This is a genomic window from Andreprevotia chitinilytica DSM 18519, assembly GCF_000711875.1.
GTDB lineage: Bacteria > Pseudomonadota > Gammaproteobacteria > Burkholderiales > Chitinibacteraceae > Andreprevotia > Andreprevotia chitinilytica.
The window spans coordinates 1-107,665 of sequence record NZ_JONM01000013.1 but is presented as its reverse complement, the minus strand read 5'-3'; the positions used below and the strand labels follow the sequence as shown (position 1 = coordinate 107,665).

The window sequence follows — 107,665 nt, the reverse complement described above, 5'->3', positions numbered from 1 at the left end:
CCGACAAGTGTTACCTATGTCTCCCGGCTGAACACGCAGCGAAGCCCAACACCCACGCAGCGACAAAACAAGACACAAAAAAAGCCGGTCAATCGACCGGCTTTTTGCTGCGCAGCGTTCTGAATTACTTCTCGACGAACGCACGCTCGATCACGTAGTCGCCGGGCATGCCGATGCGCTTGGAGACCTGGAAACCACGGGCATCCAGCAGCTTGCAGGTGTCTTCCAGCATCGCCGGGCTGCCGCACAACATGGCGCGGTCGGTTTCCGGGTTCAGCGGCGGCAGGCCGATGTCTTCGAACAGCTTGCCCGATTCGATCAGGTCGGTCAGGCGGCCCTGATTACGGAATTCTTCGCGCGTTACGGTCGGGTAGTAGATCAGCTTCTTCTTCACTTCTTCGCCGAAGAATTCATTATTCGGCAGCACATTCTCGATGAAGTCGGCATAGGCCAGTTCCGACACGGTACGCACGCCGTGGAACAGCACGATCTTGTCGAATTTCTCGTAGGCTTCCGGGTCCTGGATCAGGCTCATGAACGGCGCCAAGCCAGTACCGGTGGAGAAGTAATACAGGTTCTTGCCCGGCTTCAAATCGGACAGCACCAGCGTGCCAGTGGGCTTCTTGCTGATCTGGATCTCGTCGCCCACCTTCAAGTGCTGCAGGCGGGAGGTCAGCGGGCCGTTTTGCACCTTGATGCTGAAGAATTCCAGATGCTCTTCGTAGTTCGGGCTGGCGATCGAGTAAGCGCGCATCAGCGGCTTGTCGTTGACTTGCAGGCCGATCATCACGAACTGGCCGTTTTCAAAGCGCAGGCCGTCGTTACGAGTGGTCTTGAAGCTGAACAGCGTGTCGTTCCAGTGATGCACCGACAGCACGGTTTCGGTATTGAAGTGACTCATTGCAATTCCTTGATTGAATTCGTTGGTACAGCCGATCCGGTTTTTTGTAGGAGCGAGCTTGCTCGCGATTGGCGACACATCAAATATCGCTATCGCGAGCAAGCTCGCTCCTACATAAAAATCAACCCGCTAAATCGACCTAACCCAATGCCTTGACCAGTGCCGGGATCGTTTCGAACAGATCCGCCACCAGCCCGTAATCGGCCACGTTGAAAATCGGCGCATCCGGATCATGGTTGATCGCGACGATCACCTTGCTGTCCTTGATACCGGCCAAATGCTGCGCCGCGCCGGACACCCCGACGGCGATATAGAGATCAGGCGCAACGATGGTGCCGGTCTGGCCGACTTGCAGATCGTTCGGCGCAAAACCGGCATCGACCGCCGCACGCGTCGCGCCCAACGCGCCGTGCAACTTGTCCGCCAAGGGGCCTAGCACTTCTTCGAAGCGCTCGCCGAGCGAACGGCCGCCGGATACCACTACGGGCGCTTCGCCCAGTTCCGGGCGATCGCCGACATTCTTCTCTTCACTGACCCAACGGGCCGCACCCGTTGCAGCCGGTACGGCAACCGTAGCGATCTCAGCGACTGCTCCACTCACGTTGGCACCAGCAACCGCCGCCTTGAAGCGCGTACCACGCACCGTCAGTACTTGCTTGGGATCCTGGCTCTGAATCGTCAGCAAGGCATTGCCAGCGTAGATGGGGCGCACGTAGGTGTTGTTGGCTTGAATCTCGATCACGTCGGACGGCATGGCCACATCCAGCAATGCCGCCACGCGCGGCAATACGTTCTTGCTGAAATGGCTATGGCCGGCGAGGATCACGTCATACTCGCCAGCGATGCTCAGCACCAAGGCGGCGACATCTTCGGCCAGCGGGTGGGCGAGATGTGCGGCATCTGCACGCAGCACACGGGCCACGCCAGCGACTTGCGCCGCGCTCGCAGCAACGGCAGCGGTATCCGCGCCAACCACGAGCAAATCAACGCCGCCATTGAATGCCTGCGCAGCGGTAACAGCCTGGCGGGATGCGATCTTGAGCTGGTGGCCGTCATGCTCGGCCAGCACCAGAATCTTGCTCATCACAGCACCCCCGCTTCGTTCTTCAGTTTGGCGACGAGCTCTTCGACGCTATTGAGTTTCACGCCAGCGGCGCGGGCTTGCGGCTCGGCAACCGACAGCCGTTTCAGGCGCGGTGTGAAATCGACGCCCAAGTCGGCTGCAGCAATGGTTTCGATCGGCTTTTTCTTGGCCATCATCAGGTTCGGCAATTTGACGAAGCGCGGCTCGTTCAAACGTAAATCGGCAGTAACGACAGCGGGCAGCTTGATCGCCACCGTTTCGATGCCGCCTTCGACTTCACGGGCCACTTCGACTTCGCCATCGGCGATCTTGAGCGTGGAGGCAAACGTAGCCTGACCGATGCCCAGCAAGGCGGCGAGCATCTGGCCGACCTGACCGGCATCGCCGTCGATGGCCTGCTTGCCGACGATCAGCAATTGCGGTGTTTCGCGGTCGGCAATCGCCTTGAGCAACTTGGCGACACCAAGCGGCTGCAATTCAGCGTCGGTTTCAAGCAAAATAGCGCGGTCGGCGCCCATGGCCAGTGCGTGACGCAAGACATCCTGGCTGGCAGCCGTGCCGATGGAGATGGCGACCACTTCGGTCGCCTGACCGGATTCCTTGAGGCGGAGCGCCTCTTCGACGGCGATTTCGTCGAACGGGTTGATGGCCATTTTGACGCCGGCGATATCGACATCCGAGCCATCCGGTTTGACGCTGATCGTCACGTGGTGGTCGACCACCCGCTTGACGGGAACAAGAATTTTCATCGGGAATTCCTGGATTCTGAGGCTAGTTCTCTGATTTGCTGGCAATTTTACGGCCAAGTACAATATCTGTTAAGTCGATTATTTTTATTATTTATATCCGCAAAATATATAAGCGGGTTCGGGTTTTGAATAAGGGGTACGCAATGGAACGCGATGTAATGACTTACGACGTGCTGATCGTCGGCGCCGGCCCGGCCGGCTTGGCGGCAGCGATCCGGCTTAAACAGCTCGCCGGCGAGGCAAATCGCGAAATCTCCGTCTGCGTATTGGAAAAAGCCGCCGAAGTCGGCGCGCACATTTTATCGGGTGCGGTCATCGATCCGATTGCGATCAACGAACTCTTCCCGGATTGGCGCGAACGCGGTGCGCCGCTCAATACCGTCGCAACTCACGACGCCTTCATGATCCTTGATGAAGGCCAGGGATTCGGCATTCCAGAAGTATTACAACCGCGCATTCTGCGCAACGCGGGCAATTATATCGCGAGTCTGGGCGAAGTCTGCCGCTGGCTGGGCGAACAAGCTGAAGCGCTGGGCGTGGAAATCTACCCCGGCTTCACCGCCGCCGCCCCGCTGTACAACGAGCACGGCGCGCTCAAGGGCGTGATCACCGGTGACATGGGCCGCGATAAAGACGGCAACGAAACCGCCCAATTCACCCAAGGCATCGAAATCCACGCCGCCTACACGCTGGTCGCCGAAGGCACGCGCGGCTCGCTCATCGGCCAGCTGGAACCGCATTTCGGCCTGCGCGCCAATTCCGATCCGCAGAAATACGGCATCGGCCTGAAGGAAGTCTGGCGCGTCGACCCGGCCAAGCACCAACCGGGCCTCGTGCAACACACGCTGGGCTGGCCACTCGCCAACGATACCGGCGGCGGTTCCTTCCTGTATCACTACGGCGAAAACCTCGTCTCGATCGGCTTCGTGCTGCATCTGGACTACAGCAACCCTTATTTATCGCCGTTCGAAGAATTCCAGCGCTTCAAGACCCACCCGAGAATCCGCCCACTACTAGAAGGCGGCAAGCGCCTTTCCTACGGCGCACGGGCGATTACCGAGGGCGGCGTGCAATCGTTGCCCAAGCTGGCCTTCCCGGGCGGCGTGGTCCTCGGATGCGCCGCCGGCATGGTCAACGTGCCGCGTATCAAGGGCAGCCACAATGCGATGAAGTCCGGCATGTTGGCGGCGGAAGCGGCCTTCGAGGCCATCGCCGCGGGTCGCAGCAACGATGAACTCGTCGCCTACCCGCAAAAGCTGCAAGCCTCGTGGGTATGGCAAGACCTCGATACCGTGCGCAACGCCAAGCCGATGCTGTCACGCTTCGGCACCCTCGTCGGCACCATGCTCACCGGCACCGAACTCTGGCTGGCCCAGCTCGGCCTGCGCATGCCGTGGACGCTGCGCCACACCAAGCCCGACCACGCCGCACTCAAAGACGCGGCCGCCTGTACGCCCGTGCGTTATCCCAAGCCGGACAACAAGGTGAGCTTCGACCGGCTCAGCTCGGTGGCGCTGTCCAACCTGAGCCACGACGCCAACCAGCCGTGCCACCTGACGCTGAAAGACGCCGCCGTCCCCACCACGGTGAACCTGCCCCGCTTCGCCGGCCCGGAATCGCGCTACTGCCCGGCCGGGGTGTATGAGTTTGTCGAGAAGAGCGGCGAGCAGGTGTTGCAGATCAATGCGCAAAACTGCGTGCATTGCAAAACCTGCGATATCAAAGACCCGACGCAGAATATTGTGTGGGTGACGCCGGAGGGTGGGAGTGGGCCGGTGTATACGGCAATGTGATTTCGGATGTGCAGCAAGCAAAAAAACCGGTCGTTGAAGACCGGTTTTTTGTTTGGGCTCGGAGACCCAACAACCCAGCTTAAGCGCCTAAGGCGCGGATAAAAGCGTTACAGCGCGTTCCGCCGCGCGGGCGGGGAAGGGACTTTGTCTCGCCAAAGCCCCCTCCACCCCAAAGGCGCCCCCCGTTGGGCGGCTCTGGCTGAACGAAGCAAAGCTTCGCACGCCACAGGCTACCCTCGGTCGGTCGCGAGCCTAAGGTCTCGCGACACTCCCTCGGCGCTTAGCGAAAGGGGAGAAAAGCCCGCAGTGCAACCAATGTGGTTATGAACATCAGTCGCTGATTTTGTGCGATGAATGACGCATTACGGTGATCGGTCCCCTCGCCCTCGCGTGCAAGGCTTTAGCCTTGCTCAGCTATTAGTGGGAGAGGGTTAGGGAGAGGGTGGTGAAAAAAAACACGGCCCGCGGTAGTGCCCTCACCCCCAGCCCCTCTCCCGTAAACGGGCGAGGGGAGCAAAACCAAGGCGCGGCGCAACATGAAACGCCGCAGCATCAAACAACGTCACCCTCTCCTTCACAGGAGAGGGCCGGGGAGTAGATGGTTTGCCCCCCTTTCAGCCGCGCCGAGCAAGCAAGGTTGGCGCGGGGGCCTTCGGGGATCGAGTGTCTGAGGGCCTTGGCCCGAGTTTTCGATTCCCGCCCGCGACGGCCTTGCTTGATCGGGAACCCGCAGGGCGCGGATGCAGGGTCGCCTTCTTTGGGTTACTTTTCTTGGCGAGACAAGAAAAGTGACTCGGCATGCGGGACGAACTCCCGCTTGTAACGCCTTTGCCTGCGCCGCAGGCGCTTAACTCCAACACAACAACAAAGCCACCCCTTACCCCAAAAACCCCAAATTCGCCGGCCAACCTGCCCCGGTGAAGTTCGCCAGATTCGGCACCACTGCCGGCAACGCCGCAGGCGGCACGCCAAACCAGTTCGCCAACGTCGCAACGTACTGATCGACAGCCGTCGTCGGAATCCAGCGCCCTTCCGAGGTCGCGTCATCCGCACCGGCCAATGCCAGCTGCGGCATCGTGCCGTAGAACTGTCCACCCTTCACTGCGCCGCCCATCATCAGATGGTGACCGCCCCAAGCGTGGTCCGAGCCGGCGGTGGAGTTCGGCTTCAGCGTGCGAGCGAAGTCGGACATCGTCACGGTCGTGACCGAACTCCCTACGCCCAGCTGATTCATGGCGCTATTGAACGCCGCCAGCGATTGGCCAAGTTGGGCCAGCAATGTCCCCTGCGTGGTCAGTTGGGCAGAGTGCGTGTCGTAACCGCCCTGTGTCACGAAATAGATCTGTCGCGATAAACCCAGCTGCGCCCGAGCTTCGATCAGCATCGCCACGGTTTGGAGCTGGGTTGCGATGTTGCCGGTGATGCCGGTGAACAACGATTTCACCGTCGAGCTGGCGTTGTTGATGATCGGGTTGATCAAGGCGCTATTGGCCAGCGCTGAATTGGCAATTTGCGCTTCGCCAGCCAGCAATTGCGATCCATCCGTCTGGCTGGCCAGCGCTGCCATCGCGGTTTGCAGGTTGGCGTTGCCGTAGTTGAGGCCAAAGGTACTGCCGCTATTGGGCACGGCCAATGGGCGTGTCGATTTGCCGAGCGTAAAGGTGTTGTTACCGCCCAGCGTGATCAGCGGCGGCACCGTGCCAGTACCCGCAGCGACCTGGTCAGCAATCAAGCCGCCCCAGCCCGCACCGGCTACCCCGGCGGCCAGCGTGGTGGCGGTTTGCCATTGCTGCTGCTGGTCGATATGCGAATACATGTTCTGCGGCACTGGCCAGCCAGCCGTCTTGAGCTGCGCCTTGGTCGTCGGCTGCACCAGCGTGCCGACGTTGAACTGCACCGCCAGCTGGCCGGCATTCCAGATCGATTGCAGTGGCGCCAGGCTCGGATGCAGGGCGAATTGCTGCACACCGCCCATCTGCGCGGCGCTCACCGTGGCGGGGTTGGTCAGCGGCACCAGCGTGTTTTGCGCCAGCGCCAACGGGCCGCGGATGGCGGCGTAGTTGGTATACGCGGTGGTGTCGTACGGCACGATCATGTTGTTGCCATCGTTGCCGCCGAACAGGAACACGCAAACGATGGCCTTGTAATCGCTGCCGCCGGCCGCCAATGCACGCATCAGCGAGAACTGGCCCAATGTGGCAGCCAAGCCAACGCTGCCTGCCCCTTTGAGAAAACTGCGACGGTTCATGTTCAGCGCTCCACTTGGTATAGCGGCGAGGTGGCAATCAGGTAAGCCACGGTTTTGGCCGGCAAGGCCGGGTCGCTCTTGATGCTGGCCGGGGTCAGTGCCGTCACCGCGTTGACGATGGCGGTGCGTGCGCCGGCCGGCAGCTGGCCATGCAGCAGACGATCAGCGATCTGGTCGGTGAGCGTGCCGGCATCGGTCACACTGGCGTAGCCGGTGAGGTCGAGGTGCGTGCCGATCGCATTGGCTACACTGGCATCCGCGTTCGCGCCCCCCCGGAACACGATCTGCGAGATGAAGTTCATCCGCCCGAGCGCGCTGCTGGTGTCGAGGATGGAGAACTCCGGCCCGGTGATCGTCGTGCCCGGCACCAGATAGCTGGGCGGGTAGAAGTTGAATACCGATGGCGAGGCGTAAACGCCTTGGCCGAGATTTTGCGAAATACCCCGCGTGTACACGCCGTCGGTGGTCGCACCCATGCTGCGCAGGAAGCCGGCCAGATACAGCGCCGGTTCGCGCAACCGGCCGTAGCCGGCCGCAGTCTTGCTGTCGCCACGTGCTTCGGAATCCAGCAGGATCGCCCGCACCACCGCCTGCATGTCGCCGCGCACGCCCTTGCCGTTGTTGTTGAATACCGCCGCCACCCGCTGCACATAGGCCGGGCTCGGGCTGCCGGTGACCAGCTTCTGGATCAGCTGCTTGCCCACAAAGGGGCCGACATTCGGGTGATTGAAGATGATGTCCAGCGCGCCATTCAGGTCTTGCTGTGCGTTCTGCCCGGCCGGCAATACCTGGCCATCCAGCAGCGTTTTGGCATTGGTGTCGTGGTGGGCATCAAATTGCACCATCTGGCCGGCGTGGTTGAGCGGGTTGGTCCATTTCGACGCGGCACCGGCCACCGGCGGGTAAGTCCAGCCGGTAAAGGCCCGCGCCAGGCTGGTCACTTCGGTCTGGCCGTAGGTGGGAATCGGCTTGCCGTTGGCATCGGTCTGCACCGAGCCATCGAGGTTGAGCTTGGAGAGGCCGATGGTAAACAGCTGCAGCAGCTCGCGCGCGTAGTTTTCGTTGGCCTGGATGCCCTTGGCCGGGTTCGGTTTGTCGTTGTTCACCATGTCCAGCCAGTCGCCCATGGTCGGGTGCAGCGTGAACTTGGTCAGCAGATCGCGGAAGTTGCCGAAGGCGTTGTCCAGCAGCATCTGCTGATAATCAGCCTGCGCATACGCTTCATAACCGCTGGTGACGATGATTTGCGACAAAGCGAACGCCACGCGTTGCCGCAGCTGATCCTTGCCGCTTTGCGCGTTGGCAAAGAACTGCCGCTGCACCTGGAACACGCCGTAGTAATCGCGCCCGCAGTTTTGCAGCATCAGATTGTTGGCCGCATGGGCGACGACGTTCGGATCAGTCTGACAACCGCCCCCGCCATTGCCGACCACATAGAAATAGCCGGGATAGCCGCTGCTCGGCGTGACGAACTGGTTGCTGATCCAGCCCGAGAAGCCTTGGCTTTGCACGGCGGCGACATCGGCATCGGTCGGGCCGAAGGCGGCTTGCTCCAGGAAGCGCTGCGTATCGGCGCGGGAGGGCGGCGGGCCGGCAGGCACCGAAGTGCTGTTATCGCCGCCACCGCCACCGCCACAAGACGCCAACAGCAGCGCGAGGGTGGTCAGGCCGATGCGCAAGGGGATAGCGGGTGTCACGTTCATGCGGTAGTGCTCCCAATCGATCAGATTCAAGCCGATGCCAAGCGGCTTCCAGGCTGGCTGCAAAGCAGTCCCGAGGCGGGGTCATTGCAGCAAATCGCCTGCAGCTTACACTGCATTAGCAAAAGCAAATATGACGATTTCATCCCCCTTTCAGAGGCTTGGTCAGCATGCGCGGCCCCGCCGCCGACAGATGAGTGGCAAAATAGTTGCACGCTTACTGATCACCCGGTTCTGATGGACAACCCCACCCTCCTCGCCCGTAGCCTTGCTGCCGTCTGGCACCCTTGTACGCAAATGAAACGACACGAAAAACTGCCGCTGATTCCTATCGTGCGCGGCGAGGGGGTGTGGCTGTACGACGCTGACGGCCGCCGTTATATGGATGCCGTATCAAGTTGGTGGGTTAATTTGTTCGGGCACGGTGCGCCGAGCATCAAACAGGCCATCAAGGACCAGCTCGATACGCTGGAGCACGTGATGCTGGCCGGCTTCACCCACGAGCCGGTGGTACGCCTTTCGGAACGCTTGGCCGCACTCACAGGTCTGGGCCACGCGTTTTACGGCTCGGATGGCGCATCGGCGACCGAGATCGCCCTCAAGATGGCCGCGCATTACTGGAAAAACCACGACCGCGCCGAAAAGCACCGCTACGTGTATCTGGAAGGCAGCTATCACGGCGAGACGCTCGGTGCGCTGGCCGTGACCGATGTGCCGGTGTTCCGCACCGCCTATGCCGAACTGATCCAGCCGCATTTCTGCGCCCCCAGCCCGGATTGGCGGCGCGCGGCCGATGGCGAAACCGCAGAAGACGTCGCCCTGCGCGCTGCACGTGGGCTGGAAAAATTGTTGGCCGAGCATCACGGCGAGATTGCAGCCTTGATCGTGGAACCGCTGGTGCAAGGTGCGACCGGCATGGCGATGTATCACCCGATCTATCTGCAGGAAGCACGCCGGCTGTGCGACGCCCACGAAGTACTGTTGATTGCCGACGAGATCGCCGTCGGCTTCGGCCGTACCGGCACGCTGTTCGCCTGCGAGCAAGCCGGCATCCGGCCGGACATCCTGTGTCTGTCCAAAGGCATTACCGGCGGCTTTTTGCCACTGGCAGCCGTTTTGGTGCGCGATGAAATCTACGCCGCGTTCTACGATGAAGATGTGACACGCGGCTTTCTGCATTCGCATTCGTACACCGGCAACCCGCTCGCCTGCGCGGCGGCCAATGCGGTGCTCGATCTGTTCGAACGCGGCGATGTGATTACCGCCAACCGCGCCAAGGCCACACGCTGGAATGTACTGTTCGCGCCACTCAAAGCGCATCCACGCGTGCGCCACTTCCGGCAGTGCGGCATGATCATGGCATTCGACGTGGCGGATGCAGGCAGCGGCTTTGCGCTACGCTTTTTTGAAGCGGCGCTGGCGCATGAATTATTGCTGCGGCCCATCGGCAACACGATCTACGTCATGCCGCCGTATACCTTGACCGACACAGAGGCAGCCCTTTTGGCCGAACGCACGCTGGCGGCGCTAAACGCCGCTTTGGAAACCGACGCGGAAATCCCTGATGTTCCTCTTGCTTAACCTTCCCGACCTCGACCCCCGGCTTGCCGACAGTGTCGAAACCAACCCGAAAAAACTGCGGGACTGGTTGATTGCGCTGCCCATGACCAACGTGATCGAAGCCGGCCGGCTGGTTTACGACGCGCTCTCCGCCTGCAATCGCACCAAGATCGACCCGGACGAACGCTTCAAGTTGCTGGAGCAATACCGCACCACGCTCGATCTGCTGGCTGGCGGCTTCGAGTCGATGTACACCACGCATGGCCTGCCGATGAAAGAAAGCGCCCGCCAGGTCGCCAATCTGGCGCGGACGCTCTGGCAGGAACTCTCGGTCGGCTACAAGCGCGCGCTGATCGACAAGGTGGAAAAACGCAGCCTGTTCGGCTCCAACAAGCTCACCAGCCAGCTAATCCAGATCGTGCTATTGCTGCATTACCGCGTGCTCAAGCTGTGCAGCCGCATCTATACCGCGCTGCCGGAAGGCGTATGGCAGGAATCGCACCAGCTGTTCCGCTACGCCGCCGAAAACAAGTTGCTGGAAGAGCCGGAAGAAGAGCTGACCATCTCGCATCAGTACAAGCGGCTGTTGATGCTCGCCCTGGCTGACCCGATGCGCTATGCGCCGTCCGAGCTCGACAAGGTGATCGAGCTGACCGACAACTACGCCAGCCTGATCAAGTTTCAGGCCGTCACCCAGCTGAGCAGCACCGCCGGCTTCTTTCTGGTGCGGCTCGATGCGGACGAAGGCCCCAGTTTCGTAGGCGCACGCACGGCCGACGATTACAACGGCCTGGCGATGCTGATCGATACCATCGAGCTGGGTAAAAAGCTGCTCCGCTCGCTCGCGTCGCTCGAACAAAAAGTGCCACAAGCGCAGGATCGGCTCAAAGCCTTGATGTGGCTGGAGCTGCTGCGCCGCGTCTCCCGGCAATGGACCATCGCCCCCAAGCGCCTGTTCAACCGGATGCAGACCGACAGCGAAATCGAGATTTGCCTCGGGCTCGCCGTCAGTGCGCAATGTGCCGGCATGGAATCGCTCGACCCCAGCAGCAGCGCCGAACCAGCCTCCCCCGAAGGCGTGCGCTGGCGCATCCTCAACGAAAGCCCCGGCGGCTATGCGGTGCAAACCCAAGGCGCGCCCACCGAACGCGTGCGGGCCGGCGAAATCGTCGCCATCCGCCCGGTATACAGCGAAGACTGGATGGTGGCTTCCGTACGCTGGCTGCAGCAGGCAGACGAATCGCGGATAGAAATGGGCCTGCAAGTCATGAGCGCCCGCGCCCAAGGCGTACTGCTGAAACCAACGATCGGCACGCAAGACTCGCGTTATCAGCCTGCCCTGTTGCTGCCGGAAATCACTGCCCTCAACCAACCCTCGCAAATCGCCGCCGCCAAAGGCATGTATTCGCCGTTGCGTGAGCTATCAGTGCTGACACCGGATGGCGAGCTGCTGCTGCGTGCCACCAAGCTGGTCGAGCAGCAGATGGGGTATGACTTGTTTCAGTTTCAGGCGAGTTGAGCACGGGGGATTACGCCCACCTGTAGGGCGGGTTAGCCCTCGCGTGCGAAGCTTGCTTCGCTCGGCTACGGGGCGTAACCCGCCGGGCGACATTGCATTCGTCGCTGCGGCGTAACAACGAATCCCCGCACCGCGTGGGTTACGCTTCTTGCGAGAGGCTAACCCACCCTACGAAGAACGCTCCCCGTAGCCCGGACGGCTTGCCGGCCGGGGTGACTCCGGTTGCGATGCCACCCCGGCCGGCAAGCCGTCCGGGCTACGATGTTGCAGAAGCCCATTGCGGCACGGTCAACGCCCCTCATCCAGCATCGCCAACTGCCGACCGGTGCTATCCAGCCGCTCAACCAGCAAACCGAGAAACGCCCGATCAAAATGCGCCCGCACCGCTTCCGGCGCGGCTTCCAGCGCATCGTTGCGAATCTTCAGCACCACGAGCTTGGTGCGCGCGATCACGCTGGCGGTGCGGATTGGTCGGCCGGGCCGCAAGTAAACCATCTCGCCCAGTGTCACGCCCGCCTTGATGCGCGCCAGTTCCAGCCCGTGCCGTTCCACCGTGACTTCGCCCTCCACCAGCAGATAGAACGATCCGCCCTGCGCGCCTTCGCGAATCAGGTGTTTGCCGGGCGCGAGCTGATGCCAGGAACCCAGGCGCATTACTGTCCATAACAGGTGATCGGGAAAGGGCTGCAGAAAGGGCATGGCCCGCAACAAACCAAACAGCCGCACGTCATCGTTGAACTCTTCGCTGGGCGGCAAGCGATCGACCAGCTTGGCAATGGCGCGGGCGAACTCTTTCCAATCGGCAAAGCGGTCTTGCGGGTTCTTGGCGAGCGCCTTTTTGACCAAGGCATCGACAGCACGGGGCAAGTCGGGCCGCAACGTGGTCGGCGGCAGCGGCTCGTGGTACGTGATCTTGAAGATGGTGGCGAAATCGCTATCCGCCTCGAACGGCAACGCGCCGGTCAGCAGCTGATAGATCACCACCCCGAGCGAGAAGATGTCCGATTGATGAGTGAGCGACTGCTCTTGCACCTGCTCTGGCGACATATAGGCCGGCGAACCGATCAAACCCTTGATCTGGGTGACATCCGATTGCGCGGACAGCACCGTGCCAAAGTCGGTGATCTTGACGGCGTTGTCGCTGCGCAGGATGTTGGCCGGCTTGATATCCCGATGCACCAGCCCGTGCCGTTGCGCGTAATCCAGCGCATCGCAACACTTGAACGCGATATCGAACACTTCGCCCACCGGCAACAATTGCTCAGCGGTGCAGCTGTGCTCCAGCGAACGCCCCTCGACGTATTCCATCACCACATAGGGCACCTCGGCATCCATGTCCGCATCGAGCAGGCTGACGATGTGCGGATGCTTGAGCTGGCCGACGAGGCTGGCTTCGGTACGCATCTGCTGAATCTGACGGCGACGCTTTTCCGGATTGCCCAGATTTTCCGGGCTCAGCTGCTTGACCGCGACTTGCCGGCCCAGAAAGCCGTCGCTGGCGAGGTAGACAATACCGCTCGACCCGCGCCCCAACTCCGCGCTGACTTTGTATTTGCCGATCTGTTTGGGAAGCTCGCTCACCGGGGATTTTCCATTCAATGCGCCAGAGAAATAAATTAAAGACGCGGACAAGAGCCGCTAGAAAAACCCTGCTGGCTAGGCGTGCGAAGCGCAGACAGTACTATTCGTACGGCAAGCGAGCACAACAACGCCAGCAGGGTTTTGCTAGTGGCTCTAAGTATTTATGGCACGCACTCCGGCACTGCCGCACCCACTGCGCGGGCAATTGTCTGCCGCCCGGCAGGTGAAGCCAGCCAGGCTTCCTCTCGCGCATTCACGATCACGCCGGATTCCAGCAGCACCGCCGGCTGGGTAGCGGTTTTCAGCACGATCAAATCGTCGAACCAGTAAATGCCACGCGCTTTGTCCGCCAGCGGCCGGTTCTCGCCGGGAATCGGCTCGGCGTGATGCAGGGAAGGATGCATGCCGGCAGCGAGCAAGGCATCGGCGATCCGGGTCGCACAGGCCAGGCTCGCCTCAGGTTGCGGATTCTTGCGCGAGACAAACAGGGAGTAGCCAGAGAAGCGCTCCGCTTCCTTCAGGTATTGCGGCTGCACCGAATCATGGTGCAGCGACAGAAAGAACGTCGCGCCGACGGCTTGCTTCGTTCGATCCGTGAGCACGTCCCGGTCGCCATCAATGCCGATCAACCGGACCGCCAGCCCGTGATTTTCCAGTTCAGCGGCCACGACCCGGCCCAGCGCCACATTGAAATCGAACTCCTTGCGGCCGGAAGCGCTGATTGCGCCGGGCTTTTTCAGCGAGTGGCCGATATCGAGGGCAATTTCAGCGGCGTTGGCAGCGTTCAAGCCGATCGACATCGCGACGAGGGTCAGCAAGGCAAAACGGGAAATCATGCCATTTCCAAATCAAAAAGATCGCGAAGGCGAGCCGCAGACAGTGCGATTTGCACGGCAAGGCGATACCGACAATGAGATTTTTGATTTGGAGATGGCATCATTTTCGTTTCGCTCGCGGGTGGAATTGGTCGTAACTCTTCATCAGATAATCGACGTCGAGATGGGTATAGACCTGCGTGGTGGAAAGATTGGCATGCCCCAGCAGCTCCTGCACTGCGCGCAAATCCTTGGAAGCCTGCAGCAGATGCGTCGCGCAGCTATGACGCAGCTTGTGCGGATACAGCGGTTCGGTGAGATTGAGCTTGCGGGCAATGCGACGGCAGCGCAGCTGCACGGCACGGGTGCTTAACGGTGCGCCGTTGCGCCCAACGAAAACGGTATTCGCGGTGCGGCTACCGAGTAGTTGCAAGCGCACGGACAACCACGCTTGCAAAGCCCGGATGGCGGCACCGCCAACGGGGACTTGCCGCATCTTGCTGCCTTTGCCCAGCACCCGAGCGAGCCCGGCGTTGAGATCGAGATCAATCAGCAGCAGCCCGACCACCTCGGACACGCGCAAACCGGAGGAATACATCAACTCCACCATCGCGCGGTCGCGTACTTCCAGCACGCCGTCGTCCGGCAGATTGTTCATCAGGCCCAGCGCGGCATCCTTCTCGAAGGTTTGCGGTAGCTTTTGACCACGCTTTGGCGGTCGCACGCCCAGCACCGGGTTGCCCGACCACGCGCAATCGCGTTGCATGATGCGATAGAAGGTACGCCAGCCAGACAACGTGCGGGCAATGCTGCGGGCGTCATAATTGCGGGACTTGAGAATGCGGACGAAGCCGCGGATATGCTTGGGCTTCAGTTCATCCGGCGCGGTATCCGCCGCTTGAGCCAAGGCGGCGAGCTGCTGCAAATCACGCTGATACGCAGTGCGGGTATGCGGACTGGCCGCGCGCTCACCGGTAAGCACCATTTCAAAATGGGCGGCGGCTTGGGTAAAACGGTCGCCCCACGATGGCAACGCATTTGGGTCAGACGGGGCGGGATCAGAAGCGGTGGTCGAACGCGCCGGGCGGCGCGTTCTGACACGCTCAGCGCGCGTCGTCACCATAAGCACCGACCCCTGAGCCGATCGGCACCACGCGGCGAATAGCGGCAGACACCAGATCAGCCAATCGCTGCAGGTAAAGCGTGCCCATATCCGGATAGAAGCGCTCGACGTCGTCGCTCGCCATCACTAACAGGCCAAATGGCTCGTCACCCACACGCAACGCAAACTGGGCGAAGGAGTTGAGCGGGCCGGCATCAAACCAGCCTTGCACTTCGTCCGTGACGTAAGGGCCGCAGTACGGCGAGACCAGATTTTCCGCCAGCTTCTTCGCCGCATCGCCTACCGGACTGAACTCACGCAGGGTCGAATCGCTGTCAAGCCACAGGCGCAGCGCCACTTGCGGCACCTGGAAACGCTCTTTCAGGTGGTATTCCAGCGTGCCGATGATGCCGGCCAAGTCCTGCGCCTGCATCAGATCAACCGACAGCCGATGCAAGCGCTCGGAAATCAGGTCGTTTTCTTCGCCGAACTGCAACAGCTCGGCCAGCCGCATTTCCAGTGCGCGGTTCTTGTCACGCAGCGTGAGCAACTGGCGTTCGGCCAGCGAAATCGCCTGCCCGCGATGTGTATGCGGCACGTAGATTTCGGCGAATTCGTCGGCGTAATCGTCGAAGAACGCCGGGTTGTCCTTGAGCCAGGCAATGATGTCATGCGCTTGCATTTCGTCCCCTACCTCATCCAATTAATTAGAGTTGTATTTCGCCACTGAACACAGTTACTGCCGGGCCGGTCATCAACACCGGGGAGCCGCCACCCGCCCAGGAAATCGTCAGATCCCCACCGTGAGTGGTCACGCGCACGCGTTCGTTCAACAGGCCACGGCGAATGCCCGCAACCACTGCGGCACAAGCACCGGTGCCGCAAGCCAACGTCTCGCCCGCACCGCGTTCGTACACGCGCAGCTTGATCGCATCGCGGCTGACAATCTGCATGAAACCGGCATTCACCTTGCGCGGAAAGCGCAGGTGCTTTTCGATCAGCGGGCCAACGCGCAGCACCAGATCAGTCTCGACATCGGCAACTACTTGTACCGCATGCGGATTACCCATCGAGACAACGGAGATATCGAACGTCTCCTCACCGACCTGCAACGGATAGACCAGTGCCTCGGCATCGGCCACGAAGGGGATTTCCGCTGGTGCAAAACGGGGCGCGCCCATATTGACGGTCACTTCGCCGCTGGCTTCCAGCTTAGGGTAGATCACGCCCTGTGCGGTCTCGACCGCGAGTTCGGTCTTGTCGGTCAAGCCTTGATCGCGGACGAACTTGAGGAAACAGCGCGCGCCGTTGCCGCAGTGTTCAACTTCTTCACCGCTGGAATTGAAGATGCGATAGCGGAAATCATGCGCGGCATCCGCCGCCGGTTCGACCAGCAACAGCTGATCGAAACCGATGCCGAAATGGCGGTCACCGAGCTTTTTGACTGTCTCGGTATCCAGCGCCAATGATTCGCGCACGCCGTCGAGCACGATGAAATCGTTGCCCAGGCCATGCATCTTGGTAAAACGAAGCGTCATTTCACTGCCCGTGGATTGCTATTCGCTACAAGGCTAACCGGCCATGCCGCCCGCATCAAGCGGCACGGTCAATCAGCTGCATCAAGCTTCAAAGCCATTGGGATTGCCCGATTGCCAGCGCCAGCTGTCTTCGCACATTTCCTTGAGGCCCTTTTCGGCCTTCCAACCCAGCAATTCGAACGCCTTTTGCGGATTCGCGTAGCAGGCGGCGATATCGCCGGGACGACGCGCAACAATCTGGTACGGCACCGCTTTGCCAGAGGCTGCTTCGAACGCTTTCACCATATCCAATACCGAATAGCCTTGGCCAGTACCGAGGTTGGTCGTGACCAGACCTGGCCGTGTGCGCAGCTTTTCCAGCGCCTTGACGTGGCCGCGAGCCAGATCGACCACGTGGATATAGTCGCGCACGCCAGTGCCGTCCGGCGTCGGGTAGTCGCTGCCGAACACGCTCAGTTGGGCGCGCTTGCCGACGGCCACTTGGGAGACGAACGGCATCAGGTTGTTGGGGATGCCTTGCGGGTCTTCGCCAATCAGGCCGCTGTCATGCGCGCCAACCGGGTTGAAGTAGCGCAGCAGGGCGAGATCCCAGCTGGCATCGGATTTGTAGAGATCACGCAGCATGTCTTCGATCATCAGCTTGCTGCGGCCATACGGATTGGTGGCGGAAAGCGGGAAGTCTTCAGTGATCGGCACGGTATGCGGATCGCCATACACGGTGGCGCTGGATGAGAACACCAACGACTTCACGCCGGCCGCTTGCATGGCTTCCAACAGGCGCACCGTGCCGACGACGTTGTTGTCGTAGTACTCCAGCGGCTTTTGCACCGATTCACCCACCGCCTTCAGGCCAGCGAAGTGGATAACCGATTCGAACGGGTATTTGGCGAACACCGCGTCGAGCGCGGCACGGTCGCGAATATCACCTTCAGCCACCAGCACCGGTTTGCCGGTGATGCGCTCAAGCCGGTTCAGTACTTCTGGCTTGGCATTGTAGAAATTATCGAAGATCACCGGCGTGAAGCCGGCGGCAAGCAATTCGATATAGGTGTGGGAGCCGATATAGCCGGCGCCGCCGGTCAGCAATACGTGCATGAAGGTGAATCCCTTAAGTCGTTAATCCGCTCCCGAACAGGCGGGAACGGGCAAAAGCTGGGGAGTACAAATGATTCAGGCCAGACCGGTCGATAAATCAATCTGCTGATCGCATGGAGAAATCATCTTTTTTCCTGCCGCCACAGCATGACCAGCGCCACGAGCATGAACAAGACGGTCGGAATCGAGACCACCAAAGGCGGCGGCCAGTTTTTCAGCTCGCCCAGGTAAATGACGATGCGGTTCAAGAAGTGGAACGACAATCCGACGATGATGCCGGCAAAGAGCTTCAAACCGGTGCCACTGCTGCGGCGCTGCGTTTGCGAGAACGGCAAGGCGATCACCAGCATGGAAATACAGGCCAGCGGATAAAACAGCTTGCCCCACAGCGCAAGCTCGTAACGGGAGGTCTTCTGCCGATTGCTCGACAGGTGATCGATGTAGCTGTACAGCGCCCGCGCCGACATCTGCGCCGGTTCGACCAACAACACCGCGAGCATCTCTGGCGAGACTTGCGTCTGCCAGGTCGTTTGCGGCATCGCCTGCACCTTGACGCCGCCATCCTGAGCGGCAAAGCGGGTTTCGCGCGCGCCACGCAACTGCCAGTTGCCCTCGTCGATATAGCTGCCTTCGTCCCCTTCCAGCATGCGGGTCAGCGTCAGGCCGTCGCCGAATTCATAAATGCGGATGCCAAGGATGGTCAGGTCCGGCAGCATTTCGGAGATATTGATGATCTGCTTGCCGTCCTTCACCCACACGCCCGAGCGGAACTCACCGACCAGCATCGCCTTGGTCGCGGATAAGCGGTACTGGTTCGCCATGCGTTTGGCGGCGGGTGCGACGTATTCACCCAAAGCCACGGTCAGCGCGCCGTAGACAATGCCAATCCCCAACAACCACAACAGCAAACGCCGGATCGATACGCCGGATGCACGCATCACAGTCAATTCGGACTGACCGGACAACGCCGCCAGCGCGAAGATGCCGCCGATCAACGCGGCTATCGGCATCAATTCATAGCCGTTGGAGGGAATCTGCAGCAGCACGTAGATCAGTGCATCGATCAGCCGATAACCACCCTTGCCTAGCGACGACAGCTCGGTGATCAAATCGAAAAACGTATACAGACCCAACAGCCCCGCCAGCGTGAACAACACGTAGAGGGTGACTTCGCGGAACAGGTAGCGCGCGAGCAGGCTCATCAACCCATCCTCAACCGGCTACGCCAGACGAAGAGCCCGGCAGTCACGCTGGCCGCGATCAGATGCAAGGGCCACATGCCCAGCCAGACCGGCACGCGGCCGTCGGCAATCCAGGCTTGGTTGATGTTGATGCAGTTGTAGTAGAGGAAGTACAAAACGATCGCAAACAAGAGATTGAAGGCGCGGCCACCGCGGGGGTTGAAGAAGGCCAGCGGAATCGCGGCGAGGGCCAGAATCAATGCCGAGACCGGCAAGGCTACGCGCCATGCCAGCTCCGCCTGCTGTTCCAGATCCTTGCTGCCCAGCAACGCCAATGACGCCATCGCTTGCGTGCCGGGGCTGGATACCGGCCGGTCAGTGGTATCGACTCGTAGCTGCGCGCGCTCGAAACGGAGCGTCTCGAAATCGCGCTGACCGGGCACGCCCTTGTAAGAGCGGCCGTGGCCCAGCCAAAGCCAACGCGTGCCGTCGCTATCCAGAAACAGCCCACCGCGCTCGGCCAGAATCACCGAGATTTCCCGGTCTTTCTTCAATTGCACGAAGACGTTCTGGCCGCTCTTGGCATCGCCAGAGAAATTCTCGACGAAATAAACACGATCCGCCCCGGCCGACTCACGGAACACGCCCGGTGCCACCTGCGTGGTTTCCTGGCGTGCCATCGATTTGTCGCGAAACTCCTGACCGCGCCCCAAAGCCCAAGGCCAGCCGAACAAGGACAACACGGCGATCAGCACCACGATCGGCAGCACGAACTCCAGCACCGGCCGGATGAAATTCTTGATGGAACGGCCGCTGGCGAACCAGATCACCATTTCATGATCGCGCCACAGCCGGGTGAGCACGGCGAGCACACTGATGAACAACATCAGCGACATCAACACCGGCAGATAGCGGATGGCGGCAAAACCCATCATGGCCCAGACCGCACTGGACGCAAGTGCACCCACCGATGCCTCACCCAGCAAACGGACGATCTGGGTGGTGAGCACGAGCAGGAGCAGCACGGCGAAGACGGCGAGCGCCATCCACGACAGCTCCTGAATCAGGCTTTTGCGAAACAGCATAGGAAAAATCGGGTCGGGGGCACGGTTTGACGGAACAAGGGGGCTAGGAAATAATCGGGCGATCGATATCCAAATCTTAATAATCCAAATATCAAACCGGATGAATGCGGCCTTGCAGCCGTGTTTTCAATTCTTCCGCTCACACAATCGGCACATTCAAGCGGCACATGCTCCCGACACCCTGGGAAACATGCTCAGTTCGCCACCCGCGCCAGCACGGAGACCGCCATGGAATTTAGCATAAATCTCACTTCCCCCGAAAAAGCCCAAGCCGATTGCCTCGTGCTTCCCATCGCCGGAAAGAAGCTGCCGACGGCGCTCGCCAAGCTCGACGAAGCCGGCCAGGGCTGGATCTCCGCGCTGCTCGCCTCGGGCGAACTGGCCGAAAAATCGGGCAGCACGCTCGCCACGCACCTGCCGATCGGTAATAAGCCGCAAAAAATCGTGCTGGTTCAGGTCGACAAAGACGTGAATGCCGCCGCCAGCCGCAAGTTGGCCGATACCATCGCCAAGGTGCTGGTCGGCGGCAAATCGATCAGCGCGGCGGTATGGCTGGGCGGGATCAGGGGGGTCGATGCCGGTGCGCTCACCCACGCCATCACCCAATCCATCGTTGCCGAGTCCTACCGCTTTACCGCCTTCAAATCCGAACCCGATCCGGCGCCGCTGCTGGCGCAGATTGCCTACATAGTCGCAAAAAAATCTGATGTGGATACTGCCGAAGCCGGCCTCGCTCGCGGTCTGGCTGTGGGCCACGGCGTGAATTTCGCCCGTGAGCTTGGCAACCTGCCGGGCAACGCCTGCACCCCGACTTATCTCGCCGACGAAGCCGTCAAGCTCGCCCGCCACTACGGCATCAAGGCCGACGTGCTCGAAGCCGCCGATATGGAAAAACTCGGCATGGGCTCCTTGCTATCCGTCGCCAAGGGCTCGGTGCAACCGCCCAAGCTGATCACGCTGGAATACCGCGGCGGTGCCAAGAGCGCCAAGCCGATCGCGTTGGTCGGCAAGGGCATCACCTTCGACTCCGGCGGTATTTCGCTCAAGCCGGGCGAAGGCATGGATGAAATGAAGTACGACATGGGCGGCGCTGCTGCTGTGCTGGGTACTTTCCGCGCCTTGGCTGAACTCGGCCTGCCGATCAACGTCGTCGGCGTGATCCCGACTTGCGAGAACATGCCGGCCGGCAACGCCAGCAAACCGGGTGACGTGGTCAAGTCGATGTCCGGCCAGACCATTGAAATCCTCAACACCGACGCCGAAGGCCGGCTGATCCTGTGCGATGCACTCACCTACACCGCCAAGTTCGAGCCGGAAGTGGTGATCGATCTGGCCACGCTCACCGGCGCGTGCATCATCGCCCTCGGCCACGTGGCATCGGGCCTGTATGCCAACAATGACGCGCTTGCCGATGAGCTGCTCGCCGCTGCCGACGAATCGGGCGACAAGGCATGGCGCATGCCGCTGTGGGACGACTATCAGGAACAGTTGAAATCCAACTTTGCCGACGTCGCCAATATCGGAGGCCGTCCGGCTGGTTCAGTGACAGCAGCGTGCTTCCTGGCCCGCTTCACCAAGGACTACACCTGGGCGCATCTGGATATCGCCGGCACCGCCTGGAAATCCGGCGCAGCCAAGGGCGCAACCGGCCGGCCGGTGCCGCTGCTGGTCGAATACCTCGCCCAGCGCGCCGCCAAGAAAGCGAAGAAGTAAATTCCTACACGCCCAACCGACCCCACAATGGAAGTCACCTTCTACTTCAACGTGAGAAACCGCGAACAAGCGCTGTGCCAGCTGGTTGGCAAGGCGGTTGCGCGCGGCCTCACCTTGAATGTGCTGGCTGGCAGTGAAGCCGCGGCAATGGCGCTGGACCGCCTGCTGTGGGAGCAGCCGCAAATCGGCTTTCTGCCGCATTGCGCGGCGGATGCCGATATTGCGCCGGCGACGCCCGTTGTGGTCGATTACCGCAGCAACAAGCTCACCATCCGCAATGCGCTGTTCAACTGGACGGACGGCATTCCGCCAGACTTCCAGCAATACGAGCGCGTGATCGAAATCGTTGAACAGGACGACGCCCAGCGCACCGCCGCACGCGAGCGTTGGCGGGCCTATCAGGCGCACGGCATCACGCCCGTCGCCGTGGATATGCTCAAGCTCGGCCAAACAACGGGAGGTGCCGCTTGACCAAGCCAGACAACGACGACAGCGTCAGCCCGCTATTCAACAAGATGGATGCGCTGATGGCGCGCCATCGCGGCACGCCCCCTGCCGGTCAGGTGATTCCGGTGTTGACCGACGAAGCGGACGATCACCTCGACCTCGCCCCGTTGCCGCATCACGCGCCCGTGCCCGAAGAGGCCATTCCGGTACTGACCGAGACGGTCGAACCGGGCGCCCTGATGTTCGACCCGAACGACTTTTTCAAACCGCCGCCCCCGGCACCGGCCTACTACGAACCGCCACGCCCGGTGCCAGTTGCGCCCGCTAAAGCCGAATTCCTCGACCTGCCGCTGCTCGATCTCGATGCGCTGGCAGTACAGCCCACCTCCAGCCCGCTCGATGACTGGAGCCTGTTCGACGATTCGGCGGCCGAGGCAGAACATCATCCCGCCGTAGCAAGCCCAGCCGCTGTCGCTGCGCCCATTGAATATTCGGCTTTATCCACCGATGAAGCAGTTACGACCCAGGCCAGCGACGAACTTGAACTTGAGGTAGAGGCAGACGTCGCGACACCGGCCGCGCCAGAACTGCTGGCGCTGGCAGCGGAACCGGTTACGCCAGAGCCGATCGCCGAGCCACCTGTTGAGGTCGAGCTTCAGCTGGAAGCAGCACCGGTAGCCGAAGCGCTCTCCGCGAACGAAGAGCCAGACGAAGAACTGACGATCACTTTCGAAGATGAACCACTCGAACGTGGTGAAGCAATCCGGGAAGAAACGCCACGCAGGGCGAACTTGATTGAGGCATCGCCAGCCCCGGTACCCGTGGATGAGATCGGCAACGAGTCGACTTTGGATATCTCATTTGCCAGTGACGAAGGGTGGGATCTGCGTCTGGATGCCGAGCCGGATACCCCGGAAGTACTAGCAGAAGTACTTCAAGAGCCGGCACATAGCGCTTCGCCTGTCGAGGCGCCCCATCTCGACGACCAAGCGGTAGAAGCACTCACCGCATCGGTAGGCGCGCACTTGGCAGTCGAAATCGCCAGCGAAATCGAACAGCTCACCCGCCAGCATTTCACCGCCCTCGTCAGCACGCTCTACGGCGACACGCTACGCAAGCTGACTGCCGAAATCGCCCAAGAGCTGGATGCCCGACTTGCGCCACGGATTGAACAACTGGTGCGAGACGAGCTGCGGCGGCAGAAGCTGCTCAAATAATCCGCCCTGGGTAAACCGACTTATTCCTCTTCCAGGCGGAAGATGACGGGGACGTTCACAAACGTGGCAATCGGCTTGCCCTGATGCAGGCCAGGCGCAAAGCGCCAGCGCGTCAGCACCGTTTGACGGGCAGTATCGTCGAGCCGCGTATAGCCGCTCGAGCGCTCAATCGACACGCCGTTTACTTTCCCGTCCGCACCAACATCAATCCGCAGGGACACGCTGCCATGCTCGCCACGTGTACGTGATGCGTTCGACATCGCTGGCTTGGGGCCAGCCAACAAACGGGGCACGCCATCCGGCACTGTTCCGGAATCCGTGGCCGCGGCACCAACATTCTCGCCCTTTGCCGGGGCAGCACTCCCAACTACGCCATTGCCGGCAGCACCAGCGGTCGATGGTGCTGCCGTTTGCGCATTTGCAATAGCGGCGCCTGCGACCGCTGGCTCAGCAGAAGTCGTCGCAGGTGCTGCAGATTCCTTGGCAGGTTTCGGATCAGCCGACGCGGCAACATGGTTATCGGAACGGGTATCGCTGTGCGCGACAGCTTCTATTTTGGCCGGAGGAGCCGGCACTGGCTTAGTGACAACGGGTTTTGCAGCGGGAAGTGGCTTTTTCTCAGGCGCTGATTTCTTTTCCGGCGCAGGTGCGGCCGTTTTAGTCACGCCTATTTCGGCCGCAGCGGCGGACGGATGCTCCGGCAGCGAGAGGGTAACGCGCAAGGGCGGTGGTTCGATCGGAACCGGGTTCGCGGCAAATGGCTTTGCCAAGAGTGCGAAGCCATGCAGCAATAAGGAAAAAACCACAGCCAGCCGCACTGCCTTGTGCGCAGTGAGCCAGGGTGCGGCGAGCCGGGGGCTGGTGATGGTACTCATGACGGCTCCTTGGAGACGCTCAGGAATAAAAAAACGGGCATCTTCAGGATGCCCGTTTTCCACCAACTTGACGCTGTCATACTTCCCAAACTGGCCGCACTAATTACCGCACCAATGCACGTGCCTTGGCAGTGACATTGTCGACGGTAAAGCCGAACAGCTTGAACAGCTCACCAGCCGGTGCGGATTCGCCGAAGGTATCCAGACCGACCACATCGCCTTCCAGGCCAACGTACTTGCGCCAGAAGTCGGTGATGCCCGCTTCGACGGCGAGGCGCGGCACACCAGCCGGCAACACGGAAGCCTTGTAGGCGGCATCCTGCTTGTCGAACACATTGGTGGACGGCATCGACACCACGCGAGCGGCAATCCCTTCGGCAGCCAGCGCTTCGGCAGCCTTCACCACCAGATCCAGCTCGGAACCGGTCGCCATCAACACCACTTTCGGGTTGGCCGCGTCGCGCAGCACGTAACCACCCTTCTTGATGTTGGCGATCTGTTCCGGCGTGCGGGTCTGGAATTGCAGGTTCTGACGGCTGAAGATCAGCGTGGACGGCGTCTTCTTCTGCTCGATCGCATCGGCCCAGGCCACCATGGTTTCAACGGTATCGCCCGGACGCCACACGTTCATGTTCGGGATGTAGCGCAGCGTAGCGGTTTGCTCGACGGCTTGGTGCGTCGGGCCGTCTTCGCCCAGACCGATCGAGTCGTGGGTGAATACGAACAGCGTCGGGATCTTCATCAGCGCAGCCATGCGCAACGCGTTGCGGGCGTATTCGCTGAACATCAGGAAGGTCGCGCCATACGGACGCCAGCCGCCATGCAACTGCGCACCGTTCATGATCGCGCTCATGCCGAATTCACGCACGCCGTAGCTGATGTGATTGCCGACGAGTTCGGTGCCTTCACGCTTGAATGGGGTGCTGCCCTTCCAGTTGGTGAATACGGAACCGGTCAAGTCGGCCGAGCCGCCGAGCATTTCCGGCAGATGCGGCACATAGGCGTTCAGCGCGTTCTGGCTGGCCTTGCGGGTCGCGATGGTTTCGGCCTTGCTGTTGGTCTCGGCCACGGCGTCGGCAACGATCTTGCTCCAAGCGGCCGGCAGGTCACCGGCGTTGCGGCGTGTGAATTCAGCGGCCAGTTCCGGGTGAGCGGCGGCGTATTCCTTGAACAGATGGCTCCAATCGCCTTCCCACTTCGCGCCAGCGACTTTCTTATCCCAACCGGCATAGACGTCGGCCGGGATTTCGAATGCCGGGTACGGCCAGCCGATGGCGGCGCGGGTGGCTTCGATTTCAGCGGCACCCAACGGCGAGCCGTGGCTGTCGTGGCTATCGGCCTTATTCGGGCTGCCCTTGCCGATGATGGTCTTGCAGCAGATCAGCGTCGGGCGATCAGTGATGGTCTTGGCTTCGGCAATGGCTTTCGACACCGCTTCAACATTGTGGCCATCGATCGGGCGGATCACGTGCCAGCCGTAGGCTTCGAAACGGCCCGGTGTGTCGTCGGTGAACCAGGGCTCGACGTGGCCATCGATCGAGATGCCGTTGTCGTCCCAGAACGCGATCAGCTTGTTCAGGCCCCAGGTGCCGGCCAGTGCGCACGCTTCGTGGGAGATGCCTTCCATCAGGCAACCGTCGCCAAGGAAGCAGTAGGTGTAATGGTCGACGATGTCGAAACCCGGCTGGTTGAATTCGCGCGCCAGCAGTTTTTCGGCGAGGGCGAAGCCAACCGCGTTGGCGATGCCTTGGCCGAGCGGGCCGGTGGTGGTTTCAATGCCAGGCGCGTAGCCGTATTCCGGGTGGCCCGGCGTCTTGCTGTGCAGTTGACGGAAATTCTTGATGTCGTCGATGGAGACGTCGTAGCCGGTCAGGTGCAGGAGCGCATATTGCAGCATCGAGCCATGACCGTTAGAGAGGATGAAGCGATCGCGGTTGGGCCAGTGCGGGTTTTGCGGGTTGTGCCGGAACGGGCCCTCGCCCCACAGCGCCAGCGCGATCTCGGCCATGCCCATAGGCATGCCGGGGTGGCCGGAGTTGGCTTTCTGGACGGCATCCATCGCAAGAGCGCGGATGGCGTTGGCGAGATCGGTACGCGATGCCATGGGGAATCCTTCTCTAAGAAAATCAAGGAATTGGGAAACAGGGCGGTGCGTCTTTGGCAAGTCCGCACCGATTAAACCCGGAACATTATCCTGAGTCGGCAGGGGCACGACAACAAGGGAAAGTCAGTAAACCGGCTTACGGAATTTCCTGACGCCGCCATCGCAACCATTGGCTTGGGCATCCGCCACCCGGCATTGTGGAAATCCACGCTGTTTGCACTGCCAAGCCTTTGATAGGTTGTGCGGTTTTTCGTCGGCCAGCCATGTCGCTGGCGGAGCCCCCATGCAAGCACATCCAGATTCCCCAGGCGAGGCCGCATCCGGCCTGCACCGCAGCCTGAAAGCCCGCCACCTGACCATGATCGCCATTGGCGGCTCGATCGGCACCGGCCTGTTCGTCGCCTCCGGTGCGACCGTCTCACAAGCCGGCCCCGGCGGCGCGTTGGCGGCCTATGTACTGATCGGGTTGATGGTGTACTTCCTGATGACCAGCCTGGGCGAACTCGCCGCCTATATGCCGGTGGCCGGCTCGTTTTCGACCTACGGCGCAAAGTATGTCGATGAAGGCTTCGGCTTCGCGCTGGGCTGGAACTATTGGTACAACTGGGCGGTGACCATCGCGGTCGAACTCGCCGCCGCGCAACTGGTGATGCGCTACTGGTTCCCAGACGTACCGGGCGTGTATTGGAGCGCCCTCTTCCTCGGCCTGATGTTCCTGCTCAACTGGATTTCCGTAAAAGGCTTTGGCGAGGCGGAATACTGGTTCGCGCTGATCAAGGTCGTGACCGTGATCATCTTCATCGCCGTTGGCCTCGCTATGATCTTCGGCATCCTCAAGGGCGGTGCGCAGCAAAGCTGGAGCAATTTCACCGTGGGCGATGCGCCCTTTGTCGGCGGCTTGCCGGCCATGATTGGCGTGGCGATGATCGCTGGCTTCTCTTTCCAGGGCACCGAGCTGATCGGCGTTGCAGCTGGCGAATCGGAAAACCCGCACGAGACCATTCCACGGGCCGTGAAGCAGGTGTTCTGGCGCATCTTGCTGTTCTACGTGCTGGCGATCTTCCTGATCGGCGTGCTGATTCCCTATACCGACCCGAGCCTGCTGAAGACGGACGTGGGTGATATCGGTGTCTCGCCATTCACGCTGGTGTTCCGCCATGCCGGCTTGGCGTTTGCCGCCGGCTTGATGAACGCGGTCATCCTCACCGCTGTGCTGTCGGCCGGCAACTCCGGCATGTATGCGTCGACACGGATGCTCTACAACCTCGCCACCGAAGGCCGCGCGCCCAAGTGCTTTGCCCAATTGTCGAAATCCGGCGTGCCGCGCAATGCCTTGTATATCACCACCGCCGTCGGCGCTTTGTGCTTCCTCACTTCCTTGTTTGGCAACCAGACGGTTTACCTCTGGCTGCTCAACACCTCAGGCATGACGGGTTTTATCGCCTGGCTTGGCATCGCGATCAGCCATTACCGCTTCCGCAAGGGCTTTATCGCGCAGGGGCATTCGCTGGACGAACTGCCCTACAAATCGAAGTTCTTCCCCTTCGGGCCGATCTTTGCATTTGTACTTTGCCTCGTAATCACGCTCGGCCAGAACTACCAAGCCTTCCTGGCCAACAGGATTGACTGGGTGGGGGTGGCGGCAACATACATCGGCATTCCACTGTTTGCGGCGCTGTGGTTCGGTTATCGCTGGAAACACAAGAGCCGGATCGTGCCTTATGCAGAGATGGATTTTCCGCACGAGACAGCAGTCGATCGCCGCTAATGGCGGCACTCAAAAACCAAGGGATTTCGCGCCTCTGACAGAGATATATCTCATGACAACTCTCTTGCATTCGCCGCTACACTTGTCCAACAAGTAATTACAGAACAAGTAACAAAATAGAAAGAGGATGGCGGAACTACGATGCCTCACATGATCGACATGTGAGGCATCGTCATGAACGCATCCGTAACAAAGGCCGCCCGGCCTTCCCGGCCACGCATCGTCGTAGTGGGTGGCGGCGCAGGCGGGCTGGAGCTGGTCAGCCGCCTGGGCCGCACGCTCGGACGCAGCAAACGCGCAGACATCATCCTGGTGGAGCGCCGCGCCAGCCACATCTGGAAGCCGCTACTGCATGAAGTCGCCACGGGGCTATTGGTGGACGACGGCATCAACTACGCGGCGCACAGCCAGACCCGTCATTATCGCTACGAGCCCGGCGCCGTCACCGGCCTCGATCGCGCCAATCGCACCCTCACTCTCGGGCCCGGACGGCAGCATCGTCTGCAGCGAGCGCACCGTTCCCTACGATCTACTCGTCCTCGCCCTCGGCAGCATCACCAACGACTTCGGTACGCCCGGCGTAGCGCAGCATTGCCACACCCTGAACGACGCCGATGGCGCACAAGCCCTCAATCGCACCCTGATCACCCGCGCCATGGCGGTGGAACTTGGCACGCAGGCACGGCTGTCGATTGCGATCGTCGGCGGCGGTGCAACCGGGGTGGAGCTGGCCGCAGAAATCCATCATGTCATCGGTGAGCTGCGCCATTACGGCGCAAAAGTGGTCGGCGAACAGCTGGATATCGCGGTCATCGATGCGGCGGATCGGCTGCTTTCGACCGGCACGGCGGAGATGTCCGCCCGTGCGGCGCAAACGCGGGAACAGCGTGGTGTGCGCGTGATCCTCAACCGGCGCGTCACCGAAGCCCGTGAAGACGTACTGGTGTTCGACAACGGCGACACCCTCGCCGCCGACATCAAGGTCTGGGCCTCCGGCATCAAAGGGGCCAGCGCCTGCATCACCGACGCACTCCCGGCTGGGAAGCGCGGGCAGTTTCCTGCCGATGCCACGCTACGCAGCATCGACGACCCCAACATTTTCTTGCTCGGCGATTGCGCCGGCTGCACCGATGCCAACGGCCACCCCGTGCCATCGACCGCCCAGGCGGCGCGCCAGCAAGCCATCACTCTCGCCGCCTCCATCGGCCTTTTGCTGGTCGGCAAACCACCCTTGCCTTTCGTCTACCGCGATCGCGGCACCTTGGTATCGCTCGGCAAGGCCAAAGCCGTCGGCAGCGTGGCGGCATTCTGGCGGGCCGATCGTGTCCATGCGGTCGATGGCGCAGCCGCCAAGGGCATGTACGCCTCGCTGTACCGTCTGCATCAGGCCGCGGTGCTGGGCTGGCCGCGCACGCTGGCCGTCATCGCCGCCGATACCGTCTCTCGCGCAGCCAAGCCGAGCGTGAAATTTTACTGATCGCCCCTCCCCGCCCAACCAAGGAGCTCCAAATGGATATCGAATCCGTCCGCAAGAACGCGTTTGCCATGCCGCTGACCAGCCCGGCCTACCCGCCCGGCCCGTATCGCTTCGTCAACCGCGAATTCTTCATCATCACCTACCGCACGGACCGCGACCGCTTGCGCGCAGTGGTGCCGGAGCCGCTGCAAGTGCCTGACGATCCACTGGTGAGCTACGAGTTCATCCGCATGCCGGATTCCACCGGCTTTGGCGATTACACCGAGAGTGGTCAGGTGATTCCGGTCACCTTCGGCGGCAAACCCGGCACCTACACGCTGGCGATGTATCTGGATGACCACCCGCCACTGGCGGGCGGGCGCGAGCTATGGGGCTTTCCGAAGAAGCTCGCCAAGCCGGTACTCGCTACGCACAAGGACACACTGGTCGGCACGCTCGATTACGGCCCGGTGCGGGTTGCCACCGGCACGATGGGCTACAAGCACCGGGCACTGGATCTGGCCGAGCAGCAACGCCGGCTGGAGCTGCCCAACTACCTGCTGAAGATCATTCCCCATGTCGACGGCACCGCCCGCATCTGCGAGCTGGCCCGCAACTACATGGTCGACATCACGATGAAAGGCGCGTGGACCGGCCCGGCCTCGCTGGAGCTGGCCCACCACGCGCTCGCCCCGGTGGCCGAGCTGCCAGTGCTGGAAATCGTCGAAGCCCGCCATCTCGTCGCCGACCTGACCCTGGCCCTCGGCGAAGTTGTTTACGACTATCTCGCCAAGTAATCCCCCGCCCGCAACGCACTCACTACAAGGAACAAGAACATGTCTGACCTCAACGGAAAAGTCGCCGTCGTCACTGGCGCGGCCAGCGGCATCGGCAAGCAAATCGCCCTGACCCTCGCCAAGGCCGGTGCAGCCATCGCCATCGTCGATCTGAACGAAGACGGCGCAAAAGCGGTCGCCACCCAGATCAATAACGCGGGTGGCCGCGCCATTGGCGTGCGCATGGACGTCACTGACGAAACGGCCGTCAACAGCGGCATCGATCGCGTCGTCACCGAACTGGGTTCGGTGGACATTCTGGTCTCCAACGCCGGCATCCAGATCGTCAATCCCATCGAGGATTACTCGTTCGCCGACTGGAAAAAGATGCAGGCCATCCATCTGGACGGCGCATTCCTGACCACCCGTGCTGCCTTGCGCCACATGTACCGGGACAACCGTGGCGGCACGGTGATCTACATGGGCTCGGTGCATTCGCACGAGGGCTCGCCGCTCAAATCCGCTTATGTGACGGCCAAGCACGGCCTGATCGGTTTATCCAAAGTGCTGGCCAAGGAAGGCGCTGCGCATAACGTCCGCTCGCACGTGGTCTGCCCCGGCTTCGTGCGCACGCCACTGGTGGAAAAACAGATTCCCGAGCAAGCCCGCGAGCTGGGCATCAGCGAGGAGGAAGTGATCAAGAAAGTGATGCTGGGCGAGACCGTCGATGGCGTGTTCACCACGGTGGAAGACGTGGCCGAGACGGTGCGCTTTCTGGCGACCTTCCCGAGTGCGGCACTGACCGGGCAGTCGTTTGTGGTGAGCCACGGCTGGTACATGCAGTAAATCGCAGCCGTCCCCCCTCCCTCGCCTTGCTCAGCTACTTAGTGAGGGAGGGGAGCTAGTAATCGGAGAAATCAATGTCCAAGCAACCGCACAAGCAGTCCAGCGCCCGCCACCCCACGCATCACGCTCCCTCCATACCAAAACATCGCCCTCGTCCTGCAAGGCGGTGGTGCGCTCGGCGGGTATCAGGCAGGGGTGTTCGAAGGTCTGGAAGAAGCCGGCATTGCGCCGAACTGGATCGCCGGCGTATCCATCGGCGCCCTCAATACCGCCGTCATCGCCGGCAATGCCCCGGAACACCGGCTGGAGCGGCTGCGCGAGTTCTGGCAGACCGTCTGCCAACCCAGCTTTTCACCCTCGCTGCCCGCCGCGTTTGAAGACGCCCTGTTCAACTGCAGTTTTCACATGCGCAAGTGGCTGACCGACTGGCAGACCATGGATGCCTTTGTGCAGGGGCAACGCGGTTTCTTTCAACCGCGCTGGCCCAGCCCGCCGCCCTCGATGCAAGTCGATCCGCTCGATGCCAGTTATTACGACACCTCGCTGCTCAAGACCACGCTGGAGCGCCTGTGCGATTTCGACCGCATCAACGATGGCAGCCTGCGCGTCTCGGTCGGCGCGACCAATGTACGCACCGGCAATCTTGAGTACTTCGACAACACGGAGCGGCGCTTGCGGGCCGAACACTTCATGGCCTCGGGCGCGCTGCCACCGGGTTTCCCACCCGTGCTGATCGATGGCGAGTACTACTGGGATGGCGGCGTGGTTTCCAACACACCGCTGGCCTATGTATTGCAAGCCACGCCACGTTGCGACACCCTGGCTTTTCAGGTTGACCTCTGGAGTGCACAGGGCACGGTGCCGGATACCATGCTGGGCGTCGCCAGCCGGCAGAAGGACTTGCAGTACTCCAGCCGCACCCGTCTGGTCACCGACTGGCTGGAGCGCTCGCAAGGCGCGCGGCGGCTGGTACGGGAGCTGCTGGATAAAGTCCCGGCCGCCGAACGGCAAGCCAATCACTGGTGCCAGTTGGCGGAGCAGCTGGCCTGCAACAAGCGCTACAACGTCATCCATCTGATCTACAGCGCCAAGGCGCATGAAGGACCGGGCAAGGACATCCTGTTCGGGGCGTCTACCCTACGCGATCACTGGGCCAGCGGGCTGGAGGACATCCGCGAATCGCTCTCGCACCGCGATTGGCTGGCGATGCCGGAGAACGACACCGGTTTTATCACACATGACATTCATCGCAAGACCCCGCGCTGCGTGAAGCTGTAATGGCAGGCCGGCATCCCAAAAAAAAAGCCGGCTTCGCGCCGGCTTTTTGTTTGGGTGATGCAGGGCAGCACCTTACTCCAGCACGTACTTGCCCGGCGCATCATCCAGCTTCGGATGCGCGCGGTTGGAGAGCTTCGGCTTCACTTGCTCACCGGACAAGGGCTGCAGCCATTCGGCCCAACTCGGCCACCACGAGCCGGCGACCTTCTGCTGTTTGGTGCGCCAGGCCTGCCCTGTCTCACCGGCTTTGACATCGCCTTGCCAGTAGCTGCGCTTCGAAGTGGGCAGCGGCGGATTGACGATGCCGAGAATGTGCCCTGAGGTAGACAGCGTATAGGTGATCGGCCCGGTGGCGCGTTCGGTCAGCTTCCAGGTCTGCAGCCAGGGCGCAATATGGTCTTCCTCGGTGCCGACCATGAACAGCGGCGTTTTGATCCGGCCCAGATCGATCAGCTCGCCGGCAATCGTCAGCGCATCTTTTTCGATCAGTTTGTTGTGGAAGTAGAACTCGCGCAGGTAATAGCAGTGCATCTTTTCCGGCATGCGCGTGGTGTCGGTGTTCCAGAACAGCACATCGAATGCGGTCGGTTTTTCGCCGAGCAGGTAGTTGCTGATCCAGTAATTCCACACCAGGCTGTTCGGCCGCAGCATGCGGAAGCTGGCCGCCATTTCGCTACCGCCCAGATAGCCTTTCTGCTTGATCACGCGCTCACAGAACGCCAGCCCTTCTTCATCGAGGAAGACTTCGATATCGCCGGGGCGGGAGAAATCGGTGAGTGCGGTCAGCAGCGTGCTGCTGGCGATCTTGGCCGCGTCGCCCCGCTTGGCAAGCCACGCCAGATAAATCGCGACCAGCGTGCCACCGATGCAGTAGCCGGCCAAATTGACCTTGTCGCTACCGGAGACCGACTTGGCGACTTCAACGATGCGGTCGATGCCGTCAGTCACGTAATCATCGAAGCTCACATCGCGCTCATCTTCGCCAGGATTCTTCCAGCTGGTCATGAACACCGAGAAGCCTTGGTCGGTCAGCCATTTGACCATGCTCTTGCGCTCGTCCAGATCAAGCACGTAATACTTGTTGATCCACGGCGAGACGATCACCAGTGGCACGGCATGCACGGTGGGTGTGGTCGCTTCGTAATGGATCACTTCCAGCAATTTGCCGCGATACACGACAGCGCCCGGCGTGGTCGCCAGATTCTCGCCGACCGTAAACGCATCCATATCGGTCATCGAGATATAGCCACGCTCGACATCCTGCGCATAGCTCTCGAAGCCAAGCCAGATACTGTCGCCGTGGGTGGTCAGCGCCTTGGCGATCGCGGTCGGATTCAGCCAGAAGAAATTGGTCGGCGCGACGGCATTGAGCACTTGCCGCAGCCAGAACGCACTGCGACTGCGCTCCTGATCAGGCAGGCCGGGCGTGGCATAGAGGGAGTCTTGCAGCCAGCGGGTATTGAAGAGATACCACTCCTTGATGCCATCCCAATAGGGCGAATCACGCCAGACCGGGTCGGCAAAACGGACATCGTCCGGGTGGGGCGGGAAGAGGTCGTCGTCCGGTTCGCCGTAAAAGCGTTCGACCACCATGTGCTGCCAGCGCTGGGCGTCGTTGAACCAGATCGAGAGCGTGTTGGAGAGCGCATCGGGATGCAGCAACCAGGCGCGTTGCGCTTTCATGGTGGTGGCCACCAGGCCAAAAGGATCAAGCGCCTGGCGCATTTGGTGCTGCAATTCGGCCAGGCGCGATGCTTGTTGCTCAAAGAATTCAGGGGCGTGCATAGCAGCTCTCAGGTATGCCTAGTTAGAATCAGCTTACGTTGCGACGCAGCAAAACTCAATCCCCAAACTCAATTGGCTAAATCAATGTTTTTGCAGCGATTTCGCGCGTTTCAGCCAGGTCGGCCGGTGAGCCGACATTCGCCCACAAGCCATCAAACGTTTCACCGCTGATTCGCCCTTCCCGAGCAAAGCGGGCCAGGATCGGCCCCAGTTTGGCGATGCCGCCCGCGGCGACTTCCGCCACCAGCGCCGGCTGGCAGACCGCCAGATTGGCATAACACAGCTTGGGGGCGTCGTCGGGTGCGATCAGGCCATCCACCAACGCGAAATCACCATTCGGGTGATAGGGCGGGTTCGGCACCATCACGAGATGCGCCAGCCGGCGCGGCGAATGGCGCATCGCCTGCGCCACGGCCACCAGACGGCCCAGATCATAGTCGGTAAAGATATCGCCGCTTAACAGCAGGAACGGCTCCTCACCCAGCAACGGCAGCGCCTTGGCAATCCCGCCGGCTGTTTCCAGCGCCGTCGTTTCCGGCGAATAAGCGATCTTCACGCCATAGGCGGTGCCGTCACCCAGCGCCGCCTCGATCATGTGGCCAAGCCAGGCATGATTGATGACGACGTCGGTCACGCCCGCCGCCGCCAGCCGTTTCAGATGCCAACCAATCAACGGCGTATCGGCCACATCCAGCAACGGCTTCGGGCAGGTGTCAGTCAGCGGTCGCATCCGTTCGCCACGACCGGCGGCAAGAATCATTGCTTTCATTTGTGTGTGAGGAGTGAGATGAGAGATGTGAGGCGTGGAGCGCAGGTGCGAACTTGGTTTTACCCCTCACACCTCACCCTTCACTCCTCACGCTCCTAAAACGTAAATCCGGTTTCGATCTTTTCGCCATTGAGATCGACCAGCAGTCGGCCCAAGGGAGTGAGCTCGCTGTAGCGCTGACAAACGCTTCTTATATAAGCGAACACGCGCGGGATATCGGCGAGGTAGCGATCCTTGCCGTCACGGTGTTTGAGCCGCGCAAACAGGCCGAGCACCTTCAAGTGGCGCTGCAAGCCTTGCCATTCGAACGCGGCGTAAAAGTCGCTGAAGTCCGCATGCACCGGCACACCGGCGGCGCGGGCTTTTTCCCAGTAGCGGATCGCCAGATCGAGCACGAAACCTTCGTCCCAGGCGATATAGGCGTCACGCAATAGCGAGACGAGGTCATAGCTGACCGGGCCGTTGACGGCGTCCTGGAAGTCCAGCACGGCCAGCTCATCGTTCACCACCATCAGATTGCGCGAGTGGTAGTCGCGGTGCATGAACAACGTCGGCTGCATGAGGTTCTTGGTGATGATCAGTGCGAGCGAGCGCTCCCAAAGGGCGAGCTGCTTTTCATCCAGCGGTTTAGCCAGATGCACGTTGATATACCACTCGCGGCCGATTTCCATTTCCCGGCGCTGGAAGGCGGCATCGAACACTGGCAGATGCTCGAACTTGAGTGCCGCCTGCATCTTGACCAGTACGTCAATCGCCTGCAGATACCACGCCTTGGCGGTCTTTTCGTCATTGAGTAGCGGCGTGAGCTCCTGCGTGCCGAGGTCTTCCAGCAACACATAGCCGCGCGCCAGATCCTGCGCATAGGTCGCTGGCACACGGATGCCGGCGGCTTCGAGTTCGGCACGACGGGCCAGGAAAGGTTGCGCATCGAAAGCAGCCGGATCGGCCTGCATGACGAGGTAGCTGCGATCGGGGTAACTGGCGCGCCAGTAGTGGCGCACGCTGGCATCCGAGCCGCCAGCGGACAGCGTTGTCGGCGCGGTGCCCAGGGTGGATTCGAGCCAGGTGGAAATATCTGCGGAAACGTTCATGGGGCGTAGTCGGAAAAACCGGATAGAATCGCCGGATTCTAAACCGGTTGCCCACAGTTCTGTTGGTGTTGGTCATGCCATCGTCGGGAAAGGGTTACATCCAGTCCCGCAGAAAAGCCAACGTCATCCAACTGATTACCGCATGACTCCCAATCCGCTACCGCCATTTCGTGCCGCCCCGCTCGTGCTCTTGCTCGTCGCCGGGTTCGCCTTCGCCGCTGACGACGACATGCCGATGCGCATCGATGCCGATGAAGTGAACGGCCAATCCGAAGTCGGCGCATCTGCCCGCGGCAACGTGGTACTGGAGCGTGGCGACATGACGGTCGAGTCGGACTGGAGCCGCTACGACACCAAGACCGACCGGCTGGAAGCCGGCGACAACGTCAAGATGACCCGCCAGGGCGACGTCCTCACTGGTCACTCGCTCGACTACTACATCGCCCGCCGCGAAGGCACGCTCACCGATCCGAACTACAGCATCGCGCAAGGACTGGGCCGTGGCGATGCCGTCAAGCTGGTGTTCGAAGGCCCGGACAAATACGAACTGGAGCAAGGCCGCTTCACCACCTGCCCGGCCAACGTGGACGACTGGTATCTGCGCGCCAATGATCTTTCGCTCGACTACGTGACGAATACGGGTATCGCCCGCAACGCGTGGCTCGAATTCAAGGGCGTGCCGCTCCTGTATTCGCCGTGGATGAACTTCCCGCTCAAGGAAGGCCGTCAGACCGGTTTGCTGGCCCCGTCATTCGCCTTCGACAACCGAAACGGCCTGGACATCACCACGCCGCTGTACTGGAACATCGCGCCGAACTACGACGCCACGTTCTACCCCCGCTATCTGGCGCGGCGCGGCATGATGCTCGGCGGCGAATTCCGTTACCTGCAGCCGGAATACAGTGGCCAGCTCAACGCCGCCACCATCAGCGACCGACTGGAAGACCAGGGCCGCTTCGCCCTGAGCTTCAAGCACCAGCAGATCCTCGCCGATCGCCTGACCATGTCGATCGATCTGGAAAAGGTCTCGGACGACAACTACTTCAACGATTTCGGCGATCGCGCTGCCATTGCCGCGCAGACCAACCTGCCGCGACAAGTCCAGTTCAATTACGCCGGCGACAACTGGTCCGGCGCGGCGCTGTGGCAGAAATATCAGACGCTGCAAAGCACCACCAACCCGATCGACATCCCCTACGCGCGCCTGCCGCAGCTCAGTTTTTCGGCCACGCCCAACTGGGTGCAAGGCGTGCAAACGGCAATCAGCGGCGAATTCACCGACTTCACCCACCCGAGCAAAGTCAACGGCTTGCGCACTTGGGTCTACCCGACCGTCGCGATGCCGTTCGTGAACGCATACAGCTTCGTCGTGCCAAAGATCGGCGTTCACGCTACCGACTACCAGCTCAGCAACGCAGACTCCAGCGGCCGGCGCAATGAAACGCGCGTGCTGCCGACCTTCAGCGTCGACTCCGGCCTGTTCTTCGATCGCGATCTCAAGTGGATGGATCAATCGCTCACGCAGACGCTGGAGCCGCGCGCCTACTACGTGTACATCCCGAACAAGGATCAATCGCAGCTGCCGAACTTCGATTCGGCGCTGACCGATTTCTCGTTCGCCCAGATGTTCCGCGAGAACCAGTTCTCCGGGAATGACCGGATCAACGACGCCAACCAGCTCACGCTGGCGCTGACGAGCCGCTTCTACAAGACCGAAACCGGCGACGAACTGTTGCGCGCCACCATCGGCCAGCGCTTCTATTTCAAGCAGCAACGCGTCACGCTCAACACCACCGATGTGGTCAGCGATGCGAAGCAATCCGATCTGTTGCTGTCGTTCGGCGGCCAGTTGTGGCGTAACCTGTACGCCGATTATTCCTTGCAATACAACGTACAGAACAAGGCGACCGGCCGATCCAGCGCAGGTGTGTCATGGCAACCCGAAGCGGGCCACGTGCTGAACCTGCGCTATGCGATGAACCGCAACCTGGGTACCGAGCAAGTCGACTTCTCGGCACAATGGCCGCTCGGGCGTAACTGGTACGGGATTGGCCGCATCAATTACTCACTGGCAGACAGCCGTGCTTTGGAGACGATCGCCGGGCTTGAATATAATGCCGGTTGCTGGGGCCTGCGGCTGGCCGCCCAGCGTTACATCACCAGTAACGGCACCTTCAACACCACGTACTTCGCCTTGCTGGAGCTCGGCGGATTGGGTGGACTGGGCAGCAACCCGATCGATACGTTGCGCCAATCCATCCCTGGCTATACCGATTTCTTTGCCTCGAACATGCGCTAGCCGCTTCGTTTGAATTGCCATTTCCCGTTTCAATTGATTGCAAATAGACCGTTGAAAGACAGGATCACCATGAACATTCAACCCATGCGCGCCCAAGCCCGCCCCCAATCAACGCGGAGCCATAATCTCGCCCGCCTGACCGTCTGCGTTGTCGCCCTGATCAGCCAGCTGTCGTTCGCGGCGGTCGATACGGTCGATCGCATCGTGGCCGTCGTCAATCGGGGCGTGATCACCCAAAACGATCTCGACGCCCGGATCAGCACCATCAAGACCAACCTCGTCCAGCAAAAGATCGCAGCGCCCAGCGATGACGTGCTGCGCCAGCAGGTGCTGGACCGGATGATCAACGAGCAGGTGCAGCTGCAATATGCGACCAGCGTCGGCATCAAGGTGGACGATGCGCAGCTGGAACGTGCCATTGCCCGCATCGCCGAACAGAACCAGTTGTCGGTGCCGGACTTCCGCAAGGCGCTCACCGACCAAGGCAACAACTGGAATGCGTTCCGCGAGGATATCCGCAACGAAATCATCCTCACCCGCCTGCGCGAACGTGAAATCGACGCCAAGATCGTCGTGACCGACAGCGAAATCGACGACGCGCTCAAACTGGCCGCCGGCAAACCGCAGATCGAATTCAATCTGGCCCACATCCTGATCGCGCTGCCGGAAAACGCCAGCCCTGAAGTGATCCAGCAAAAACGCGCCCGGATCACCGCCGCCCGCCAGGAAATCGAGGAAGGCAAGGATTTCGGCTCCGTCGCCGCCAAGTATTCCACCGCGCAAGACGCCACCAGCGGCGGCCAGCTCGGCTGGCGCGCCTCCGGCACCCTGCCGCAAGCATTCGTCGACTTGCTCGACAAGCTCAAACCCGGCCAGCTCACCGAAATCATCCGCAGCCCGGCTGGTTTCCACCTGATGAAGCTGCTCGACAAGCGCACCAAGTCCGATAAGGAAGTGGTCCAGCAAACGCACGCGCGCCACATCCTGATCAAGGTCAACGAGATCACCTCCGATGACGACGCCAAGCGCAAGATCATCCAGCTGCGCGATCGCGTCCAGCGCGGTGCCAAGTTCGAAGATGTCGCCAAGGCCTTCTCGGAAGATGGTAGCGCAACCAAGGGCGGCGATCTGGGTTGGATCAGCCCGGGCGAAACCGTGCCGGAGTTCGAGCAAGCCATGGCCGCACTCGCGCCCAATGAAGTTAGCCAGCCAGTGCGTAGCCCGTTCGGCTACCACTTGATCCAGGTGCTGGGCCGCCGCGAACAGGATGTGACCAAGGAGCACGCCCGCTTCCGCGTCGCTTCCGAAATCAAGCAACGCAAGTCGGACGAGCAGTTCGAAGACTGGGTACGCCAGCTGCGCGACAAGGCCTTCGTCAATATCCGCCTGAAGGATCAGTAATGACCACCCGTCCGGTTCTGGCCATCACCACCGGCGAGCCTGCCGGTGTCGGGCCGGAGCTGGCCGTGCAGGTTGCGGCAGCTGAAGCATCCCGCGCCGAACAGCTGGTACTGATCGGCGACCGTGACTTGCTGGCCGCACGTGCCGCGGCAGTCGGTGTCAGCGCTGACTGGCCCGACTTCGTGGCCGGCAGCGCTGCACCCGTCTCGATCCTGCATATTCCCCTCGCCCACCCGGCAGTTGCCGGCAAGCTCGATCCGGCCAATGCACGCTATGTGCTCGATACGCTCGATGCCGCCATCGATGGCTGTCTGGATGGCGTGTTCGATGCCATGGTCACCGCGCCGATCCACAAGGGCGTGATCAACGACGGTTGCCCCGGCCAGTTCTTTTCCGGCCACACCGAATACTTGGCCGAGCACACCAATACCCATCAAGTAGTGATGATGCTGGTTGGCGGCGGCTTGCGCGTCGCCCTGGCCACCACGCACCTGCCGCTAGCCGATGTCGCCGCCGCACTCAACGCTGAAAGCCTCGTCACCACGCTCTCGATCCTGCAAGCGGATCTGCAGAGCAAGTTCGGCATCGCCGAGCCACGCATTCTGGTCGCCGGTCTGAATCCGCATGCGGGTGAATCCGGCCATCTTGGCCGCGAAGAAATCGACATCATCGAGCCGGTGCTGGAAAAACTGCGCGCCACGGGCATGCAACTGATCGGCCCATTGCCGGCCGATACGCTGTTCCAGCCCAAATACCTGCAAACCGCCGATGCCGTACTCGCGATGTATCACGACCAGGGCCTGCCGGTGCTCAAGTACGCCAGCTTCGGCCAAGGCGTGAACCTGACCCTCGGCCTGCCCATCATCCGCACCTCGGTCGATCACGGCACCGCACTCGATCTGGCTGGCACGGGCCAAGCCGATGTGGGTAGCCTGCAAGCCGCGCTGACGCTGGCCGCGCAGCTGGCCGTCAATCATCGTGCCGCGGCCTAAGCGTTAAAAGAATTCCGGAATTTCCATGTCCAGCCACATCCCCCGCAAACGCTTCGGCCAGAATTTTCTGCAAGACCAAGGCGTGATCCACGCCATCGTCAGCGAGATCAACCCGCAACCGGGTGATGTGCTGGTCGAAATCGGCCCCGGTCTGGCCGCGCTGACCGAACCGCTGATGAAGCGCGCCGGCAAGCTGCACGTGGTCGAGATCGACCGCGATATCGTGGCGCATCTGTCGGGCAAGTTCTCGCCTGAGCAGCTCATCATTCATCACCAAGACGCGCTCAAGTTCGATTTCGGCACGCTGGCTAACGAGATCGGCAAGGACGGCATCATCCGGCTCGCCGGCAATCTGCCGTACAACATTTCCACGCCGCTGCTGTTCCACCTCGCCAGCTTCGGCGCGGCGATTTCCGACATGCACTTCATGCTGCAAAAGGAAGTCGTCGATCGCATGGTGGCCGACCCCGGCACGACCGACTACGGCCGGCTCTCGGTCATGCTACAGGTGCGCTTCAACATGGAACGCGTGCTCGACGTGCCGCCGGAAGCGTTCTACCCGCCGCCCAAGGTCGATTCAGCCGTGGTACGGATGGTGCCGTGGCCGACCCCGCCCTGGCCGGTGACGGATCTGGTACGGATGGAAAAACTCGTCCTCACCGCCTTTGGTCAGCGCCGCAAAACGTTGCGCAATAACGTCAAAGGCATCCTCACCGATGCCGAGCTGGAGCAACTCGGCATCGACCCCGGTTGCCGGCCGGAAAACGTGACTGTGGCGCAATACGTGGTGCTGGCGAACTTCCTGTCGGCTAACGGTCGCTAACCGTATCCATCCGTTCGTCAGCCCAAGCTTTCCTTACGGGTTTTCCCCGCTTGAGGCTATGCTGACGCAACAACCACAATCCGCCCCCATGATGACCGATACCGCCGCCCAACCCATGATCCGCTTCGCCAACGTCAACAAATGGTATGGCCGCGATCACCACGTATTGAAGAACATCACCCTCGAAGTGAAACCCCGCGAGGTGGTGGTGGTATGTGGGCCGTCCGGCTCGGGCAAATCGACGCTGATTCGCACCATCAACCAGCTGGAACCGGTGAACGACGGCGAAATCTGGGTCGGCGACGTGCAAGTCAACAACACCCGCACCAACATCAACCAGCTGCGCGAACACGTCGGTTTCGTGTTCCAGCATTTCAATCTCTACCCGCACCTGTCCGTACTCGAAAACATCACCCTTGCGCCGATCCAGGTGAAGAAGATGAAGAAGGACGAGGCCGAGGCGCGCGCGATGGCGCTGCTGGAAAAAGTCGGCCTGGCGCACAAGAAAGACGCCTATCCGTCCAATCTCTCCGGTGGTCAGCAGCAACGCGTCGCCATTGCTCGCGGTCTGGCGATGCAACCGAAAGTGATGCTGTTCGACGAGCCGACCAGCGCGCTCGATCCGGAAATGATCGGTGAAGTGCTCAAGGTCATGAAAGATCTGGCCGAATCCGGCATGACCATGATGGTCGTCACCCACGAAATGGGCTTCGCCCGCGAAGTGGCGGATCGTGTGTTGTTCCTCGAGCAAGGCGAGATTCTGGAAGATGCGCCACCCAACGACTTCTTCACGCATCCCAAGACCGACCGCGCTCGCAAGTTCCTCAAGCAGGTACTCGCGCCCATGCACGGCTAAGCGAGCCACGAATAAAACCCTGCTGGCGGCGTTGTGCTCGCTTGCCGTACGAATTTGTACTGTCTGCGCTTCGCACGCCTTGCCAGCACCGCTGCGCTGGATTTTCTTCGCGGCCCCCCCGAATCTGACGCCCTCCCCTAAAAAAGGCCGCATCGCTGATGCGGCCTTTTTTATCGCCATTGCCACACTTTTTCCGAACCGCCTGCGGCAAACCGCCATGTCAGTCAGTTCCATGTCATCATCCCGGTAATCCATATGGCATATATATGTAGAGCGGCAATCGAGACCGCCCCCTTCCCTCAACGCGCAATCAAAGAGCGACAAGGAAACCGAGATGGCACAACTGATTTTCTGCAAGGCTTGCGGCAAGCAGCTACACGATAACAACCCGATTTGCCCGCATTGCGGCGCCAATCAGAAGGGCCCCCGTTACAAGAGCAAGGTCGCGGCCGGCTTGCTGGCTATCCTGTTTGGCGGCTTTGGCGTACACCGCTTCTATCTCGGCAAATGGTGGGGGCTGTTCTACCTGTTGTTCTGCTGGACACTCATTCCAGGCCTGATTGCCTTTATCGAGGGCATCGTTTTTCTGTGTGCCGACGATGCGGCCTGGAACGACAAATACAACGAGGGCATTTCCGCCAGCGGCGACTCCGGCCCAGGGCTGATGATCGCGCTCATCGTTGGCGGTCTGTTCATCGGCGTGTTCGTCATCGGTATCCTTGCCGCCATCGCCGTTCCGGCCTACTCCCAATACCAGACCCGCGCCAAACTCCACGAGGTATTGGCCTATGGCAAACAAGCCGACGCCGCAGTGGAAGCGTATTACCTGAAAACCAAGCAGGTGCCGGAATCGCTGGAACAAGCCGGCTTCGCCGTGCCCAAGCCGCTTTCGGTCAGCCAGATCAGCATCAACAAGAACGGCATCTTGACGCTCACGCTGGAGATTGTTGCGCTGAAAGGCCAGTCCTTGCTGCTGATCCCGTCGGTAGGCGACGATGACAAGGTGTCGTGGAAGTGCGCCAGCGACGACATTGCCGAGCAATTCCTCCCGATGGAATGCCGATCGAAAGAGCCGGCACCACCCGCCAAGAACGGATAAATCCCCATGCGCCGGTTGAATAACCGGCGCTTTTTTATCCGCTTCGATCAACGGCAGAATCAACAAGCCGACCGATACACCACCCGTCGGTACAGCCCCGTATAATCAAAAACCTCACTTTGCTGACATAAGGCGAAAACATGGCTCGTCTTGCCGCCGTACTGCATGGCTTCCTGGCAATCCTGCTGGCGATCCTTCGCCCGCTCGGCAAGGCACTGGGATGGTTGGCGCGGCAGTTGTTCGGTGAAGTGAACTGGCAAGCGCCGCGCTGGTTGCAATGGAGTGCCCGCAAGACCTGCCAGGGTGGGCGCTGGCTCAAGGCCAACCCGAAACGCGGTGCCATCGGCGCGCTGATCGTTGCTGCGCTGGCCACCGGCGGCTGGTTCGGCTGGAAGTGGTATCAAAGCCTGCCCAAACCCTTGGTCAGCGAATACACCGTCAAGGCACCGGAAGCGACGCCCTACGACGACAACGGCAAGCCGATCTACCAGCCACTGGTGATCGAATTCAACGAATCGGTCGCGCCGCTCAAGCAGATCGGCCAAGTGGTCAAAACCGGCATCGACATGCAACCGACCTTCGCCGGTGACTGGCGCTGGGACGACGACCGCAAGCTGGTGTTCCGTCCCAAAGGCGATTGGCCGATCGATGCGGAATTCAAGCTGACGCTGGCCAAGCAAGGCTTGTTCGCCCCGGCAGTCAAACTCGACGACTACGAAACCAAGTTCAAAACCGCCCCGTTCACCGCCAAGGTGACCGAGGCCAGCTTCTACCAAGACCCACGTGACGCCAATCTGAAAAAGATGGTCGCCACCATTCACTTCAGCCATCCGGCCGACACGCAAAAGCTCAAGGACGCGATCACGCTCAAGCTGGGTGGTGGCCTCAGTTACCAAGACAGCAGCGCCCCACCGTTCGCACTCAGCTTCGACAAACTCAAGCTCAACGCTTACGTGCATTCGGCCTCACTGAACATTCCGCGTGAAGACACCCAACTCAAGCTGACCGTCGCCAAGGGCATCACGGCAGCGCGTGGCGGCAGCGGCACCACCGATGCCATCGAATCAGCCATCAGCGTGCCGGGCCTCTACAGCCTGCGTTTCGACGGTCTGGCGATGACGCTGGTCGATAACGAGCGCTTCGAGCCGGAGCAAGTACTGGTATTCGGCAGCAACGTCCCCGTATCGGACCAAGCCCTGTCCAACCACGTGCAAGCGTGGCTGCTGCCGGAATTCCACCCGGATACGCCGAAGGAAGAACGCACCGAGCCGACCGCATGGTCGCCGTCGCGCATCGATCAGGCATCGCAAAAGCAGATGCAATCGCTGGCGCTCAAGCCAGTGCCGGGCGCGGATGAATACAACACCCAGCACGGCTACAAGTTCGAAGCACCGGTTGGCCGGTATCTGTTCGTGAAGGTCGATCAGGGCGTGGCTGGCTTTGGCGGCTACCAATCCGGCAAGGAAACCACCGCCGTCATCAAGGTCGCGCCCTATCCGCAAACAGTGAAGCTGCTCAGCCAAGGCGCATTGCTGTCGCTGAATGGCGAGAAGAAAGTCGCCTTCGTTGCTCGCGGGCTGGATGGCGTGCGCATCGAAGTCGGCCGCGTGCTGCCGAACCAGTTGCACCATCTGGTGGATCAGAACCACGGTGATTTCGCCAAACCGGAACTCAGCCAGGAATTCATCGACAGCCTGACCGAGCGCCTGATCGAAACCAAGCCGCTGCCTCCGGGCCAACCCGGCAAGCCGTTCTACGACAGCATCGATCTGGGCAAATACCTGGGCGGCGGCACCGGCGTGCGGCATGGCGTATTCATGCTCAAGCTGACCCCGTTCAACCCCAAGCAGCCCAAGCAATACCACGATGATCCATCCGACAGCCGTTTCGTACTGGTCACCGATCTGGGCATGCTGATCAAGACCGCCAACGACGGCAGCCGCGATGTATTCGTGCAGTCGATCTCCAACGGCATGCCGGTCGCCGACGCCAAGGTAGACGTGATCGGCAAGAACGGCGTGAGCGTGATTTCCGCCACTACCGATGCCACCGGCCGCGCCCGTCTGCCGGCGCTGAAAGACCTCGTGCGCGAAAAAGCACCGCTGATGATCTCCGTGAGCAAGGGCGACGATCTGTCGTTCCTGCCGCTGTTCCGCTACGACCGCGAACTCAACCTGTCGCGCTTCGACATCGGCGGCATCGAGAACGCCGTCTCGGCGCAGCAGCTCTCCGCTTATGTATTTACCGATCGCGGCCTGATCCGGCCGGGCGAAACCGCCCACGTCGGCGTAATTGCCCGTACCGCCAACTGGCAGGGCAGCCTCGCCGGCGTGCCGCTGGAAGTCGAAGTCACCGACCCACGCGGTCTGGCGGTGCTGAAAGACCGCATCAAGCTGTCGCCATCCGGCTTTGAAGGCTCCGATTTCGCCAGCACCGATACCGCCGCCACCGGCAACTATCAAGTCAGCATCTATCTGGTGCGCAACGACAAGCGCGGCGACCAGATCGGCAGCGGCACCTTCAAGGTGCAGGACTTTGAACCGGATCGCATGAAGGTCACCGCTACCTTGTCGAAAGTGCCGAGCGAGGGCTGGATCAAGCCGGACGAAGTGATCGCGCAAGTGCAGGCGATGCAGTTGTTCGGCGCACCGGCTGCGGGCCGCCGCGTGGAAGCAGAAGTTGCGCTCAACCCGGCGATCCCCGCCTTTACCAAGTACCCGGACTATCGTTTCTCCGATCTTGCCAGCCTGCAGGAGCCGTTCCGCGACCAGCTCGCGCCGGCCACGACGGACGACAAGGGCAACGCCACGCTGGCGCTCAACCTGACCCGCTTCGCCCGTGCCACTTACCGTCTGCATCTGACCGCCCGCGTATTCGAAGCCGGCAGCGGTCGCGGCGTGGCGGCGGAAAGCGCGACGCTCGTCTCCAGCGCGCCCTATCTGGTCGGCGTGAAGGCCGACGGCCCGCTCGATTACGTGAACCGGGGCGCCAAGCGTGCCGCCAACTGGATCGCGATCGCGCCGGATCTGAAATCGGTCGCGGCCGACAAGCTGACCAACAATTGGGTCGAGCGGCGTTATGTATCGGTGCTGGTCAAGCAGCCGGACGGCACCTACCGCTACCAATCGCGCCTGAAGGAGATCGTGCGTGATACCAAACCGCTCGATCTGCCGGCCGGCGGCAGCGCCCTGCCCTTGCCGACCGACGAGCCGGGCGACTTCGCCGTGGTGGTCAAAGGCCCGGATGGCGCGGAGCTGAACCGCATCCAGTACACCGTTGCCGGTCAGGCCAATCTGTCCCGCTCGCTGGAACGCAATGCCGAGCTGCAAATCACGCTCGACAAGAAGAGCTACGCGCCGGGCGATACGGTCGAACTCAATATCCGCGCGCCCTACACCGGGGCCGGCCTGATCAGCATCGAGCGCGACCGCGTGTATCAACACGTCTGGTTCAAGGCGGATACCACCAGCTCGATCCAGCACATCACGCTGCCGAAGGATTTCGAAGGCAACGGTTACGTGTCGGTGCAGTTCGTGCGCGATCCGGCCAGCGATGAAGTGTTCATGAGCCCGCTGTCCTATGGCGTGGCACCGTTCGCGGTCAATCTCGATGCCCGCAAGCATCCGCTCAAGCTCGATGCACCGAAGGAAGTGAAACCGGGCCAGAAGATCACCTTCAATCTCACCAGCGACGAACCGGCCCGCGTGGCGCTGGTTGCAGTAGACGAAGGCATCCTGCAAGTGGCCCGCTACAAGACGCCGGACCCGCTGGGCTTCTTCTTCCAGAAGCGCTCGCTCGACGTGAAGACCAGCCAGATCCTCGATCTGATCCTGCCGGAATTCGCCAAGCTGATGCAGGCCGCCGCCCCGGGTGGCGACGGCGAAGGCGCGCTCGGCAAACACCTGAATCCGTTCAAACGCAAACACCAACCGCCGGTGGCGTATTGGTCTGGCGTGGTGGATATGCCAGCCGGTGGCAAGCGCTTTGAATGGACTGCGCCGGACACCTTCAACGGCAAGTTGCGCGTGTTCGCGGTGGCGGTCTCAGCCCAGAAGATCAACGTGCAGGAAACTGCCACGCTGGTGAAGGGCGATCTGATCCTTAGTCCGAACGTACCGCCCGCGGTCACACCGGGCGATGAGTTCACCGTCACCGTCGGCGTATTCAACAACATGAAGGCCAAGGTGGATGTATCGGTGGCGCTGAATGCAGGCAACGGCATCCAGATCATCAAACCGGCCGGCAAGCTCAGCATCGAACCATTGCGCGAAGCCGTCGCCGAGTTCCAGGTACGCGCTACCGATAGCTTGGGCGATACGCAACTGCGCTTCGTCGCCACGGCGGCGGGCAAGTCCGGCAAGGCGGCGGATAGCCTGTCGGTGCGACCAACCGTCGCTTATCGCACGCAAGTGACCGTCGGCAGCTTCACCAGCAGCCCGACCGAGGCGCAGCTCAGCCGAACGCTCTACCCGCAATTCCGCAAGGTGGAAGCAGGCGTGGCCGGCTCGCCGTTGGTGTGGGCGAATGGCCTCGCTGCCTATCTGGATGGCTACGGCTACGGTTGCACCGAGCAACTGGTCAGCAAGGCGATCCCGGCCCTGCTGCTCACGCCGCCAAACGAGCGCGCCGCCGGCAAGCCGCTGCAGGTATTCCAGGCCACGCTGCGCACGCTGCGCGAACGGCAGAACGACGACGGTGGTTTCGGGCTATGGGCAGCCAATCCGATCGTGAGCAAATACGCGTCGATCTACGGCTACCACTATCTGCTGGAAGCCCGCGACCACGGTCTGCCGGTGCCGACCGACCTGCTGCGCAATGGCAAGAACTGGCTGGAACAAGTCGCCAGCGGCGAAAGCGAAGGCTTGGCCGGCGCCCGCGAACGTGCCTACGCCATCTACCTGCTCACCCGCCAAGGCCAGATGACCAGCGGCATGCTGGCGGCACTGCAGCAGGAGCTGAACCAGCGCTACGCGCCGCAATGGCAGCAGGACACCACCGCCAGCTTCCTGGCCGCCAGTTACAAGCTGCTCAAGCAGGATGCGCTGGCCGACAAGGTGATCAAGGGCGTGCCGTGGTTGCTAACCGCCAAGAAACAAGCAGATGGCGATGTCTACGACGACCCGCTCAGCCATGACGCGCTCAAGCTGTATCTGCTGTCGCGTCACTTCCCCGGCCAACGTGCCCCAAGCAATGAAGTCGATGCGATGGGCAAGGCGATCTCCGGCCAGCAATACCAGACCTTCTCCGCCGCCACGACCTTGCTGGCGCTGGATGCCTATGCCGCAGCGGTCAAGGACAACGGCGGCGCGTATACGCTGGCCGAAGTCACGCATGACGGCAAAGCCACGCCGGTGACATTGCCAGCGGGTCCGCTCGGCCGCGCGCCGCTATCGATCTCGGCTTACCGGATCAGAATGGGCAAGGATGGCGCAACACCGGCCTACTACGCGCTCTCTGAATCCGGCTTCGACCGCAACCCGCCGACCGGCGAATTGAAGCAAGGGCTGGAAATCGTGCGCGAGTATGTGAGCCTGGACGGCAAGCCACTGAGCAAGGTGAAGATCGGCGATGAATTCCTCGTCCGTATCCGCCTGCGCGCGACTGAGCGCGATAGCGTCAGCCAAGTCGCGGTGGTCGATCTGCTGCCGGGTGGTGTCGAAGTGGTGCCAGCGCCGCACGATGACAGTGAAGCACAACCGGCAGCGACTGATCCGAATGCAGTTCCGGCTGATGGAGAAGGGGATGGGGAAGGCGGCGGGCAAGCCGAACAACCCACCGCGCCGGCATGGCAACCACCGATTGGCGAGAAGGGCCAGAGCAACTTCGCGCTCGACTACCTGGAGCAGCGTGAAGATCGTCTGGTGCTGTATGGCACGGCCGGCCACGACGCAGCCACCTTCGTCTACCGTCTGCGCGCCACCCACGCCGGCAAATTCAAGACTCCGGCACCGTTTGCCGAGGCGATGTACAACCCGCGCATGCAGGCGCGTGGCGCGGTTGGGTCGTTGGAGATTGTGAAGCCTTGATCGGGATAGTCGCTCCGCTGCCCTACCAACTTCGCATGAACAATCCCCCCCTTTGCGAAGGGGGGCTAGGGGGGATTTCTGCGGCATCTCAACTTGCGATGACGTCGAAATCCCCCTCAATCCCCCTTCAAAAAGGGGGAAGCCGAAACCACCAGCACGATGCATCGCCGCGCACTACTCCGCCAGCGCGAGGAATAAATAGTTACTCCGTTGCGGATAGAAATTTTGAGCAGCCTCTCCGCAGCCCGCCAAGCACTTCAAGCCAATGACGCCCCGCCGTTTCCCTTTCCGGCGTGGCGTGGCGCTAACGTTTGCCATCGCAGTTGCAATGCTCCTTGCCCTCCGCCTCTGGCCGCACGCCCCGCTCTCCGCCGACGTGCCCGGCTCAACTGCCATCCTCGCCCGCGACAGCCAACTGCTGCGGCTGACCCTCGCGGCGGACGAGCATTACCGGCTATGGCTACCGCTAGGCGACATCTCGCCCACACTGAAAGACGCCGTGCAGCTGTACGAAGACCGCTGGTTCTACTGGCACCCAGGTGTGAACCCGGTGGCGCTGGCACGCGCCGCGATCGCCACCTACACCGGCGGCAACCGGCAAGGTGCGTCGACGTTGACCATGCAACTGGCGCGGCTCAAATACCGGCTCGATACACGCACGCCATCCGGCAAGCTCAAACAGATTGCGTTGGCGCTGTGGCTGGAGGCGCGTTACTCCAAGCGCGACATTCTCGACGCCTATCTCAATTTCGCACCCTATGGCCGCAATATCGCCGGGGTTGGCGCGGCCAGCCTGATCTACTTCGGCAAACCCGCCGCGCAGCTCACCCTGCCGGAATCACTCACGTTGGCAGTCATTCCACAATCACCCAGCCGCCGCGCCGGCAGTAGCGCCTCGCTGACGGCAGCACGGAATCGGTTGTTTGCTAACTGGAAAGCCGCCTATTCCGTTTCACCCGCCAACATCCGCCTGATGACCTTGCCCGTACCGGCACGACCGCTGGCCCAGTTACCGTTTCGCGCGCCGCATTTCGTCGAACAAGTCGTCGCCGAGCATCACCCCCGTGGCCCGGTGAAAACCACGCTCGATCAGGGTTTGCAGAACGTGCTGGAACGGCAAATCCGCCAGTACCTCGCGCAAGTCGGCGCACGTGGCATACATAACGCTTCAGCGCTATTGATTGATACCCGCGATATGGGTGTGCGGGCGCTGGTCGGCTCGGCGGATTATTTCGATGGTGATATCGCCGGCCAAGTGAACGGCACCGATGCCAAGCGCAGCCCCGGCTCCACCCTCAAGCCCTTCCTGTACGGGCTGGCGCTGGATCAGGGCTTGATCCACCCACGCAGTATTCTGAAAGACTCGCCGACCGCGTTCGGCCCGTTCCAGCCGGAGAACTTCGATGGTCGTTTCGTTGGTCCGATTGCCGCACAAGATGCACTGATCCGCAGTCGCAACATCCCGGCGGTCTGGCTGGCGGGCAGCCTGAAACGGCCGACGCTGTATGACTTCCTGCGTGATGCCGGCGTAGCACAGCTGAAATCGGAAGAGCACTACGGCCTGGCGCTGACGCTGGGCGGTGGCGAAGTCACGATGCAAGAGCTGGCGACGATGTACGCACTGGTTGCCAACGACGGTGTGCTCAAATCGTTACGCATGCTGGAATCCACACCCAACCAGCCCGGCCCGCGGCTCTTGTCGAGCGAGGCCAGTTTCATCGTGCTGGACATGCTGTCGCAAAACCCACGCCCGGATGGCATCGCGCAGGCACGCTCCCGCCCTTGGTTCACGGCATGGAAAACCGGTACCTCATGGGGCTTTCGCGATGCGTGGACGGCGGGCGTGATCGGCCCCTATGTCTTGGTGGTGTGGCTGGGTAATTTCGACGGCAGCGCCAATCCATCCCTGGTCGGCATCGACATGGCTGCGCCGTTGTTTTTCCGCATTGCCGACGCGCTGATGCTGGCCCGCCCCCGCGAGCCGCAACCGAAGCACCTGCCGCCATCCGATCTGAAACGCGTGGCGGTCTGCGCCGATAGCGGCGACCTGCCCAATGCATGGTGTCCGCGTACCGTGCCAACCTGGTTCATTCCCGGCATCAGCCCGATCAAGGTCAGTACGCTGCACCAGCCGGTGGTCGTCGATAACCGCAGTGGTCGCCCGGCCTGCCCGCCGTTCGATCCGGGCAGCACCCATACCGAGATTTACGAATTCTGGGATAGCGACATGGCACGGCTGTTCCGCGAGGCCGGCATGCCCCGCCGCACGCCGCCACGCGCCGAATGCGACGGCAAGCTCGGCATTACCGACAACCCGCCGCGCATCACCTCCCCGATCAACAACGTGACCTACACCTTGCGTTTGTCGCGCCCGGATGAAACCTTGGCATTGCAAGCAATCGCCGCCGCCGATGCAAAAACGCTGTTCTGGTTCGATAACCAATCCTTGCTCGGTCAGGCCGAACCCAAGACCGGCGGACTGGCATGGCGGCCGACTGGCGGGGGCTGGCATCAGCTGACAGTGGTGGATGATCAAGGCCGCAGCGCCAGCCGCCAGCTGCGGGTGGAAATGCAACCCTGACCGAGTCGGCACGACGTTTGGCGCGATCAACCGTCAATCTACCGACGAACGGCGTAAGTCGTTTCCTATACTTGGCAAGCCAATGCGGATGGAAAGTCCAAGACTGCGGCGCCTTTTTGGGGCGATCGTTGCAAAGCATCAATCCGGCTGAATGATTGAAGCCCCCAAGATTGACGCCGCAAAACGCACCAAAGAGGGGCTTTAGCGCACAAAAACACCGCTGGAAAAACAGATGAAACGTACCCCCCGGTTTGTTTGCTGCATCGCCGCAAACCCGCGAATTTCTTAGGGTTTTCTCTGAGAGAACAGGATGCGGCAGGTGCCTATACTCCGTGGCGTGAATCAAATCCCCCTGGAGACAGCAATGCGCAAAATGTTGACTATCGCGGCGGCACTCGCCACCGCGTTTACCGCAACCGCCCACGCCGAAGAAACACTGACCGGCACGCTGAAAAAGATCAAGGACAGCGGCACCGTCGTCGTCGGCGTGCGCGATGCATCACAACCCTTCTCCTACCTCGTCGGCAACAAATACGTTGGTTACTCTGTCGACCTGTGTAATCAGCTGACCGACCAACTGCAAAAAACCTTGAAGCTCAAGTCGCTCGATGTGGTTTATCAACCGGTGACCTCCAGCACCCGCATTCCGCTGATGCAAAACGGCACCATCGATCTGGAATGCGGCTCCACCACCAACAGCATGGAACGCCAGAAAGCCGTTGCCTTCGGCGTGAACATGTTCTGGGTCGACGTACGCATGGCCGTGAAGAAGAACTCCGGCATCACCAGCCTGACCGATCTGAACGGCAAGGCCGTGGTCACCACCACCGGCACCACCTCCGACCGTTACATCAAGCAAAACGAGAAGGGCAAGAGCCTCGACGTGAAGAACCTGTACGGCAAGGATCACGACGAAAGCTTCCTGATGATGGAAACCGGCCGCGCTTCCGCCTTCGTGATGGACGACGTGCTGCTGTATGGCAAGATCGCAGCCTCCAAGAGCCCGGCCGACTTCGCCGTGGTAGGCGAAACACTGTCATCCGAGCCGTACGGCATCATGCTGCGCAAGGATGATGCGCAATTCAAGAAGTTCGTCGACGACAGCCTGATCAAGATTTACAAGTCCGACGAAATCAACAAGATCTACGCCAAGTGGTTCACCACGCCGATTCCGCCCAAGGGCATCAACATGAACATGCCGATGAGCAACAAGCTCAAGGACGCGTTCGCACACCCGACCGATAAGGGGGTGTGATGACGAGCCTGCACCTGGATTGGGGAATCCTCTTCGAGGAATCCCCGACTGGCGACGGCCCGTACTGGCAACTGCTGTTGACTGGGTTGAAGTGGACACTCGCCACGGCCATGTCCGGCTGGCTGATTGCAGTTGCAGTCGGCGCCGTGGTCGGTGTGATCCGCACTGTGCCGTCCCGCTGGCTGTCATTGCTAGGCGATGCGTACGTGGAAGTGTTCCGCAACATCCCGTTCCTGGTGCAGCTCTTCTTCTGGTTCTTCGTACTGCCGGAACTCTTGCCGGAAGCCGCGGGGAGCTGGATGAAGCAGAGCATGCCGCGGCCGGAGTTCTTCACCGCCGCGGTCGGCCTGGGGCTGTTTACCGCCGCCCGCGTGGCGGAGCAGGTCAAATCCGGCATCCAGAGCTTGCCGCGCGGCCAGCGTAACGCGGGTCTTGCGATGGGTCTGACCCTGACACAGACCTATCGCTACGTGATCCTGCCGATGGCTTTCCGCATCGTCATTCCGCCGCTCACCAGCGAATTCATGAATACCTTCAAGAATTCGGCAGTGGCGTTGGCAATCGGTCTGACTGAGCTGACGTTCCAGATGAAGCAGATGGTCGAGTATTCGAACCAGGTGATCATCACTATTCTCGCTACCACCGTGCTCTACATGGTGCTGGCGATGGCGGTGAACCGCCTGATGGCCTGGATCGAACATAAATCCCGCGTGCCGGGCCTGATTGCCGGGGGTGGGAAATGATCGATTTCAAACTGGTGGCCGATAACAGCGACATTCTGCTGGCCGGCCTGCGCTATTCGCTGGCGTTGACGTGCTCGTCGATGCTGATCGGCATCGTGCTGGGCTGCCTGTTGGCGATGGCGCGGCTTTCCAGCGTCAAATGGTTGTCGCTGGCAGCATCGGCCTATGTGAACCTGTTCCGTTCGGTGCCGCTGGTGCTGGTGATTTTCTGGTTCTACTTCCTGATTCCGTTCTTCGGTTTCAAGGTCGGGCCGGACAAGTCGGTGTTCATCACCTTCGCCATCTTCGAAGCAGCCTACTATTGCGAAATCATCCGCGCCGGCATTCAGTCGATCTCGCGCGGTCAGGTTGGCGCATCGCAAGCCCTGGGCCTGACCTATGTCCAAAGCATGCGTTACATCATCCTGCCGCAAGCGCTGCGCAACATGCTGCCGGTGCTGCTCACGCAAACCGTGGTGCTGTTCCAGGATACGTCGCTGGTGACCATCATCGGCATCAAGGACTTCATGGGCGCCAACGTGGTCACGGCCAGCAACAACGGTGCGCTCAAAGAGATGTACACGTTTGCCGCGCTCGGTTATTTCTGCATCTGCTTCCCGCTGTCGATGCTGCTCAAGCGCTTGCACAAGCGCATCGCCGTACTCCGCTAAGGACCTAATCAATGATTGAAATCAATAACGTCAGCAAGTGGTACGGCGAGTTCCAAGTGTTGACCGACTGCACCACCAAGGTACAAAAAGGCGAGGTAGTCGTTGTTTGCGGCCCGTCCGGTTCGGGCAAATCAACGCTGATCAAATGCGTGAACGGGCTGGAGCCATTCCAGGCTGGCACCATCACTGTCGAAGGCACATCCGTCGGCGATCCCAAGACCAATCTGCCCAAGCTGCGCTCGAAAGTCGGCATGGTGTTCCAGAACTTCGAACTGTTCCCGCACCTCTCGATCACTGAAAACCTGTGCCTGGCGCAGGAGAAGGTGCTCGGACGCGGGCATGAAGAATCGATGGAAAAAGGCTTGAAGCTGCTCGATCGCGTCGGCCTGAAAGCGCAAGCACAGAAATTCCCCGGCCAGCTCTCGGGTGGTCAGCAACAGCGCGTTGCCATTGCACGTGCGCTGGCGATGGACCCGATTGCCATGCTGTTCGATGAGCCGACCTCGGCGCTCGACCCGGAAATGGTCAACGAAGTGCTCGACGTGATGGTGCAGTTGGCCAAGGAAGGCATGACCATGATGTGCGTGACCCACGAAATGGGTTTTGCCCGCAAGGTCGCCAACCGCGTGATCTTCATGGATCGCGGCGCCATCGTTGAAGATGCGGCCAAGGAAGACTTCTTCGGCCAGCCGCGTAGCGAGCGTGCTCAGACGTTCCTGTCGAAGATTCTGCATCACTGAGTTACTGCAATATCGCCCCAGCAGCCCGCCGTCCAGCGGGCTGTTTTTTTGGGAAAAAGCGCCGTTGGTCGGATGAAATCGGTGTAGGACAGAACTTTCCTGTCAACTTTTCCAGCCAAAACAAACCAGATTTTTGAAAGGAAATACCAGCAACCACAGCAATGCAGCCAGATATTGGTAAGTTTTAGGCTGATAAAACCTGTTCAAGCTGACATGCAAGGGGGCGTCTTTCACGCCGCTCAACGGTAACGGTGCTTCCGCTCGGGAAACACCGCTTGGCGGTCGCACTACCCCCGGCTAAACCAGAAAAGTTGTTGCCATGTTCCCTCCTGCAAACAGGGGGAACGTCGAAATGTCGCAACCAACCTGTAGCTGTAAAGTCCGGAGATGCGCCATGCATAGCTCATACGACTTTCTTCTCGTTTTTGTCTCTTACGTCGTCGCATCGCTGGCGTCGTACACCGCGCTGGACCTGGCCGGGCGCATCACCGCTTCGGAAGCCCGCCGAGCGCGCGACTGGCTGATCGGTGGATCGATCGCGATGGGGACCGGCATCTGGTCGATGCACTTCACCGGCATGATGGCTTTCGAGCTACCTATCGCCGTCACTTACAACGTCGCGATGACGGCGCTGTCCTGGGTGGCCGCAGTCGCGGTCTCGGCCCTAGCATTGCACTTTGCCAGCCAGTCCACTCTTGGCGCTCGGTCCGTAACCCTTGGCGCGGTGCTGATGGGCATCGGAATCTGCGTGATGCATTACACCGGCATGGCAGCCATGCAGGTCAGCCCCGGCATCAACTATGACTTCACGCTGGTTGGTGCTTCAGCGCTGATCGCAGTCTCCGCCTCGGCAGTCGCGTTGATCATCGCGTTCAAATTGCGTGAGCACGACTCCGGCAAGCTTTCCAAGGCCCGGTTCCTGGCGGCGCTGGTCATGGGGGTGGCTATTGCCGGCATGCACTATACCGGCATGGCGGCAGCCAACTTTGACACCAACACCATCTGTAGCGTCCGTAGCGGGCTTTCCGGCAACTGGGGCGGCCTACCCCTGGCAGGGATCACTGCAGTGATGCTGATGGGCACGCTGATGCTCTCTCGCGCCGATGCCGAAGCGCGGGCCCGCGAAGCCGCCAAGCTACGCGCCCAGGCCGAGGCGGAACGCCTGTACCGGATGACGTATGAAGACCTGGAAACCGGCCTGCCAAACCGCACCATGCTGCGTGACCTGCTCAACCGGCTGGTGACCTCCGAGGACGCCACGCAGCGGCGCTTCTCGGTCGGCGTGATCGATCTGCACGGCGTTGATGAGTTGGTGAAGAAACTGCGCGTCGATACCCAAGCGGTGGTGCTGACCGCCGTCGCCAAGCGCATCGGCGGCCTGCTGCGAGAAGGCGACACCCTCGTGCGCTGGGGACATCACAGCTTTGCCGTACTCAGCTACTCCCACCCCAGCGCCAATGACCTGATCAGCGCACTGCAAGGGGTGATGCGCCAACCAACGGTGATCGACGGGCGCGCCTGTCAGATCGGCACGGATGTCGGCGCAGCGGAATACCCAGCCGATGGCTTGTCGCCGCATTCCTTGATGACCCGCGTGCGCATGCTGCGCACCACCCATCCGGAAACCCCGCCACGCAGCGAGCCAGATACCGGTGGGACATTCGTCATGCCTTGAATGCATCTTTCGTAAAACCGTCGCACAAGAAAAAAGCCGAGATGTTTCTCGGCTTTTTTCTTGTTGGCTTGGCGCGACGATGAACCCTGTCACTCCTTCGGTGCCGGCGGCTCGATCACCTCGGACCAGCCGCATTCCTTCTGCGGGCACTTCTTCTCGACACCGCGGCGCTTGGTGGTCTTGATCGTCAGCACCGGCCATTTGCACTGCGGGCAGGCTTCTGCGATCGGCGGGTCCCACGTGGCGTAGTTGCACTTCGGGTAGGTGCTGCAGGAGTAGAACAGCTTGCCGTAGCGGCTCTTCTTCTCTTTCAGCGTGCCCTTGTGGCACATCGGGCACTCGACGCCGGTGTCTTTCGGTTGCTCCAGCGGTTCGATGTGCTTGCACTTCGGGTAGGCCGAGCAGCCGATGAATTTGCCGTAACGGCCGGTCTTAATATGCAACGGGCTGCTGCATTCCGGGCAGACACGATCCGGCACCACTTCGGGTTCCAGCGGTGCGGTGTCGGCATCCTCATTCAGATTGCGGGTGTAATCGCATTCTGGATAGGTGGTGCAGCCGATGAAGCGACCCCGCTTGCCCAAGCGGATGGCGAGCTTGTTGCCGCACTTGGGGCAAGCTTCGTCGAGCTCTTCCTGCGTGACTTCCTTGCGGGAGAGTCCTTGCTTCTCTTCGACCTGCTGATGGAACTTGGTCCAGAACTCATCGAGCACCGGCACCCATTCGCGGGAGCCGTTGGAGATCTCGTCGAGCTGATCTTCCAGCTTGGCGGTGAAGTTGTAGTCGACGTACTGGGTGAAGTGTTCGGTGAGGAACTTGTTCACCACTTCGCCGGTATCGGTCGGGATGAAGCGCTTCTTGTCCAGATCGACATATTCGCGATCTTTCAGCGTTTTGATGATGCTGGCGTAGGTGGAAGGCCGGCCGATGCCGAACTCTTCCAGTGCTTTCACCAACGACGCTTCCGAATAACGCGGCGGCGGTTGGGTAAAGTGTTGCTCGCCAAACAGCTTGTCGACCGGCAGCACGTCACCTTCTTCGAGCGGCGGCAGACGGGCTTCGTCTTCGTCGGTTTCGACGTCATCAGCATCTTCCTGATACACGGCGATAAAGCCGGGGAAGACCAATGTCTGGCCGCTGGCGCGGAACACTGCTTGCGGGCCAACCTGGATATCGACACCGACGGTATCGAACTTGGCCGGGGACATCTGGCACGCCAGCGTACGCTTCCAGACCATCTGGTAAAGCTTGAACTGATCCGGGCTCAGGAAAGCCTTGATCGAATCGGGCGAACGCAGGATGGACGTCGGGCGTACGGCCTCGTGCGCCTCTTGTGCGTTCTTGGATTTGTTCTTGTAGGCGACCGGCGCGCTGGGCAGGTAGTCCTTGTCGAAATTGGCGCTGATGTAGTCGCGGATTTCGCCAAGCGCATCGTTCGACAACGCCACCGAGTCGGTACGCATATAGGTGATCAAGCCGACGGTTTCGCCGCCGAGATTGATCCCTTCATACAGTTGCTGCGCGGTGCGCATGATGCGGTCGGTGGTCATGCCGAGCTTGCGCACGCCTTCCTGTTGCAATGTGGAGGTCGTGAACGGCGCGGCCGGGCTGCGCGATTTCTTTTTCTTCTCGACCTTGACGACCTTGGCCTCGGCGCCGGTCAGCGCCTTGAGGATGTCAGCCTGCACGGCTTCGGTCGGGATATCGAACTGCTCCAGCTTCTTGCCTTGCCATTCGTTCAGCTTGGCGCCGAACTTCTGGCGGCCTTTGTGGCTGTCCAGATGGATGGTCCAGTATTCCTGGCTGGTAAAGGCGCGGATTTCGATCTCGCGTTCGCAGATCAAACGCAGCGCCGGGCTTTGCACGCGGCCGGCGGAAAGACCGGAGCGGACCTTGCGCCACAGTAGCGGCGACAGGTTGAAGCCCACCAGGTAATCCAGCGCACTACGTGCCTGCTGAGCATTGACGAGGTTGTTGTCGATATCGCGCGGGTTGGCAACAGCGTTCTTGACCGCTGTTTCGGTGATTTCGTGAAACACCACGCGCTTGAAGATCTTGTCCTTGTCGAGCAGCTTCTTGCCCTTGAGGATTTCCAGGATGTGCCAGGAAATCGCCTCGCCTTCTCTATCCGGGTCAGATGCGAGGTAGACGTTGTTGGCGTCTTTTACAGCGGCACAGATGGCATCGACATGTTTCTTGTTCTTGTCGATGACTTGGTACTTCATCTTGTATTCGTGTTCGGTATCGACCGAGCCGTCCTTGCGCACCAAACCGCGTACGTGGCCGTAGGAAGCAAGGATCTGGAAATCCTTGCCCAAGTATTTTTGCAGGGTTTTCGCCTTGGATGGCGATTCGACAATCAGCAGGTTTTCAGCCATGGGGCCTCGACGGGGAATTCGGTTGGGCGCTCAATGCAAGGTCGCGCCATTGCGGCCAAAAAGGATCTCTTCGATCAGAAGGTTAGAAAGCTCATCACGTTTCCGCCAGACAACCATCAGCACGATCAGTTTCAGGCGCTCGGCACCGATCTCATCGTGGTCATCCGCCAGTACACGGTCCAGCGCCATTTCGCGCTCGGCTGGCGTGAGCACGCGAGCTTGTTCGAGATAGAGCCAATACGTCAGCGCTTCGGCATCCAGCTTGGCCGACTCGGTCGGGTGCAGCCAGCGTGGCGTATCGGGAATGTCGTTATACGCGCCGGTATCGAGTTGCGAGAGCTCGGACAACCACGCGAGCGCCTCCTGGATTTCTTCCTGCTCGAAACCAACGCTGCTCAACTGACGGGCGAGCACCGACATCTCCGGCACGCCGTCGGCATTGTGAAAAGCTTCAAAAAGATAAGCGAGAACGTCTAGCATGAGCATCCATGTGGGGCGTCGCGGCTATTTTCCAAGTCGCTGATATCGCCCACCCGGCAAGGCAGCGACCTCACCGGACAATTCAAAACCGAGCAGGATTGCGCAGAGCGTGTCCAGCGTCAAGCTGGTTCTTGCCATCAGCATATCCAGATCAACCGGATCGAAGCCCAGACAATCCAGTACATGGGCGGCCTTTTCATCATGCAATGGCATGACAGATGACTGCGTAACGGATGGTTGCGACCCCAAATGCGTCGGCGGTGCCAGACGTACTTGCCAGTCTAGTTCAAGCAGGATGTCATCCGCCGATTCGACCAGCTTGGCGCCATCCTTGATCAAGCGGTGACAACCGCGCGACTGCGGCGAATGGATCGAACCCGGTATCGCGAATACCTCACGCCCCAGATCGACCGCTTGCTTGGCGGTGATCAGGGAACCGCTGCCCAGTGTGGCCTCGACGACCAGCGTTCCCAATGACAGGGCGGCGATGATGCGGTTGCGGCGCGGAAAATGTTCGGCCTTTGGCTCACTGCCCAACGGGAATTCGGAAACGATGACCCCGGCAGATGCGATCTCGTGTGCCAAGGCGCGATTGCTGGCCGGATAAACACGATCCAGACCGGTGCCGACCACCGCGATGGTCGAGCCCGGCCCGCGTAGACCGCCGCGATGAGCAGCCGCATCGATACCGGCCGCCAACCCGCTGATCACCGCAATCCCACCGACGCTCAATACATCGGCAAAGCGCTCGGCGTTTTCGATGCCCTGCCGCGTAGCATTGCGGCTGCCGACGATGCCCAGTGACGCTGCACCGAGCAAGTCTCGACGCCCCTTCGCGTAGAACACGGCCGGCGGATCGGGTAGATCGAGCAGCTTTTGCGGATAGTCCGCATCGGCCAGCGTCACCAGATGTTGATCTGCCGCCGCAAGCCATTCGAGTGTTTGCTCGACGCGCTCCGGTTCCGGCGCTTGGGCGGCATCACACCAGCGCTTGGCCGCACCGGCACCGATCAAAGGCTCCACCATCTGCAAGCTGGCGGCGCGGGCCGCCTGAGGGGTGCCAAACGCCCGCAACATGGCCAATTGGCGTCGAGGGCCTATTCCGGGAACCAAGCCAAATCTCAACCAATCCCGACTGTCGCCATCTAGCGGCATTGCAACTCCCTTGAAGACACCAAGCGGCCGTCCTTAAAACGGCCATCGAACATGAAATCCCATTGACATGGCGTGCTGAAAAAACAACGGCCACGCATTTGCGTGGCCGTTTGTTGCGTTGTTCACCAATTAGTTCGGTGGTGAACGCACCTCGTCACCAAGGTTGACCGGGCTGGTGGTATCCAGCAGCAGGCCGTAGGACACCGACGGGAAGACCCGATAGATGAACAGATTGGCGTTTTTCTCTGGTGGCGTCTTCAGACCTTCCTTCTCGCCATCCACCGTCTTGATCAAGCGGCCCTGCTTATAAGTGAATAACACGCTGCCGATATCCAGGCCATCCAGCGAGCCTTTGTTCACCACGACAGTTGCATACTGACCGAATTCGCCAATGCCGCCATAAGCCGACACGATCCGACCTTTCACGCCCTGCGCCGGCGCATGCGGCACATAGTTGACGAACGTCGCCTCTTCTGTGTGCACCAAACGGTCGCCCGGCACGATTTCTTCAGCGGAGCTTAGTAAACGCATGGTGGATACTTCGCCAACGGCCTCCACACGCGCTTCGCCCAGGTATTTCACCTCGTAACCAAGCACACGCTTGTGGTCAGGATCATCCGGATCGATCAGCGCCTTGCTGGGATGGAACACCTGCCAGTTGTCGCCCACCTCGCCCGTCAGATTGGTCGCGTAAATCTTGTCGCCAGTGGCATACACCACGCGGTTGTCCGGACCGGCGGCAATCCGCGGCGCTTTGTCCATTTCCTGCGGCTCGATCAATAACGGGCGCTTCAGGAAGGGCTGGATGGAACCGTATGGAATACTCGACACCGCGCCATTCGCCATGTCCTCGATCCGCACTTGCGGGGAAAGACGAACCGGGCCGGTCGGGCGATTGCCGACCTTGTCGGATTTCAGCAACTTCAGCCGCGGCTGCCCGCTGGAGCGATCCAGCACTACCACGTCGCCCGGATAAATCCAGTGCGGGTTCTTGATCTCTTCCTTGTTCATCTGCCAGATTTCCGGCCAGCGCCAAGGCTGTTTGAGGAATTTGCCGGAGATACCCCACAAGGTGTCTCCTTTAACCACCACATAGCGGTCAGGCACATCGTTCTGCAACGCCAGTGTATCGGCCTGCACGGAACCCGCAGCGGCACCGATGGCCAAAAGAAGAGATATAATCGTTTTTCGCATTGTCGCGCTCATCCCGCGCAGACCTTAATCGGCTGCGCTGTGTGATTGGTTATCCAATGATTCTGCATACAAACTTTTTAAGCCGCAAGCAACCATGGCCATTCTGAATATATTGCATTATCCGGACGAACGCTTGCACACCGTTGCAAAACCGGTGAAGCAATTTGACGCCCGATTGAAACAACTGGCCGCCGACATGGCCGAAACGATGTACGTCGCGCCTGGAATCGGGCTTGCGGCAACGCAAGTCAACGTGCACGAACGCCTGATCGTCGTCGACATTTCCGAGACAAAAGACAAGCTGCAAATACTGGTCAATCCGGAAATCATTGAAATGGACGGCAAGACCAAGTCTGAAGAAGGCTGCTTGTCCGTACCGGGTATTTATGAAGAAGTCGAACGCGCCGAGCACATCGTCGTGAAGGCATTTGATGAAACCGGAAAAGAATTGAGAATCGAAGCGACTGGCCTGCTGGCCATTTGCATTCAGCATGAAATCGATCATCTGGATGGCAAGGTATTTGTCGAAAAGCTGTCGCGCTTGAAGCTCAATCGCATTCTGCAGAAACTCAAAAAGAATCAACGCCAAACGATGTAAAGGTATAAAGCGCGGGGGTGAGGCGTAAAGTCCACCCCCTTCCGCTTTCGCTAGCCCTCTGCCCATGAAACTCATCTTTGCTGGCACGCCTGATTTTGCCGCTGCAGCGCTCGAAGCGCTGATCGCCGCCGGTCACGAAATCGTTCTCGTCCTGACCCAGCCTGATCGCCCTGCCGGCCGCGGCATGAAGCTCACGCCATCGCCGGTGAAAGTTGTTGCAGAAAAACACGGTTTGCCGGTCTATCAGCCGGAAAAGCTGCGCACGCCGGAGCAACAAGCCCCGGTCGCAGCCATCAACGCCGATGCAATGATCGTAGCCGCCTACGGCATCATCCTGCCGCAAGCCGTACTCGATATGCCGACGCTCGGCTGCCTGAACATCCACGCCTCACTGTTGCCACGCTGGCGCGGCGCGGCGCCAATCCAGCGTGCGATCCTGGCGGGCGATGCTCAAACCGGCATCACCATCATGCAGATGGACGCTGGCCTCGATACCGGCGACATGCTCAGCGTGCACGTCACGCCGATTGCGGCAGTGGATACCGCGCATACGCTGCACGACAAGCTGATGGCACAAGGCGCCGAAGCCATCGTCGCCGCCCTCGCCGATCTGCCCGCATTACAGTCCAAACGCACGCAGCAGCCGGAAGCAGGCGTGACCTACGCCGAAAAGCTCAAAAAAGAAGAATCGCAAATCGACTGGGCCAAGTCCGCCAGCGCACTCGACCTGATGATCCGCGCCTTCAACCCCTTCCCCTCCGCACAGACAACGCTGGATGGCACCCCGGTCAAAATCTGGCGGGCCACGCCGACGACCGGTACCGGCCAACCCGGCGAAGTGTTGCGCGCCGACCGCGACGGCATCGTGATCGCCTGCGGCGAAAATGCGCTTGCAGTCACCGAACTACAAAAGGCCGGCGGTAAACGGCTTGACGCCACCGCCTTTCTCGCTGGCACGCCCATCGCTGCCGGCAGCCGGTTCGGTAATTAGTCTCAATTGAATTTTCCGCCGGATGAGACATCTATAACGATGTCTGCAACCCATCTCTTTCGCTTGGACCCATGAACAACTGGCTTAAAACCACCATCCTGATGGCCGCCATCCTGGCTCTGTTCGTCTTCATTGGCGGGCTGATCGGCGGCAAGGGCGGCATGCTGATCGCTTTGCTGATCGGCGGCGGCATGAATGTCTTCGCCTATTGGAATTCGGACAAGATGGTGCTGCGCATGTACAACGCACAGCAAGTCGATGCCCGCACCGCACCGGAGCTTTACGGCATGGTGCAAGAGCTGGCCCAACGCGCCGGGCTGCCCATGCCCAAGGTCTATGTCATCGACGAAGACCAGCCAAACGCCTTTGCCACCGGGCGCAACCCGGAAAACGCCGCCGTGGCAGCCACCACCGGCATCATGCGCGTCCTGACCTACCGCGAGCTACGCGGCGTGATGGCGCATGAACTCACTCACGTGCAGCACCGCGACATCCTGATCTCGACGATTTCAGCCACCATGGCCGGCGCCATTTCCGCGCTTGCCAGCTTCGCCATGTTCTTTGGCGGTCGCGATGAAAACGGCCGGCCGATGAACCCCATCGTGGGCATTCTGCTCGCCATCCTCGCGCCGATCGCCGCCAGCCTGATCCAGATGGCGATCTCCCGCTCCCGCGAATATGCCGCAGATGCAGGCGGCGCACGCATTTCTGGCGACCCGCAAGCACTGGCCGACGCGCTACGCAAGATCGAAGCCTACGCACGCGGCATTCCCATGCACACTGCCGAAGCGCACCCGGAAACAGCGCAGATGATGATCATGAATCCGCTGGCTGGCGGCGGCATGGACGACCTGTTCCGTACCCACCCACAAACTGCAGACCGCGTTGCTCGCCTAGAGGCCATGGCACGCGGCCAGATGGAATACTGATGTACCTCACTCAAAAGTATGCAGGCGAATCCGTCGCCGCCGTTCTCTCAGGCCAAACCTTGACCGATGCGTTGAGCACGGTCTGGCGTGCCGAGCCTGAACTGCGGCCCCAACAACGCGGTGCGATTCAGGACGTTTGCTACGGCACCTTGCGCCAACTCGGCCTGCTGCAGCGCGCGCTGGATGCCCTACTGAACAAGCCGCTGCGTGAGCCGGGGCTGCGGGCCTTGCTGCTGGTCGGGCTGTACCAACTGCAATTCACCCGCGCGGCCCCGTATACGGTCGTCGATCATGCGGTGAAAGTAGCGGCACATACCGGGACTGGTTTTGGTAAAGGACTGGTCAATGCAGTGCTGCGCAACTTCCTGCGCCAGCGTGACGAGCTGATCCCGGAGCTGCAAAAGACACCGGCAGGCCGCTGGTCACATCCCGACTGGTGGATTGCAGCCCTGAAAAAAGCCTACCCACAAGGTTGGGAATCCATTCTCACCGCCAGCAACCAACATCCGCCAATGACCTTGCGCGTGAATCGCCGCCGTGGCTCGGCAGAGGCCTATCAAGCACGGCTTGCTGAAGCCGGCATCGAAACGCGAGCACTCGACGACACGGCGCTGCTACTCAAACACCCGGTCGGCGTCGATCAACTGCCCGGTTTCTTCGACGGCGATGCCTCAGTGCAGGATTGGGGTGCGCAACGCGCCGCCAAACTGCTCGACGTACAGGACGGCATGCGGGTACTCGACGCCTGCGCCGCGCCTGGCGGCAAGACCGGCCACCTGCTCGAATTGGCGGATATTGATCTGACCGCCGTCGATGCCGATGCCAAGCGGCTTGGGCGCGTTACCGACAATCTCTCTCGTCTCAAGCTGAACGCCACGCTGAAAGTGGGCGATGCAGCCAAACCGGCCGCATGGTGGGATGGCAAGGCGTTCGACCGCATCCTGGCGGACGTCCCCTGCTCCGCCACGGGCGTGGTACGCCGCCACCCGGACATCAAATGGCTGCGCCGCCCGGAAGACTTCGCCAGCTTTGCCACGCAACAGGCACAAATGCTCGATGCGCTGTGGCCGCTCGTGGCACCGGGCGGCAAACTCCTTTATGCTACGTGCTCGATTTTCCCAGCCGAAAATGCCGAGCAAGCCAACGCTTTTGCCGCCCGCCATACGGATGCCGAGCGCTTGGTGCTGCCGGATGACGGACAGTTGTTGCCCAATCCGGAACACGATGGCTTTTTCTACGCGCTGTTTTCGAAACGTACTCCTTAAACTGGCGGCGCTGCTGCTGGCAGCAGTCGTTTTCACGCCAGCGCTGGCCGATGGCGGTATCAAGCCCATCAACGGCAGCGCCGAATACGCGGGCGACCACATCGAACTGGCCGCCCGCTTCACCGTCAACTTCAACGGCACACTCGAAGACGCGCTCGCCAACGGCCTGTCGCTGCCCTTCATCTACGAATTCCAGCTCACCAAACCACGCATCTACTCGTGGTATCGCCAGATCAGCGACGGTTTCGGCCCGGCCGCCACGCTGACCTACCGGCTCTCCTATCATTCGCTGTCGCGCCAGTACCGGCTCAATCTCGGCAACTTCTATCGCAGCTTCCCGAATCTCGACGAAGCGCTCTCCGCATTGGGCGTCGTGCGCGGCTGGAACGTGCTTGCCGGCAGTAGCGTCGCCCGCGACAAGAGCGAGTTCTCCGGCAAGATCCGCTTGAAGCTCGATCTGTCGCAACTGCCCAAACCGTTCCAGCTCTCGACCATCGGCCAAAGCGACTGGAAGCTCGAATCGTCGTGGATCGACGTCGATGGGGAACCCGCACAATGAAGCGCATCCTTGTCTTGCTCGGTGCGCTCGGTGCGATCTTATTGTTCATGCTGGCATCGGCAGTAGGGCCAACCTCCGTCTTTTCGCAGTACTACAGCGCGATCCTCGCCCTCAACGTCCTCATGCTGGTGGGTTTGGGCGTGCTGGTCGGCACGCAGTTGTGGCAACTCGGCAAACGGGTGCGCGCCAAGATGTTCGGTTCCCGCCTCACCCTGCGGCTGGTGCTGTCATTTGCGCTGATCGCGGTGGTTCCCGGTGCGCTGGTCTATACGCTGTCCGTCCAATTCATGAACCGCTCGATCGAGAACTGGTTCAACGTGCGGGTCGATAACGCCCTCGACCGCGGACTCAATCTCGGCCACAACGCCATCGACAACCAGTTGAGCGATCTGGTGCGCAAAGGCAAGGTGATCGCGCTCGACATCCACGACGACACTGGCGGCGCCGTGTTCTCGCGGCTGGCCCGCTTGCGCGAACAGTTCGCCGTGCAGGAGCTGACGCTGTTCGACGAAAGTGGCCAGACCATCGCCCACATCGGCAATGAGAGCGCCAGCCTGTTCCCGAATCAGCCGGAACGCAGCCAGCTTCGGCAAGCCGTGCGCGATGCAGTCACCGAGCTTGAATCCAAGCCGGATACTGGTTTGACCATGCGGGCGCTGGTGCCCGTGCACAGCTCCAATTTTGGCGACCGCGTCCGTATCCTGCAGTTGATCCAACCCGTGCCCAAATCGCTGTCAGACGATGCGGAACTGGTCGAGCGGGTACGTGCCGACTACAAACAGCTGTCGCAAGCGCGGCAGGGCTTCAAACTCTTTTACTCGCTGACGCTGACCATCGCGGTGCTGATGGCCTTCCTCGGTGCAACTGCGCTGGCCATTTATCTCTCCGACAAACTGGCAGCGCCATTGGCCGTGCTGGCAGAAGCCACCAAAGCCGTGGCCTCCGGCGACTTCTCGCGCCAACAACCCGTAACCAGTCGTGACGAGCTAGGCATCCTCACGCACTCGTTCAACCGCATGACCCGCCAGCTCGCCGATGCGCGCAGTACGCTTGAGAAGAAGGAAGCCGAGCAAGCCGAAGCCAAGGCCTATCTGCAAACGCTGCTGGGCTCGCTCTCATCGGGCGTGTTGTCGTTCGACGAACACTGGCGACTCGTGTCGATCAATCAGAGCGCCCAGCGGCTGCTCGATATCGACGTCGATCAAATCGGCGAGACCCCGCTCTCCGCCTGGAACGAACTCTACCCACGGCTCACCAGCTTCTGCGCGCAGGTCGAGCAAGGGCTGCTGTCGGAAGAAGATCATTGGCAGCGCCAGGTGGAACTCGACGACGCCCAGTGCGTGCTCAACCTGCGCGGCACGCGTCTGCAAGGCTCGGATGGTGGTTTCGTGGTCGTGTTCGAGGACGTGACCCGGCTGCTATCGGCGCAGCGCGATGCAGCCTGGGGTGAGGTGGCACGCCGGCTCGCCCACGAAATCAAGAACCCGCTCACGCCAATCCAGCTCGCCGCCGAACGGCTGGAATTCAAACTGGCTGACAAGCTCGATGCGCAAGGCGCGGAGCTGTTACAGCGCAATACCCAGACCATCGTCAAACAAGTGGCGTCGCTCAAACAGATGGTCGATGCCTTCCGCGATTACGCCCGCATGCCCACCGGCAAGCAGAAACCGCTCGATATGCAGCAACTGCTGAACGAAGTGCTGGTACTGTATGAGGCTGCGCCCATTACCCGCATCGACCATGCGCATGGGCCATTGCGGGTCACCGGCGACACCACCCATCTGCGCCAGGTGATCCATAACTTGCTACAAAACGCACAGGACGCCATCCAGTCACTCGATCTGGCATCGGATCGCACCGGCGAAATTTGCGTAAAGACGGAAAAAGCCGATAAATTCGCTCGGCTGACAATAGAAGACAGCGGTGCTGGTTTTCCCCCAGACATGCTCTCGCGCGTGTTCGAGCCTTATGTGACCACCAAGCAAAAGGGCACCGGGCTTGGCCTTGCGATTGTCAAGAAAATCATTGAAGAACATCACGGCCGGATCACGGTCGGCAACCGCGACAGCGGCGGCGCATCCATTCGGATTGAATTGCCGCTCACGGAGGAATGAAGTGGGTAGTCAGGATATTTTGGTCGTCGACGATGAAGTCGGCATTCGCGAGTTGTTGTCCGAAATCTTGCAGGACGAAGGGTATAGCGTTGCCGTGGCGGAAAACGCCGAGGCCGCTCGCCGCCTGCGCAACCAGGCTCAGCCCAAGCTGGTGCTGCTGGACATCTGGATGCCCGATACCGATGGCGTGACACTCCTGAAAGAGTGGGCACGCAACGGGCAGCTGACCATGCCGGTGGTGATGATGTCCGGTCACGCCACCATCGATACCGCGGTCGAAGCGACGCGTATCGGGGCGCTGGATTTCCTGGAAAAACCAATCGGTTTGCAAAAGCTGCTGGCAGCGGTAAAACGCGCGCTCTCTCAGCAACCGGATGTGCAGAAAGTCGTGGCCAACCTGGCGCGGCTGGGCGGCTCCGAGCTGATCCAGGAGCTGGCTCGCGTGCTTGATGCCGCCAAGCCACAGGCAACACCCTTGATGCTGCTCGGCGCGCCGGGGGTCGGGTTCGAGATTTGCGCCCGCTATCTGGGTGACCCCAAGCAGCCGTTCATCGCCCCGCTCTCCAACGACGATTTCGCCGTCGCGCCGCAAGAGCTGCTGAACAAAGCAGCAGGCGGGGTGCTGTTCCTGCGCGATATCGCCTATCTCGATCGCCGCGCACAAGCCGGCCTCAAGGGCATGCTGCCGCGGCTGGAAAAATCCCGCGTGCGGCTGATTTCCGCCTCGAGCAAGCCGCTCAACGCCCTCGCCGCCAGTGTTGATCCCGAACTCTTGCACGCCTTGTCGCAATACATCGTGCCGGTGCCCAGCCTCAAGGAGCATCGCGACGACATCCCGCTGCTGGCGGAAGCCATGCTGACCGAGATCGTTGCCACCAGCAAACTCGGTCCGCGCCGCTTCACATCTGCCGCATTGAAGCTGCTGGCGCAGCAGGAATGGCCGGGCAATCTCGATGAACTGCTCAACGTCGTCAAAAGCCTGGCACTGACCGGGCGCGACGGTGAAATCGACACCGGCCCGGTATCGCGCATGCTGTCGCAATTCGCGCCAAGCGGCGAAGTGGCCCAGCTGCCAACCTCCACGCAACACGCCAAGCCACTGGTCGACCTTTCACTGCCACTGCGTGAAGCCCGCGATCAGTTCGAGAAGTATTACCTTGAGCTGCATATCGAGCAGACCGGCGGCAACATGAGCCGCGTTGCAGAAAAGATCGGCCTGGAACGCACCCACTTGTACCGCAAGCTCAAAGCACTCGGCATTCAGGTGCCGAAAAAGCATCGCAACCCGGACGACGAATGACACCGGGTTGGGCTGAGCCGGGCCAGGCTCTGTTGACGTAGATTTAAATGGTATTAGGAGGCTGTTCACCGCCTGCAATGCCAGCCATGATGCGCGCCGCCGCTGTTACTCAACAGCGGCGGTGTTTATTTCGGGGCTTGATCCATGTCGAACATTTTGATTCTCGGCGCTGGCCGGGTTGGCGCTTCGGTCGCAGAGCAACTCGTCGCCGAGCATTACCACGTGACCGTCGTCGACGAGAACCCGATTGCGCTCAAGGCACTGCAAGATCGGCTGGATCTGCGAACCGTACTGGGCCACGCCGCCAACCCGTCCGTGCTGGAAGCCGCCGGCGTAATGGATGCGGATCTACTGCTCGCCGTCACCCCGACCGACGAACTCAATCTGACCGCCTGCAAGATCGCCTACACGCTGTTCCGTGTGCCCAAGCGCTTGGCGCGCATTCGTAGTGCCGACCTGCTCGCCCATCCCCAGCTCCTCAACGACGACGGTTTCGCCGTCGACCACGCCATCACCCCGGCACAGATTGTCACCGACTACCTCGTGCGCCTGGTCCAGACACCAGAAGCGCTGCAAGTGCTCGAATTTGCCGACGGACGGGCGCAGCTTGTCGTCGTTCGTGCCGAAGAAGGCGCACCGATGGCTGGCCGTCCGCTCTCCAGATTGAAAGAGCTGCTGCCAAAGACCGACTGCCGCGTGGTCGGCCTGTATCGGCGCAATCACACCGTTTACCCAGACGGCGCCACCGTTGTCGAAGCGGGCGATGAAATCTTCGTGCTGGCCGCCCGCCAGCACTTGCGCGCAGTCATCGCCACCTTCCACGCCGCCGAGCGCAAGATTCGCCGCGTGCTGATTGCCGGTGGTGGCAATGTCGGCCAGCGCGTCGCAGCCGCCTTGCAGGACGAATGCCAGGTCAAGGTCATCGAATCCGACCGCGAACGCGCCACCCAGCTCGCGGAGGCATTGCCAAGGGTGCTGGTCCTGGCCGGCGATGCCACCGACGAGACGCTGCTCGATACCGAACAGATCGACCGCACCGACCTCTATATCGCGCTGACCAGCGATGACGAGGACAACATCATGTCCGGCCTGCTGGCCAAGCAGATGGGCGCGCGCAAAGTGATTGCCATCATCAATCGCTCGCGTTATGTCGGCCTGCTGCAAGGCGGGCGGATCGACGTAGCACTGTCGCCAGCGGAAGCCACCATCGGTTCGCTACTGGCCTTCGTGCGGCGTGGCGACGTTGCGGCAGTGCATAGCCTGCGCCGTGGCGCATCCGAGGCGATGGAAATCGTCGCCCACGGCAGCCGCAGCACCTCACGCATTGTCGGCCGCCGCATCGAAGAGCTGCGCCTGCCGGAAGGCATCCGCTTCGGTGCCATCGTCCGTGGCGAGCAAGTCATCATCGTCCACCACGAAACCGTGATCGAAGACGGCGACCACGTCATCGTATTCGCAGACAGCAAACGACGCGTGCCCGAGGTCGAGAAGCTGTTCGCGGTCAAACTCGGGTTCCTCTGATGCGCGCCGCTTACCGCCTCCTGCCCGTCGTCAACGTGCTGGCGCGCGTGGCGCTGGTCTTCTCGTTCACGCTGCTCGCGCCGATCGGCCTGGCGTGGTGGAACAACGATGCCGGCCTGATTCCCTTCCTGCACGCTCTGGTCGGGTTGGTCGTCGTCAGCACGGCGCTGATGCTGGTCACGCGCTTCGCCCGCCGCGAACTCAAGCCGCGGGATGGTTTTGTGTTGGTGGTCGGCCTCTGGACCACGCTCCCAGCCGTCGCCGCCGTCCCCTTGCTGCTCTACAACCCGCAGCTCTCGTTCACGCATGCCTACTTTGAGGCCATGTCCGGTCTTTCCACCACCGGCGCGACCGCCCTCTCCGGCATCGACCACCTGCCGCAGTCGATCAATCTGTGGCGGCATCTGCTGAACTGGCTAGGCGGCATGGGGATCATCGTGCTGGCCATCGCCGTGCTGCCCATGCTGGGCGTTGGCGGCATGCAGCTCTTCAAGGCAGAAGCACCGGGACCGATGAAGGATGCCAAGCTCACCCCGCGCATTCACGAAACGGCACGCAGCCTGTGGTTGATCTACACCGGCTTCACCGTGCTGTGCGCGCTGCTATTGCGTTATGTGGGCGGTTTGACGTGGTTCGATGCCGTTTGCCATGCACTGTCTACCCTGTGCATCGGCGGTTTTTCCACTCATGACGCCAGCGTCGGCTACTTCCAATCCCCCACGGTCGAGATCATCCTCATCGCCTTCATGCTGATCGGCGCGACCAACTTCGCCACGCATTACCGCGCGCTCACCGGCCGCAGCCTGCGGGCGTATTGGCGTGATTCCGAATTCAAGGCGATGGTGTTGCTCAACGTGGTCAGCGTGTTGCTGCTGGCCGCCTATCTGGTCAAACAGCAGACCTATGGCGACTACGCCACCAGCTTGCGGCACGTGGCATTCAACGCCGTGGCGGTCGCGACGGGGGGTGGCTTCGCCAGCGTTGATTTCGGTCAATGGCCGCTGGTGGTGCCGTTATGGATGCTGTTGCTGTCTTGCCTGAGCACGTGTTCGGGCTCGACCGGCGGCGGTCTCAAGATGATCCGCGTGCTGATCCTGTTGCGTGAATCAGGCCGCCAATTCGCCCTGCTGCTGCATCCCAATGCAGTGCGGCCCTTGCGCGTGAATGGCATGGCGATTTCCAACTCGGTCGTCTTCGCCGTGCTGGGCTTCGTGTTCCTGTACGTGCTGTGCGTCGTGCTGCTGACCTTCGCCTTGCTGTTGTCCGGGCTGGATTTCATTTCCTCGTTCTCCGCCGTGCTGGCCTGCATCAATAACGCCGGCCCTGGCTTGGGCGTGGTTGGCCCGTCGTCGAACTATGGCGTGTTGTCAGATGTGCAGGTCTGGATCTGCTCGACCGCCATGCTGCTTGGGCGGCTGGAAATCATCTCCCTGCTGATCCTGTTCAGCCCGGCCTTCTGGCGAAATTGAATGTTTAAAACCTGAAAACCGAAGGCAATGTGGCAGGTTAGACGCTTCGTCATAACCCGCCCTACGAAACTAGCTGTTTCCCGAATGCCAGCTTTAACTCGTGTTTGTTAGCCTGCCGGGATGGATATTTTCTTTACCGGTTTTCTGCTTTCGATTTCGTTGTGTCTCGACATCGGCATCGTCAACGTCGCCATGATTGATGTGGCGCTCAAATACGGCGCACGACCGGCGCTCTGGATGGGGCTGGGGTCATGCTTTGGCGACCTCACCTATGCCGCGCTCTCGTTGGTGGGCATGAGCGTCTTGCTGCAGTTCACCGCCGTGCAATGGCTGACCTGGATCGTCGGTGGCGGGGTGATGCTGTGGTTGGCCGGCAAGATGGCGCTGCATGCGTGGCGCGATGCGCATAACGGGCACGTGGAGCACGCGCCGCTGCCGCCCTCGCATCATCTGTTCGGCCGCGGGCTGACATTGGCACTGGCATCGCCCTCCGCCATTCTCTGGTTCGCCGCGGTGGGCGGCAGCCTGATCGCCCAAGCCACCGATGGCAGCCCGCTGGCCGCGACGATCTTCCTCGGCGGCTTCTTTGCCGGCGGGCTGGCGTGGTCGATCTTCATTGCCTACACCGCCAGCCACGGCGGCAAATTGCTCGGCCGTCGTTTCATCCAGGCCTGCCATGCCATTTCGGCCGTGCTGTATCTCTATTTCGCGCTGGTCGTGATCCTGAGCGGCGCTAAAAAGCTGCTCTAGAATTGGATCTGTAAGCGAGCTTTCGGCGGCAGCGATTTGCTGTCACCACGCCCAAGGTTCAAGGAAAAACGATGCGCTCCGGACTCAAGTCCATCCTCGTCGCCATCCTGGCGATTTGCTGCCTGCCAACATGGGCGGGCACCAACAAGCCCTATATCGTCTTCATCAACCCCGGTTTGCACGACGAATCGTTCTGGGTGACTTATGCGGGATTGATGCAAGCCGCAGCCAAGCAACTGGGCTGGACGCTGGATGTGCGCTACGCCGAACGCGATCACGTGCGGATGGTTGCCTTGGCCAGGCAAGCGCTCCAGGTCAGCCCAAAACCGGACTATCTGCTGCTCGTCAACGAAAAGCCCGTCATGAGCCCGATCCTGCAAGCGGCCAACCGCGCGGGCGTCGATACACTGCTGCTATCAAACGGCCTGAACGAACAGGAACAAGCGTTTGCAGGCCACCCACGCGAACGCTTCAAACACTGGCTAGGCACCATCGTGCCGGACAACCAGCAAGCCGGTTACTTGTTGGCGCAGTCCGTACTGGCACAGGCAACCACCGGCCCCGCCACGCTGGTGGCCCTGCGCGGGGTGCGCTCAACGCAAGCGGATGTGGATCGTTACCAAGGGCTGCAACGATATCTCGCCGAACACGGCAATGTCATCCTCGCCTATGAGCTCGAAGCCAACTGGCGGCGGATCGACGCCAACCAGCAGATCGAGCGGCTGCTCGGCTTCAAGCGCCCCATCAACGCCATCTGGGCCGCCAACGACGAAATGGCCCTGGGTGCCATGGATGCCTTGGCGAACACCAAGATGGCGCGGTTGCCGGTCGGCGGTGTGCTCTCTTCCACGAGGGGGGTAGAGGCACTGGCAGCCGGCAAGCTGCGCGCCATGCCCGGCGGGCATGTGGCACTCGGTGCCTGTGCCCTGATGCTGCTGAACGACTATCGCCAAGGGCACGATTTCGCCAACGGCAAGCAGGCGGAAATCACCATCCCCATCTTCGAACTGGTCGACCGCAATCACGCGGCGAGCTGGCTACAGCTGTACGAGCCAACGCAGTGGGCCTCGCTGCCGTTCAAGCGCTGGCCGACCTGGAAGGCAGGCACCCCGCGTTGCCCGGCCAGCGAACTGCTCAACCACTAACGGTCGGACCAGCCCGCCAGGTACGAACTCAATACGCGCCGCTGCCCCGCGTGACCGTTTTGATCGTCTTGCAGACGATCGCCACGTCGTACCACAGATTCCAGTTCTTCACGTACCACGCATCCAGCGCCACGCGTTCGGCATAGCTCACGTCGTTGCGGCCGGATACCTGCCACAAGCCCGTCAAACCCGGCCGCGCTTCGAGGTAGAAATCGACCTTGTCACCGTACCTCTCCAACTCCTCAGTGATGATCGGACGCGGACCGACCAGACTCATTTCGCCCTTGATCACATTCCACAGCTGCGGAATCTCATCGAGACTGGTCTTGCGCAGGAACGCACCAATGGGCGTGATGCGCGGGTCGTTCTTCAGCTTGAAGTCCTTGTCCCACTCGGCACGGGCTTCGGCGCTGCTGGCGAGCAGGTTTTCCAGCACTTCCTGGCTGTTGTGCACCATGGTGCGGAATTTCCAGCACTTGAACGGCGCGCCGTTCATACCGACCCGCACGTGACCGAAGAACACCGCCCCCGGCCCGCCCTGCCGCTTGATCTGCACTGCCACGAAGGCAAACAACGGAGACAACAGCAACAAGCCAACGCCAGCGCCAAACAGATCGAATGCCCGCTTCAAGGCGGTGAGCGATTTCACGGTGAGGTTATTGCGCACGCGCAGCAGCAGTACCTCATGGCTGAAGAAGTGGTGCGGCACCACGCCGAACAGCGGCAACCCGGCAATCGGCGGAATCACGTGCAAGTCCTTGTAGCGCAAGGACAATTGCTCGACCTGCGTCTCGATTGCGCGCATTTCGTCCTGAGCGGCCGCGACCACGACGTGCGGACGGCCATTGGCATCCAACCACCCCAAAAGCTCATCCGGGGACAGCTGCACCACTTTGATCGTCGAGTGCGCAAGCTGCTCGGCACCGGCCGGCGTGACGGCCAGGAATGCTTGCACGTCAAAGCCAAGCTGGGCCTCGCTCATCATCGCCCGGTAGGCCTCATGCGCATTGGCCGAAGCGCCGATGATCACCGTCGGCAATTGCCAGATCCCGGCACGCAACAACGCCTGCCGCATCGCGCCGCGCAACCACGGCAGCATCAGCAACGCCACACCCCACGATACCGGCCACAAGAAACGCGAAATCGCGAATTTGCCCAGCAGCACCAGCATGCCGTTCAACAGCGCCGCCAGCAGCAAAGAGCGCAGGATTTCCAGCAGCTCATCCCAGAACGGCAGCCGCAGGCTGTAGTGCCCACGCCACCAGAACGTCGCCACCGTGATCAGTGCCAGCCCGAGGAACCCGGCCGCCTGTTGCTGGCCTTCCCACAACCACCAGTTATGCAGGCTGCCGCCGAAGCGATGGCTACGGAACAGCCACAACAGCCCGACTGCAGCCACAAAAGAAATCGCCAAGGCAGCGAAGTCAGCCAAGGCAAACCAAGGCTTGGCACGTTCGGGGAGTTGCGATTTATTCAATTCGATATCCGGCATCTAGAATCCGTATGCGCTGTAAAGCTTGTTCATCATCATATCCAGCGAGTAATGCTCGGCTGCGAACGTTCGGGCTTGCTCGCCCAGTTGGCGACGCGATTGCGACGACTCGATCAGTTCAGCCAGCCGCGCCACAAAATCAGTCGTATTGCGCGCCAGCCAACCATTTTCGCCATCGCGCACCAGATCACGGTTGCCGACCACATCGGTGGCAATCACCGGCAGACCGGCCGCCATCGCCTCGATCACCGCCACCGGCAAGCCCTCCCAGCGCGAGGTCTGGATATAGATATCCAGCGTTGCCAGTTGGCGCAGCGCCTCGGCACGATCCACCCAACCCGTGAGCTTCACGCCGGCCTTGTTAAGCGCGGTTTCGCCAGACTCGTCACCACCGCCAATCCAGACGAACTCGACGCCCGGTTTGGCCAGCGTACCGGCGATCTCGGCAAACAATTCCGGATTGCGCGCCAAGGCCACCCGACCGACCGTGCCGATACGGATCGTCTCGCTACCGCCCACAGCACGCGGAATCTGCGCCAGATCGACGGCGTTCTCGACCACCACTACGCGTTTGGAAAGGTGCTGGCGAATCTCGCCACCCTCGGATGGTGAGCAAGCTACAAACGTCACCGGAATGCGCGCCAGCAGCTTTTCGATGGCGAGAAAAACGCTGTTCTTCAAGCGCCCTTCCGCCCGCTGCAAAAACGACAAGCCATGCGGCGAGAACACATAACGCGGCCCGCGCACGAACACGCTGGTCAGCCGCCCCAGCGCCCCGGCCTTGCTGGAATGCAGATGCACCACGTCCGGTTGCAAGCGCTTGAGATGGCCTGCCAGCAAGCGTCCGCAACGCCAGTCATGCGCCGGCTTGATCGCCCGCCCCATATTTAGCTCAATGGTGTCGACCCGCTCGTCGAACAATTCGCGCCAGTTGGGTGGGGTCTCTTCGCGTAGCGAATGGATCAAGGTCACGCGGTGGCCGTCCTGCACCTGGCGATTCGCCATTGCGCACACCATGGATAGGGTGCCGGCACCGAAGGATTCGACGACGTGGAGGATGTGGCTCATTTCGCCCCCCGTAATTTCGCCTTCAACTTGAACACCAGCTCATAGGGCAGTACCAACATCGCTACCGTGCGCGCAATCCCGGCCAGCGCCGCCAGCGAATAATCGTTATGCAGCCGCTGCACCTTGAGCCGCGACTTGAGCTGCCGGTTGCGCTTGCCCAGCGAAATACCGCCCGGATCAAGCTCATAGCGGATCAGCACATCCGGCAGGTTGGCGGTCTGGAAGCGCTGCACGAATTGCCAGAACAAGGCGTAGTCCTCTGCGGCAGGTGCATCCAGCGGATAAGCACCGGTTTCCGCCAAAGCAGCAGCGCGGAACATCACCGTCGGATGGATGAATGCCGAATTCGCCCGCATCGCCTTGGCGATCTCCGCCTGCGTAGTCGGATGGCGCAGCACGAACTGCTCGTTACCCGCCTGATCGACAAAACTCGCCGCACCGCCGAGCAACATCACCTGAGAATACGCATCCAGAAACGCCGTTTGCTGCGCCAATCGATCCGGCACATTCTCATCGCCGCAATCCAGCCGCGCCACCAGCTCATAACCTCGCGCACCGATCCACTGCAAGCCGCTGTTGAGCGCATGCTCGATGCCCCGGTTCTGCGGCAAATGCAAAAATCGCAACACGCCCTGCGCTTTGAACGCATCCCGCGCCGCCGCCTGATCGATCGGCGCACGCGTGCTGCCGTCATCGACCACCAGCACATCGCAGACTTCGTCCGGCCCGATGGAGGCCAGCGATTTCACGAGGCCGGTCGGGTTGTTGTAGTGCGGGATCAGCACGATCACGCGCGCTTGTTCTTGCGCGCTTTCGAGCTGGGTTTCAGCAGAATTCACGACCAGCTCCGAATACCGACGAGTTGCTTGATTTTCTTGGCGACGCCAAACGGCACCACCTGCCACACCAGCGGCTTGACCAGCTTCACGAGCGAGCGCGGCGACCAATCGAAGTATTGCCACAGCACCCTGAAGCGACTCCATTGCTGGCGGCGGCGTTTGCTGAGCGAGATGCCGGCGGTGGTGTATTCGCTCCAGGTCAGCACATCCGGCAGGTTGGCGGTCTGGTAGCGGGCGACGAAGCGCCAGAAGTAGGCGAAGTCTTCGGCGGCCGGCATATCGGTCGGATACAGGCCGATCTCGCGCACGGCGGCGATGCGAAAGGTGACGGCTGGATGCGTAAAGGCATTGTCGTCATGCATCTGGCGGACGATTTCAGCGTGGGTTTGCGGCTGATGCAGGGTGAAGCGGTCGCCACTGGCGTCGAAAAAGGTCACCGCGCTGCCGACGAGGGCGATGGCCGGGTTGGCGTCGAGAAACGCCACTTGCCGTGCAAAGCGATCCGGCGCGACACGGTCGTCGCAATCGAGCCGGGCGCAGTAGTCGTAGCCGGCATCCACGATCGCCTGCAGGCCGGTGTTGAGCGCGTGCTCGATGCCCCGGTTTTGCGGCAGGTAGATGAATGTCAGCTCGCCTTTGGCCTGGTAGGCGGCACGGGCGGCAGCTTCATCCAACTGCACGCGGGTGCTGCCGTCATCGACGACGAAGGTATCAACCGCTTCGTCCGGCCCGACCGAGGCCAGCGATGCCGCCAAGCCGGTTGGATTGTTGTAATGCGGGATCAGCAGGGCGATCCGGTTCATGGCGATGACTTCATGGATGGGTTTAACAAGTCCAGCCAGCGATCCAGCGTCGCGGCGGCGGAATAGGCGTCGGCGCGATGGCGCAGCCAGTCGGCCAGTTGTGCATGTTGGGGCAGTTGCTTGGCAATCAGGTCGGCCAGTGCTGCGCCGGTATTGGCGGCGGCGATGAAATCATTGCGGCGCTCACCGAATAACTCATACACACCACCAGCATCGGTTGACACGACCGGTAGGCCGGCTTGCATCGCTTCCAGCACCACCAGCGGGCAGCCTTCAAAGCTGGAGGTGAGCAGCAGGATGTCGGCTTGGGCTAAATACGGCGCGACGTGGCCTTGGCGGCCGGCGAAGATGAGCTGCTCGCTCAGGCCGCGGCTATTGGCTTCGGTACGCAACCAGGCTTCAAGCGGGCCGTCGCCAACGATGGTCAATTCGGCTTTGATGCCCTGTTTGTCCAGTGCGGCCAGCGTATCCAGCCAGAGGTGGGGTTGTTTTTCTTCGGCGATGCGGCCCACAAAAAGCAGGTGCCCTCCCCCCCCCTTCCTTGAAGGGGGGCTGGGGGGGATTTCTGCAATGTTGGCGCATTGGTCAAACGTCGGAGAGACCTCAGGCGACGTAGAAATCCCCCCTACCCCCCCTTCCGCGAAGGGGGGAATAAAAGCAGCGATGCCATTCGCATCCACAAAATTCGGCAACACCAACCACCCCGGCTTCACCGCCGACCCCAACCAACGCCCCATCGATTCCCGTGCATGCTGCGAGACGAACACCAGCTCCTGCATACGGCGATAAACGAACTGGCAGGCAGTGCGATGCACAGGATTCATCCGCGCAAACGCATCCAACTCAGCCAGCGGGCCGTGCACCCAGCCGATAAAACGCTTGCTCAAGCCACGCGTGGCGGCATAGCCCATATAAAGCGGCGCAAGGAAAGTCGCGGCGATGATCACATCGTGTTCGCGCGCCAGCTTGCGCACGGCACGCCAGCCTGCCAGCCATGTCCACGGTTTCTTGCCGTGCCAGACGCCAGACAGATCGACGATGTTCAACGCAGCAGTCCGATCCGCCCACAGATTGCGATTGCCGGCGAGCATCGCAACACTCACGTCAACGCCACGCGCGGCCAAGCCTTCGCCGACCAGCGCCACGCAGCGCTCGACGCCACCGAGCCCAAGATCGCGGACGAGGAACAGCACCTTCATCGACGGCCTCGCAACAGCTTCAGCAAGCCATAGAAAAAGTCGCCCATCACCACGCGGGAGCGTTGCCTGGTCAGTTTGCCTTGCTCTTCAACCGGCACCGGCAAGGCGCTGCACAGGCGGGAGAATTGCGTCCAATAGCGGGAGTTGACCGATTGCGTGCGTACCAGCGCATCCAGCCAGACGGTCGCAAAAGCAGGCTTCGTCGCCGGATCGCGCGTCGCCAACTTGAGCAGCGCTTCGGTGAAATCGAACCATTGCTCGAAATCGAGTGTGGTTTCCGGGCTGGCATGCAGGGCGAAAAAGCGTTTTTCCGCCTCTGACCAATCTGCCGGCAGAAAAGCCTGAGCGTAATCGGTGCGGACCCGGCGGGCGGTGGCAGCCAAGTCGTCACGACGGGTTTGGGTGATCTGGCCGGGGTGGATGCGGTAGTCGAGCAGCGGCTCGGCCACGGCGGTGAAGATCGCGCCGGCGCGGGCCAGCGTGCACCACAGTGCGTAGTCTTCCGCGTGCTGCGCCGTCGGGTCGTAACCGTGCTGTTTGAGTAGCGTTGTCCGCGCCATGACGCCGGGGTGGGCAAAGGGTGGATTGAACAGCAGCGCAGCTTTCAGGGCGGCATCGGTGGTCGGCGGTAACCAGAGGCCATCACGGCCGCCAATGAAGCGCACGCCGACACCGCAGACATCCGCCCCGCTCGCTTGCAGCACGGCCAGTTGTTTTTCCAGGCGCTGCGGATGAGCGATGTCGTCCGCATCCATCCGCGCAATCCATTCACCTTGCGCAGCGGCAATGCCTTCGTTGAGCGTGGCGATCAGGCCACGGTTTTCGCGGCTGATGATTTTGAAACGTGGGTCTTGCGCGGCATGCGCGTTGAGCCGGGCCAGTGTGGTATCGCTTGAGCCATCATTGATCGCGATGCATTCAAAATCGGTAAACGACTGCGCCGAGAGTGAATCCAGCGTCTCCTGCAAATGCAGGGCCGAGTTGTAGCAAGGCAGGAGGATCGATATGCGCGGCGCAGTCATGCGCGAATCTCCGCATGAATCCTGCGCGCCCGCCACCAGAACGCGGCAACGATGTAGGCCTCGACCACGTCAACCACCTGCGCGGCGCGGATCGCCGGTTGCGCGGCCCCCGGCAACAGAAGCATCAGCAAACCCACGTTGAGCACGCCGGCGACTACCAACACGCGACTGAAATAGCGCTCTTGCCCGAAGGGCAGCAAGGTCTGCATACCATATACATACGACAGCGCCCCCAGCAGGATGACCGGTGCCAGCCAGATCAGCACTTCCACCGAGCCCAGCATGCCTTTACCCAGCAGCAGCGACACGATCCACGGCGCAGCCAGCATCGACACCAGCGTCATGCCAAGGCCCGCACCGCCTTGCAGCTTGAATGCCTTGCGAATCAATTGGTACGCACCGGCCTTATCGCTGCCAGCCAGCTGCGCGATACGCGGATAAGTAGCCTGCACCAAAGGGCCGATCAAGCCTTGCGCGGTGTAGATCAGCTTGTTGGCGGCGGCAAAGAAACCGACCTGCGCCGGCGCGGCAAAGAAGCCGAGCAAGACGGCAGTCGAGGTGGTGTAGAGATTGGTCGAGATGGCGGAAAGAAAGAACGGCCAGCTATCGCGCATCGATTGGCGAATCTCGATAGCGTTCGGCACGCTCCATTGCGGGCGCGGCAAGCCCCAGGCGGTGAACCACCAGATCGCCCCGGCCAGCATCGCCGGCGCAGCTTGCAACACCACAGCCAAGGCGACGTCGTGCGGGCCTTGCACCAGCCAGATCAGCAGACCCAGCATCAGCGCCCGCGCCAACACGGTCAGCGCGGAGGCCACGCGCATTTCTTCGAAGCCCTGGAAATACCAGATCGGGAAGAACACCGAGCTGACGATATAAACTAGCGACCAACCAAACACCGCCGCATGCTGCTGCCAGCTGCCGATCACGCTGATCAGCACCGCCAGCACGGCGCAGGACAGCAACGCCAATAATGACTTGGCCCAGGTGACCTTCCAGAACACCCGCGCTGCGGCCGCCGGGTCGTGCCGAACTTGGGCGATCTCCCGCGTGGCGGACAGGTTGAAGCCGAAATCGGTGAACAGCACGCCGTATTGAATCGCAGCAAAGGCGTAATTCATCACGCCGAAACCATCCGCCCCCAGCGTGCGTGCGAGGAAGGGGAAAGTCACCAGTGACAGGGCGTAATTGAGCCCTTGCACGATATAGAGCGCGAAGATGTTGCCGCGAAGGCGGGCGTCGAGTGTCATGAACGCTTGGGAATGGGGAAACTGAGAATGAAAAACGCCCCGGATTGTACCTCCGGGGCGTTGATCGGCGTGTAACCGGCGGTCAAGCTACCCGCTCCATCGAGCAAGCGAAACGGGGCCACAGCAAAAGTTATCCTAGCGAGGATCAACGCCTGGTATAACCGCCAAGTGCAATGCACCTTGCGAGGGATGCTTTAAGCGGCAAACAACCGTGCGTGTTCCACCAGCAAGCACGCATCCATCACCACAAACAAGCCGGCATCCCGCGCCCGTTGTGCAGCGGGTTCATTGACGATATCCAGCTGAATCCAGATACCCCGTGCGCCGCGGGCGATAGCGGCATCCACCACGGCATCGACTTCTTCGGCACGGCGGAAGACGTCGACCAGATCGATATCGCCCGGCACGCTGGCAAGGTCTGGGTAGGCTGGCTCCCCCAGCACTTCAGCCACCAGCGGGCGCACCGGGATGATCTGGTAACCGACGCGCTTGAGATACGCTGCTACCCCGTGGCTGGGGCGGTTGGTTTTGGGCGATAGGCCGACCACCGCAATCGTGCGCACGGTGGCGAGGAAATCGCGAATGGTTTGGTCGTCCGGGTTAGCGAATGACATTGTTCACTCCATGGGCGCGTTGGGGGGTGCAAAAAACAAATCTTGAACCACAGAGGCCACTGAGAACACAGAGGGGTCACAGAGAAAACCAACAACAAACCTGTAGGCACGGAGAACCCGGAGTACACAGAGAACAATGAGTAAACCGAGGTTTTTGTAGGAGCGAGCTTGCTCGCGATAGCGACGTCGAGCGATCCACCGTTGCCATCGCGAGCAAGCTCGCTCCTACATAAGACGATGCCTTTCTCTGTGAACCTCTGTCCTCTGGGGTTCAAGGGGTGGAGGTTCCAGCGGCAAGCACTCAAGCTGCGGCCAACAGACCAGGGTGATCGGGCGTCGGCCGGTCGAGGTAGTAGCCTTGCACCAGGTCGATGCCGATTTCCACCAGCATGTTGAGGATGGTTTCGTCTTCGACGAATTCGGCGATGGTGGTCTTGCCCATGTCATGCGCCATGCTGACCATGCCGCGCACGAACACCTGGCTGTCGCGGTCGCTCGGCAAGTCCTTGATGAAGAAGCCGTCGATCTTGAGCACGTCAGCCTTCAGTTGCTTGAGGTAGGCGAACGAGGCGAAGCCGTTGCCGAAGTCGTCCAGACAGACCACGCAGCCGGTATCGCGCAGGGCATCGATGAAGCGCTGGGCATCGCGCAAATCGGAGACAGCGGCGGTTTCAGTCAGCTCGACCAGCAGTCGCTTCGGGTCGACCCGATGCTCGCGCAGCAGGTTGGCGATGTATTCGGGCATGCCGGGCTCGTCGAACGAGCGGCCGGAAATGTTGACGGCAATCGACGGCGCCCAGGGCTTTTCCGCCAGCAGCTTGATGCAGCGCCGGATCACCCAGCGATCCAGCTCGATGATCTTGCCGGTCTTTTCCGCTGCGGGAATGAAATGGCTCGGCAGGATCATGTTGCCGGGATTGTTGACGTCTTTCATCCGCAGCAGCGCTTCGAGGTGTTCCAGTTCGCGGGTGCGGGCGTCGTAGATGCCTTGGAAGTACAGCTCGAAGCCGTCCTCTTCCAGCGCTTCGGTGATGCGGTCCTTCCACGACAAGCGGGTGATCGCGCTCTTGGATGGATCGGCATCGGCGCGATAGACGCGCCAGGTCGATTTACCCGCCGCCTTGGCCTGATACATGGCGGCATCGGCATGGGCGACCAGTTCGGCGGCGGTGTTGGCGTGTTGCGGGAACATGGCGACGCCGACCGAGCTGGACGGCTTGATCACGTGGCCATCGACCGAGAACTGTAACTGCGCGATGTTGCTGACGATGCGATCGGCCAGCTTGCCGACTTCGAATTCGTTGCAATCGGGCACCAGAATGGCGAACTCATCGCCACCCAGCCGCGACAGCACTTCATGCCGACGCACTTGCGTGCCGATCTCGCGGCCGATGCTTTTCAGCAGATCGTCGCCGACACCGTGACCGAAGGTGTCGTTCACATACTTGAATTCGTCCAGATCGAAGAACACCAGCGCCATCGTGCCGTCGCGCCGGTCGGCTTCGGACACCATCCGTTCCAGCTCCTGCTGGAAGCGGTGACGGTTATAGAGGCCGGTCAGTGCGTCGCGCTCGGCAAGGTTGATCATGCGTTCCGCGATCTGGCGCTGCTGGGTGACGTCCTCGTACAACCACATCTTGCCGTTGGGCATGCCTTGCGGGTCGATCACCTGATAGCGCTGCTGGGTGATCACGCGGCCGTCTTCCATCGTCAGCTCGCCGTAGTCGAGGCGCTCTTCGGTCAGGGCGGTTTCTTCGAGGTAGTGGCCGATGATGTCGCCGATGGCGGGCCGGTTTTCCGCCTGCTGCAGCACCTGGCCGATCGGTTTGCCAGCCAGCAACGCCGTCGGCGCCAAGCCCCACAGCATGGAGAACGCCGGGTTGTGAAACAGGACACGGTTGTCGTTATCGACGAACAGCACGCCAAAGCGCATGGCCGACAAGAGCGCGGAGAGGCGTGCACGTTCGCTTTCGGCACGTTGCAGGTAGCTCTGGCCGAGCGACTGAATCTGCCGCAGTTCGATCACCGCTTTGCGCAGCGTCAGCCGATCATCCTTGTGTTCGGTGTTGTCGCGCAGGCTCAGGCGCAAGCCCTGGTATTCGCTGTCGGCGTAGATCGGTTGCCAATCAACCGCGGCCCAGAACAAGCTGCCATCGCGCCGCACGGCACGGAATTCGAAATCCTGAATCGCGGTGCGCTCTGCCACGGCACGCGAGAGGGTATCGGCAAAGCGGGTGCGCTCTTCAGGCAAGGCCAGCGAGAGCGGGAAATCTCCGAGCAACATGCAGGCGTTGGCGGTGTAGCCCGTCAGGCGCGTGACCGTGGCATTGGCCCAGATCAGCCGGCCATCCGGGTTGAGCCAGAGTTCAGCGTTCGGGCTGCTGTCGGCAATGGCGCGGAATTTGCGTTCACTGTCGGCAATGGAAATGAACTGGGTGTGCACCGCGTCGCCCATGACGGCCAAACGGCGCGATAGCCGGGCGACTTCATCCTGACCGGATATCTGCGGAACGGGGACTTCGAAACGGCGCGATGCCGCCCGCTCGATCCGGTCGATCAACGCCACCATGTGTTGGCCCAAACGCCAGCCCAAACCCACCACCAGCAGCGCCGCCAGCAGCTCGCCGACGATCAGGATCAGCGCATTCTGAACCAGCAATTGCGACAGCCCGCTTTGTTCATCCTGCGTGGAGAGGCCAAAACGCAGCTCACCCAGGTATTCACCACCCTGCTCGATGGGCGCAGCCACATGCATCAATGCCGGCAGCGTGCCTGCTTTCAATACCGAGGCTTGCGGCAACGGCTGGCCGACATCCCACCCCCGCGCGATGACGACATGGCCCTTGGCATCGCGCAATGCCATGTATTCGATGCCTTCCGGCACGCGCAGACGATCGAGCAGATCACCCGCTCTGGCGTAATCGTTGGCCGCCATCGGCGCGGTGAGTGCGGTGGAAAACAGACGGGAAAGCTGCTGGGCGCGTGCCTCGGCGCTATGGTTGGCCGACTCTTGCCAGAGGCGGTTGGTGTTGAGGAGCACCAATGCCAGCACCAGCAGCTGCAAGCAACCACCCAAAAGCAGCAAGCGCCCGCGTAATGACACCGGGACCAGGAAAGCCGGAAGGGGGAACCGCATGGTGGGCAGGGCTCATCTCCGTGAGATTTGGAGCGACTCAGAGGCGCGAAAAAAACCCGGCGCAGCGGTGCTGGCAAGGCGAGCGAAACACAGACAGTACGATTAAGTACGGCAAGTGAGCGCAACACAGCCAGCAGGGTTTTGTTCGCGCCGCTTAGAGCGCTTTTATAAATACTTTGGAACGTCTTTGGTAATTGTAGAGCCGCTTTTTTTCAATCGGTAATTCGTCCACGGTGCCCTGCGCGAAACCGCGCTCGACAAACCAGTGGCTGGTACGGGTCGTGAGCGCAAACAACTGCCGCAAACCAAGGCTGCGCGCCTGCTGCTCCACATGACGCAGCAACTGCGCGCCACGATCTTCATCACGGTAATCGGGGTCGACCACGAGGCAGGCCAGCTCGGCCATGCCGCTATCGCCAAACGGCTGGATCGCCACACAGCCGATGATCTTGCCATCGTGCTCCAGCACGGCGTAACGATTGATTTCGCGCTCCAGCAATTCGCGGCCGCGTTTGACCAGCACGCCGGCATCTTCCAGCGGCTCGATCAGCGCCAGCATGCCGCCGATGTCGTCGATAGTGGCCTGGCGCAAGGTTTCCAGCGGCTCGCGCGAGATCATGGTGCCGATCCCGTCGCGGGTGAACAGCTCCATCAGCAACGAACCATCGACGTGATGGGTGATCAAGTGCGCCCGCGCCACGCCCCGGCGCACCGCGCGGATCGCACAGGGTACGTAGAGGCGGATGTCTTCGTTGGCTTGCGGATGGGCGTCGAGGAATTGCTGCGCTTCTTGCGCGGTGAGTTCGGTTTGCAGCTCGCCGTTTTCGTCCACCACGCCGTCGTGGCCGAACAGGAACAGCAATTTGTCTGCCTTGAGGGCGATGGCGGCGCTGGTCGCCACGTCTTCGAGCGTTACGTTGAATACTTCGCCGGTCGGGGAGTAGCCCAGCGTGGACAGCAGCACCAGCTCGCCATCGTCCAGACGGTAGTTGATCGCCGTGGTATCGACCTTGCGCACCTCGCCGGTGTATTGCAGATCGATGCCATCGCGCACGCCCATCGGCTGCGCGGTAATGAAGTTGCCGGCCGAGACGCGGATATCGGCATTGGCCATCGGCGAATTGGCCAGCCCCATCGACAACCAGGATTCGATTTCCACCCGCACGTGGCCGGCGGCCTGAATCACGCATTCGAGCGTGGAGAGGTCGGTCAGCCGCACGCCGCGATGATATTCCGGCGTCAGGCCGCGCTCAGCCATCCGTGCGTCAATCTGCGGTCGCGCGCCGTGGACGACGACCAATCTTACGCCTAGGCTGGTAAGGAGGTTGATGTCGTGCGTGAGGGTCGCGAATTTGCCTTCACGCACCACCTCGCCGCCCAGCGCAATCACGAATGTCCGGCCGCGAAACGCGTGGATATACGGCGCAGCTTGACGAAACCACTGGACGAAATCGGCGGTGTGCATGTTGAAAGGCCCGCGAGCATGAGACAAAACCTGACAAGGATAACGGTAGGCCCCGCTCTTGGGAATGACGACGGCAACTCTTACATCTTCTTACGCAGAAGGCGGTAACGGCGCGCTATCCCCCTTGTCAGCAAGATGGGAACAGATGGGGATTCACGCACAAGAACAGCCCGAAACGCCAAGCAATGCGCATAACTCGAACAGGAGACGCTCTCCATGCGAAATACCATCGCTGTTTTGACGTTAGCCAGCACGCTCGTCGCCCCATTCTGCGCCGCGGTGGATCGACTGAACCTATCCGTGGGCCGGCTGACCCGGCCAAACGCGGTCGGATTCCCGGATACGGTGCAAGTAGACGCCGGCTGGAATCTGCCCTGGCAGTGGTTCGATACGGATACCGGCGTATTGCAGACCCGCGCCGAAGCCGGCGTGACCTACAACCGCACCCACGTCGGGCCGGTCTGGAGTGTGGAAGCCGCCCCCATCCTGCATTACCAGTACAAGGCCGACCTCAAAGGCTGTTCGCCCTTCATTGATGGCGGCGTGGGCGTGGGGGCCTTATCTGAAACGCGCTGGGGTACGCATTGGAATCTGACCACGCACTGGCAGTTCGCCAGCCGCATCGGTGCCGGCTGCCGCTTTGGCACCAATGAGTTGAGCCTGAATTTCTTCCATTACTCCAACGCCGGCCTCAAGAAGCCGAACCCCGGCGCGGACATGGTTTATGTGCGTTATTCGTTCGATCTTTGAAAGTACAGCGCGATAAAAAGGCCGGGCTAATCCGGCCTTTTCGATCACGGCAACGCCAAAACAAATCAGGTCGCGATTTCAATCCGGCCACGGCCGCTGTGCTTGGCGCGGTAGAGCGCCTCATCGGCCCGCAACACCAGTGCCCGGCCGTTTTCATCAGCTTTCAGCTCGGCAATGCCGGACGAGAAATTGACATCGACGCGCTGGTTCTTGTGCAGGAACGGCGTGCGGTGTGCGACGGTGCGCATGCGGTCGACCACATAGCGTGCGCCGTTGACGTCGGTTTCCGGCAGCAGCAGCAGGAATTCCTCACCGCCGTAACGCACCAGCAGATCCGATTCGCGCAGCACCGCCTTGGCGAGGTTCGTAACGTGGATCAGCACCTGATCACCGGTCAGATGACCATAGCGATCGTTGATCAACTTGAAATCGTCCAGATCGAACAGCACCACGGAAAGCTTCTGTTCATGCCGCAGCGCCCGCTTCACTTCCCGCGCCAGCACGTGATCGAAACCTTGCCGGTTGAGCGCGCCGGTCAACGCATCTTGCTCCAGCATCTTGCGATTGAAGGCGAGGTCTTCCTCGATATGCTTGACCGCATCCCGAATCGAACTCAGATCGCCGCTGGACGCAGACACCGCGCCATGAATGGAACTGGTGGAATCGATCAACTCGGTCAGCAGGCCTTCCAGCACGGAGTGGGCCTCTTCCACTGTCATGCGGCGATCCACATGCGCCTGCCGCGTATCGTGCAACGCACCCAGGCTGCCGTTCATCTTCTCGCCGCCTTCGCTGAGCGCGGTGATCAGCTCTTGAGTGGTTTCCTGCGCGTCGCTCACCACGTCATCGAGCTTCACCAGGATTTGCCACGCATGCTGAAGCTCGTCGCTGTTTTTGGTTTCGGGCGATTTGATCGTGACGATCGCGTTGTAGAATTGCGCGTAATTTTCTGGCGTGGGCGGCAAGCCGCGCTCGGCAAGGCGCTTGAGGGCAATCCGGGCTACTTCGACCGGGTTGACCGGTTGCGTCGTCGACATGATCTAGATAGAAGTGCTTAGGAATAAAAAAGGCCGGCCGATTCTACGCAAGCCGGCCTGCTTCGCCAACTGTTTCGGAACAGTTACAAGCCGTTCATCCATCAGGGTTTTTTCGGATTTTTCTTCATGCATATCCACATTCTCGGCATTTGCGGCACCTTCATGGGCGGGATCGCAGCGTTGGCGCGCGCGGCCGGCCACACTGTTACCGGCTGCGATGCCGGCGTCTACCCGCCGATGTCCGACCAGCTCGAAGCGCTCGGCATCGAACTGATCGACGGTTGGGACGTGAGCCAGCTTGAACTCAAACCCGATCTGTTCGTCGTCGGCAACGTAGTAACGCGTGGCAACCCGCTGATGGAGGAAATCCTCAACCGTGGCCTGCCCTACACCAGCGGCCCGGAATGGCTGCGCGATCACATCCTGGCCGACAAATGGGTTCTGGCCGTGGCCGGCACCCACGGCAAGACCACCACCACCAGCATGCTGGCGTGGATTCTGGAAGACGCCGGCCTCGCCCCCGGCTTTCTGGTTGGCGGCGTACCGGAGAACTTCGGCGTCTCGGCCCGGCTGCCGGGGACGCCGACGCAAGATGCCAACTCCACCTCGCCGTTCTTCGTCATCGAAGCCGATGAATACGACACCGCTTTCTTCGACAAACGCAGCAAATTCGTCCACTACCGGCCGCGTACAGCCATCCTCAACAACCTCGAATTCGATCACGCCGACATCTTTGCCGACCTCGCCGCCATCGAAACCCAATTCCACCATCTGGTGCGCACGGTTCCCGGCAACGGTCTGTTGATCGTCAACGGCCGTGAGGAAAGCATCGATCATGTGTTGAAGCGTGGCTGCTGGACGGGTTTCGAGCGTTTCGGCTGCGAAGGTGGCTGGTCGATCGGCGCGCATTACCCGGACGGTTTCGACGTGCTGTTCAAGGGCGAGCCGCAAGGCCGCCTGCAATGGGAGCTGATCGGCGAACACAACGCCCTGAACGCGCTGGCCGCCATTGCCGCCGCCCGCCATATTGGCGTTGCACCGCCGCTCGCCGTCGAAGCACTCGGCCGCTTCAAGAACGTGAAGCGCCGCATGGAAATCAAAGGCACCGCCGGCGGCGTCACCGTCTACGACGACTTTGCCCACCACCCGACCGCCATCGCCACCACCTTGGCCGGTTTGCGCAAGAAAGTCGGCGCCGCGCGCATCTTCGCCGTGCTGGAGCCACGCTCCAACACCATGAAGCTCGGCACCATGAAAGACGCCCTGCCCGGCTCGCTGAAGGACGCCGATCTGACGTTCTGCTATGGCCACAACCTCGGCTGGAATCCGGCCGACGCACTGGCACCGCTGGGCGATAAGGCGCAAAGCTTCAACGATCTGGATGCGCTCGTCGCCGCGGTAACGGCAGCAGCCAAGCCGGGCGATCAGGTGCTGGTCATGAGCAATGGCGGATTTGGCGGCGTGCATGGGAAGTTGCTGGCCGCCCTCGCCGGCTGATTGATCCCTACCAGTCAGCACTGGTGCGGACTGCGCAATACAAATGTGCAGATTCTCAGCTAAAACCGCCATGTGCATAGCCACCGCCCCCGATGCACCATTTGCGCCAAGAAGGTGGGCCAGAACAGGGCGCGGCGGTGTTCCAGCACTGCATGTTGCGCGCCGTGCCAGCGCCGCTCCCATCCAAAGGCAGCCCGCCGGCCGACGCATCCGGCCCCTTTCCGTCACCCTCCGCCGACATCGGCGCGGGCCTACCGGAGTACGCTCAGGCTCTGTTGACATTGGTTTCGCGGCTGCGCTGGGCCGGAAAAAGGCCAGACACTAGGCGCGCGACGATGGCAATAACCAGTTATTTCCGAGGAGCGCAACAACGTGAATGGCCTTTTTCCGGCCCAGCCCTTCGGGTTTGGGGTATCTCGGGTGCCTTGCCGCGTTACAAACCGCTTGTGGTACTCGTACCACGGCGCGCTTTGCGCCTTGCAATCCATCCCGAGCTACCCCAAACGCAGTCGTGAAACCAATGTCAACAGAGCCAAGGGCCACCATGCATCATCTCAGCATCAAAACCAGACTGACCTTGTTGACGCTGTTCGCCATCCTGATGCTCGTGCTGGTCGCAGCCGGCGGCTGGATTGGCGTCGGCAAGGTGGAAAGCGCCTTGCGCTTGCTCGGGGAGGAAAAACTCCCGACCGCCAATCTGCTTTCCGATATCCGCAGTCGCACCGCCACCCTGCGCGCGGCAAGCCTGGAAGCCGCCCTGTGGCGCACCCAGCAATGGCAACAGGCGCGCTTCAAGAATATCCATGAGCGGGTCGTCAAAACCGATCAGGAACTGACGACGGCGCTGACTGCGTACGGCAAGCTCCCGCTCTCCAGCGACGAAGCCGCCGCCTGGGCGCAATTCTCGAAGATCTTCAAGAACTGGCACGGCTACGCCGAGCAGACCACCGGCATCATCGGCCAGCTGGCCGACAACACCGATAGCGCCAAACAGGCCGAGTTGTTCGAGCAATACGACACCTACAACGCATCGTGGGTGTATGTCGTGCCGGGCCTGCAGGACACGCTGAACAAGCTCGTCGCCGCCAATGCCAAGGCCACCGACGCCGCCCGACAGGAAGGCGCGGATGCGCAGCGACTGGCCATTCGCTTCATCCTGGCCAGTCTCGGCGCGGCGGTCATCGTGCTGTTGTTGCTGAGCACGCTGATTGCGCGCGGCATCGTGACCTCGCTCGGCCGCATGCGCAATGCCATCGTCGCCGTCGCGCAGGACAATGACTTCACCATCCGCGCCGCCGTATCCAGCCGCGACGAGGCCGGCCAGACGGCGGATGCGTTCAACCGGCTGCTGGAAAAAATGCAGGCGTCGTTGCGCCAGGTGCTGCACAACGCCAATCAGGTCTCCGAAGCCGCCCGCCAAGCCTCCGACGTAGCGGAGCGGGTGTCCGATGCCTCGGTCAGCCAGAGCGAATCGGCGGGTTCCATGGCGGCGGCCATCGAGCAGATGACGGTTTCCATCAACCTCATCAGTTCGTCCACCCAGGATGCGCTGGCGCGGGCACGCAACGCCGGCACCGCCGCCCGCTCCGGCGCGGGGGTGATTTCGCAAACCAATCGCGAAATGGATCAGATCGAAGTCACCGTACAGCAAGCCGGCCAGCGGATCGACGAGCTGGGCCAGCAATCGGCCACCATCTCGACCATCGTGCAAGTGATCAAGGACGTGGCCGATCAGACCAACCTGCTGGCGCTCAACGCCGCCATCGAAGCGGCGCGGGCCGGTGAGCAGGGCCGCGGTTTCGCTGTGGTGGCGGACGAAGTGCGCAAGCTGGCCGAACGCACCACGCGCTCCGCCAGTGAAATTTCGCAGATGGTCGCGGTGATGCAGGATTCGGCACGCAACGCGATCACCGGCATGGATTCGGTGACCACGCGCGTGGCGGCCGGCAAGCAGCTATCGGATGGCGCGGCCGGTCATGTGGAAGAAATCCTCGGCAGCGCCGATCAAGTCGCCCATTCGATCAGCGAGATTTCCACCGCGCTGGGCGAGCAGACCGCCGTGGCGCACGATATCGCCGGCCGGGTGGAAACCATCGCCCGCATGAGCGAGGGCAACACCCACGCCTCAAAGGAAACCGCCCGCGTCTCGCAAGAACTCAACCAACTCGCCGGAGCGTTGCGGCAAACGGCAGAGCAGTTCCGGGTATGACAGACGGGGTGCCCCACGTCCGGCATCGCGGCGCAGCGATCCCGCACACTGTCGTACCAGGTTTTGCAAGTATCACGGCACCTACTGCTTCGATACCTTGCGTGGATGCCGGCTCTAATTGGCTCACCCAATCCCATGGTTTTTCGTGCGCTAATTCGCTTTCTGATCCAGCGAAAGCGGGGGTGAATACAGGAACCAAGAATCGGGCAGCCAGTTCGCCACAATGCGTAAGCATTCGCTTTAATAGGCCTCTCGAATGATGATTCGGCGCAAACATTCGGTAGGCGACCTTGTCAGAAAGCCGAAATACAGCCCTCGACCGTCTTCCCGTGGCAATCCGAAATACCATTGGGCATTTTCTGCGCCAGGCGGTGGAACTTGCACTAGCTCCATGCCCGGGAAACGCCCATCGACCTCATCGCGTTGCACGCATCCTTCCAATTCAACAGTGATCATTTGCCGCTCTTCCGGGTGATCAGTGGCCCCTCGCACAAACACCTCGGTAACCGTCACCGCACCATCCAGTTGAAAGTGCGCGTCACTTTGATAGAACGTTCTGCGTGTATTCCGGCTCTGCACACGCAAGTGAACGGGAACCATGGCTCGTACCGCCTCTACACCTTGCGTGGACGCTTGCTCAAGTTGGCTTACCCAATTCCATAGCTTTTCGTACTTCATGGTGTACTCCTCGTCGGCAAAAGCGTCTGTAAAGACAAAGATCGACAGAGTGAATGCCAAATTGCAGGCAAACGAAGAGGCTCGTTTACGGGCAAACGGCGCGATAGTAATCGCCATAAAGCGCTCCCGAATTCGATGTCTGCTCACCATTCGCAAAAATACGACCAATCTGGCGTGCAGCTTGATTCATGTCGCCGGACCGTTCGTACTCATCGAATTCAGCCTCGTATCGAGCGGTTTGGCTGCCAGCTATACCGATATCCGGCCCATCGTTACGCAGGATTTCCCTTCGTGCTCGAAGGTTGTTCAGCGTAGCGAGTCCTTCGTTGTCGAGGTAGCTCTGCATGCAGGATTCGGTCGAGGTACGGTCAATATGTGCGGGGTAAGAGGCATGCCCCAACTCGTGAGCTAGTACTTGGGCTACGGCTCGGGAATCGGGTTGAAGCGATCGTTGAATCAAAATTCGCTGATTCACCGTATCGGTCACTGAACCCGGGCCGGCATGGAAGTCAATTCGCCAGTCTTGGGCTTGCAGCTCCGCCATCTGCCGCTGCAAAGTCGGCGACTTGGCGACAATCTCGTCCACCGACCGCCCCAGCCCGGATTGAAACGGTCCGCCGTTTTCACCGGGCCCGAATCGTGGCGCCGGGAACAGCGTGTGAAACGGCACTTTGATATCGCGTGGGCCGAGCGACTGGATTGCGCGAATGTCTTCCGCCGTCGGGGTGCGCTCCGCGATCACTTCCGCCATCTGCTGGGCCAGCCGCTCGGCCACCGAGGGCAATTCGGCCCAAGCCTCCGCTTCGATTTCTGCTGCCGATTTGCGCTTGGCAAATGGCACTCCCCAGCAAACTCCAGCAGACATTTCGTCGTGCCGGATTTTGCGCCGGGTGATGTCGTCTTCGTCGTATTTCCACCCCATCTTGGCCCCGCTGTGAATCAACAAAACGGCCATGCTGCTTACGCAGCAACCAAATCGTCAACGTGGAGTAAGCACATTGGATTTATGACAACCGATCAACAACGCTGATAGGTTCCGCCGCTGCTGGCGCGATGGGTTCAAGGCGTACAGCGGGCTATAACAGAAGCAGTTACCCCTTCCCGACCGACTCCACCATGTTCAGCGACGACCTCCTGCTCCGCCTGCGCACCCGCGTTGCGTTGCTGCGCGATTTTTCCATCGACGAGGTTGGCGAATTCGTCGGCCATTGCCGGCCGGAAACGCAGCCAGCCGGCCATTGCGTGGTCCGTGAGGGAGAACCCGGGCGGTCAATGTATATCGTGGTGGCGGGCACGCTGTCGGTTCAGCGCCTGACCGGCGGCCAGCAGGTGCAGCTGGCGGTGCTGGAGGCGGGCGATACCTTTGGGGAGCTGGCGCTGCTCGATTTCGGCGAACGCTCGGCTAGCGTGCTGGCGCTGACGGAGGTGCGCCTCTTGCAGTTTGAACGCGGGCACATGGTCGGGATTCCGGCACTGCAGCCGAAGCTGTACCGCAATCTGGCATTGATGCTGGCGGAACGGTTGCGGGAGACGAATCAGCTGGTGGGGAGTTTGGCGAGCAATCGGTCGGCCACTGCAGCGGAGACGCCACGTAAACGTACGATGGTGAATCGTTAGCAAAGATTGATGACCAGTCCCCTCTCACATTTATGGGAGAGGGTTAGGGAGAGGGTGCTTGCAAGTGCGCAGCCCGTGGTCCGCCCCTCTCCCACTTTCCCTGAACAAGGCCAAAGCCTTGCACGGGATAGGCGAGGGGAGAAAACCACGATGCGGTCGAGGCCCCTCACCACCAAACCGGCTCAGGCTCCAACACCACGCCAAATTTCGTCCGCACATCTGCCTGCACCGCCGCCGTCAGCGCGGCCACATCGGCCTGCACCGCGCCGCCGTGGTTCACCAGCACCAATGCTTGCTTCTCGTACATGCCAACCGGCCCGAGTTGCTTGCCCTTCCAGCCGGCTTGATCGATCAACCAGCCCGCCGCCAGTTTGTACGCGCCACCATCGACCGGATAAGAAACCAGCTTCGGATATTCAGCAAACAACGCCTCGCGCACAGCCAACGAGACGATGGGGTTCTTGAAGAAGCTGCCAGCATTGCCGATCACCGCCGGGTCGGGCAATTTGCGGCGGCGGACGTTGATCACGGCTTGCGCGATGCCGCCGGGGGTACGCGGCAGTAGCGCGGCGGCCAGCTCGCTATCGATCTCGCCATATTCGGTGTGCAGCGTTGGGCGTTTGGGCAGGCGGAACATGACTTCCGCGATCAGCCAGCGGCCGGCTTCTTCGCGTTTGAACAGGCTATCGCGATAGGCGAAACGACATTCGGCGTTGCTGAAGACGCGCTTTTCGCCGGTTTGCAGATGCCACGCGGTCAGCTCGAACAGCGTGTCTTTCACTTCGACGCCATACGCGCCGATGTTCTGGATCGGTGCTGCGCCGACCGTACCGGGGATCAGCGATAGATTTTCCAGCCCGCCCCAGCCTTGCGCCAAGGTCCATTGCACAAAGTCATGCCACGTCTCGCCACCACCGGCCGCAACGTAGACAGCATGTTCGTCCTCACCCACCAGACGCCGACCGGGCGCTTCGACCTTGAGCGTCAACCCTTGCACCACGGCGGGTAGCACCAGATTGCTGCCGCCGCCGAGTACATGCCACGGCAGCGAGCGCAATGCGGCATCGTTTTGCACCGCCTGCAAATCAGCGAGCGCGGTGATCGCGGTGAAATGGCTGGCACGGGCGGTCAGCCCCAAGGTGTTGAGGCGGCTGAGATCGACGTCGGTCTGGATGTTTGGATGGGACGAGGGGGGCATGGCGGCTCCGGCAAAGCGCGATTATCGCCGGAAAGCATTTTTTCTGTATGCGCTCACGTGATCTCCTGCGGCCCCAGCACCCGCAGAATCTCCTCCACCGTCGTCACCCCCGCCCTCACCTTCTCGCACGCATCGACGATCAGGCCCGACGAGCCGAGGCGTTGCGAGAACTCATCCAGCTGCATCAGGCTGGCGCCGCCGGAGATCATGTTGCGCATTTCGGAATTGGGGATCAGCACGTCATAGATGCCGGCGCGGCCCTTGTAGCCGGATTCGTGGCAGTGGTGGCAGCCCTTGCCCTTGAAGAATTCCAGCGTCTGGTTGCAGAACAGCGGCCCGAGCTTGGCCAGGACGGCGGGATCGGGCTGGTACGGCATGCGGCAGTGCTCGCAGATGCGGCGCACCAGTCGCTGAGCAATGATGCCCTCCAGCGCGGCGGCCAGTACGTAGGGCTTGAGGCCGAGGTCGAGCAGGCGGGATAGCGTCGCCAGCGCCGAATTGGTATGCAATGTGGAATAGACCAGGTGGCCGGTCATGGCGGCGTGGAAGGCGACTTCCGCCGTTTCGAAATCGCGGATTTCGCCGAGCAAGATCACGTCCGGGTCTTGCCGCAGAATGGCGCGCAGCACCACCGGGAAGGTGAGGCCGATCTTTTCCTTGATCAGCACCTGCCCGGCCATGTCGAGGTAGTACTCGACCGGGTCTTCGATGGTGACGTAGTTCTTGCCCGGCGTGGCGTTGTGCTGCAGCAGGGAATACTGGGTGGTGGTCTTGCCGCTGCCGGTCGGGCCGGTGGTGAGGATGATGCCTTGCGGCTTTTCGGTCAGCGTTTCCATCTGGGCGCGGTGGCGCGGCGAGAAGCCCAGATCGTCGAGGTTGTGCACGACAGCGTTGCGATCCAGCAGCCGCATGACGATTTTTTCGCCATTGATGGTCGGCAGCGTCGAGATACGCACGTCGACGATGCGCAGCGGCGACTTCACCGTGATGCGCCCGTCCTGCGGGCGGCGGCGTTCGGAGATATCCAGCTCGGCCATGATCTTGAGCCGCGATACCAGCGCCATCAGCAATTGCACCGGAATCTTGATCTTCTCGATCAGCACACCATCGATGCGATAGCGCACCGACACATTCTTGGCATTCGGGTGGACGTGGATATCGCTGGCCCCCAGCCGCACCGCCTCCAGCAAGATGGCGTTGACGAGGCGGATGGTCGGCGGCTCGTCGGTGGCGGTCAGCAGCTCTTCCAGGCTGGTTTGTTCGTCTTCCTCGATGACGACTTCGATGCCCTCGCTCGGGTCATCGCTGCCCACCACCGTGACCAGCTCATCGATCGACATCGCCTGCTCGCCGGGATAGACCTCGGCCAGTTTTTTCTGGACGGCGGACGACGGCGCATACACCGGCAGTACATCCAGCTCGGCGACGAAGCGCATTTCCTCGACCAGACTCCGATCCGCCGGGTCTGCCATCGCCAGCAGCAATTGCTTGCCGGTCAGCTTGAGCGGCAACACCAGATGCTTGAAACAGAAGCTGCGCGGAATCAGCGTGGCGACGGCTTGATCCACCACGAATTCGGCCAGCTGCACTTCCTCGACCAGCAATTCCTTGATGAAGAGATCGCGCAGCTGCGCTTCGCCCACCCAGTCCCGTTCCAGCAGCAGTTTGATGAAGGGCTCGCGGCGGGTTTCCTGCAGGCGGTGCAGCTCCTGCAATTGCATGGCGCTGATCAGGTTGCGCTTTTGCAGCATGATGCCGAGCTGGCTGCGCTTGCCACCGGTAATGCGCGCCAAGGCGGCGATTTCGCTGGTTTTCTGGCGGTTTTCCTCTTGCAGCTTGCGGTTGCGCTGCACCAGCTCGTATTGCTCGATCGCCAGACCGATGGTGACGCGCAGATCGTCGTCATTCCACGGTTTGAGGATGAACTTGTAGACCGCACCTTCCTTGATCGCCCCCATCACCGCCTGGGTGTCGGCGTGGCCGGTCAGCATGATGCGGATGGTGTCCGGCTGCACTTGCCGCGCCGCCTTGAGCAGCTCCGCGCCATTCATCTTCGGCATCATGAAATCCGAGACCATCACGTGATAGCGCTGTTGTTGCAGCAAGGCGAGCGCTTCGTCACCGTCGGCAGCGGTGTCGATTTCGTAGCTTTCCTGCCGGAACACGCGCTTGAGCGAGGTGAGCACATTGCGCTCGTCGTCCACCAGCAGCAGGCGGTAATGCGTCGCTTCCTTCGCAATGCCGTGCGTGTCATCCGGCGTGGTTGGCGTGCCGGTGAAGAAGGAGGCGAAGCCGCTCATGCGTCCTCCTGCGGCAAGGGAAAGCGCATTGCCACTTCCGTGCCTTTGCCGAGTTCGCTGTGAACAGCGATTTCGCCGCCAAGCGCCCGGACGATATCGCGGCTGACGGTCAGGCCCAGCCCGGCGCCGGCACCGACCTGGCGCGTGGTAAAGAAGGGCTCGAACACGCGTGGCAGCACTTCGGGCGCAATGCCGCAGCCGGTATCGGTCACGTTCAGTTGCAATGCCCCCGCATCCGCACTGGCCGTCACGGCAATCCGGCCCTCTGGCGATATGGCCTGTTTGGCGTTATCCAGCAGATTCAGCAGCAACAGATTGAGCCGTGCCGACGAGCCACGCAGCATCGGTAAATTTGGCGCGATATCGACATCGATCTCGACCACCGCGCCCGGCTGCTTATGCACGATATCCACCGCCGCACGGATCGACGCCGTCACATCCAGCTTGTTGGTCTCGACTTGGTCGATCTGCGAAAAATCACGCAATGCCGAGACGATGCGCGCCACCCGATCCACCCCGGTAATCGACTCCCTCAGCAGCGGCGTGAAATCTTCCAGCGCGTAATCCAGATCAAGCTTTTGCCAGTGCGCCAACAGGGCCGGGGACGCGTCTGCTTTGACGGCCCATTCTTGCAAAAACCGACCGAACTCCTGCAACTGCGCGACGTAATCAGCGGCGGTATTCAGGTTGCCGCGCACGAAGCCGATCGGATTGTTGATCTCATGCGCGACACCGGCCGCGAGCTGCCCGACCGAGGCGAGCTTTTCGGCCTGATAAATCTGCCGCTGGTGCTTCTCGATGATGTCGACCTGCTCCTTCACCCGCAGCTCCAGATTGGTCGCCAGCGCACGGTAGCGCTGTTCCGACGTCGCCAGCTCGGTGTGCTTGATGCGCAACGCCTCGTAATCGCTCTCGGCCACCGCCAGATGCAGCTCCGCCGCCATGCGGTAACGATGATTGGCCAGCAGGATGGCCTCGACCAGCCGCGCCGCCGCTTGCAGGGCGGGTGGCGGGCAATCCGCGCTCAGGCGGCCTTGCGGGTCGATTTCGAATGTGATGTCGACAGTGCTCGCAGCCGGCGACGGTTGGTCGCTTTCCAGTACCACCTCACCGCCGTTGTCGACCAAGCGGAACGGCCCGATCAACTCGCGCAGCGCTGCTTGCAGGCTGGCCCGGTCGATCTTGGTCAGCTGCTCGGCCAGCGGCACTTCGCGGTCGAAGTCGGGCAGCGGCAGGTTGTCGCGCTCGTTCATGCTGCGCTCCCGACCGCGCCGGCGATGAATTGGTCGCTATCCAGCCCGTGGTCGGCCTGCAGGGCAAACTCCGCATCCAGCCGGGGGAAGAGTTGCGCGAGCAAAACGCTGAACGTCTCAATCACGCCCTGCCCTTGCAAGGCGCTGGCAAAGGTCAGCGGCCACGGTGCGGTCGCCCAGCGGTCGTGGATTTCCGTCTCGGACAGCACATCGGGCAAATCGCGTTTGTTGAATTGCACCACCAGCGGCAGATGCTGGAAATCCAGCCCGACACGGGCGGCGTTGTCGGCCAGGTTCTCGAACGATTCGCCATTGTTGACCGTCTGCGTCTTGCGCGAATCGGCCACGAACACCACACCATCGGTGCGCGACAGCACCGCCTTGCGCGTGCTGTCGTGCGCCACCTGCCCCGGCACGGTGTAGATCTTGAACTTGATCAACAAGCCGGACGGCGCGCGAAAACCCAGCGGAAACAGATCGAAGAACAGGGTCCGATCGTTTTGCGTTTCCAGCACCATGAGTTGCCCCTTGCTTGGCGTCAGCAGTTGCTCGTGCAGGCTCAACAGATTGGTCGTCTTGCCGGACAGCGACGGGCCGTAGTAGACGATTTTGAGCGTCAGCTTGAGGGTTTGCGGATCGAACTCGGCCATGGCCTGCTCATCGGGAGAGTGCTGTTTTTTTATATAGCACTCAGCTTGGGTGACCGATGTACTCGAAATAGCTTGCGTATTGCTTGCGGCAGAAACAGAACGGCCCGCCCTGCTTTCTCAAACAGGACGGGCCGTGACTGCTGTTGCATGTGAATGGTTGCTGCGGGTGAACCGGTGCCCCGCGTGGGTTACGCAGCCAGGCTGCTAACCCACCCTACGAACCAGTCCCCTCTCCCACTAGTGGGAGAGGGGAGGAAGTTAGCCCCGATTCAAACCAACCCAATCACTTGATGCTATTGATCAACGTCTGGCAATCCGCCGCCGTGATGTTCTCGCCGCAAGTCGGAATCTGATCCTGCGGTTTGCCATCGGCGGTATCGGTCAGCAGCTTGTTCCCCAGCGTGAAGTTGACCGCGTTGAGGTTGTAGCCGTTGTCCTGCTCGATCTGCCAGAAGAACACCCCGCCCAGCCCCTTGTCCTTCGCGTACTGCGCCTTGAGTGCGGCGGTGCGCGGCGTTTCGGTGGTGATGAACGACCAGCCGGTTGCGCCGATCGGGTTCACCATGAAGTCCGCGTTGGTGGTCTTGTCGGTGTACAGGTGATAGCCGTTGCGCGGCTTGATGTCCCGGTCCAGATAGTTCTGGAACAGGTCATACCCTTCCACCACGCCGGCTTCCCAGCTGCCCACACCCGCAATGGCGAGGATGAAGGCCGTGCCGGTCGCATTCGGATCACCGAACGTCGAATCCCCCTTCAGGCCGTTGGTGTACTCCTTGATGTCCCCCGGCATGATGGCTTTCGCACGATGGTAGTTGGCCACGCCGATCATCAGCTTGTTGTACGGCACACCGTATTGATTGTGCAGGTACTCGATGGTCGAGCTGGCCGAGGTGCCGGTGGAGGAGCCATTGGCATTCGGGTTGATATACAGCGGCGTGTGATGGCTGATGTTGCGTTCCCATGCCCCGGTCAGGTCATAGGTCATCACGTACAAGCGGTCGAGGTACAGGTTGATATTGGCCCAGTCGAGCTTGTCCAGCGGGCCCTTGGTGGCGGGGATTGCGGACGACAGGCGGTACTTCTTGCCGGTCTTCACCGTCAGCCAGTCCATACCGGCGCGCAGATCCTTCAACAGCTGCAGATAGTTCTGCGGATCATCCGGCCGTGCCATGCCGACCACGGCACCATCGGTGGCCGGGTATTCCCAGTCGATGTCGATGCCGTCGAAGTCATAGCGTTGCAGGAAGCTGACCACCGAATCCACGAACGCTTTGCGGCGCGTGGTATCGGATGCCATCCACGGGAAGCCCTCGCCCAGCGTCCAGCCGCCGATGGAAAGATCCAGATGCAGGTTCGGGTTGGCTTTGCGCAGGTTGTACAGCACGCCGAACACGCCGCCGACATCATCCTTGCCGATCTCGTACATGCTCTCGGTGCCGGTGATCTTGGCGGTTTGGCCACCATTGAGGTTGCGCAGGAACGCGGCCTCGAAATCAGCCATCGCCATCGCACCATCCGGCAACTTGGATTGCGTGCAAGTGCGGTTCACTGCGGCCGGAGCCGTGGTCGGGAAGCCCGGCGCTTGCGTGCCCTTGGCGGCCGGGAAGCAGATACCGGCAAAACCATACACCAGACGATCCAGGTTCTTCGCCGGCAGCTTGCTGAAGTCGAACTGGCGGCCGTAGATCGCCCAATCGCCCAGATACGCCACGCGCTCTTGCCCTGCGTCGGCTTCGTAGACGTTGTGCTGCAACGGCAACGTGCCCGGCGCCAGTTTGGAAACACGTGCGCCGCTATCCGAATCGAAGCCCGGATGGTTGCCGCCCGGATCGGTGGCCGGATTGATGCCCCCACGGGTGCCGGTCAGCGTGGATTGCGTGTTGGAAATCCGCGTGGCCGAGAGCTTGCCAGCGGCAAGCACGACGCCGGTGTTCGGGTTGCCGGATACCGGTTGCGCCGTGCCGTAGTTGATCGTGTTCGGGATCGAGACCGGGCAGAGCGTGGCATCCGGCACGCCAACCTGTTTCCACTGGTTGGTGTAGACGGTGTCATCCGGGGCGATGGCGTGCGTGTCGACCAGGGCTTGGTATGCGTTGCCCTTGTAGCCGACGATGGCGCCAGTGGCATAGACCTTGGTCGAGACCCAATCCGGCGCGCAATAGCCGGTGGTCGGTGCGGGCGTCGGGGTCGGGCCGCTAGGCACCGGGGTCGGCGAGCCGCATGGGCCACCGACTGCCCACAGGGCTGGCACGTTGGGCGGTTCCCAACCAGTCTGCGTGGTGTGTGCGGCGCGAGCAGTGTAGGAAACGCCGTTGTAGCTGACCGCTTGGCCAACGATCACGGACAGACCCGGTGCCCAGGCCGTGCAGCTGCCGACTGGCGTCGGGACGACGGTTGGCGTGGTGGTCGGGGCTGGTGTAGCAGTTGGCGCGGTGGTCGGCACCGGGGTCGCCGTGGGCGTCGGTGTCGCGGTGGGCTTCGGTGTGGGAGCCGCGGTCGGGACTGGCGTCGCGGTCGGCTTCGGCGTTGGCGCTGCGGTCGGAACCGGGGTTGCAGTCGGAACCGGTGTTGCAGTTGGCTTGGGCGTCGGCGCGGTGGTTGGCGTCGCCGTCGGGGTGGGCGACGTGACGGGGGTCACGCCGAGGTCTTGCCACAGGGTTGGCGTAGCGGCCGGATTCCAGCCGGCACCAACATAGGCGGTATGGGTTTGCAGCGCCTTGTAATCGTGGCCGTTATAACTGACCACGGTACCGGCGGTATAGGTACTGCCTTCTTGCCAGGCTGGTGCGGCATAAACCGCAGCAGCTGCAATGAGCGCGAGCAATAGCCCGGCCCAGCGTTTTTTGCGAACCATCTCCATCTCCTTATTTTTGGAATTCAACGCAATGCGTCGTTGACTGTATTGCGCTGCAATACAGTTGGTTCGCCCCGGCAATAATGCATTCGAACCACCACATCTAGAAACATGCACATCGCCGAAAGCAAACCTCGCAATCCTAGATAAAAAAACGGCGATGTCAACAGATGAAAAAATTCACTCAACACCTTGATTAACAAGGTTTAATTTTCAAATATTAGGCATTGTTCACATGGAGTAAGGATGCACTGAAAGTACATGATTTATTCGTAATTTTATGTAAATTCATTACAAAAAATACGTCACCACAGCCCAAAACACTGCAATCAAATCGCTTTGGGAAATCCCGCCAAATACTTCACTTACCCCAAACGAAATAACGCCAAAACAATATATAAACTTATCAAATCAGCAGCAGGTTTCATTCGGACAAATCCGGTCGCAATCAATCTGAAAATCAGGATTGCCGCAACTAAAAAGGCAATAAAAAAACCGGAGCGTTACCGCTCCGGTTTCAAGATCGAACTGTACAGGGTTGAATCAGCGCCGGCCATCCTGCCGCATGACCGGCGCTGCTCCTGCTGCTACTGACTCGCTTATGGCAGTGTCTTCAGGTGCGCGGCGGCCGGCACCGAGAAGTTGTAGCCATCGTGCTTGTCCCAGTTGATCGACCAGGTCATCACACCACGGAAGGTCGGGTACGCCTGATTCGGCTTGATCGTGCCGCAGTTCACCAGCTTGGTCATGCAATCGAGCGTGTTGTTGACCGTTGCCGAAGTGACGAAGCCGGAGTTGGCCGAGCTTGGGCCGGACGGCACACCGAACGCCACCTGATCCGGACGCAGACCGGCGAACGTGCCCGAAGCACCCGCTGCCAGACCGAAGCCTTCGATCAGCATCTTGCTGCCGCCAACCAACATGTCCACCGAGCCTTCCGGCAGCGCGCCGGTGGCGTACGGGGTGTAGAGGCCACCGTTGTTGTAGTACTGGACGTGGATGATCGTCAGGTCGTTACGCAGACCATCGATGATCGGCAGGTAAGCACCCCAGATGCTGCCGTAGGAGGTGTAACCACCTTGGACATACGGCCATTCCGGCGCCATCGACAGGTAGAAGCTGGAGCCGACCTTGGCCTTCAGCTGCTGCACGGCGGTGACGAGGTTGCTGATGATCGGTGCGCCCAGCGAGACGCCGCTGCCGCTTTCCAGATCTAGATCGATACCGTCGAAGCCGTACTTGGTGATGATGCCGTACAGGCTGTTGACGAAGTTGGTCACGTCGGACGACGAGTTCAGCGTCACCGAACCGTTCTGACCGCCCAGCGACAGCACGACCTTCTTGCCCTTCGCTTGCTTGGCCTTGATGTCGGCAATGAACTGCGCTTCGGTGCCGGCATTCGGGTCGAGCGTGAAGCTCACTGCACCACCGCCTGCGTTGTCGGCGAAGGAGACGACGATCACGTCCCAATCATCGGTCACTTGGGCGATCGGGTAGGTGTTGCCGCTCGGGTTGGTGAAGTTGTGCCAGTAGCCAACCAGGGCGTGCTTGGCCAGCGACGACGGGGTGCCGGTTGGCGTCGGGGTCGGAACCGGTGTTGCGGTCGGAACCGGAGTAGCCGTCGGGGCTGGCGTCGGCGTAGCCGGGGTAGGTGTCGGCGTTGCGGTCGGCTTCGGTGTCGGGGTAGCCGTCGGAACCGGGGTCGGTACAGGCGTTGCGCCGCCACAGTTGCCGAGCACCGTCCAATCCTTGCCGGAGCCGGACGGGCCGCTGTTGGTCGACGGATTGGCGTTGGTCCACCAGTTGGCAACGTAATTCACGCCATTCAACGTGACCTTGTCGCCGCCGTTGTAGTGATCTTGCGTGGCGCTCCACGCTGCGTAGCAGGTGGTGGCCGGAGTCGGCGCCGGGGTCGGTGTAGCGGTCGGCTTCGGCGTCGGGGCTGGCGTCGCAGTGACAGGAACCGGCGTCGCAGTCGGGGCCGGCGTAGCGGTCGGTGTCGCTGTCGGAGCCGGCGTCGGTGTAGCACCGCCGGCGCTTGCGCCCAGATCGGTCCACAGGCTGGCGTTGGTCGGATTCCAACCGGTACTGGTGTAGTCGGTCTGGTTGACCAGCGCCTTATAGTCGTGGCCGTTGTAGGACACGATGGTGCCAGCGGTGTAATACACGTCTGCCTGCCAGGCCGGGTAAGCGGCGTAGGCAGAGGCGGCAAATACCAGCGTTGCGATCAGGCCGGCGATGCGCGCGTTTCGTTTTGCTTTTTGCATGTTGTAGTCCTCCATCCAGAAGTAATACATGGCAGCCGCCGGAAAACCCGTTTGCCGCCATGTTCGTTGCCAGCCCTATGGGCCGCTACCGTCGGTTACTGGCCGAAGTAAGCCTTGTAGCCGTTGGTAAATTCGTTGTTGTTGTAGGCATCCCAGTTGATCGACCAGGTCATCAAACCGCCCAGGCCCGGGTAGGTCTTGGCTGGCTTGTAGGTGCCGCAGTTGGTGCCCTTCATCAGGCAATCCAGCGCGGTATCCATGGTCGCTACCGAGATGTAGCCATTCCCTGCGTACGCATTGGCCGGGATGCCGATCACGACCTGATCCGGACGCAGCGCCGGGAAGGCGAACTTGTTGCCGGCAACCGCAAAGCCGGACAGCGTCATATCGGTCATCGCGACATGGAAGTCCGCCGTGCCCATCGAGTGGTAGGCGTTATCCAGGCCGGTGATCGAGCCGGAGTTGTAATCCTGCACCTGCAGCCAGTTCAGATCGTTGCGCAGTGCGTAGATCACCGGCAGGTATGCCCCGGCACGGGTATCGCAACCCGAGCAGTTACCGCCGTAGAAGCTGTAGCCCAGCTGCACGAAGAACGTTTCCGGCGCCATGGTCAGCATGAAGTTGCTGCCGTACTTGGCCTTGAGCGTCTTGAGCGCGGAGATCAGGTTCACGATCACCGGCGTGGTCGGATTGGCTACGTCGTTGTCGCCGGCGTTCAGTTGCAGCGAGTGACCTTCGAAGTCGATATCCAGACCGTTCAGGCCCCATTTGTCGATGATGGCCGACACGGAGTTGACGAAGTTATCGCGCGCGGCAGTGGTGGTGAGCTGGACTTCACCGTTCGCGCCGCCGATCGAGATCAGCACCTTCTTGCCCTTGGCCTGTTTGGCCTGGATGGCAGCGAGGAACTCCGCATCGCTTTCCACGCTCGGGCACTCGCTGACGGAGCAGCGGTTGAAGTGCAGCAAGGCGTTGGTAGGCGAATCCGGCTCGGCGAACGACAGGTTGATCACGTCCCACGCATCCGACACGTTGGCCATCTTGATGTAGCCGGAACCGTTGGCGAAGCTGGCGTGCAGATAGCCGACCAGCTTGTGGGCGGACGGAGTCGGCGTCGGGCCAGGCGTCGGAGTGGGTGTCGGCACCGGGGTTGCGGTCGGAGCGGGTGTCGGCGTAGCCGGGGTAGGCGTCGGCGTTGCAGTCGGCTTCGGTGTCGGGGTAGCCGTCGGAACCGGTGTCGGTACCGGCGTTGCGCCGCCACAGTTGCCAAGCACAGTCCAATCCTTGCCAGAGCCGGACGGGCCGCTATTGGTCGACGGATTGGCGTTGGTCCACCAGTTGGCAACGTAATTCACGCCATTCAACGTGACCTTGTCGCCGCCGTTGTAGTGATCCTGCGTTGC

At 61.1% G+C, this 107,665-nt stretch carries 81 protein-coding genes; 39 read left to right on the top strand and 42 right to left on the bottom strand.

What is annotated here, in order from left to right:
• Positions 1-124 precede the first annotated feature (124 nt).
• From BR41_RS16125 to BR41_RS16115, 3 genes are all read right to left on the bottom strand, one after another.
• A complete protein-coding gene (locus BR41_RS16125; protein ID WP_035058919.1) occupies positions 125-901 on the bottom strand; it encodes a ferredoxin--NADP reductase in 777 nt (258 codons plus the stop codon).
• A gap of 139 nt (positions 902-1,040) precedes the next feature.
• On the bottom strand, positions 1,041-1,985 hold the full coding sequence (locus tag BR41_RS16120) for an FAD-binding protein (protein ID WP_035058917.1): 945 nt from the start codon (positions 1,983-1,985) through the stop codon (positions 1,041-1,043).
• Positions 1,985-2,734, bottom strand: coding sequence for an electron transfer flavoprotein subunit beta/FixA family protein (locus BR41_RS16115; protein WP_035058914.1), 750 nt, complete (start codon positions 2,732-2,734; stop codon positions 1,985-1,987). The genes BR41_RS16120 and BR41_RS16115 overlap by 1 nt, the downstream gene beginning before the upstream one ends.
• A 143-nt stretch (positions 2,735-2,877) precedes the next feature.
• Here BR41_RS16115 and BR41_RS16110 point away from each other — a divergent pair, with 143 nt between their 5' ends.
• Entirely contained in the window at positions 2,878-4,527 is a 1,650-nt protein-coding gene (locus tag BR41_RS16110) for an electron transfer flavoprotein-ubiquinone oxidoreductase (protein ID WP_035058911.1), read from the top strand.
• A gap of 877 nt (positions 4,528-5,404) precedes the next feature.
• On the opposite strand, the gene BR41_RS16105 is transcribed toward BR41_RS16110, so the two are convergent.
• Together BR41_RS16105 and BR41_RS16100 are read right to left on the bottom strand one after the other, a co-directional pair.
• Positions 5,405-6,775 (bottom strand): DUF1501 domain-containing protein, encoded by a 1,371-nt coding sequence (locus BR41_RS16105; protein ID WP_035058908.1) that lies wholly within the window; start codon positions 6,773-6,775, stop codon positions 5,405-5,407.
• Positions 6,776-6,777: 2 nt separating this feature from the next.
• The gene (locus tag BR41_RS16100; RefSeq protein ID WP_051711155.1) at positions 6,778-8,541 is read right to left on the bottom strand and encodes a DUF1800 domain-containing protein; all 1,764 of its coding nucleotides are present in this window, start codon (positions 8,539-8,541) and stop codon (positions 6,778-6,780) included.
• Between the two features lie 171 nt (positions 8,542-8,712).
• On the opposite strand from BR41_RS16100, the gene BR41_RS16095 reads away from it, so the two are divergent.
• Positions 8,713-10,056, top strand: a complete 1,344-nt coding sequence (locus tag BR41_RS16095) for an adenosylmethionine--8-amino-7-oxononanoate transaminase (RefSeq protein WP_035058905.1) — start codon at positions 8,713-8,715, stop codon at positions 10,054-10,056.
• Positions 10,040-11,554, top strand: a complete 1,515-nt coding sequence (locus BR41_RS16090; protein WP_035058903.1) for a cyclic-di-GMP receptor FimW-related protein — start codon at positions 10,040-10,042, stop codon at positions 11,552-11,554. Before BR41_RS16095 ends, BR41_RS16090 begins: the two co-directional genes overlap by 17 nt.
• A gap of 288 nt (positions 11,555-11,842) precedes the next feature.
• Here BR41_RS16090 and BR41_RS16085 read toward each other — a convergent pair whose 3' ends face one another.
• From BR41_RS16085 to lptF, 8 genes are all read right to left on the bottom strand, one after another.
• Positions 11,843-13,135 carry a protein kinase domain-containing protein gene (locus BR41_RS16085; protein ID WP_035058900.1) on the bottom strand — a complete coding sequence of 431 codons (1,293 nt, stop codon included), beginning with the start codon at positions 13,133-13,135 and terminating at the stop codon, positions 11,843-11,845.
• A gap of 161 nt (positions 13,136-13,296) precedes the next feature.
• Positions 13,297-13,971 carry an N-acetylmuramoyl-L-alanine amidase family protein gene (locus BR41_RS16080; protein WP_035058897.1) on the bottom strand — a complete coding sequence of 225 codons (675 nt, stop codon included), beginning with the start codon at positions 13,969-13,971 and terminating at the stop codon, positions 13,297-13,299.
• 100 nt (positions 13,972-14,071) lie between these two features.
• Positions 14,072-15,073: a tyrosine-type recombinase/integrase gene (locus BR41_RS16075; protein WP_211251777.1), complete on the bottom strand. Its 1,002-nt coding sequence runs from the start codon at positions 15,071-15,073 to the stop codon at positions 14,072-14,074.
• Positions 15,054-15,734 carry a DUF484 family protein gene (locus BR41_RS16070; protein WP_035058893.1) on the bottom strand — a complete coding sequence of 227 codons (681 nt, stop codon included), beginning with the start codon at positions 15,732-15,734 and terminating at the stop codon, positions 15,054-15,056. Before BR41_RS16070 ends, BR41_RS16075 begins: the two co-directional genes overlap by 20 nt.
• 25 nt (positions 15,735-15,759) lie before the next feature.
• On the bottom strand, positions 15,760-16,590 hold the full coding sequence (dapF, locus tag BR41_RS16065) for a diaminopimelate epimerase (RefSeq protein WP_035058892.1): 831 nt from the start codon (positions 16,588-16,590) through the stop codon (positions 15,760-15,762).
• Positions 16,591-16,671: 81 nt separating this feature from the next.
• Positions 16,672-17,685 (bottom strand): UDP-glucose 4-epimerase GalE, encoded by a 1,014-nt coding sequence (galE, locus tag BR41_RS16060; RefSeq protein ID WP_035058889.1) that lies wholly within the window; start codon positions 17,683-17,685, stop codon positions 16,672-16,674.
• A gap of 122 nt (positions 17,686-17,807) precedes the next feature.
• Positions 17,808-18,887, bottom strand: a complete 1,080-nt coding sequence (gene lptG, locus BR41_RS16055; RefSeq protein ID WP_035058886.1) for an LPS export ABC transporter permease LptG — start codon at positions 18,885-18,887, stop codon at positions 17,808-17,810.
• Entirely contained in the window at positions 18,887-19,951 is a 1,065-nt protein-coding gene (gene lptF / locus BR41_RS16050; protein ID WP_035058883.1) for an LPS export ABC transporter permease LptF, read from the bottom strand. Before lptF ends, lptG begins: the two co-directional genes overlap by 1 nt.
• A 228-nt stretch (positions 19,952-20,179) precedes the next feature.
• Here lptF and BR41_RS16045 point away from each other — a divergent pair, with 228 nt between their 5' ends.
• From BR41_RS16045 to BR41_RS16035, 3 genes are read left to right on the top strand one after another with little or no spacing between them, the layout of a single operon-like run.
• Positions 20,180-21,664 (top strand): leucyl aminopeptidase, encoded by a 1,485-nt coding sequence (locus BR41_RS16045; protein WP_035058881.1) that lies wholly within the window; start codon positions 20,180-20,182, stop codon positions 21,662-21,664.
• A 27-nt stretch (positions 21,665-21,691) separates the two neighbouring features.
• The gene (locus tag BR41_RS16040; RefSeq protein ID WP_051711154.1) at positions 21,692-22,135 is read left to right on the top strand and encodes a DNA polymerase III subunit chi; all 444 of its coding nucleotides are present in this window, start codon (positions 21,692-21,694) and stop codon (positions 22,133-22,135) included.
• Positions 22,132-23,328: a hypothetical protein gene (locus BR41_RS16035; protein ID WP_035058878.1), complete on the top strand. Its 1,197-nt coding sequence runs from the start codon at positions 22,132-22,134 to the stop codon at positions 23,326-23,328. The genes BR41_RS16040 and BR41_RS16035 overlap by 4 nt, the downstream gene beginning before the upstream one ends.
• A 20-nt stretch (positions 23,329-23,348) precedes the next feature.
• On the opposite strand, the gene BR41_RS16030 is transcribed toward BR41_RS16035, so the two are convergent.
• Together BR41_RS16030 and tkt are read right to left on the bottom strand one after the other, a co-directional pair.
• Positions 23,349-24,266 (bottom strand): energy transducer TonB, encoded by a 918-nt coding sequence (locus BR41_RS16030; RefSeq protein ID WP_156970747.1) that lies wholly within the window; start codon positions 24,264-24,266, stop codon positions 23,349-23,351.
• A gap of 40 nt (positions 24,267-24,306) precedes the next feature.
• A complete protein-coding gene (gene tkt, locus BR41_RS16025; RefSeq protein ID WP_035058872.1) occupies positions 24,307-26,307 on the bottom strand; it encodes a transketolase in 2,001 nt (666 codons plus the stop codon).
• 283 nt (positions 26,308-26,590) lie between these two features.
• Here tkt and BR41_RS16020 point away from each other — a divergent pair, with 283 nt between their 5' ends.
• The 5 genes from BR41_RS16020 (at position 26,591) to BR41_RS16000 (ending at position 32,431) form a co-directional block, all read left to right on the top strand.
• The gene (locus BR41_RS16020) at positions 26,591-28,075 is read left to right on the top strand and encodes an amino acid permease (RefSeq protein ID WP_051711152.1); all 1,485 of its coding nucleotides are present in this window, start codon (positions 26,591-26,593) and stop codon (positions 28,073-28,075) included.
• 352 nt (positions 28,076-28,427) lie between these two features.
• Positions 28,428-29,552 (top strand): NAD(P)/FAD-dependent oxidoreductase, encoded by a 1,125-nt coding sequence (locus tag BR41_RS16015; protein WP_051711150.1) that lies wholly within the window; start codon positions 28,428-28,430, stop codon positions 29,550-29,552.
• Between the two features lie 32 nt (positions 29,553-29,584).
• Positions 29,585-30,328, top strand: a complete 744-nt coding sequence (locus tag BR41_RS16010) for an acetoacetate decarboxylase (protein ID WP_035058870.1) — start codon at positions 29,585-29,587, stop codon at positions 30,326-30,328.
• Between the two features lie 39 nt (positions 30,329-30,367).
• Positions 30,368-31,153: a 3-hydroxybutyrate dehydrogenase gene (locus tag BR41_RS16005; RefSeq protein ID WP_035058867.1), complete on the top strand. Its 786-nt coding sequence runs from the start codon at positions 30,368-30,370 to the stop codon at positions 31,151-31,153.
• A gap of 120 nt (positions 31,154-31,273) precedes the next feature.
• Entirely contained in the window at positions 31,274-32,431 is a 1,158-nt protein-coding gene (locus BR41_RS16000; protein ID WP_084187284.1) for a DUF3734 domain-containing protein, read from the top strand.
• 72 nt (positions 32,432-32,503) lie between these two features.
• On the opposite strand, the gene BR41_RS15995 is transcribed toward BR41_RS16000, so the two are convergent.
• The 3 genes from BR41_RS15995 to BR41_RS15985 all read right to left on the bottom strand — a co-directional run bounded on the left by BR41_RS15995 (position 32,504) and on the right by BR41_RS15985 (position 36,076).
• Positions 32,504-34,216 (bottom strand): PHA/PHB synthase family protein, encoded by a 1,713-nt coding sequence (locus tag BR41_RS15995; protein ID WP_084187282.1) that lies wholly within the window; start codon positions 34,214-34,216, stop codon positions 32,504-32,506.
• Between the two features lie 76 nt (positions 34,217-34,292).
• Positions 34,293-34,985: an N-acetylmuramate alpha-1-phosphate uridylyltransferase MurU gene (gene murU / locus BR41_RS15990; RefSeq protein WP_035058862.1), complete on the bottom strand. Its 693-nt coding sequence runs from the start codon at positions 34,983-34,985 to the stop codon at positions 34,293-34,295.
• A gap of 95 nt (positions 34,986-35,080) precedes the next feature.
• Complete coding sequence (locus BR41_RS15985; protein ID WP_035058859.1) at positions 35,081-36,076, bottom strand: aminoglycoside phosphotransferase family protein; 996 nt, start codon at positions 36,074-36,076, stop codon at positions 35,081-35,083.
• 142 nt (positions 36,077-36,218) lie between these two features.
• Here BR41_RS15985 and BR41_RS15980 point away from each other — a divergent pair, with 142 nt between their 5' ends.
• From BR41_RS15980 to BR41_RS15920, 13 genes are all read left to right on the top strand, one after another.
• The gene (locus tag BR41_RS15980; protein WP_035058856.1) at positions 36,219-38,375 is read left to right on the top strand and encodes an LPS-assembly protein LptD; all 2,157 of its coding nucleotides are present in this window, start codon (positions 36,219-36,221) and stop codon (positions 38,373-38,375) included.
• 69 nt (positions 38,376-38,444) lie between these two features.
• Positions 38,445-39,776 (top strand): peptidylprolyl isomerase, encoded by a 1,332-nt coding sequence (locus BR41_RS15975; protein ID WP_245615931.1) that lies wholly within the window; start codon positions 38,445-38,447, stop codon positions 39,774-39,776.
• A complete protein-coding gene (pdxA, locus tag BR41_RS15970) occupies positions 39,776-40,768 on the top strand; it encodes a 4-hydroxythreonine-4-phosphate dehydrogenase PdxA (RefSeq protein WP_035058854.1) in 993 nt (330 codons plus the stop codon). Before BR41_RS15975 ends, pdxA begins: the two co-directional genes overlap by 1 nt.
• Positions 40,769-40,793: 25 nt before the next feature.
• Positions 40,794-41,591: a 16S rRNA (adenine(1518)-N(6)/adenine(1519)-N(6))-dimethyltransferase RsmA gene (gene rsmA / locus BR41_RS15965; RefSeq protein WP_035058852.1), complete on the top strand. Its 798-nt coding sequence runs from the start codon at positions 40,794-40,796 to the stop codon at positions 41,589-41,591.
• Between the two features lie 115 nt (positions 41,592-41,706).
• Positions 41,707-42,447, top strand: coding sequence for an amino acid ABC transporter ATP-binding protein (locus tag BR41_RS15960; RefSeq protein ID WP_035059011.1), 741 nt, complete (start codon positions 41,707-41,709; stop codon positions 42,445-42,447).
• Positions 42,448-42,781: 334 nt separating this feature from the next.
• Positions 42,782-43,546, top strand: a complete 765-nt coding sequence (locus BR41_RS23705) for an NINE protein (protein ID WP_084187279.1) — start codon at positions 42,782-42,784, stop codon at positions 43,544-43,546.
• 140 nt (positions 43,547-43,686) lie between these two features.
• Positions 43,687-49,572 (top strand): alpha-2-macroglobulin family protein, encoded by a 5,886-nt coding sequence (locus BR41_RS15950; RefSeq protein ID WP_051711147.1) that lies wholly within the window; start codon positions 43,687-43,689, stop codon positions 49,570-49,572.
• 328 nt (positions 49,573-49,900) lie between these two features.
• Positions 49,901-52,153 carry a penicillin-binding protein 1C gene (gene pbpC, locus BR41_RS15945; protein WP_051711167.1) on the top strand — a complete coding sequence of 751 codons (2,253 nt, stop codon included), beginning with the start codon at positions 49,901-49,903 and terminating at the stop codon, positions 52,151-52,153.
• Between the two features lie 364 nt (positions 52,154-52,517).
• On the top strand, positions 52,518-53,408 hold the full coding sequence (locus BR41_RS15940; protein ID WP_035058849.1) for an amino acid ABC transporter substrate-binding protein: 891 nt from the start codon (positions 52,518-52,520) through the stop codon (positions 53,406-53,408).
• Positions 53,408-54,151, top strand: a complete 744-nt coding sequence (locus tag BR41_RS15935; RefSeq protein WP_035058846.1) for an amino acid ABC transporter permease — start codon at positions 53,408-53,410, stop codon at positions 54,149-54,151. Before BR41_RS15940 ends, BR41_RS15935 begins: the two co-directional genes overlap by 1 nt.
• Positions 54,148-54,801, top strand: a complete 654-nt coding sequence (locus BR41_RS15930; RefSeq protein ID WP_051711145.1) for an amino acid ABC transporter permease — start codon at positions 54,148-54,150, stop codon at positions 54,799-54,801. The genes BR41_RS15935 and BR41_RS15930 overlap by 4 nt, the downstream gene beginning before the upstream one ends.
• Before the next feature lie 11 nt (positions 54,802-54,812).
• On the top strand, positions 54,813-55,541 hold the full coding sequence (locus BR41_RS15925; RefSeq protein ID WP_035058844.1) for an amino acid ABC transporter ATP-binding protein: 729 nt from the start codon (positions 54,813-54,815) through the stop codon (positions 55,539-55,541).
• 394 nt (positions 55,542-55,935) lie between these two features.
• Entirely contained in the window at positions 55,936-57,216 is a 1,281-nt protein-coding gene (locus BR41_RS15920; protein WP_051711143.1) for an MHYT domain-containing protein, read from the top strand.
• Positions 57,217-57,305: 89 nt separating this feature from the next.
• Here BR41_RS15920 and topA read toward each other — a convergent pair whose 3' ends face one another.
• The 4 genes from topA to BR41_RS15900 all read right to left on the bottom strand — a co-directional run bounded on the left by topA (position 57,306) and on the right by BR41_RS15900 (position 62,423).
• Positions 57,306-59,594, bottom strand: a complete 2,289-nt coding sequence (gene topA, locus BR41_RS15915; RefSeq protein WP_035058842.1) for a type I DNA topoisomerase — start codon at positions 59,592-59,594, stop codon at positions 57,306-57,308.
• 30 nt (positions 59,595-59,624) lie between these two features.
• Positions 59,625-60,074: a Smg family protein gene (locus tag BR41_RS15910; RefSeq protein WP_035058993.1), complete on the bottom strand. Its 450-nt coding sequence runs from the start codon at positions 60,072-60,074 to the stop codon at positions 59,625-59,627.
• Between the two features lie 24 nt (positions 60,075-60,098).
• On the bottom strand, positions 60,099-61,151 hold the full coding sequence (gene dprA / locus BR41_RS15905) for a DNA-processing protein DprA (RefSeq protein WP_245615930.1): 1,053 nt from the start codon (positions 61,149-61,151) through the stop codon (positions 60,099-60,101).
• Between the two features lie 207 nt (positions 61,152-61,358).
• A complete protein-coding gene (locus BR41_RS15900) occupies positions 61,359-62,423 on the bottom strand; it encodes a LysM peptidoglycan-binding domain-containing protein (RefSeq protein WP_035058836.1) in 1,065 nt (354 codons plus the stop codon).
• A 94-nt stretch (positions 62,424-62,517) separates the two neighbouring features.
• Here BR41_RS15900 and def point away from each other — a divergent pair, with 94 nt between their 5' ends.
• The 11 genes from def to BR41_RS15845 all read left to right on the top strand — a co-directional run bounded on the left by def (position 62,518) and on the right by BR41_RS15845 (position 75,064).
• On the top strand, positions 62,518-63,021 hold the full coding sequence (gene def, locus BR41_RS15895) for a peptide deformylase (RefSeq protein WP_035058834.1): 504 nt from the start codon (positions 62,518-62,520) through the stop codon (positions 63,019-63,021).
• Between the two features lie 64 nt (positions 63,022-63,085).
• The gene (gene fmt / locus BR41_RS15890) at positions 63,086-64,012 is read left to right on the top strand and encodes a methionyl-tRNA formyltransferase (RefSeq protein ID WP_035058831.1); all 927 of its coding nucleotides are present in this window, start codon (positions 63,086-63,088) and stop codon (positions 64,010-64,012) included.
• Positions 64,013-64,083: 71 nt separating this feature from the next.
• A complete protein-coding gene (htpX, locus tag BR41_RS15885) occupies positions 64,084-64,941 on the top strand; it encodes a zinc metalloprotease HtpX (protein WP_035058829.1) in 858 nt (285 codons plus the stop codon).
• Positions 64,941-66,206: a 16S rRNA (cytosine(967)-C(5))-methyltransferase RsmB gene (rsmB, locus tag BR41_RS15880; RefSeq protein ID WP_035058827.1), complete on the top strand. Its 1,266-nt coding sequence runs from the start codon at positions 64,941-64,943 to the stop codon at positions 66,204-66,206. The genes htpX and rsmB overlap by 1 nt, the downstream gene beginning before the upstream one ends.
• On the top strand, positions 66,166-66,765 hold the full coding sequence (locus tag BR41_RS15875; protein WP_051711137.1) for a DUF4390 domain-containing protein: 600 nt from the start codon (positions 66,166-66,168) through the stop codon (positions 66,763-66,765). Before rsmB ends, BR41_RS15875 begins: the two co-directional genes overlap by 41 nt.
• Positions 66,762-68,879 carry a sensor histidine kinase gene (locus BR41_RS15870; RefSeq protein ID WP_035058825.1) on the top strand — a complete coding sequence of 706 codons (2,118 nt, stop codon included), beginning with the start codon at positions 66,762-66,764 and terminating at the stop codon, positions 68,877-68,879. Before BR41_RS15875 ends, BR41_RS15870 begins: the two co-directional genes overlap by 4 nt.
• A 1-nt stretch (position 68,880) precedes the next feature.
• Positions 68,881-70,179 carry a sigma-54-dependent transcriptional regulator gene (locus BR41_RS15865; protein ID WP_035058822.1) on the top strand — a complete coding sequence of 433 codons (1,299 nt, stop codon included), beginning with the start codon at positions 68,881-68,883 and terminating at the stop codon, positions 70,177-70,179.
• 144 nt (positions 70,180-70,323) lie between these two features.
• Complete coding sequence (gene trkA / locus BR41_RS15860) at positions 70,324-71,700, top strand: Trk system potassium transporter TrkA (protein WP_035058819.1); 1,377 nt, start codon at positions 70,324-70,326, stop codon at positions 71,698-71,700.
• Positions 71,700-73,169: a TrkH family potassium uptake protein gene (locus BR41_RS15855; RefSeq protein ID WP_035058817.1), complete on the top strand. Its 1,470-nt coding sequence runs from the start codon at positions 71,700-71,702 to the stop codon at positions 73,167-73,169. Before trkA ends, BR41_RS15855 begins: the two co-directional genes overlap by 1 nt.
• A 120-nt stretch (positions 73,170-73,289) precedes the next feature.
• Positions 73,290-73,919, top strand: a complete 630-nt coding sequence (locus BR41_RS15850; protein WP_035058814.1) for a LysE family translocator — start codon at positions 73,290-73,292, stop codon at positions 73,917-73,919.
• Positions 73,920-73,990: 71 nt separating this feature from the next.
• Positions 73,991-75,064 carry an ABC transporter substrate-binding protein gene (locus tag BR41_RS15845; RefSeq protein ID WP_051711134.1) on the top strand — a complete coding sequence of 358 codons (1,074 nt, stop codon included), beginning with the start codon at positions 73,991-73,993 and terminating at the stop codon, positions 75,062-75,064.
• Positions 75,065-75,092: 28 nt separating this feature from the next.
• On the opposite strand, the gene wbaP is transcribed toward BR41_RS15845, so the two are convergent.
• The 10 genes from wbaP to argA all read right to left on the bottom strand — a co-directional run bounded on the left by wbaP (position 75,093) and on the right by argA (position 87,952).
• Positions 75,093-76,556 (bottom strand): undecaprenyl-phosphate galactose phosphotransferase WbaP, encoded by a 1,464-nt coding sequence (wbaP, locus tag BR41_RS15840; protein WP_035058811.1) that lies wholly within the window; start codon positions 76,554-76,556, stop codon positions 75,093-75,095.
• On the bottom strand, positions 76,557-77,624 hold the full coding sequence (locus BR41_RS15835; RefSeq protein WP_084187273.1) for a glycosyltransferase: 1,068 nt from the start codon (positions 77,622-77,624) through the stop codon (positions 76,557-76,559).
• Positions 77,621-78,463: a glycosyltransferase gene (locus tag BR41_RS15830; protein ID WP_051711132.1), complete on the bottom strand. Its 843-nt coding sequence runs from the start codon at positions 78,461-78,463 to the stop codon at positions 77,621-77,623. The genes BR41_RS15835 and BR41_RS15830 overlap by 4 nt, the downstream gene beginning before the upstream one ends.
• Positions 78,460-79,266 carry a glycosyltransferase gene (locus BR41_RS15825; RefSeq protein ID WP_035058808.1) on the bottom strand — a complete coding sequence of 269 codons (807 nt, stop codon included), beginning with the start codon at positions 79,264-79,266 and terminating at the stop codon, positions 78,460-78,462. The genes BR41_RS15830 and BR41_RS15825 overlap by 4 nt, the downstream gene beginning before the upstream one ends.
• Positions 79,263-80,465 carry a glycosyltransferase gene (locus BR41_RS15820; protein ID WP_035058806.1) on the bottom strand — a complete coding sequence of 401 codons (1,203 nt, stop codon included), beginning with the start codon at positions 80,463-80,465 and terminating at the stop codon, positions 79,263-79,265. The genes BR41_RS15825 and BR41_RS15820 overlap by 4 nt, the downstream gene beginning before the upstream one ends.
• The gene (locus BR41_RS23120; protein ID WP_051711129.1) at positions 80,462-81,487 is read right to left on the bottom strand and encodes a glycosyltransferase family 2 protein; all 1,026 of its coding nucleotides are present in this window, start codon (positions 81,485-81,487) and stop codon (positions 80,462-80,464) included. The genes BR41_RS15820 and BR41_RS23120 overlap by 4 nt, the downstream gene beginning before the upstream one ends.
• Positions 81,484-82,737, bottom strand: coding sequence for a flippase (locus BR41_RS15810; RefSeq protein ID WP_035058805.1), 1,254 nt, complete (start codon positions 82,735-82,737; stop codon positions 81,484-81,486). The genes BR41_RS23120 and BR41_RS15810 overlap by 4 nt, the downstream gene beginning before the upstream one ends.
• 194 nt (positions 82,738-82,931) lie before the next feature.
• Entirely contained in the window at positions 82,932-83,351 is a 420-nt protein-coding gene (locus BR41_RS15805) for a CoA-binding protein (protein ID WP_035058792.1), read from the bottom strand.
• A 301-nt stretch (positions 83,352-83,652) separates the two neighbouring features.
• Entirely contained in the window at positions 83,653-86,487 is a 2,835-nt protein-coding gene (locus BR41_RS15800; RefSeq protein ID WP_035058790.1) for an EAL domain-containing protein, read from the bottom strand.
• Positions 86,488-86,641: 154 nt separating this feature from the next.
• Positions 86,642-87,952, bottom strand: a complete 1,311-nt coding sequence (argA, locus tag BR41_RS15795; protein ID WP_035058788.1) for an amino-acid N-acetyltransferase — start codon at positions 87,950-87,952, stop codon at positions 86,642-86,644.
• Between the two features lie 216 nt (positions 87,953-88,168).
• Between argA and BR41_RS23115 the strand changes: the two genes are divergently transcribed.
• Positions 88,169-88,702 carry an acyloxyacyl hydrolase gene (locus tag BR41_RS23115; protein WP_051711127.1) on the top strand — a complete coding sequence of 178 codons (534 nt, stop codon included), beginning with the start codon at positions 88,169-88,171 and terminating at the stop codon, positions 88,700-88,702.
• Positions 88,703-88,767: 65 nt separating this feature from the next.
• Here BR41_RS23115 and BR41_RS23110 read toward each other — a convergent pair whose 3' ends face one another.
• Positions 88,768-89,739: a GGDEF domain-containing protein gene (locus BR41_RS23110; protein WP_051711124.1), complete on the bottom strand. Its 972-nt coding sequence runs from the start codon at positions 89,737-89,739 to the stop codon at positions 88,768-88,770.
• Positions 89,740-89,865: 126 nt separating this feature from the next.
• Here BR41_RS23110 and mpl point away from each other — a divergent pair, with 126 nt between their 5' ends.
• Positions 89,866-91,236 carry a UDP-N-acetylmuramate:L-alanyl-gamma-D-glutamyl-meso-diaminopimelate ligase gene (mpl, locus tag BR41_RS15780; protein ID WP_035058786.1) on the top strand — a complete coding sequence of 457 codons (1,371 nt, stop codon included), beginning with the start codon at positions 89,866-89,868 and terminating at the stop codon, positions 91,234-91,236.
• A 544-nt stretch (positions 91,237-91,780) separates the two neighbouring features.
• Positions 91,781-93,445 carry a methyl-accepting chemotaxis protein gene (locus tag BR41_RS23105; protein WP_051711122.1) on the top strand — a complete coding sequence of 555 codons (1,665 nt, stop codon included), beginning with the start codon at positions 91,781-91,783 and terminating at the stop codon, positions 93,443-93,445.
• A 240-nt stretch (positions 93,446-93,685) separates the two neighbouring features.
• On the opposite strand, the gene BR41_RS15770 is transcribed toward BR41_RS23105, so the two are convergent.
• Positions 93,686-94,240, bottom strand: coding sequence for a hypothetical protein (locus BR41_RS15770; protein ID WP_035058784.1), 555 nt, complete (start codon positions 94,238-94,240; stop codon positions 93,686-93,688).
• On the bottom strand, positions 94,209-95,078 hold the full coding sequence (locus tag BR41_RS23100) for a hypothetical protein (protein ID WP_051711121.1): 870 nt from the start codon (positions 95,076-95,078) through the stop codon (positions 94,209-94,211). Before BR41_RS23100 ends, BR41_RS15770 begins: the two co-directional genes overlap by 32 nt.
• A gap of 161 nt (positions 95,079-95,239) precedes the next feature.
• Here BR41_RS23100 and BR41_RS23095 point away from each other — a divergent pair, with 161 nt between their 5' ends.
• Positions 95,240-95,740, top strand: coding sequence for a cyclic nucleotide-binding domain-containing protein (locus tag BR41_RS23095; protein WP_051711118.1), 501 nt, complete (start codon positions 95,240-95,242; stop codon positions 95,738-95,740).
• A gap of 166 nt (positions 95,741-95,906) precedes the next feature.
• On the opposite strand, the gene murB is transcribed toward BR41_RS23095, so the two are convergent.
• The 7 genes from murB to BR41_RS15720 form a co-directional block, all read right to left on the bottom strand.
• On the bottom strand, positions 95,907-96,938 hold the full coding sequence (gene murB, locus BR41_RS15755; RefSeq protein ID WP_035058781.1) for a UDP-N-acetylmuramate dehydrogenase: 1,032 nt from the start codon (positions 96,936-96,938) through the stop codon (positions 95,907-95,909).
• Between the two features lie 53 nt (positions 96,939-96,991).
• Positions 96,992-99,238 (bottom strand): ATPase, T2SS/T4P/T4SS family, encoded by a 2,247-nt coding sequence (locus tag BR41_RS15750; protein WP_035058778.1) that lies wholly within the window; start codon positions 99,236-99,238, stop codon positions 96,992-96,994.
• Complete coding sequence (locus BR41_RS15745; protein ID WP_051711115.1) at positions 99,235-100,491, bottom strand: sensor histidine kinase; 1,257 nt, start codon at positions 100,489-100,491, stop codon at positions 99,235-99,237. The genes BR41_RS15750 and BR41_RS15745 overlap by 4 nt, the downstream gene beginning before the upstream one ends.
• A complete protein-coding gene (locus BR41_RS15740) occupies positions 100,488-101,141 on the bottom strand; it encodes a GTP-binding protein (protein ID WP_035058775.1) in 654 nt (217 codons plus the stop codon). Before BR41_RS15740 ends, BR41_RS15745 begins: the two co-directional genes overlap by 4 nt.
• Positions 101,142-101,424: 283 nt before the next feature.
• Positions 101,425-103,995 carry a glycosyl hydrolase family 18 protein gene (locus BR41_RS15735; RefSeq protein ID WP_084187266.1) on the bottom strand — a complete coding sequence of 857 codons (2,571 nt, stop codon included), beginning with the start codon at positions 103,993-103,995 and terminating at the stop codon, positions 101,425-101,427.
• Positions 103,996-104,594: 599 nt separating this feature from the next.
• Positions 104,595-106,262: a chitinase gene (locus tag BR41_RS23700; protein ID WP_084187288.1), complete on the bottom strand. Its 1,668-nt coding sequence runs from the start codon at positions 106,260-106,262 to the stop codon at positions 104,595-104,597.
• 95 nt (positions 106,263-106,357) lie between these two features.
• The coding region (locus BR41_RS15720; protein WP_084187264.1) for a glycosyl hydrolase family 18 protein at positions 106,358-107,665 on the bottom strand (1,308 nt) is incomplete at its 5' end.

Excerpts from the sequence above, each read along its gene's own strand:
- BR41_RS15810 (WP_035058805.1), bottom strand. The coding sequence starts at position 82,737 with ATGACACTCGACGCCCGCCTTCGCGGCAACATCTTCGCGCTCTATATC.
- lptF (WP_035058883.1), bottom strand. The coding sequence starts at position 19,951 with ATGCTGTTTCGCAAAAGCCTGATTCAGGAGCTGTCGTGGATGGCGCTC.
- pbpC (WP_051711167.1), top strand. The coding sequence starts at position 49,901 with ATGCTCCTTGCCCTCCGCCTCTGGCCGCACGCCCCGCTCTCCGCCGAC.
- BR41_RS15950 (WP_051711147.1), top strand. The coding sequence starts at position 43,687 with ATGGCTCGTCTTGCCGCCGTACTGCATGGCTTCCTGGCAATCCTGCTG.
- BR41_RS16120 (WP_035058917.1), bottom strand. The coding sequence starts at position 1,985 with ATGAGCAAGATTCTGGTGCTGGCCGAGCATGACGGCCACCAGCTCAAG.
- BR41_RS15805 (WP_035058792.1), bottom strand. The coding sequence starts at position 83,351 with ATGTCATTCGCTAACCCGGACGACCAAACCATTCGCGATTTCCTCGCC.
- murU (WP_035058862.1), bottom strand. The coding sequence starts at position 34,985 with ATGAAAGCAATGATTCTTGCCGCCGGTCGTGGCGAACGGATGCGACCG.
- BR41_RS15855 (WP_035058817.1), top strand. The coding sequence starts at position 71,700 with ATGCGCGCCGCTTACCGCCTCCTGCCCGTCGTCAACGTGCTGGCGCGC.
- BR41_RS15900 (WP_035058836.1), bottom strand. The coding sequence starts at position 62,423 with ATGCGAAAAACGATTATATCTCTTCTTTTGGCCATCGGTGCCGCTGCG.
- dapF (WP_035058892.1), bottom strand. The coding sequence starts at position 16,590 with ATGACGCTTCGTTTTACCAAGATGCATGGCCTGGGCAACGATTTCATC.
- BR41_RS15735 (WP_084187266.1), bottom strand. The coding sequence starts at position 103,995 with ATGGTTCGCAAAAAACGCTGGGCCGGGCTATTGCTCGCGCTCATTGCA.
- trkA (WP_035058819.1), top strand. The coding sequence starts at position 70,324 with ATGTCGAACATTTTGATTCTCGGCGCTGGCCGGGTTGGCGCTTCGGTC.
- BR41_RS15770 (WP_035058784.1), bottom strand. The coding sequence starts at position 94,240 with ATGGCGATTACTATCGCGCCGTTTGCCCGTAAACGAGCCTCTTCGTTT.
- BR41_RS23095 (WP_051711118.1), top strand. The coding sequence starts at position 95,240 with ATGTTCAGCGACGACCTCCTGCTCCGCCTGCGCACCCGCGTTGCGTTG.
- BR41_RS16105 (WP_035058908.1), bottom strand. The coding sequence starts at position 6,775 with ATGAACCGTCGCAGTTTTCTCAAAGGGGCAGGCAGCGTTGGCTTGGCT.
- BR41_RS16090 (WP_035058903.1), top strand. The coding sequence starts at position 10,040 with ATGTTCCTCTTGCTTAACCTTCCCGACCTCGACCCCCGGCTTGCCGAC.
- BR41_RS23115 (WP_051711127.1), top strand. The coding sequence starts at position 88,169 with ATGCGAAATACCATCGCTGTTTTGACGTTAGCCAGCACGCTCGTCGCC.
- rsmA (WP_035058852.1), top strand. The coding sequence starts at position 40,794 with ATGTCCAGCCACATCCCCCGCAAACGCTTCGGCCAGAATTTTCTGCAA.
- BR41_RS23105 (WP_051711122.1), top strand. The coding sequence starts at position 91,781 with ATGCATCATCTCAGCATCAAAACCAGACTGACCTTGTTGACGCTGTTC.
- topA (WP_035058842.1), bottom strand. The coding sequence starts at position 59,594 with ATGGCTGAAAACCTGCTGATTGTCGAATCGCCATCCAAGGCGAAAACC.
- BR41_RS15910 (WP_035058993.1), bottom strand. The coding sequence starts at position 60,074 with ATGCTAGACGTTCTCGCTTATCTTTTTGAAGCTTTTCACAATGCCGAC.
- BR41_RS15825 (WP_035058808.1), bottom strand. The coding sequence starts at position 79,266 with ATGAACCGGATCGCCCTGCTGATCCCGCATTACAACAATCCAACCGGC.
- BR41_RS16070 (WP_035058893.1), bottom strand. The coding sequence starts at position 15,734 with ATGCAAGCGCATGACATCATTGCCTGGCTCAAGGACAACCCGGCGTTC.
- BR41_RS15820 (WP_035058806.1), bottom strand. The coding sequence starts at position 80,465 with ATGAAGGTGCTGTTCCTCGTCCGCGATCTTGGGCTCGGTGGCGTCGAG.
- BR41_RS15930 (WP_051711145.1), top strand. The coding sequence starts at position 54,148 with ATGATCGATTTCAAACTGGTGGCCGATAACAGCGACATTCTGCTGGCC.
- BR41_RS16010 (WP_035058870.1), top strand. The coding sequence starts at position 29,585 with ATGGATATCGAATCCGTCCGCAAGAACGCGTTTGCCATGCCGCTGACC.
- BR41_RS16110 (WP_035058911.1), top strand. The coding sequence starts at position 2,878 with ATGGAACGCGATGTAATGACTTACGACGTGCTGATCGTCGGCGCCGGC.
- BR41_RS15920 (WP_051711143.1), top strand. The coding sequence starts at position 55,936 with ATGCATAGCTCATACGACTTTCTTCTCGTTTTTGTCTCTTACGTCGTC.
- BR41_RS15740 (WP_035058775.1), bottom strand. The coding sequence starts at position 101,141 with ATGGCCGAGTTCGATCCGCAAACCCTCAAGCTGACGCTCAAAATCGTC.
- BR41_RS15875 (WP_051711137.1), top strand. The coding sequence starts at position 66,166 with ATGGCTTTTTCTACGCGCTGTTTTCGAAACGTACTCCTTAAACTGGCG.
- rsmB (WP_035058827.1), top strand. The coding sequence starts at position 64,941 with ATGTACCTCACTCAAAAGTATGCAGGCGAATCCGTCGCCGCCGTTCTC.
- BR41_RS15985 (WP_035058859.1), bottom strand. The coding sequence starts at position 36,076 with ATGAACGTTTCCGCAGATATTTCCACCTGGCTCGAATCCACCCTGGGC.
- fmt (WP_035058831.1), top strand. The coding sequence starts at position 63,086 with ATGAAACTCATCTTTGCTGGCACGCCTGATTTTGCCGCTGCAGCGCTC.
- BR41_RS23100 (WP_051711121.1), bottom strand. The coding sequence starts at position 95,078 with ATGGCCGTTTTGTTGATTCACAGCGGGGCCAAGATGGGGTGGAAATAC.
- BR41_RS16020 (WP_051711152.1), top strand. The coding sequence starts at position 26,591 with ATGCAAGCACATCCAGATTCCCCAGGCGAGGCCGCATCCGGCCTGCAC.
- BR41_RS15750 (WP_035058778.1), bottom strand. The coding sequence starts at position 99,238 with ATGAGCGGCTTCGCCTCCTTCTTCACCGGCACGCCAACCACGCCGGAT.
- tkt (WP_035058872.1), bottom strand. The coding sequence starts at position 26,307 with ATGGCATCGCGTACCGATCTCGCCAACGCCATCCGCGCTCTTGCGATG.
- htpX (WP_035058829.1), top strand. The coding sequence starts at position 64,084 with ATGAACAACTGGCTTAAAACCACCATCCTGATGGCCGCCATCCTGGCT.
- BR41_RS15935 (WP_035058846.1), top strand. The coding sequence starts at position 53,408 with ATGACGAGCCTGCACCTGGATTGGGGAATCCTCTTCGAGGAATCCCCG.
- BR41_RS15870 (WP_035058825.1), top strand. The coding sequence starts at position 66,762 with ATGAAGCGCATCCTTGTCTTGCTCGGTGCGCTCGGTGCGATCTTATTG.
- BR41_RS15940 (WP_035058849.1), top strand. The coding sequence starts at position 52,518 with ATGCGCAAAATGTTGACTATCGCGGCGGCACTCGCCACCGCGTTTACC.
- BR41_RS15980 (WP_035058856.1), top strand. The coding sequence starts at position 36,219 with ATGACTCCCAATCCGCTACCGCCATTTCGTGCCGCCCCGCTCGTGCTC.
- BR41_RS15850 (WP_035058814.1), top strand. The coding sequence starts at position 73,290 with ATGGATATTTTCTTTACCGGTTTTCTGCTTTCGATTTCGTTGTGTCTC.
- BR41_RS23705 (WP_084187279.1), top strand. The coding sequence starts at position 42,782 with ATGGCACAACTGATTTTCTGCAAGGCTTGCGGCAAGCAGCTACACGAT.
- BR41_RS16080 (WP_035058897.1), bottom strand. The coding sequence starts at position 13,971 with ATGATTTCCCGTTTTGCCTTGCTGACCCTCGTCGCGATGTCGATCGGC.
- galE (WP_035058889.1), bottom strand. The coding sequence starts at position 17,685 with ATGCACGTATTGCTGACCGGCGGCGCCGGCTATATCGGCTCCCACACC.
- BR41_RS15925 (WP_035058844.1), top strand. The coding sequence starts at position 54,813 with ATGATTGAAATCAATAACGTCAGCAAGTGGTACGGCGAGTTCCAAGTG.
- BR41_RS15800 (WP_035058790.1), bottom strand. The coding sequence starts at position 86,487 with ATGCGGTTCCCCCTTCCGGCTTTCCTGGTCCCGGTGTCATTACGCGGG.
- BR41_RS15995 (WP_084187282.1), bottom strand. The coding sequence starts at position 34,216 with ATGCACGCCCCTGAATTCTTTGAGCAACAAGCATCGCGCCTGGCCGAA.
- murB (WP_035058781.1), bottom strand. The coding sequence starts at position 96,938 with ATGCCCCCCTCGTCCCATCCAAACATCCAGACCGACGTCGATCTCAGC.
- BR41_RS16075 (WP_211251777.1), bottom strand. The coding sequence starts at position 15,073 with ATGGTGACGACGCGCGCTGAGCGTGTCAGAACGCGCCGCCCGGCGCGT.
- def (WP_035058834.1), top strand. The coding sequence starts at position 62,518 with ATGGCCATTCTGAATATATTGCATTATCCGGACGAACGCTTGCACACC.
- BR41_RS23120 (WP_051711129.1), bottom strand. The coding sequence starts at position 81,487 with ATGACTGCGCCGCGCATATCGATCCTCCTGCCTTGCTACAACTCGGCC.
- BR41_RS16045 (WP_035058881.1), top strand. The coding sequence starts at position 20,180 with ATGGAATTTAGCATAAATCTCACTTCCCCCGAAAAAGCCCAAGCCGAT.
- wbaP (WP_035058811.1), bottom strand. The coding sequence starts at position 76,556 with ATGCCGGATATCGAATTGAATAAATCGCAACTCCCCGAACGTGCCAAG.
- BR41_RS16015 (WP_051711150.1), top strand. The coding sequence starts at position 28,428 with ATGAAGTCGCCACGGGGCTATTGGTGGACGACGGCATCAACTACGCGG.
- BR41_RS15975 (WP_245615931.1), top strand. The coding sequence starts at position 38,445 with ATGAACATTCAACCCATGCGCGCCCAAGCCCGCCCCCAATCAACGCGG.
- BR41_RS15835 (WP_084187273.1), bottom strand. The coding sequence starts at position 77,624 with ATGAGCCACATCCTCCACGTCGTCGAATCCTTCGGTGCCGGCACCCTA.
- BR41_RS16115 (WP_035058914.1), bottom strand. The coding sequence starts at position 2,734 with ATGAAAATTCTTGTTCCCGTCAAGCGGGTGGTCGACCACCACGTGACG.
- BR41_RS15745 (WP_051711115.1), bottom strand. The coding sequence starts at position 100,491 with ATGAACGAGCGCGACAACCTGCCGCTGCCCGACTTCGACCGCGAAGTG.
- lptG (WP_035058886.1), bottom strand. The coding sequence starts at position 18,887 with ATGAGCCTGCTCGCGCGCTACCTGTTCCGCGAAGTCACCCTCTACGTG.
- dprA (WP_245615930.1), bottom strand. The coding sequence starts at position 61,151 with ATGTTGCGGGCGTTTGGCACCCCTCAGGCGGCCCGCGCCGCCAGCTTG.
- argA (WP_035058788.1), bottom strand. The coding sequence starts at position 87,952 with ATGCACACCGCCGATTTCGTCCAGTGGTTTCGTCAAGCTGCGCCGTAT.
- BR41_RS16125 (WP_035058919.1), bottom strand. The coding sequence starts at position 901 with ATGAGTCACTTCAATACCGAAACCGTGCTGTCGGTGCATCACTGGAAC.
- BR41_RS23110 (WP_051711124.1), bottom strand. The coding sequence starts at position 89,739 with ATGTCGACGACGCAACCGGTCAACCCGGTCGAAGTAGCCCGGATTGCC.
- BR41_RS15960 (WP_035059011.1), top strand. The coding sequence starts at position 41,707 with ATGATCCGCTTCGCCAACGTCAACAAATGGTATGGCCGCGATCACCAC.
- pdxA (WP_035058854.1), top strand. The coding sequence starts at position 39,776 with ATGACCACCCGTCCGGTTCTGGCCATCACCACCGGCGAGCCTGCCGGT.
- BR41_RS16005 (WP_035058867.1), top strand. The coding sequence starts at position 30,368 with ATGTCTGACCTCAACGGAAAAGTCGCCGTCGTCACTGGCGCGGCCAGC.
- BR41_RS15845 (WP_051711134.1), top strand. The coding sequence starts at position 73,991 with ATGCGCTCCGGACTCAAGTCCATCCTCGTCGCCATCCTGGCGATTTGC.
- mpl (WP_035058786.1), top strand. The coding sequence starts at position 89,866 with ATGCATATCCACATTCTCGGCATTTGCGGCACCTTCATGGGCGGGATC.
- BR41_RS16040 (WP_051711154.1), top strand. The coding sequence starts at position 21,692 with ATGGAAGTCACCTTCTACTTCAACGTGAGAAACCGCGAACAAGCGCTG.
- BR41_RS16095 (WP_035058905.1), top strand. The coding sequence starts at position 8,713 with ATGGACAACCCCACCCTCCTCGCCCGTAGCCTTGCTGCCGTCTGGCAC.
- BR41_RS23700 (WP_084187288.1), bottom strand. The coding sequence starts at position 106,262 with ATGCAAAAAGCAAAACGAAACGCGCGCATCGCCGGCCTGATCGCAACG.